Annotated in this window: 55 protein-coding genes (1 of these 55 running past the window's edge); 17 read left to right on the plus strand and 38 right to left on the minus strand. The window is 63.1% G+C overall.

Annotated elements, in window-relative coordinates; genetic code table 11:
* The 4 genes in view from MOD31_RS14550 to MOD31_RS14565 are tightly spaced (at most 10 nt apart) and all read right to left on the minus strand, a layout consistent with a single transcriptional unit that may run on beyond the window.
* Positions 1-204, minus strand: partial view of a class II fructose-bisphosphate aldolase gene (locus tag MOD31_RS14550; RefSeq protein WP_142939742.1) — the start only. The gene continues 651 nt to the left of window position 1, outside the view; only the first 204 of its 855 coding nucleotides appear in the window; its start codon is at positions 202-204; its stop codon lies off the left edge, out of view.
* Positions 186-1,154, minus strand: a complete 969-nt coding sequence (locus MOD31_RS14555; protein ID WP_166843055.1) for a 1-phosphofructokinase family hexose kinase — start codon at positions 1,152-1,154, stop codon at positions 186-188. The genes MOD31_RS14550 and MOD31_RS14555 overlap by 19 nt, the downstream gene beginning before the upstream one ends.
* On the minus strand, positions 1,151-2,086 hold the full coding sequence (locus tag MOD31_RS14560; RefSeq protein WP_142939744.1) for an ROK family protein: 936 nt from the start codon (positions 2,084-2,086) through the stop codon (positions 1,151-1,153). The genes MOD31_RS14555 and MOD31_RS14560 overlap by 4 nt, the downstream gene beginning before the upstream one ends.
* Before the next feature lie 10 nt (positions 2,087-2,096).
* Positions 2,097-3,014 (minus strand): SIS domain-containing protein, encoded by a 918-nt coding sequence (locus MOD31_RS14565; protein ID WP_250820961.1) that lies wholly within the window; start codon positions 3,012-3,014, stop codon positions 2,097-2,099.
* Between the two features lie 275 nt (positions 3,015-3,289).
* Between MOD31_RS14565 and MOD31_RS14570 the strand changes: the two genes are divergently transcribed.
* Positions 3,290-7,678, plus strand: a complete 4,389-nt coding sequence (locus MOD31_RS14570) for an endo-alpha-N-acetylgalactosaminidase family protein (RefSeq protein ID WP_250820962.1) — start codon at positions 3,290-3,292, stop codon at positions 7,676-7,678.
* A gap of 66 nt (positions 7,679-7,744) precedes the next feature.
* On the opposite strand, the gene hutI is transcribed toward MOD31_RS14570, so the two are convergent.
* The 4 genes from hutI to tdh form a co-directional block, all read right to left on the minus strand.
* Positions 7,745-8,974: an imidazolonepropionase gene (gene hutI, locus MOD31_RS14575; protein WP_250820963.1), complete on the minus strand. Its 1,230-nt coding sequence runs from the start codon at positions 8,972-8,974 to the stop codon at positions 7,745-7,747.
* Positions 8,975-8,985: 11 nt separating this feature from the next.
* Positions 8,986-10,083: an FAD-binding oxidoreductase gene (locus MOD31_RS14580; protein ID WP_250820964.1), complete on the minus strand. Its 1,098-nt coding sequence runs from the start codon at positions 10,081-10,083 to the stop codon at positions 8,986-8,988.
* 202 nt (positions 10,084-10,285) lie between these two features.
* Complete coding sequence (locus MOD31_RS14585; protein ID WP_142939751.1) at positions 10,286-11,479, minus strand: glycine C-acetyltransferase; 1,194 nt, start codon at positions 11,477-11,479, stop codon at positions 10,286-10,288.
* A gap of 36 nt (positions 11,480-11,515) precedes the next feature.
* A complete protein-coding gene (gene tdh, locus MOD31_RS14590; RefSeq protein ID WP_250820965.1) occupies positions 11,516-12,562 on the minus strand; it encodes an L-threonine 3-dehydrogenase in 1,047 nt (348 codons plus the stop codon).
* Positions 12,563-12,669: 107 nt separating this feature from the next.
* Between tdh and MOD31_RS14595 the strand changes: the two genes are divergently transcribed.
* Positions 12,670-13,599, plus strand: coding sequence for a LysR family transcriptional regulator (locus MOD31_RS14595; RefSeq protein WP_250820966.1), 930 nt, complete (start codon positions 12,670-12,672; stop codon positions 13,597-13,599).
* A gap of 11 nt (positions 13,600-13,610) precedes the next feature.
* Here MOD31_RS14595 and MOD31_RS14600 read toward each other — a convergent pair whose 3' ends face one another.
* The 9 genes from MOD31_RS14600 to gatC all read right to left on the minus strand — a co-directional run bounded on the left by MOD31_RS14600 (position 13,611) and on the right by gatC (position 24,014).
* A complete protein-coding gene (locus MOD31_RS14600; protein WP_250820967.1) occupies positions 13,611-14,804 on the minus strand; it encodes a Gfo/Idh/MocA family protein in 1,194 nt (397 codons plus the stop codon).
* Between the two features lie 16 nt (positions 14,805-14,820).
* Positions 14,821-15,873, minus strand: coding sequence for a LacI family DNA-binding transcriptional regulator (locus MOD31_RS14605; RefSeq protein WP_142939755.1), 1,053 nt, complete (start codon positions 15,871-15,873; stop codon positions 14,821-14,823).
* 58 nt (positions 15,874-15,931) lie between these two features.
* Entirely contained in the window at positions 15,932-17,590 is a 1,659-nt protein-coding gene (locus MOD31_RS14610; RefSeq protein WP_142939756.1) for a sugar ABC transporter substrate-binding protein, read from the minus strand.
* A 69-nt stretch (positions 17,591-17,659) separates the two neighbouring features.
* Positions 17,660-18,583: a carbohydrate ABC transporter permease gene (locus MOD31_RS14615; RefSeq protein ID WP_166843047.1), complete on the minus strand. Its 924-nt coding sequence runs from the start codon at positions 18,581-18,583 to the stop codon at positions 17,660-17,662.
* Positions 18,584-18,625: 42 nt separating this feature from the next.
* Positions 18,626-19,660, minus strand: a complete 1,035-nt coding sequence (locus MOD31_RS14620) for a sugar ABC transporter permease (RefSeq protein WP_142939758.1) — start codon at positions 19,658-19,660, stop codon at positions 18,626-18,628.
* Between the two features lie 325 nt (positions 19,661-19,985).
* Positions 19,986-20,543 (minus strand): DUF5666 domain-containing protein, encoded by a 558-nt coding sequence (locus MOD31_RS14625; protein ID WP_223942143.1) that lies wholly within the window; start codon positions 20,541-20,543, stop codon positions 19,986-19,988.
* A gap of 92 nt (positions 20,544-20,635) precedes the next feature.
* Positions 20,636-22,144, minus strand: coding sequence for an Asp-tRNA(Asn)/Glu-tRNA(Gln) amidotransferase subunit GatB (gatB, locus tag MOD31_RS14630; RefSeq protein ID WP_091323187.1), 1,509 nt, complete (start codon positions 22,142-22,144; stop codon positions 20,636-20,638).
* The gene (gatA, locus tag MOD31_RS14635) at positions 22,144-23,712 is read right to left on the minus strand and encodes an Asp-tRNA(Asn)/Glu-tRNA(Gln) amidotransferase subunit GatA (RefSeq protein ID WP_250820968.1); all 1,569 of its coding nucleotides are present in this window, start codon (positions 23,710-23,712) and stop codon (positions 22,144-22,146) included. The genes gatB and gatA overlap by 1 nt, the downstream gene beginning before the upstream one ends.
* A gap of 5 nt (positions 23,713-23,717) precedes the next feature.
* On the minus strand, positions 23,718-24,014 hold the full coding sequence (gene gatC / locus MOD31_RS14640) for an Asp-tRNA(Asn)/Glu-tRNA(Gln) amidotransferase subunit GatC (protein WP_017199363.1): 297 nt from the start codon (positions 24,012-24,014) through the stop codon (positions 23,718-23,720).
* A 141-nt stretch (positions 24,015-24,155) separates the two neighbouring features.
* Between gatC and MOD31_RS14645 the strand changes: the two genes are divergently transcribed.
* The 3 genes from MOD31_RS14645 (at position 24,156) to MOD31_RS14655 (ending at position 26,835) form a co-directional block, all read left to right on the plus strand.
* The gene (locus MOD31_RS14645) at positions 24,156-24,317 is read left to right on the plus strand and encodes a hypothetical protein (protein WP_160147660.1); all 162 of its coding nucleotides are present in this window, start codon (positions 24,156-24,158) and stop codon (positions 24,315-24,317) included.
* 62 nt (positions 24,318-24,379) lie between these two features.
* Positions 24,380-26,302: an alpha/beta hydrolase gene (locus tag MOD31_RS14650; RefSeq protein ID WP_250820969.1), complete on the plus strand. Its 1,923-nt coding sequence runs from the start codon at positions 24,380-24,382 to the stop codon at positions 26,300-26,302.
* Between the two features lie 74 nt (positions 26,303-26,376).
* On the plus strand, positions 26,377-26,835 hold the full coding sequence (locus MOD31_RS14655) for a hypothetical protein (protein ID WP_250820970.1): 459 nt from the start codon (positions 26,377-26,379) through the stop codon (positions 26,833-26,835).
* Positions 26,836-27,025: 190 nt separating this feature from the next.
* Here MOD31_RS14655 and MOD31_RS14660 read toward each other — a convergent pair whose 3' ends face one another.
* A complete protein-coding gene (locus MOD31_RS14660; RefSeq protein WP_223942140.1) occupies positions 27,026-28,531 on the minus strand; it encodes a CitMHS family transporter in 1,506 nt (501 codons plus the stop codon).
* A gap of 198 nt (positions 28,532-28,729) precedes the next feature.
* Here MOD31_RS14660 and MOD31_RS14665 point away from each other — a divergent pair, with 198 nt between their 5' ends.
* Positions 28,730-30,430, plus strand: coding sequence for an ATP-binding protein (locus MOD31_RS14665; RefSeq protein WP_250820994.1), 1,701 nt, complete (start codon positions 28,730-28,732; stop codon positions 30,428-30,430).
* On the plus strand, positions 30,423-31,082 hold the full coding sequence (locus MOD31_RS14670) for a response regulator (protein ID WP_250820971.1): 660 nt from the start codon (positions 30,423-30,425) through the stop codon (positions 31,080-31,082). The genes MOD31_RS14665 and MOD31_RS14670 overlap by 8 nt, the downstream gene beginning before the upstream one ends.
* A 70-nt stretch (positions 31,083-31,152) precedes the next feature.
* On the opposite strand, the gene MOD31_RS14675 is transcribed toward MOD31_RS14670, so the two are convergent.
* Both MOD31_RS14675 and MOD31_RS14680 read right to left on the minus strand, forming a co-directional pair.
* Entirely contained in the window at positions 31,153-31,533 is a 381-nt protein-coding gene (locus MOD31_RS14675) for a RidA family protein (RefSeq protein WP_144652068.1), read from the minus strand.
* A gap of 57 nt (positions 31,534-31,590) precedes the next feature.
* Positions 31,591-32,103 (minus strand): GNAT family N-acetyltransferase, encoded by a 513-nt coding sequence (locus MOD31_RS14680; RefSeq protein WP_142939765.1) that lies wholly within the window; start codon positions 32,101-32,103, stop codon positions 31,591-31,593.
* 296 nt (positions 32,104-32,399) lie between these two features.
* Between MOD31_RS14680 and MOD31_RS14685 the strand changes: the two genes are divergently transcribed.
* Positions 32,400-33,767, plus strand: a complete 1,368-nt coding sequence (locus MOD31_RS14685; protein ID WP_250820972.1) for an LLM class flavin-dependent oxidoreductase — start codon at positions 32,400-32,402, stop codon at positions 33,765-33,767.
* A 48-nt stretch (positions 33,768-33,815) separates the two neighbouring features.
* Here the strand turns inward: MOD31_RS14685 and MOD31_RS14690 are convergent, their stop codons facing one another.
* The 18 genes from MOD31_RS14690 to MOD31_RS14775 all read right to left on the minus strand — a co-directional run bounded on the left by MOD31_RS14690 (position 33,816) and on the right by MOD31_RS14775 (position 71,278).
* Entirely contained in the window at positions 33,816-35,024 is a 1,209-nt protein-coding gene (locus tag MOD31_RS14690; RefSeq protein ID WP_250820973.1) for an AAA family ATPase, read from the minus strand.
* Between the two features lie 6 nt (positions 35,025-35,030).
* Entirely contained in the window at positions 35,031-35,855 is an 825-nt protein-coding gene (locus tag MOD31_RS14695) for an inositol monophosphatase family protein (RefSeq protein ID WP_250820974.1), read from the minus strand.
* A complete protein-coding gene (ligA, locus tag MOD31_RS14700; RefSeq protein WP_250820975.1) occupies positions 35,852-38,143 on the minus strand; it encodes an NAD-dependent DNA ligase LigA in 2,292 nt (763 codons plus the stop codon). The genes MOD31_RS14695 and ligA overlap by 4 nt, the downstream gene beginning before the upstream one ends.
* A gap of 46 nt (positions 38,144-38,189) precedes the next feature.
* The gene (locus tag MOD31_RS14705) at positions 38,190-42,644 is read right to left on the minus strand and encodes an FtsK/SpoIIIE domain-containing protein (protein WP_250820976.1); all 4,455 of its coding nucleotides are present in this window, start codon (positions 42,642-42,644) and stop codon (positions 38,190-38,192) included.
* Positions 42,641-43,345, minus strand: coding sequence for a hypothetical protein (locus MOD31_RS14710; protein WP_141283662.1), 705 nt, complete (start codon positions 43,343-43,345; stop codon positions 42,641-42,643). The genes MOD31_RS14705 and MOD31_RS14710 overlap by 4 nt, the downstream gene beginning before the upstream one ends.
* A gap of 45 nt (positions 43,346-43,390) precedes the next feature.
* Positions 43,391-45,178: a serine/threonine-protein kinase gene (locus tag MOD31_RS14715; protein ID WP_250820977.1), complete on the minus strand. Its 1,788-nt coding sequence runs from the start codon at positions 45,176-45,178 to the stop codon at positions 43,391-43,393.
* Positions 45,175-47,163, minus strand: a complete 1,989-nt coding sequence (locus MOD31_RS14720) for a hypothetical protein (protein WP_250820978.1) — start codon at positions 47,161-47,163, stop codon at positions 45,175-45,177. The genes MOD31_RS14715 and MOD31_RS14720 overlap by 4 nt, the downstream gene beginning before the upstream one ends.
* Complete coding sequence (locus MOD31_RS14725) at positions 47,150-48,076, minus strand: PP2C family serine/threonine-protein phosphatase (RefSeq protein ID WP_250820979.1); 927 nt, start codon at positions 48,074-48,076, stop codon at positions 47,150-47,152. Before MOD31_RS14725 ends, MOD31_RS14720 begins: the two co-directional genes overlap by 14 nt.
* A complete protein-coding gene (locus tag MOD31_RS14730; RefSeq protein WP_250820980.1) occupies positions 48,073-49,734 on the minus strand; it encodes an RDD family protein in 1,662 nt (553 codons plus the stop codon). Before MOD31_RS14730 ends, MOD31_RS14725 begins: the two co-directional genes overlap by 4 nt.
* Positions 49,724-52,228: a transglutaminase domain-containing protein gene (locus tag MOD31_RS14735; RefSeq protein ID WP_250820981.1), complete on the minus strand. Its 2,505-nt coding sequence runs from the start codon at positions 52,226-52,228 to the stop codon at positions 49,724-49,726. Before MOD31_RS14735 ends, MOD31_RS14730 begins: the two co-directional genes overlap by 11 nt.
* Positions 52,225-53,628, minus strand: coding sequence for a DUF58 domain-containing protein (locus MOD31_RS14740; RefSeq protein WP_250820982.1), 1,404 nt, complete (start codon positions 53,626-53,628; stop codon positions 52,225-52,227). Before MOD31_RS14740 ends, MOD31_RS14735 begins: the two co-directional genes overlap by 4 nt.
* Before the next feature lie 71 nt (positions 53,629-53,699).
* Complete coding sequence (locus tag MOD31_RS14745) at positions 53,700-54,671, minus strand: MoxR family ATPase (RefSeq protein ID WP_142939779.1); 972 nt, start codon at positions 54,669-54,671, stop codon at positions 53,700-53,702.
* 81 nt (positions 54,672-54,752) lie between these two features.
* The gene (locus MOD31_RS14750; protein ID WP_250820983.1) at positions 54,753-60,860 is read right to left on the minus strand and encodes an Ig-like domain-containing protein; all 6,108 of its coding nucleotides are present in this window, start codon (positions 60,858-60,860) and stop codon (positions 54,753-54,755) included.
* Positions 60,861-61,110: 250 nt separating this feature from the next.
* Positions 61,111-67,245 (minus strand): Ig-like domain-containing protein, encoded by a 6,135-nt coding sequence (locus MOD31_RS14755; RefSeq protein WP_250820984.1) that lies wholly within the window; start codon positions 67,243-67,245, stop codon positions 61,111-61,113.
* 342 nt (positions 67,246-67,587) lie between these two features.
* The gene (locus MOD31_RS14760) at positions 67,588-68,766 is read right to left on the minus strand and encodes an adenylate/guanylate cyclase domain-containing protein (RefSeq protein WP_250820985.1); all 1,179 of its coding nucleotides are present in this window, start codon (positions 68,764-68,766) and stop codon (positions 67,588-67,590) included.
* A complete protein-coding gene (locus tag MOD31_RS14765) occupies positions 68,756-69,349 on the minus strand; it encodes a PH domain-containing protein (protein ID WP_166841385.1) in 594 nt (197 codons plus the stop codon). Before MOD31_RS14765 ends, MOD31_RS14760 begins: the two co-directional genes overlap by 11 nt.
* A complete protein-coding gene (locus MOD31_RS14770) occupies positions 69,342-70,307 on the minus strand; it encodes a biotin--[acetyl-CoA-carboxylase] ligase (protein WP_250820986.1) in 966 nt (321 codons plus the stop codon). Before MOD31_RS14770 ends, MOD31_RS14765 begins: the two co-directional genes overlap by 8 nt.
* A gap of 80 nt (positions 70,308-70,387) precedes the next feature.
* On the minus strand, positions 70,388-71,278 hold the full coding sequence (locus MOD31_RS14775) for an NAD(P)-dependent oxidoreductase (RefSeq protein WP_250820987.1): 891 nt from the start codon (positions 71,276-71,278) through the stop codon (positions 70,388-70,390).
* A 217-nt stretch (positions 71,279-71,495) separates the two neighbouring features.
* On the opposite strand from MOD31_RS14775, the gene MOD31_RS14780 reads away from it, so the two are divergent.
* From MOD31_RS14780 to MOD31_RS14820, 9 genes are all read left to right on the plus strand, one after another.
* Positions 71,496-73,079, plus strand: a complete 1,584-nt coding sequence (locus MOD31_RS14780; RefSeq protein WP_250820988.1) for an acyl-CoA carboxylase subunit beta — start codon at positions 71,496-71,498, stop codon at positions 73,077-73,079.
* On the plus strand, positions 73,076-73,321 hold the full coding sequence (locus tag MOD31_RS14785) for an acyl-CoA carboxylase epsilon subunit (RefSeq protein ID WP_166841389.1): 246 nt from the start codon (positions 73,076-73,078) through the stop codon (positions 73,319-73,321). Before MOD31_RS14780 ends, MOD31_RS14785 begins: the two co-directional genes overlap by 4 nt.
* A gap of 66 nt (positions 73,322-73,387) precedes the next feature.
* Complete coding sequence (locus MOD31_RS14790) at positions 73,388-75,070, plus strand: DUF885 domain-containing protein (RefSeq protein WP_250820989.1); 1,683 nt, start codon at positions 73,388-73,390, stop codon at positions 75,068-75,070.
* Positions 75,071-75,375: 305 nt separating this feature from the next.
* Entirely contained in the window at positions 75,376-76,809 is a 1,434-nt protein-coding gene (locus tag MOD31_RS14795; protein WP_166841391.1) for a dicarboxylate/amino acid:cation symporter, read from the plus strand.
* Positions 76,810-76,901: 92 nt separating this feature from the next.
* Positions 76,902-77,360 carry a YbjQ family protein gene (locus MOD31_RS14800; protein ID WP_250820990.1) on the plus strand — a complete coding sequence of 153 codons (459 nt, stop codon included), beginning with the start codon at positions 76,902-76,904 and terminating at the stop codon, positions 77,358-77,360.
* 135 nt (positions 77,361-77,495) lie between these two features.
* Positions 77,496-78,221, plus strand: coding sequence for a TetR/AcrR family transcriptional regulator (locus tag MOD31_RS14805; protein WP_238703457.1), 726 nt, complete (start codon positions 77,496-77,498; stop codon positions 78,219-78,221).
* Position 78,222: 1 nt separating this feature from the next.
* Positions 78,223-80,748, plus strand: a complete 2,526-nt coding sequence (locus tag MOD31_RS14810) for an MMPL family transporter (RefSeq protein ID WP_250820991.1) — start codon at positions 78,223-78,225, stop codon at positions 80,746-80,748.
* A 151-nt stretch (positions 80,749-80,899) separates the two neighbouring features.
* Positions 80,900-81,583, plus strand: a complete 684-nt coding sequence (locus MOD31_RS14815) for a nucleoside triphosphate pyrophosphatase (RefSeq protein WP_250820992.1) — start codon at positions 80,900-80,902, stop codon at positions 81,581-81,583.
* 60 nt (positions 81,584-81,643) lie between these two features.
* Entirely contained in the window at positions 81,644-83,515 is a 1,872-nt protein-coding gene (locus MOD31_RS14820) for a biotin carboxylase N-terminal domain-containing protein (protein ID WP_250820993.1), read from the plus strand.
* Positions 83,516-83,560 lie beyond the last annotated feature (45 nt).

The following is an 83,560-nucleotide window of genomic DNA, read 5'->3' on the forward strand; positions in this document are numbered from 1 at the left end:
GATGGGCTCAAGTCCGCCATGGTACTTGGCGCAGTTCTCGGAAATCTGCAGGATCAACGGCACGCCGGCTGCCTCAGCCCCTGCCACCAGGCCTTCGGCGGTTTCGATGTGAATGATATTGAAGGCGCCCTGGCCCGCGCCAGCTGACGCGGCCCTGTCCATGAGTTCCCGTGTATTGACCAGGGTCACCGGGTCTCCTTCCATGTGACGATCAATTGCTCTTGAAGTTCCTGGTACCGCGGTGAGATTTCGCCTGCGGCGGGCATGAGAACGGCCGCGGCCGACCATGCGGTGGCACGGCGAAGAATGTCGCGGGGCTCGGTAACGCCTTCGGCGAGTGCGACGGCGGCAGCCGCCACACCGGCGTCGCCCGCCCCTGTGGGGTTGCCACTGAGCGCTTCGGGCAGCCGTGCGCTCCAGTAGCCGCCCGGGGCGGCGTGGTCGAAGGCGAGCATGCCGTCCGCGCCGGCGCTGACCAGGACCGTGCGGGCACCCATATCGATCAGAGCCAGAGCGGCTGCTTCAAGGCTGGACTCCCCCGTCGCTTCGGCGAGCTCGTGATGATTCGGCTTGAGGATGTCGGCGCCGGCTTTGGCTGCAGCGATGATTCCGGGTCCGGAGGTGTCTATGATGGCCGGGATACCGGCGTCGTGGGCCAAGCGAACCAGTTCCGGGTAGAAATCCGCGGGAGCGCCCGGTGGCAGGCTTCCCGAACCGACCAGGACAGAGGCCTGCAGGTTTCTATTTCCGCTGACCGCCTCAACTACGGCGATCCGAAGTGAGCGCCAATCGTCCGGCAGGAGCGCCTGTCCCTCCTCATTGAAAATGGACGTTTCCCCGGCAACGGTGTCCACCAGCGCTATGCTGCGGCGGGTCTCGGCGGCCACACCCACCAGGGTGTGCGGCACGCCGCTGGTCCACAGCTCGGCAGCCAGGGTCTGTCCTGCCGCGCCGCCCGTTGGGGCAATGGCGAGGACGGGGTAGCCGAGTTGGTGGGTGACCCGGGCTACGTTGATGCCCTTGCCGCCGGCACGGCTCAAAGGGGTGGGTACGCGGTGGCTTGAGCCCTCGGTGATCCCGTGGACGGTGTAGGTCATGTCGATCGCCGGATTGGCAGTGACGGTGATGATGCGGTTCACGTTGGCTCGCTTCATTGTGCGCCTCCTAACACTGCCCTGGCGTTCATGGCCGCACCGAGCAAACCTGCGTCCTGTCCCAGCTGGGCACGGATAAGTTGGGGCCGACGCTGAAAGTCCAGGATCCCGTCAACCCGCTTGCGGAGCGGCTCCAGCAGTTCGTCGCCGGCTTCGGCGAGTCCGCCGCCAATCACCACGGCTTCAGTTCCAATGATGTTCACGCATTGGCAGATGGTGAAAGCAAGGGCATCAACGGCATCGTCCCAAACGCGTGCAGCGACTGTGTCTCCTGCGCTCGCCCTGAGCAGGACCCCGCGTGCACCGTTCACCCTGTTTCCCGATGCCCGGTGGTACCGCTTGGCAATGGCGCCGGCCGAGCCTACTGCTTCCAGGATGGTGGAACCGGTGGCGCCGGGGGCGGCGTCGGGGTCCGGTACCTGGGCATGGCCGAGTTCGCCGGCGAAACCGCCGGCGGTGACAGCCTTGCCGCCGGAGAACACGGCTGCGGCGATGCCGGTACCTACCACCATCACCACAACATCGTTGAACTCTTTGGACCCGCCGAAGCTGTGTTCAACAGCTGCAGCGGAACGGACATCGTGGTCGAATGCGACGGGGATGCCGAGCCGCTTTTCGGCTTCGGCTTTGAACGGGAAGTTCCGCCATCCGAGGTTGGCGGAGTAGATACCCACTCCGGCCACGGAGTCCACAATCCCGGGGACAATGATGCCTGCTGCCTCGGCGGGGGCTTCGGGAAACTCCGAGGCCAACTCGGCTTTAAGCTCGGCCAGCCTGTCCAGGACGGCTTCGCCGGGGCGGGCCGGATCAAGGGGCGTGGGGACGCGGCGCATGCCCAGAACAGCACCCCTGGCGTCCACCAAACCTGCCTTGATGTCCGTCCCGCCAACGTCGAAGGACAGAACCGGTGAATTTGCGGCTCCGAGAACCATGATGGGATGCCTAGGCGGAGGCGTCGAGAATAACGGAGCGCGTCAGGTTGCGGGGCAGGTCCGGATTCAGGCCACGGACGCGTGCACGCTCCAGAGTTACCTTATGGACACGTGCCAGTTCAGCCAACGGGTGCTTAGCCGTGGTGATGTAGAGCGCGCCCGTGACGGCCATGTCAGCGTCCAAGCCCTCGGGCTGGTTTCCGAACAACCAGGTGACGCGGCCGGGGGCGGCGATGGAGATAGGGCCGTGACGGTATTCCTTGGCCGGGTAGGACTCGGTCCACCCTTGGACTGCCTCGCGCATTTTCAGTCCGGCTTCATGGGCCAGCCCAACCGTCCAACCGGTACCGAGGAAGGTGAATTGCTCAGCATCGAGCAGTTCCCGGGAGACCTCTGCCGTCACTGCGTCACGGGCATCCTCGATTGCCTGCTGTACGTCAATGTTCAGGCTGGTCAGCAAATAAACCAGCGCCGTGGTGGCGAAGCGGGTTTGCACCACTGAACGCTCATCGGCATATGGGAGGCCAACCACGACGTCCGCCAGCTCGACGATCGGTGAGGAGGTGTCGCCGATGATCGCAACGGTGGGGACGATCCCCCTCAGCTCAGCCAGAATCTCCAGCACCTCAGTGGTGGTACCTGAGCGCGTGATGGCCACAACGGCGTCGTACTGGCGGTCGGCACTGTTGCTGTTCAGGAAGGCTTCGGACGCTGCGAACGCATCCGTGACCCCTTTACCAGCGGATTCGCGTGCAGCGGCGTAGCTCTGGGCCATGAACCAGGACGTGCCACAACCGACCACGGCGATGCGCTTGCCGTCGGCGGGAAGCAATTGCTCCGCACGGGCTTGCTCCACGGCGCGCTGCCAAACTTCGGGCTGGGATACCAGCTCTTCTTCCATGAAGGCGCCCAGTGTGTTCTCGCTCATCGTGTGTCCCGCTCTCGCTCAGCCAAATGACGTTTTCTGATCTATAGAAACACTAAACGATCATTTTCGATCTCACAAGGATCACCTGAGTGCAAGGACCACGCAATCAGCGAGCACGTGACAGAGGGGTATCAAAACGAGGAAAACGTGTTCTCTGATGTGCACTTAAGTTAACCGGCTGTTAACTATTGTCAATTCCTGTCTCATGCAGCAGTGTTGGTCAGGTCCGAAAGAACATGATTGTAAATAGCTTGGAAAAATCAAGAAGGAGCATAATGCCCCGCTTGTCATCCCCTGGACGCCTCGCCTCATTGAGTTTGGCCTGCGTCGTCGCCTCATCCTCTTTAGGTCTGCTGGCCATCCCGCCCGCAGCTGCAGCCCCCACCACCCAACCAGCAGATATCGTCAGCGCTGCCGACACTGCCACCATCACCTCAGGCGAGCTCCACGTTGACGTCGCCACCACTTTCCCTCAAGTCCTCGGCTACACGGACGCTGCAAGCAAAGCCCGCCTCGACGGCACCACCACCCGACTCACCACCATCACGCTCAATGGCACGGAGTACACAGTCTCCGGAACATCCTCCGCCTCCGGGAAAGAGGCAAGGGACTACGTCCTTACGGTTCCCGAGTTCGGCAACACCGTGCTCAAGGCCCGGCTTTCAGTGAAGAAGAACGTGGTCTCCTTCAACATCACGGAAATCAAGGACTCCGCGGAACACCAAGTCAGAACCCTGCAACTCCCCCGGATGAACCTGGTGACCGTAAGCTCCACGCAGCAAGGATCCCAGGTGTCCACGGCAAACCTTTCCGTGGACCGGAGCGTGACGGGAGACGAGTTCACGCCCATCACGGCGTCCACTCCTGTGGATGCCGCTGCCAAGAGTTCGGCCTACGCGCTGGCCAACACTGCTTCCTTGGGTGCCGCCGTCGAATCCAACGCTTTATATGACACGTCCTCCGGGCCCGGTTCGAAGGACCGCGGCCGCTTTTGGCGCCAAGCCATCAGCGACGGGGCAGGCGGAGTGTCCATGGGCGTGGCCAGCGGCCAGTGGCTCTACCGGGCCGAGGGCTCCACCACTACCGAGGAACTCCCCTGGACCCGCGTCGCCATTACCTCTGACGCCAACAACGACGGCGGCGTGGACTGGCAGGACGCCGCAATCGCCATGAGGTCCATCCAGGTCAGCCCCAGCAAGGGTGAACAGACCCCGGACAATGTGATCACCCACATCCCGTTCAACTTCGCCTCGCAGGCAACCCACCCGTTCCTGCGCACCCTTGATGACGTGAAGCGCATCTCCCTGGCCACCGACGGGCTCGGACAAGTAGCCATGCTCAAGGGCTACACCAGCGAAGGCCACGACTCTGCCAACACGGATTACGGCAACAACTTCAACACCCGCGCAGGCGGCCTCGGGGATTTGAACACGTTGGTCAAGGAAGGCAAGGAATGGAACGCCAGTTTCGGCGTCCACATCAACGCCACTGAGATCTACCCTGAAGCGAAGTCCTTCAGCGAAGACCTCCTGCGGGCAGATAAGGGCCTGGGCTGGAACTGGCTGGACCAGTCGTACTACATGAACCAGCGCCAGGACATTAACTCCGGCAAGCTCGCCCAGCGCATCAAGGAACTTCGCGAAGCCACAGACAAGAACCTGGACTTCGTGTACGTGGACGTCTACTACGAGTTCGGCTGGCTCGCCGAACGGCTTCAGCAGGAACTCGTCAAGAACGGGTTCCGTGTGGGCTCCGAATGGGCCGACCACCTGTCCCGGAACAACACCTGGTCCCACTGGGCCAACGACGAAAAATACGGTGGCTCCACCAACAAGGGCATCAATTCCCAAATCCTGCGCTTCATCAACAACACCCAGTCAGACGTCTGGAACCCCGATCCCAAGCTCGGCGTAAGCCACATCGTGGAGTTCGAAGGCTGGACGGGACAGAACGACTTCAACGCCTTCAGCGAGAACGTCTGGACCGCCAACGTGCCGGCGAAGTTCCTCCAGCACCACCCCATCACCAAGTGGACTGCAGAGCGGATCGACCTCGCCGATGGTGTGGCCGTCACTGGAAACACCGCCGGGGAACGCAACATCACCGTGGGCGGCGCATCCGTATTGCAGGGTGGAACCTACCTCTTGCCGTGGTCCTCCAAGGAGAACGGCAAGGCTGACAAGCTCTACCACTACAACCCCGCCGGTGGCGCCAGCACCTGGACCCTTACTCAGGACTTCGCCAAGTCCAGTTCGCTGGAACTGTTCAAGCTGACCGACAACGGACGTGTGAAAGTGACCGACGTCCCCGTGGTCAACGGACAGGTCACCGTCACGGCCGACCCCAAGCAGGCCTACGTCCTTGCCCCGAAGAACAACAAGGCCGACCTGCCCAAGAACGCCGACTTCGGCGAAGGCACCGCTTTCAACGATCCCGGCTTCAACGGCGCAGACCTCTCCCCATGGACCCCCACGGGCACTGTCACCCAGGTCCGCGACGACAAAGGCCGCCGCTTCGCCGAGATGGGGGCAACGCCGTCGTCCATCAGCCAGGAAGTAAAACTGGACGCAGGAACCCAATCCGTCAGCGCCTGGATTGAAATCCAGCCGGGCAAGAACCGTCCCACCACGCTCTCCGTCAGCGTCGACGGCAAGACCGAAAGCGTCACCATCGATTCGTCCAACGCGGAAAACTACGTGGCCGGCGACGAAAAGCACGGTACCGCATTCCAGCGTGTGCGGGTGTTGGTGGACGTGCCGCGGAACGACACCAAAGCCACAGTTTCAGTGAAAGCGGCCGACGGCGATGCGACGGTACGCGTCGATGACTTCCGGGCGGTGAAAACCACCCGGGTGGCCACCACCGGTGTGCTCAGCGAAGACTTCGAAAACGTGGACCAAGGCTGGGGGCCGTTCGTCAAGGGCGACGCCGGAGGTTCCACGGATCCACGCACCCACATCACCGAACGCCACGAACCCTTCACCCAAAAGGGCTGGGACACCAACGTGATCGACGAAGTACTGGACGGCACGTGGTCGCTGATCGCCCATGACGAAAACCTCGCTCCCAACGGCGGCCCGGGCCTGGTCTACCGCACCACCGAGGCATCCGTGCCGTTCCAAGCGGGCCACAAATACAGGGTGTCCTTCGACTACCAGAACTCCAAAGCCGGGCAGTACGCCTGGGTTTCCGGTTATGACTCGCAGGCAGGCCCGGCCGTGACGGCCAGCCAGCCCATCGACGCGAAGACGTCCACCGCGCGGTTCGAGCAGATCCTGGACACGGGCTTCTGTGGAGACTACTTTGTGGGGCTGCAGCGCACGGGCAGCTCGAACGGTTCTGATTTCACGTTGGACAACTTCCTGGTGGAAGACCTGGGCGCCTCGGAAGCCGTCCCGGCCTGTGCCCAACTCTCGGCAGAACTTCAGAGCGACGTAGTCCAGCAAGGCAAGGCCCAGGAGTTCGTCACCACATTAGTGTCCGACGAACCGGCAGCCATCAGTGACCTCGCCGTTGCTTTGGAACTGCCTGAAGGCTGGACGGCAACTCCTTCCACACCGTCTTCCGCGGACACCCTCCCCGCCGGCGGTACGCTCACCACCACATGGAAGATCACCGCACCCGCTTCTGCTGATGGCGACTACCCCATCACGGCCAAGGCAAGCTACACCACTACTGCTTCGCCCGCGGGAGGCCGAACCATCAGCACCACCACCACCGTGCGGACACTGCCCAAGCCGCCCCAGGCCACCGTGTTCGCCAGCGACCACCCTTGGGTCAGCTCCACCAACGGCTGGGGACCTGTTGAAAAGGACCAATCCAACGGCGGAACCGGGGCCGGCGACGGAACGCCACTCACCCTGAACGGAACCGTCTACGCCAAAGGCCTGGGAGCCCACGCCAACGGTACTGTCCGCTACTATCTCGGCGGCTACTGCACCGCCTTCACAGCAACAGTGGGAATTGATGACGCCCAACCGACGCGGGGCAGCGTGAAGTTCTCCGTGGTAGCCGACGGCACCACCAAGGTCACCACACCCGTACTCGGAGCCACCAGCACTCCCCTGCCACTGACCGTGGACGTCACCGGCGCCCAATACGTTGAACTGGTAGCCAACGACGCCGGCGACTCCAACGGCAACGACCACGCAGACTGGGCCGATGCCAAGTTCACCTGTTCGACCACCCCGCAGGAACCTCCGGCCCCCGTCCTCTCCGGCAGCGTCTTCGCATCGGACCTCCCATGGATCGGCAGCACCAACGGCTGGGGCCCCGCCGAACGGGACCGGGCCAACGGTGAGCAGAACGCCGGTGACGGACCAGCATTGCGGCTGGACGGCGTCGAATATGCCAAAGGCATTGGAGTCCACGCCGACTCGAAAATCAGCATCGCCACCGATGCCAAGTGCACGGACTTCAACGCCGTGGTGGGAGTGGACGACGCCAAGCTGAACAAAGGCCTGCACGGATCAGTGGTGTTCATCGTCAAGGGCGATGGCCGCGAACTCCTCCGCACGCCCGTCCTCAGCGCCGATTCCGCAGCACTACCCCTCAACGTGGACATCACAGGTGTCCAGAACGTCGAGTTGATCGCCGACAAGAACGGCGACGACGCTGGCGACGACTGGGGCGACTGGGCGGACGCGAAGTTCAGCTGCGCATAGTCCATCTTTCCCTCAGTAAAGAAGGGCGGCGTTCCCACCGGAACGCCGCCCTTCTCCATTGCCTTCTTAGACGACGCGCACGCCGGCCCGCCACACGGAATGAGTCAGGGGAATCCCGGGACGGTAGGCCAAGTGCGTGGCCGACGGCGCCTTCAGCATATGCAGGTCTGCGCGATGTCCGACGACCAGCGAACCCACCGCCCGTTCGCCGTCGACGTCGTTCCCCGACTCCCTGCCCAGCGCCAAGGCGCCGCCGTACGTCGCCGCCCGGACGGCCTCGTGAACACTCAAACGCATCTGGAGCACCGCAGTGGTCACGCAGAACGCCATGGAACTGGTGTACGAGGTCCCCGGGTTGCAGTTGGCAGCCAGAGCGATCTGCACGCCGGCGTCAATCAGTGCACGGCCCGGGGCAAGGGGCTGGCGGGTGGATAGATCGCATGCGGGAAGGCACGTAGCAACCGTTCCTTTGGTGCCGCTCCCCGTTGCCGGATCCCAGCCAGCCCACGATTCCGCGAGCGCCAGGATGTCTTTGTCCGACAGGTAATTCACATGGTCCACGCTCGCAGCCGCGAACTCCACAGCCAGGGCCACACCGGGCCCCTCGCCCAACTGGTTGCCGTGGACCCGCAGCCCCAGGCCAGCGTCGCGCGCAGCCGTCAGGACCCGACGCGACTGATCCTCCGTGAAGGCCCCGCGCTCGCAGAAGACGTCCGCCCAGCGGACGTGCGGCAGGACGGCGTCGAGCATGGGGCCGCATACCAGATCGGTGTACTCCTCCGGATCGGAGCCGTTGGGGACCAGGTGTGCACCAAGGTAGGTGACCTCGTCCACTTCAGCTGCAGCGATGCGGGCACTGCGGGCCTCGTTCTCCACGTCCAAGCCGTAGCCGGTCTTGCTCTCCAAATACGTGGTTCCCTGCGAGACAGCCTCAGCCACGCGGTCGCGCACCAGGCGGGTCAGTTCGTCGTCGCTGACGCTGCGCGTGGCACCCGTGGTGACGGCGATGCCGCCGGCACTGTAGCTTTCACCAGCCATGCGGGCTTCGAACTCTGCCGTGCGGTCCCCGGCGAAGACAAGGTGCGAGTGCGAATCCACCCAACCGGGCAGGACGGCGCGGCCCTGGGCGTCGATCTTTTCGTCAGCCGCGGGGGCGTCCTTACTGGACCCCAACCACGCGATGCGCTCTCCTTCGATCACCATCGCCGCATCCTTGAGGACCCGATGCTCCAGGTCCTGGGTCATCAATTCGCCGATGTTGGTGATGAGGGTGGTGGTTGGATTGGTTGCGCTCATGACCCTATTGTTCAGCGCCGAATGGACCAACGTGCGGCCGCGAGCTGCTCCTCTGTCCGGGATTCCGGACTGTCGGGCGTGACGTCGCCGAGGATGAGTGCTGCGGCCAGCTCCGCGATGGCGGAGGATGTCTGGAAACCGTAGCCGCCTTGTCCGGCGAGCCAGAAGAAGCCGGGTGCTTCGGCGTCGAACCCCACCACAGGAATTCCGTCCGCGGCTTCTGTCCTGAGGCCCGTCCATGCGCGGTCCACAGAACGGATGCCCAGCGATGTTACAGCGTTGAGCTTGCCGATCAACGCCTCCACGTCACCGGGGTAGGGTTTCGCGTCCTCCGCGCCGCTGGGCACGGTTTCCGACGGCGATATCAGCACTTGGTTGCCCTCGGCGCGGAAGTAGAACGAATCGTCAGCTGCACAAACCATGGGTGTTTCCGGCGTCAACGGGTTCTGGACGTTTACGATCGCGGCGGTCCGCCGATAGGGTTGCAGGCCCAGCTTCTCCACGCCGCTGATGACAGCCAGTTCATCGGCCCACGCACCTGCCGCATTAACCACGACGCCGGACTGAAAGCCTTCGGTGCCCGCCCCCACTTGCCAGCCGCTCCCCAGACGCTGGGCCGAGTGAACTTTGGCCCCGGTGATAATGTCCACGCCCGCAGCTTCTGCGGTCCGGCGGTGATCGTCCAGCAACAACGGGGCGTTGCAGCCGAAGGAACCGTTGTCCAACCCTGCGGCTGTGAACGAATCCGGGTTGAGGGCCGGGCACAGCTGCATGGCTTCTTCGTGGGTGATGGTGTGCATGTTGCCGCTAGCCTCTGCACGCACGGTTTCCTCGTCGCCCACCAGCATGAAGCCGCGCGGAGTGAGAATTGGTTCTGCTGCCTCCGCGTCCCGTTCTGCCAGCATTTCGAGTGTGCGGATGGTCAGGTCCTGAACCACTGCCGGACCATAACTGGGGATCAGCTGCCGGGCCGAGCGCGAGGAAGTGTGGAAGGCCAGGGTTTGCTCCGCCTCTACAAGGGCCACAGTGCACTTGCCTGCCAGTGCCGCCGCCAAGGACAGTCCCCCGATGCCGCCGCCAACGATTACCACGTCATAATTCGAAGCCATAGCTCCATCCTGTCAGACCGTAGCCGGGCGTGGACATCTTGGCCCACGGCAATCCCGCCAACCCCACGCTCTCTCACATCCCGGCCCCTAAAACCCCACGCTCTCTCACTTGCCACAAGGAAGTGAGAGAGCGTCCAGCTGGAACCCGCGGGACGTGAGAGAGCGATCGGCTGGAACACGCGGGACGTGAGAGAGCGACTGCCTAGGCGACCGCGGCGCGACTCTTGACGAACGCCTGAACGCAGGCTTCGACGTCGTCCGCGCTGTGCGCCGCGGAGAGCTGCACGCGGATCCGGGCCACGCCCTTGGGAACCACCGGGAAGCTGAAGGCAGTGACGAAGACGCCGTTGTTGAGCATCTCGTCAGCGACCCTGGCAGCTACAACGGCATCGCCGAACATGACGGGGATGATGGCGTGCTCGCCGTCGAGGAGCTCGAAGCCTTCCTCGCTCATGCGGCGCCGGAACAGCGCTGCGTTCTCGAACAAGCGGGTCCGCAGCTCGCCGGATTCCTGCACGAGCTCGATCGCCTTGATGGTGGCCGCAACAATGGCCGGGGCAAGCGAGTTGGAGAACAGGTAGGGGCGGGCCTTCTGGCGAAGCATTGCCACGATCTCGCCACGGCCGGAGACGTAACCACCCGAGGCGCCACCGAGGGCCTTGCCGAAGGTACCGGTGTAGATGTCCACGCGTTCAGAAACACCGGCGTGCTCCGGAGTGCCGGCGCCGGTGGGGCCCATGAAGCCGACGGCGTGGGAGTCGTCCACCATGACCAAGGCGTCGTGCTTCTCCGCGAGATCGCAAATAGCTTCGAGCGGTGCGAGGTAGCCGTCCATGGAAAAGACACCATCGGTGACGATGATTTTCCGGCGGGACCCCTCGGCCTCAACCAGCTTGGCTTCGAGATCTGCCATGTCCTGGTTGGCGTAGCGGAAGCGCTTGGCCTTGCTGAGGCGGATGCCGTCGATGATGGAGGCGTGGTTCAGGGAGTCGGAGATGATGGCGTCTTCAGGGCCAAAGAGCGACTCAAACACGCCGCCGTTGGCGTCGAAGCAACTGGAGAACAGGATGGTGTCCTCGGTGCCCAGGAACTTCGAGACACGGGTTTCGAGTTCCAGGTGCAGGTCCTGGGTTCCGCAGATGAACCGAACGGACGCCATACCAAAACCGCGCTCATCCATGGCGGACTTGGCTGCGGCGATGATCTCCGGGTGGTCGGCCAGGCCCAGGTAGTTGTTTGCGCAGAAGTTCAGGACCTTGTTGGCCGGCTGGCCAAGCTGGCCGGCTGCGATGTGGCTGGCCTGCGGGGAATCGATGTGGCGTTCGGTCTTGAAGAGGCCGGCGCTCCGGATCTCGTCGAGTTCGCCCTGGAGTTGGTCTTTGATGGCTGAATACATGGTGCTCCTCAGTACGTCTGAAAGTCGGGGGATCTCTTAGAGTTCAGTCCAGTCAAGGACCACTTTGCCGCCCGTACCGTTGCGGGCAATTTCGAAGCCCTTTTCCCAGTCCTTGGCGGACAGCTTGTCCGTCACGACAGCGGAAATGCTGCGGTGCAGCACGGGGTTGGAGGACAGCATGGCGCTCATGGCGTACCAGGTTTCGAACATCTCGCGACCGTAGATGCCCTTGAGCGTCAGCATGTGCGTGACTACCTTGCCCCAGTCGATGTCGATGGACTGGCTGGGAAGGCCCAGCATGGCGATCCGGCCACCGTGGTTCATGTTGTCGATCATCTCAGGCAGCGCGGTGGGGTGTCCCGACATTTCCAGACCGATGTCGAAACCTTCGCGCATGCCCAGTTCCTGCTGTGCTTCACGGACCCGCATCTTGGACACGTCCACGGCGAGGTCAACGCCCATCTGGCGCGCGAGCTCCAGGCGCGGAGCTGAGACGTCCGTGATGGCGATCTTTCGTGCACCTGCGTGGCGGGCGACAGCGATTGCCATCAGGCCGATAGGTCCGGCGCCCGTGATGAGCACATCCTCGCCGACCAGCGGGAAGCTGAGGGCAGTATGGACTGCGTTGCCGAAGGGATCGAAGATGGCGCCAAGTTCCGGGGTGACAGATTCGTCCTGGTGGACCCAGACGTTGGTCTCCGGGATGACGACGTATTCGGCAAACGCACCATCGCGCTGCACGCCAACGGATACCGTGTGGATGCACATCTGACGGCGACCTGCACGGCAGTTGCGGCAGATTCCGCACACTACGTGGCCTTCGCCGGAGACCCTGTCCCCAACTTTGACGTCGCGGACGTCCTCGCCGATTTCCACTACTTCGCCATAGAACTCGTGGCCGGCAATGAGGGGCGCTTCGATGATGCCCTGGGCCCAGGCGTCCCAGCTTTGAATGTGGAGGTCCGTGCCGCAGATGCCGGTGGTCATCACACGGATCTTGACGCCGCCGGAGCCCGCTTCAGGCTCGGGACGTTCGACCAGTTCGAACCCTTCGTGGGGTCCGGATTTGTAGAGAGCCTTCATGGGATTCCTCACTGCCAGGGCCGCTTCGCTGCTGCTGCATCCATTAGAGCGCCGCCGACGATTTAGCACAACTAGATTCTTCTCAATCAACGATTTAGGATTTGCTAATGGAAATCCATCAGCTGCAGATGCTCCGGGAACTCGGCGACCTGGGCAGCGTGAAGGCCGTTGCTGAAACACTCATGGTCACGCCGTCGGCCGTTTCCCAACAGCTCGCCCTGCTCCAGAAGTCCGTGGACGTGCCGTTGACGCGCAAAGAAGGCCGGGCGCTAGTTCTCACCGATGCGGGCCGCGTCCTCGCGGAGGCGGGTGCCGCCGTCGTGAACGCCATGGCAGATGCGCGGGCTGCTATTGGCGCTTATCACGATGCTCCTGACGCGCCAGTAAGCGTGAGTGCATTCCACAGCGCGGGTCAAGCGCTGTTCGCCCCGTTAGCGGCGCATTTGGCATCCGGGACGGCGTCCGACGGCGGGAAGTCGCCACGGCTTCGACTCTCCGATGAGGACGTGGCCCAGGAGGATTTCCCGGGGTTGGCTGCCCGATATGACCTGGTGTTGGCACACAGGATGGACAACAGCCCGTCCTGGCCGGAGGACAAGGTCGCAGTGATACCCCTGGCCGACGAGCCCCTGGATATCGCCCTCCCCGCGGATCACCCCTTGGCGGCCCGAAGCGAACTGAAACCGTCCGACGTCGTGGATGAACCGTGGGTGACCAGCCGCGACGGCTACTCCCCCGCAGACGTGCTGGCCGCCGTCGTCGCCGTGAGTGGGCGACCAGCCGAGGTACTGCACCGCATCAACGACTATTCCACCGTGGCGGCGCTGGTCTCGGCCGGTGGCGCGATCGGGCTGCTGCCTCGCTTCACCGCGCGCCGGGTGTTGGACGCCGGCGTGGTGCTGCGTCCACTGTCAGGGGTGAACTCAGTGCGCAAGATCGACATCCTTGCCCGGCCCGAGACACTCAAACGGAAATCGGTCATGACGGTTTGCGAGTCACTTCAAACCGTCATGACCGAGCTTTCCTCACCCACCTGACCCGCAAACAGTCAGTCGCGAACCAAGGCGGGCTGACCGGCGTCGAAGTACTCCACCAGTTCAACCGGGAGCTCCGGTACCTCACGTGCGGAGCCGTCGCCGCGCAGTGATTCAGCGGCAAGAATGCCCGCCACCACGGCTTGGCGAGCGGCAATCGGGCTGGTCTGCGTCCTGCCGCCCTCCGACGCGAAGCGGAGGAACTCCTCGATCAGGCGCGGGTCGGCGCCGCCGTGGCCGCCTTCGCCGTCCTCAATGGTGATGACCTCATCCGGCGCCGCGTAGCCCGAGGACCTGCTGGTCCACACGTTGATGGTCTCTCCGGGCCCATCGCCCAGGTTTTCGATCCGGCCCTTGGTACCGATGACGGTGTAGTTGCGCCAGTAGTCGGGCGTGAAATGGCACTGCTGGTATGAGGCGAGCACGCCGTTATCCAACACCATGTTCATCATGGAGATGTCCTCCACATCGATCACCTCCGCCAGGTCCTTCTGCTCGGTAGGCGGCCAGTTGTCCATGGAGAACCAATCCCCCATGCGCTTGCCGGCGTTGTTGCTCCGGTTCGCGACGTCGCCATAAACCGCAAGATCGCCGACGGCGGCAACGCGCTTGGTATACCCGCCCGCCAACCAGTGGATCACGTCGATGTCGTGGGCACCTTTTTGGAGCAGGAGCGAGGTGACGTTGGCGCGCTGGGAGTGCCAGTCCTTGAAGTAGTAGTCACCGCCGTGTCCTACGAAGTGTCGGCACCAGACAGCCTTGATCTCGCCGATCCTGCCTTCTTCAATGAGCTGGCGCATCTGTACCACAACCGGCATGTGGCGCATATTGTGGCCAACATAGAGGCGGGTGCCGGTTTGGTAGGCCGTGGTGAGGATCAAGTCCGCAGCCTCAACCGTGATGTCCAGCGGCTTCTCGCAGAAGGTGGGAATACCCGCCTGGAGAGTACGGACTGCGACGGCGGCGTGCTGGTTGTCGGGGGTCAGAACCAGGACTGCATCCAGGCCACTGGCCAGCAGTTCCTCGAGATCATCCGTGATCCGGGCGGTGGGGATGCGTTCGGCGGCGTCAGCCCGGCCGCGCTCACTCAGGTCACAAACAACGGTGACCGCCGAGCCCTGGCCCGGCTTGTGGGCGTGCTTCCACAGCCCCGACCGCAGGCCGAAACCCACAATGCCGACCTTCAAATCCTTTTCCATGGTGTGCAATTTCCTTCTGCTGTTCTTAGTAAAGTCTGGTTGCGGCACTGCGGTGCGGCGCCGATTCGCGCACGAACAAATGCCAGGGGAAGTCAAGGACGGCGGGTGCAGTCGGCTTGTCCGGGCTGGACTGGCCGGTTGCCCGCCGGAGGAGCAACCGCGCAAGTTTGTCGAAGAAATCCACGGGACCCACCGTGCTCAGGGAAGGCGACATTCGTTCGCCCTCCACGGTGTTACCCACGCCGATGATGTCCACGTCCGTGCCAACAGCGAGGCCGAGACGCTGGGCCGCATTGATGGCGCTGACTGCTGCATAATCCGTGGTGGCGTAGATGGCTGTGGGACGGTCCGGCATGCTGAGCAGCCGGGTTGCCGTGGCGTACGCCCCTGCACTGGTGCCATCGAACAAGCCCACATAATCCTCGCGTTCCGTGACGCCGGCATGCTCCAGCGCCTCGGAATACGCCCGGTACCGGGCGCCGCCGGACGTGCCGGCCGCCGTAGCGGGAGTCAGGCAAGCAATCCGGCGGTGGCCGTGGAGCAGGTGCTCCACGGCCATGCGGCACCCTGGCCCGGCAATGGAACGGATGACATCGAAGCCTTCCGCGTCCAGGTTCTCGTCAAAAACCACCAGGGTGGTTCCGTGCTCGGCGAGCTTCCGCAAGGCGTCCCGTTGCTCGTCACGGACAGCGTCCACAAACACGGCGTCGGCATTATGTGTACCGAGCACCTTCACCCAGTCCGCGTCACCCAGGATCATCGGCGTGATGCCCAACGGACCTGCCACCTTCTGCACGGACTCAATGACGGACAGGGACCAGGGATCGGACAGCATGGTCAGCGACAGGATCACAGTGTTTGTCCGGCCTGTGCGGATGGCCCGGGCCGCCTGATTGGGGCGGTAGCCAAGCCGCTCCGCAGCGGCCTTGACCTTTTCCGCCGTCGGATCCGACACCCCTGGTCCCCCATCGCCACGGCGACCTGACAGGACATAGGAAACCGTGGCCGTAGAAACGCCCGCTAGTTCGGCCACCATGCGAATGGTGGGTCGGACTCCGGTGTTACTCGCTTTTTCCATGGTTCCCCCTGCTGGTGCTTGCTTTGTACGTTTGCGTTGCGTGGTTGTTGGTTTGAGGCTAGCTCCTGAAGACCGGCACGTTGGGGTCCAACGCGGCCTGGTACTCATCGCGCATCTTGTCGCCGCCCTCGCTCTTCCAGCGTTTGACCGCATCCTTGAGTTCGTCGATCTTGGCGCGGCCGGTGATGATGTCCACCACCTTGTCGCGCAACTGCTTGGTGATTTTTGCGCCCACCTTGGCGTTGGTGTCCGAGTAGGAACCGTTGGTGGGGTTGCGCCAGGCCAGTTCCAGGAGTTTCTCTTCCTGCTGGCTGACGTAGCGGGTGTCGTCGTCGAAGCCCGGGTTGAAGATGACGTTCTCCGGGCTGGACATGATGTTCAACGCCGAGACCAAACCAGGGGCGTTGGTGGTTCCGGTCTCGGTACGGGCCGGGTTGCCGGAGGCATCGATGGTGTAGTCCTGGCCGAGTTCACCGAAGTTCTTCTGCATGTATTCCACAGTGCCGAACGGGGCCGACAAGTAATTGATAAGCGCGAGCAATTCCCGGATTTTGCCCTCTTCGGCCTTCTTGAACGGCGTGAAGCCCACGGTTCCATAGCCCATGTCGTAGACGGGCTTGACCTTGCCGTCTGCGCTGAACGGAACCAGGATGTCGAACTGGGTGTCCTTGCTCAGCGCGCGGTAGCTGCGGATGTCGTGGGGACCGGAGACCACCTGGGCGGCAACACTACCGTTGGCTACTCGCGAGCGGATATCCGTGGCCTTGGAGTCCGGGTAGAAGACGCCGGCTGCGAACATCTTGGCCGTGAACTCTACGCCGGCCATGTACTCGTCGGTTTCGTAGAGGTGGGTGAGGCTCCGGTCCTTGTTAACGGCCCAGCTGTTGGGGGCGCCGAACCACTCCGTCACCATATGAAGGGCGTTGATGTAGGCCGGCTCCAAGGCATACTGCTGATCACCGGGCCGGGTCAGCTCCTTGGCCTTGTCCAGGAATTCGTCGGCGCTGGCTGCTTCGAAGCCGCCCACCTTCGCCCACATATCGTGGTTTCCGAGATACACCTGCCCGAACGGGGTACTGGGGATGGGGGCTCCCCAGATCTTTCCGTTGACGACGGCGGTCTTCCAGGAATCGGGCTTAAGCGCGGCCAGGTTGGGGTACTCCAAGACGGCGTCACCGGAGAGGTACGGCGTCAGGTCCTGGAATTTGGCTTCCAACATTGGCCCGACATTGGGGATGCCCTGGTTCGGCGGAACCCACATCATGTCCGGAAGGTCGTTGCTTGCCAGGACCGTGGCGAACTTGGCGGGGTAGCCATCCCCGATGTCCTCAGCGATTTGGAGTTCAAGGTCGCCGCCGAGCTTGGCGTTGAGCCGCTGCCAGAAGGGGTTGTCCTTCAGTCCCGGGCTCATGGTGTCGAAGGTTTCGGTCAGGCCCGTCACCTTGCCCTTGAGCGGCGGCGTCTTCACAGACTGCACAGCGGTGGGCAGCTTGAAGTAGCCGGCCTGGAGGCCCTTGGCATTGCCTGCGATGTCCGGGGTGACGCCAGTGAATTCCTTGTACGTGGGCAATTTGACCGAAGCGGAGGCAGCGGCGCCTCCGTTACTTGCGGCTCCGCCGCCACCGCAGGCGGACAAGCCGGCTGCGGTCACGGCCAGGCCTGCGAGGCCAAGGAAACCGCGGCGGCTGAATCCAGCCTGAGAGGTAGTGCTCGTCATGGCATAACCCTTTCTGGTTACTTGCTTAATTTCTGCGGATTTGGGTGTTTGGCTGTTGGCTGGCTTTGGCTATCCCTTGACGGCGCCGGTGATAACGCCCTTGGCAAAGTGCTTCTGGAGGAAGGGGTACACCATCAGGATGGGGACCAGCGCCACCACCACAACGGCCATCTGGATGGACTGGGGCGGGGGCGTGGTGGTGATTCCAAGCTGATCGGCCGCACCGCTCCCCTGGACAACAAAGTTGCGGAGCAGCAGTTGAATGGGCCATTTGCTGTGGTCGTTGATGTAAAGGAGGGCGTTGAAGAACGAGTTCCAGAAGCCCACCGCGTAGAACAGCCCGACGACGGCGATCACGGCTTTGGATAACGGCATCACGATGCGCCACAGGATTTGCCAGTCGTTGGCGCCGTCGATCCTGGCGCTTTCAATCAGCTCCCCGGGGATGTTCATGAAGAACGAGCGCATCACCACAAAGTTGAAGGCTCCAAAGATGCCAGGGAGGATCAGGGACCACAAAGAGTCCAGAAGACCGAGCTGGCGGATCATGAGGAACGACGGGATGAGACCCGGAGCAAAAAGGAGCGTGAACAGGACTGCGAGGACCACTGGTCGGCCAAACAGCACCGTGCGGCTGGTGGCGTAAGCCATGGTGATGGTGACGAACAACGCCAGGATGGTGCCTACGGCGGTGACCAGCACGCTAACACCTAGTGACTGCAGGACCATGGGGCCTTTGAAGATGGTTACGTAGGCCTCCAAGGTGGGACGTTCGGGCCAGAGGACGAACCCGCCGGCTTCGATCAGCTGCTCCGTGTCAGCCAAGGACGTGGATACCACCAACAGGATGGGTGTCAGGATGGACAGGCTAAAGACGATCAAGACCACGGCTTTGACCGTTTGGTACAGCGCGGAAGGCTTTTCCTTCCACACCGGGCGCTTGGGGTTGTAGCTCAGTTCCCGGGGTTTCTTGGTGAAAAGTGTTGTTGCCATGGGGTTCTCCTTGTGCGGCAGGCGCGCGGGTCAGCGTGGCTTTCAGCGCACTTGTTTTGCGAAGATGCCGTCTTCGCCGAAGCGGTGGGCAAGTTTGTTGGCGCCGTAGATCAACAAGGCGCTGACTACGCCCTTGGCAAGGCCTGCTGCCGCGCCAGAGCTCCAGCCTCCTCCCACTACGCCCGTGTAGTAGGTGAAGGTATCCAGCACTTCCGCAGCTCCGGCTCCCACCGCGTCGCGTTGCAGGATGAACTGCTCGAAGCCGACTGAGAGGATGTCGCCGATGCGCAGAATCAGAAGCAGGACGATCACAGGACGCAGCCCGGGGAGGGTGATGTGCCACATCCTGCGCCAGCGCCCGGCCCCGTCTGCCGCGGCGGCTTCGTAGAGAGAGGCATCGATGCTGGCAAGGGCGGCCAGGAAGATGATCATGGCCCAGCCGGCATCCTTCCAGATCATCTGGACCACCACCATGACCGGGAAGGTCTCGGGATTGGTCATGAAGGGAATCGGATCCATTCCCCAGTCCCGGAGGAGGTTGTTGACGAATCCTGCGCCACCCAACATTTGTTGGAAGAACGCGATCACCAGAACCCAGGACAAGAAGTGTGGCAGGTAGGCAATGCTCTGGAAGATCCGCCGGACACGCGTGCTGATGAGTGAATCCACGATCAATGCCAGCACCAGTGGTACCGGGAAGAGGAAGACCAACTGCCAGGCGGCCAGGTACAGCGTGTTCCAGAAGGCGTGAACAAAATCCGGGTTACCGAACAGGTCCACAAAGTTCTGCCAGCCAACCCACAAGCTGTCCCCGATGCCCAGATACGGCTGGTAGTCCTGGAATGCGATGACGTTGCCCAGGATGGGGATGTAGAAGAAGAGAAGCAGGAAGGCCACACCGGGCAGCATCATGAGCAGCATCTGCTTGTCGCGTCGCAGGCGTGAACGGAAACTCTGCTGTGGGACCTGGCTTCTCTTCCGCTTCTTCGAACCGGATCCGGGGGCGTTGCTGCCTGGCGGCCCGGGGACTCGGCGAGCTTCGGGCAATGCCGGAGCCTGTTTCGTCGTCGAGTTCATACTGTCTCCTCAAGTGCTGAGCCCAAGCCACCAATGTGATTCAGACCACGCTCGTTAACCGTTTAACAAACCATAAGCGACCAGCATCTCTTTTTGCAAGATCATGATCGAAACTGATCCCAGAAATCACTTTTCATCACGAAGGGGGCACAGAGAGGTGCCATGGAGTGCGCGTATTGCTTATGGCCCGGGTCGGTTTGGACCACAAATGTGATGAGGGCTGGGTCTAGAGGTGCCCTTGCGCCCGTTCCCGCCACCTGCCCCCGAAATTACCTGCACGCACGGCGGAAACGGGAGCGACACCGGCACACAGCGGTACTCCCAGCTACTTCGGGCCGTGCCCGCGCTTATGCCCGTGGCCCTTGACGCCCGCTGGCAGCTCGCCGGACACCACCTTCGTAGCCGTCACCGTTTCGCCGTTCTTGGTGCCACTCACCTTCACTGTGTCCCCTGCCTCGAGATCAGCAGCCGTCGCTGACGGCAATGACGGCCTGCCCTTGCCGTTCCGGAGCTCCGACACATTTTCTGGGACTTTTGCGATGCGGGTTTCTGCAGTGATTGCGTAGCGCTGGGTGAAGCCGTCTTCGCTCTTGACGGTCACCTCGGGGCCGCTCACCGATTCGATGGTTCCGGTCTGCGTGAGAACAGTACGGTAGCTCCCGTCCTGTTGCTTGACCACGTGCTCGCCGTGGATCGCCTGCCCACGGCCCTCCGTGGACTTGGCCGCTCCGGACCCGGACGGGCTGGGCGAGGCAGAAGGGCTCGACGGCGAAGGGCTGGGTTGGGTGCCCGCCCACACAGCCGCGGCACCGCCACCGGTCAGTGCGAGGGCAATCGCACCGGCCAGAAGGCCCCTACGAAAGCTTGGTTTGAGAGTGGCCATGCATCCATTGTGCGCCCACAACAGGCGCGCCCACAGCAAAGTAGGCCGCAGTAATAAATGCGACCTACTTTGATGGGAAAGAGAACTGGCTTTTAGCCCTCGACGCCGAGCTTCTCCAGAATGAGTTCACGGACACGGCCCGCGTCAGCCTGGCCACGGGTGGCCTTCATGACGCCGCCAACAATTGCGCCAATGGCCTGGACCTTGCCGCCACGGATCTTCTCTGCGACATCCGGCTGTGCGGCAAGCGCGGCGTCGATGGCCTCCAGCAGGGGCCCGTCGTCGGATACAACTGCGAGGCCGCGCTTCTCAACGATTTCAGCCGGAGTGCCTTCGCCGGCGAGTACGCCGTCCAAGACCTGGGTTGCCATCTTGTTGTTGATCTTGCCGTCTTCAACCAGCTTGTTTAGCTCAACGATGACCTGCGGGGTGACACCGAGTTCGGAAGGATCGACGTCGGCAACCTTGGCGCGGCCAACAATCTCACCCATCCACCACTTACGGGCAACGTCAGCGGAGGCACCGGCTGCGATGGTCTCTTCGATGGAGTCCATGACGCCGGCGTTCACCACATCGCGGAATTCCAGATCCGAGTAGCCCCATGCTTCCTTGAGGCGCTTGCGGCGCTCGGCCGGCGGTTCGGGGAGGGTGGCGCGGAGTTCTTCCACCCACTCGCGGGAGGCGACGACGGGAACCAGGTCCGGCTCCGGGAAGTAGCGGTAGTCGTCAGCATCAGACTTGGGCCGGCCCGACGTCGTCGAACGCGTATCCTCGTGCCAGTGACGCGTCTCTTGGATAACCGGCTCGCCGGAATCCAGAACGGCGGCGTGCCGCTGGATTTCGTAACGAACAGCGTGCTCCACGGCGCGCAGGGAGTTCACGTTCTTGGTCTCCGAACGGATACCGAAGCGCTCACGTCCGTGCGGTCGCAGGGAAACGTTGGCATCGCAACGGACGTTGCCGCGCTCCATCTTGGCGTCGGAAACGCCCAGGTTCTTCACGATCTCGCGGACTGCTGCGACGTATGCCTTGGCCAGCTCGGGTGCACGGCTGCCAGCGCCCTCGATCGGCTTGGTGACGATTTCCACCAGGGGAACGCCGGAACGGTTGTAATCCACCAACGAGTAGTCGGCACCTTGGATACGGCCCGCCGCGCCACCCATGTGGGTCAACTTGCCGGCGTCTTCTTCCATGTGGGCGCGCTCGATCTCCACACGGAACACCGTGCCGTCCTCCAGCTCAATGTCGAGGTAACCGTCGTAGGCGATCGGCTCGTCGTACTGGGAGGTCTGGAAGTTCTTGGGGGTGTCCGGGTAGAAATAGTTCTTCCGGGCGAAGCGGCAGGTCTCGGCGATCTTGCAGTTCAGGGCAAGGCCGATCTTGATGGAGGACTCCACTGCGGTCTTGTTCACCACAGGCAAGACGCCGGGCATGCCCAGGTCAACCTCGTTGACGTTGGTGTTCGGTTCATCACCGAAGACGTTGGGAGCGGAGGAGAACATCTTGGTCTTGGTATTGAGCTCCACGTGGACCTCGAACCCCAGGACGGGATCGTACTTCTCCATGGCCTCTTCGAAGCTCAGGGTTGCGTCGACGGACATTAGTTGGAACCTCCGGCGGTGTTGGATACTGCACCGAGCACAGCAGTTTTCAGCTCAGGCGCCTGCGAAAGCATCGGACCGCCCCATTTCTCTTCAAGCATGGATTCGAGGACCGCACCCACGCGGTACAGGCGGGCATCCTTGCGAGCAGGAGCCAGCAGCTGGATACCAACAGGCAGGCCGTCTTCGTCGGCCAGGCCACCCGGCAGAGACAGGCCCGGAATGCCGGCGAGGTTGGCCGGGATCGTGGCGACGTCGTTCAGGTACATCGCCAGCGGATCGTCCAGCTTCTCCCCCAACTTGAACGCCGTGGTGGGCGCGGTCGGGGAAATCAGAACATCAGCCTTCGCGAAGGCGGCGTCGAAGTCACGCTGGATCAGCGTACGGACCTTCTGTGCCGAGCCGTAGTAAGCGTCGTAGTAGCCGGCGCTCAACGCGTAAGTGCCCAGGATGATGCGTCGCTTCACTTCGTCACCGAAGCCCGCGGCACGGGTAGCACCCATAACTCGCTCGATGGTCATGGGCCCGTCCTTGGGCAGGACGCGCAAGCCGAAGCGGACGCCGTCGAACTTCGCCAGGTTGCTGGACACCTCGGACGGCATGATCAGGTAGTAAGCGCCCAAGGCGTACTTCAGGTTGGGGCAGGAAACTTCAACGATTTCGGCGCCGGCATCCTTCAGCAGCTCAAGGGACTCGTTGAAACGGTTCTCGACGCCAGCCTGGTAGCCCTCGCCGTGAAGTTCCTTGACGATGCCAATCTTCATGCCCGCCACGTTGCCGACGCGGGCGGCTGCAACAAGATCGTTGAAAGGATCCGTCAGCGACGTGGAGTCGAACGGATCGTGGCCGCCGATGACTTCCTGCAGCAGTGCCGAGTCCAACACCGTACGGGAGACAGGGCCGATCTGGTCCAGTGACGACGCCATGGCAATGGCACCGTAACGGGAAACAGCACCGTACGTGGGCTTCACGCCCACGGTTCCAGTGACGGCGCCGGGCTGGCGGATGGAGCCACCGGTGTCCGTGCCGAGGGCCAGCGGCGCTTCGAAAGCGGCGACGGCGGCAGCGGAGCCACCACCCGAACCACCAGGAATACGGTCCAAATCCCACGGGTTGCGGGTGGGGCCGTAGGCCGAGTGCTCCGTGGAGGAACCCATGGCGAACTCATCCAGGTTGGTTTTACCCAGGATCGGCATCTTGGCCGCGCGCAGCTTCTTCACCACGGTGGCGTCGTACGGGCTGTGCCAGCCCTCAAGGATCTTCGAACCAGCCGTCGTCGGTTGCCCGATGGTGACAATGAGGTCCTTCACCGCGATCGGGACACCGGCGAGGGCATGCAGCTCATCAGCAGCGGAACCGCCGGCGGCGCGGGCAGCATCGACCTCGGCCGCGACGGCCAAAGCCTCTTCGCCATTAACGTGCAGGAACGCGTTAACCTGACCGTCGACGTCGGCAATACGGTCAAGGTGCGCCTGCGTGACCTCGACGGCGGTAACCTCGCGGGCAGTCAACTTGGCAGCGAGATCGGCAGCGGAATGGCGGATGAGTTCGTTCTTCAGCTCAGTCATAATGATTAGTCCTCATCCAGGATTGCCGGGACCTTGAAACGGTTCTCGTAAGCATCCGGTGCGCCGGAAAGCGCCTGCTCAGCCGTAAACGTGTGACCCACAACGTCCTCCCGGAACACATTGGTCAACGGAATCGGGTGCGACGTCGCCGGGACGTCCTCCCCCGCAGCTTCGCTCACGCTCTTGACCGAATCCACGATGACAGCAAGCTCAACAGCCATCCTGTCCAGTTCTTCGGCACTCATTTCAATGTGAGCCAGACGCGCAAGATGCGCGACGTCGTCACGGTTGATCGCAGCCATGGATCTCCCCTGCAAAGTTCAAATGGTTTTCCGAACCAGTCTACTTGGGTTGGGTGTGCCGGTCAGACGAAGGGGTGGTGCCCCAACTTTTTGATTCTTCATCACGTTTGAGCCCTCAGGTGCACTCCTAGATATATGTTCATGCCGGCCAATATTTTTGGTGGTGCACAGGCTGCTATTGCCGCCTATGTTGCCGGTGATGAGCAGATGGCCACCACGTCCTTGGCGCAGACCAAAAGTTTGGACGGCTGGCCCGGCGCGGGTTTGCGGGTGGAACGGTTCCGTCCGGTGCCGGTGCGTTAGGGGGCCGGGCCATGTATGAGATTGATGTGTCGGTGTTGGACGGGTAGCCGGATCCTGGGGCGTTGGAGGAAGCAGCGGTTCCGTTGTTGGAGCAGGCGCAGGGCATTGTGAATGTGGTTCAGGCTGCGGCGTCGGAGTGGTCGGGCTTGGTGGATGCATATCGGGCTCCGGAGGCGGCGGAGCTGGTGGCTGCGTTCGGGACCCCGACCCGGGTGAGTGAGGGGCTCCGGGCGGGGTTGGCTACCGTGTTTCGGGCGTTGATGGGGTATGCGGATTCGGTGCGGGAGTTGAATCGGCGTCGGGGTGTGCTGTTGGAGGAGATCGAGGATTTCCGTAGGCGAACGCGGCTGCGCCTCGGCGAAGTGGTGCCTTTTGATGGTGTTCCGGAAACGCCGTCCTTAGGAAGCAGCCATGGGAAGCCGGTGGCGCTGGAGCTCGCAGAGTTGAGGCAGAGGGTGTCTTCACTGGCGGCTGAGCATGAGCAGGCTGAGCAAGATTGCGCCAGGCTGATTTGCGCTGTGCGTCCGGTTGATGTGTCGGTGCCGGTGTATTACGACGGCGGAACGGTGACGGATTTCGCGGTGGAGCGGACCCGTTCGCGGTTGAAGGACTTGGAAAGTGCTGAAGTCGCCGGTGCTACGGGGGCGTTGGAAATGCTGGAGTTGTTGGGCACTCTCACGCCGGGCCAGTTGCTTGATTACGGGACGGCCGAGTCCGATTTCCTGCGGTCGGGGTTTTCTTGTCCCCCGACGGTGGGCCAGGTAAAGGACTGGTGGGCGGGGTTGTCCTCAGAGCAGCAGGCCGCGTTGCTGGTCGCCGCGCCGGGGGTGATCGGGAACCTCAACGGGGTGCCGTTCAAGGCCCGGGCGAAAGCGAACCGGGTGAATCTTGATGCCGTGTTCAAGGACCCCCGGACCAGCGCGGTAGACAGGGCCGCGCTGCAGGTGATCTACGAGGCGCTCGAGCCCCGCAAGGGAAACGATGAAGATCCCGCGGCGCCGCGAAGCATGGTCGCTTTCACCCCGGACGAGAACGGCAAGCCACTCGTGGCGGTTGCGATCGGGGATCTGGACACGGCCACCAACGTGACGTGGAACGTCCCCGGCATGAAAACCACAGTGGCGGACGGGCTGGAATCCTGGACGAAATCAGCACAGGACCTATATGGGGGGCAGGAGCGTGCCCTCGAAATACAGGACGACCACCCGGGCGTGGCTGTTGTGTCGTGGGTTGGCTATGACAGCCCGGAAGAACCGCCCAGCGCCGAGGTGTTGTCGACCGAACTGGCCAAGGCCGGCGGTGCCAAACTGGCCGCTGCGTTGGATGGCTTCACCGAAACCCGGGCGAGTGAATCTGTCGATGTCAGCCCGCCGAGCTTGAACGTGGTGGCCCACTCCTACGGGACCACCACGGCCTCGTACGCGCTGAAAGCACTCAAGCATGCGGTGGCGACGGCGACGTTCTTCGGGTCTGCAGGTATTGAGTGGCGGGAGATCGGCTCGGCCGCTGACCTGCACGTGGCCAAAGACCCGGCCGGGAAACCCGAGGTGTATGTGACCGCGGCCAGCGAGGACCGGGTCGCCCCGTTGGGGATCGTCGGCAGTGGGCTGAGAGGCCGGGAACGTCGGTGGGATCCAGCCGATGACTGGTTCGGGGGCAAAATCTTTTCCTCAGAGGGCGGCTACGACCCCGACACGGGCAAGGTTTACAAGAGAACGGCAGGGCACGACGCCAAAGGCTGGGCGGTCGACGGTAGCGGCGACACCGTCTTCGCCGCCACTACCGGTCACGGCTACCTGGACCCGAGGACCGAGTCCGGTCACAACATTGCCCTCACCTCAACCGGGCGCGGCCATCTGATCAAGGAACTGATCCCGCTCCGCCACGAAGAGAAGCCCGGCTACGGCGGCATGAGCTTCCCCACAGGGCCCCTGATCGAACGCGATCTCACCCCGGAAGAACTCGCCGAGGAGCAGAGCAGATGACGACGACAAAACCCAATCGCAAAACGTGGTTGGCATGGATATTGACGGGGTGCTTGGTGATGACGGGATGCGGCATGAACCCAGCGAATGATGGTCAGCACGGCGAGCCAGGACCCGGCGAGCGAAGCGCCGAAGAGGTGTTCACAGAGTTCATGGATGCCATGGATGACACCGTCAAGCAGTCGGGCACAACATGGCCCGGGTGGGACCGTAACGACACAGCGGATTACGTGTCAGAACCTTGCGGGGTGCACGCACGTGCAGACGGCCGGCTGTATCAGCGCCAGATAAAGGGCGGGCCCATTGACGATCCCCAGGCAGCCGTGGACAGGATGAAAGCCCACTGGGAGTCCAAGGGCTACAAGATTGAGAATATCTTTGACAACAGGGGCCCGGATACTACCGGTATTGAAATCATTGCCTCGGCTCCTAGAGGCGTCGTGCTGATCTTCACACCAACGAAGAGCGTTAGCTTCATTATGGTGATGGGTGAATGCACTTTGGACCCGGCTGCTCGAAAGAAGACCACCTAGGTGGCTACCTCATTCTCACCTCGACCACGTGGTCGGGGGCGTCAGCTCGGCAGCACGGCGAGCCAGGACCCGGTGAGCGCAGCGCCGAGGCGGTGTTCACGCCAAATCGCGGGTCCGCCGCACAATACGCCGTTGCTGAACGGCGAATTGAAGGCGAACCCGCGAACTCGACACCCGAAGCGGTGGCTCGTTAGCCGATGCCGATGGCTCCAGTCAGTACTCCGACTGCCAGCATGACCACCGAGATCACGGCCGTGCGCCAGAGGACCTTCTTGTGGTGGTCACCCAGATCAACCTTGGCGAGTGAAACCAGCAGGAGGATGGCCGGCACCAGGGGGCTCTGCAGGTGGAAGGGCTGACCGGTGATGGAGGCGCGGGCCATGTCCACTGCATCCACGCCGTAGTGTGCGGCGGTTTCGGAAAGGACCGGCAAGACCCCGAAGTAGAAGGCGTCGTTGCTCATGAAGAACGTCATTGGGATGCTCAAAAGGCCGGTGATGACTGCCATGAACGGGCCCATTTCGGCGGGAATGATCTGGACGAGCCACTCTGACATTGCCTTGACCATGCCGGTGCCGTTGAGGACACCGGTGAGGACTGCGGCGGCCATGACCATGCTGACGACCGCGACGATGGACGGTGCGTGGGCGATCAGCTGGGCGCCCTGGTCCTTGACCTTGGGGAAGTTGACCAGCAGGGCGATCGCGGAGCCCACCATGAACACGAACGGCAGCGGGACGATGTTGGCCACCAGGACCACCATGACGGCGACGGTCAGGCCAAGGTTGAACCAGAACAGCTTGGGACGCAGCGTAGTGCGGTTGGGGTCCAGGGCAGTGTCTGCCATGGCGGTGTCGTGATCGTCCACCAGCGTGGCCGGGTCTTCAAGAACCGCGACGCCGGAACCTCCGCCGGTTCCCGGCTTGCCGGCAGTTGTGGAGACGGAGTTGCGGCCGAAGCCGAAGCGGCCAGCACCGGAGCCTGAACCCGAACCAGCGGCAACCAAACCGCCGCCGCGGCCCGCGCCGCCGTCGAACGCTTCCGAAGGATCGGCGACGTCGCCCCAGATCTCCGGAGCGGTGGTGCGGAGACGGTTGCGTTCCTGCAGGCCGAGCAACCATGCGAACACCAGAACCACGAGGAGCCCAACGATGAGCGAGGGGACCATGGGCACGAAGACGTCGTTGACATCGAGCTTGAGCGCGGTTGCTGCGCGGGCTGTGGGACCACCCCACGGAAGGATGTTCATGGTGCCGTTCGCAAGGCCGGCCACGCAGGTCAGGACCACTGGGCTCATTTTAAGCCGCAGGTACACCGGGAGCATGGCGGCCGTGGTGAGGATGAAGGTGGTGGAGCCGTCGCCGTCCAGGGAGACTGCGGCCGCCAGGATGGCGGTGCCGAGGACCACTTTGGCGGGGTCGTTGCCCAGCTTGCGCAGGATGAACTTCACCAGGGGGTCGAACAGTCCGACGTCGATCATCAGGCCGAAGTAGATGATGGCGAACATGAGGAGCGCGGCCGTGGACGTCATGGACTTCATGGAGTCCATCACCATGTCGCCGATGCCGAGGCCCGCCCCGGCGAAGAGGCCGAAGACGGTGGGGACGATGATCAGCGCCAGTACTGGCGTCAATTTTTTGGTCATGATCAGGACCATGAATACCGCAATCATTGCGAATCCAAGCAAAACCAGCACGGCCGGCTCCTTACTACTGTGAATGGCGCCACGTCAGTGTGATGCGCACTACAGACAATATGGTGGCCTCCGTCACGGGCAGGGGTTTCGGGGAATTGTTGGGAATACTGCTCGTTGCGAACGTTTTGCGCATTATGCTCAGTGATTCAATGGTTCAGGAGGAAAGGAGCGAAGGTGCCGCGCAATAGCCGGGTCAGCATGCGTTTCTCCACCCAAACCCTTCTCCTTCAGCTGGGGGTTGTGCTGTTGGTGGTCCTGCTCAGCGGGACTGTCCATGCGTGGCTGGTATACGAACGCATCGGCACCGAAGCTGAAAACCAAGCACTAACCCTCGCCAGGACGGTCGCCGCAGATCCCGATATCAGGTCCGGCGTGCAAACCATCAGCAAGGAAGAGGGAACCCCTCCCCCGGATGTCCTCGCGTCCGGTCCCCTGCAGGCTGCGGCCGAGGCTGTGCGGTTGCGGACCGGGGCCTTGTTCGTGGTGATCACGGACGAAACCGGCCTGCGCCTGGCTCACCCTGAGACGGCGCGGCTGGGCCAACGCGTCAGCACAGACCCTTCAGTGGCGCTGGGCGGGCAGGAAATCACCACCCGCAACACAGGAACGTTGGGGCCCTCGGCCGGTGCAAAAGTGCCGGTGTACGCGCCGGGAAGTTCGGAGACGATCGTGGGCGAAGTCAGCGTGGGCTACTCGGTTGAGTCGCTCAGCAACAGCCTTGCCCGGGACATCGTGCCCATCGCACTCACCGCTGGCGGCGCCCTGCTTGCCGGGGTCCTGGCGTCCTTCCTGCTCCGGCGCAGGCTACAACGGCTCACGCTCGGTTTGGAACCGGAGGAAATCAGCACCTTGGTCCACGACCAAGTGGCAGTGCTCCAGGGCGTCGATGATGGCGTGATCGGGATATCCGCGGACGGACGCATCTCCGTATTCAATGCCGCCGCCGCACGGCTCCTGGACATGCCCGATGCCACTGGCCAGGATTGGGCTTCCGCCACGGTTCCTCAACAGCTCAAAAAGCTCACCCAACCGGCAGCCCGGGACGCCGAAGCCGTCGAAATCGTGGCCGGCGCACGCGTTCTTGTGGCCAGCGCCCGCAAAGCCTGGCATCGGCAGGAGGACCTGGGGTGGGTGGTCATGCTGCGGGATCGTACGGAATTGCAGCAACTGACCCGCCAGCTCGACGCCGTGGGGACCATGTCCACGGCCCTGCGCGCCCAACGCCACGAGTTCGCCAACCAACTTCACACCATTGCCGGTTTCATGAGCATCGGCCAGCACGAAGCCGCCAAGGAGTACCTGGCCCGGATCTCAGCCACTGGTCCGCTGAAGTTCCCCGTAGAGCAGGCTGAACTGCTCCAGGACGCGTATCTTCAGGCCTTCGTTGGCGCGAAAGGCGTGGAGGCTTCGGAACGCGGAGTGGCCCTCCGCATCGGCCCTGAAACACTGGTCCGTGGGCACGTGGCCGATCCGCAAGACGTCACCACCGTGCTCGGCAACCTGATCGACAACGCGGTGAGTGCCGCCGTCGCCGGCTCTTCAGCGGAACGTTGGGTGGAGGTCGAACTCCTGGACGATGTCACCGAAAACGGTGGGACCCTGCACATCCTGGTGGGCGATTCCGGAGACGGTTTGGGGAGCCTGGAACCGGAAGAGGTTTTCGCCGAAGGATTTACGACGTCGGAACAACCGGTACGCTCGGGGGCTGGACAAGGTTTGGGGCTGGCGCTGGTGCGGCAGCTGGCGCGGCGGCGTGGCGGCGATGTCCGCGTCTTGGAGCCCGGCGGCCACGGCGGTCCGGGGGCGGTGTTCATGGCGACCATCCCCGGCGTCATGGATTCAGCGGAGCATGCGGGCACAGCGGCCGACTCAACGTTGAGGAAGGACAGCAATGGCTGAGGATTTACGGGTATTGATCGTGGACGATGATTTCCACGTGGCAAGGCTCCATGCCGCCTATGTGGATTCCGTGGCCGGATTCATGGCCTTGGCGCCGGCGGGATCTGTTTCACAGGCCCTGCAAGCGATCCACAGCCTCCGCCCGGACCTGGTGCTGCTGGACGTGTATCTGCCGGACGGCTCTGGTTTGGACCTGTTGGGGCAGTTGGACGTCGATGCCATCATGCTGACTGCTGCCTCTGATGCGCAGTCCATCAAGGTTGCCCTGCGCCGCGGCGCGCTGGGATACATGCTCAAGCCCTTCACCGCGGAGTCCCTGTCCCAACAGCTCAGGTCCTATGCCAGGTACCGGCGGATTCTGGGCCAACAGGCCGCCGTGGACCAGATTACCATTGAACGCGCCAAACGGTCTTTGATTCCCGGCGACGTCGCACCGGCCGCGAAACCCCGCTCGGCAACCGAGCTGGCCGTCCTGGAATCGTTGCTTCCCGGCGAGCAGTATTCAGCTGCCGAGGTGGCAGAACGGGTTGGCGTTTCCCGGGCCACGGCGCAAAGGTACCTGTCCTCGCTGGCGGACGATGGCGCCGTCGAGATCCAACTGCGCTACGGAAGCACAGGCCGCCCGGAACACCGCTACGGCGTCCCCGGCTAACCCAAGTAGGTCGCATTTGTGCGCGTTTTGAGGGCTCAAAACGCGCACAAATGCGACTCAGTTGGGTGCGCTAGGCGGACTTTTGCGCCACGAGCTCGATTTCCACCAGCATCTCGGGATCAAGGAACGGCAGCACGTGCACCAAGGCGAGCGTGGGGCGGATCTCACCGAAGACCTCACCGTGGGCGCGGCCGGCGTCCTCCCACTTGCTGATGTCCGTCAGGTACAACTTGGACTGCACAACGTCCTCGTAGGAGAAGCCGGCGTCTTCCAGGACAGCACCGAGCTTCTCAAGGATGTACTTGGTCTGGGAGTAGAAGTCGTCACCAACGATGCCGTCGGGCCCGGAAGCTGCCGTGGCGGAGATGAAAAGAGTGTTGTCCACCTGGACTGCACGGGAGTAGCCAAGGGTCTGTTCCCAGACCGAGCCCGTGCCGAATGTCTTGCGCATGCCGCGCCTTTCCTGTCGTTTCGCCCGGTCCGGTGACCGGCGTTTACGAAGGAAACTTTATGACTGCGGGAGGTCCAGCCGGTAAACGAACAGCTTTATGTCGGTGCCTGGGACAAACCAGTCACGGTGCGGGGCACGGTCAAAGCCTGTCCTCGCATAGAGGGCGTTGGCGCTTTCCCACGTGGCGCCGGTGGTCAAGGATACGGCTTTAATTCCGTCCATGGCCTTGGCTTGGTCGACGACGGCCTGCACCAAGGCGCGGCCCGCCCCTGAGCGCTGTACTGCCGGATCCACTACGAGGGTACGGAGCTCCAGTTCGTCCTCGAGGCCGATGTCCGAAAAGCCGCCGCCTGCCGGTGCCGCAGTTACCGAGCCGATGACCTCGCCATTGCGCTCAGCCACCAGGATCTCTGCGTGTTCCGCGCGTCCTGCCACGTCCTGGAGCTTCTGCAGGTACGGGTGATCGGCGTCGCCGTAGTACCCCGCGGTGACGTAAGACTCCTGCGTAATGCGGGCAACGGCGTCGTAGTCTTCGGGCAGGGCGGGACGGACGGTAATCGGCGAAAGCACCTACCAATGGTAGTGGTGCTTCACGCACCAACGGCGCCAAATGCCCCTTTCCGTGATGGAACTATCAGTCATGGTGTGAAGGCACGACGCCGGATGGCCGGGTTGCGATGCGCCAGCCACTGGCCGTCGGGCTGCTTTCGTGTTGCCTCCCGTGGCGTCGAATTGAGCTGCGTTGCGCGCGGTGAACCCCGGTTTCGTGCTGTTGCGCAGACATGTCGGGCTGCTGGCGGAGGTCTTTGTACGCGTGCTTAAGTTGCCACACCGCCAGCCAAACGTCCCGATCCCAAGGAGCAACCATGACCCCGCCAGACCGCCAACTCCACCTGAACGCGTTCCTCATGAGCACCGGACATCACGAAGCATCATGGCGTCTACCTGAAAGCGATCCCTTTGCCCCTACCAAGGTGGAGCATTATCAGCACCTCGCCCGCACAGCCGAGCGAGGAAAGCTGGACTCCATCTTCTTCGCAGACTCGCCTGTCCTGTTCGGTGAAGTGGGCCGGCGCCCTGCCGGAAAGTTGGAGCCGACGGTGCTGCTGACGGCCCTCGCCGCAGCGACCCAAAAGATAGGCCTGATCGCCACCGCATCCACTACTTACAACGATCCCTTCAATCTTGCCCGCCGCTTCGCGTCCGTTGATTGGGTCAGCGGGGGCCGTGCAGGCTGGAACGTCGTGACCACCGCCGGGCCAGATGCCGCGCGGAACTTCGGCGTGGACGACCAGCCGGCACACGCTGTCCGGTATGAACGGGCTGCCGAATTCATTGACGTTGCCCAAAAGCTGTGGGATAGCTGGGAAGACGACGCCATCCTGGCTGACAAAGCCGAGGGCGTGTGGGGTGACGACACCAAGATCCGCACGGTGGACCACGAAGGGAAGCATTTCCGGGTCCGTGGTCCGCTGAACGTTCCCCGCTCCCCACAGGGCCATCCACTGATTGTGCAGGCTGGATCATCCGAGAATGGCAAAAACCTGGCCGCACAGTACGCAGAAGCCGTCTTCACGGCACACCAGACCCTGGCCGACGCGCAGGCTTTCTACGCAGACCTGAAGTCGCGCACCGCAGCCGTGGGTCGTGATCCGGAGGGCATCAAGATCCTGCCCGGGATCGTCCCTGTGATCGGCTCCACCGAGGCTGAAGCCCTCAAACTGGAGCGTGAACTGGATCAGCTCATCAAACCCGAGTATGCCCGTGAGCAGCTGGCCAAGACTCTCCGTTTGTCCCCCGAGGACCTTCCCTTGGACCGCCAACTGCCTGCCGACCTGCCCTCAGAGGACGAGATCGAAGGAGCCAAGAGCCGCTACACGCTGATTGTGGAGCTGGCCAGGCGTGAACAGCTCACGGTCCGGCAGTTGATCGGACGACTGGGTGGCGGGCGAGGTCACCGGACCTTCTCCGGGACTCCGGAGCAGGTTGCCGATGCCATTCAGGACTGGTTCTTCGCAGGGGCAGCGGACGGCTTCAACATCATGCCGCCGGCGCTTCCTTCCGGCTTGGAGATCTTCGTGGACCATGTGGTGCCGATCCTTCAGCAGCGCGGCCTGTTCCGCACCGAATACACAGCGTCCACCCTGCGTGGGCACTACGGACTGGCTCGTCCTGAGAACCGCTACGCCGGTTCGGCGGAACAGCAGCTCACGTCCATCGGATCGGCGTTCTGAGCCTGCAACATTGAGCGATCATCGCCCGTCCGATCATCGCTTGCCGCTTCAACGCTTCGGCCAGCTCCACAAAGGGCCTTCCAGCTGCCCCAAGCCCTTGATCCTGGTTTCGCCCAGGTCCTTGTAGAGCTCATGCTCATGGGCTGCACCGCTATCACGCAGTGCCTTGAGCAAGGCATCGGAGTGGGTCACCACAATCATCTGGCTGTTGGCACTGGCCTGGACAATCAGTCCGGCCAGTGCCGGCATCAGGTCCACATGGAGGCTGGTCTCGGGCTCGTTCAGGACCATGAGCTCTGGTGGCCGTGGCGTCAGTAATGCCGCGGCGAGCAGGAGGAAGCGCAGGGTACCGTCCGAGAGTTCAGCAGCTTTCATGGGGCGCAGCATGCCGGGCTGACGGAGTTCCACGCTGAACCGACCATCGCTAACGGCGATTTCCAAGCGGCTTCCGGGAAAAGCATGATCGACGGCGGCATCCAGCTGCCGCTCGAAACCCACCTCCCGCAGTGTCTGCAGTGCGGCCGCGAGATCCTTGCCGCTGTGATGAAGCACGGGGGTGCGCGTTCCCAGCTGCGCCTGACGAGCGGGGGCCTCGGCGTCTGTGCGGAAATGGTCGTAGAACCGCCATGAGCGGACCGAGTCCCGAACCCGCAGAACTTCCGGTGCCCGGTCCTGGTCCGAGACCTCCGTCAGCATGCTCTGGAAAGTGTCCAACCTCCGTGAAAGCTCAGTCCAATCGCCGTCCGGTCCGCGCAGCTTGGCGAGGCTCCCCTTCCTGTCCACCAACAACGATCCCGGCCGCGCCACGGGGCCGGAGAAAATCTGTTCCCGTTTGATTTCAGGATCCAGACTGAACGCTGAGGGGCGCGAACGGCCGGTCTCCTGGTCAAAACCGGCCCCGCTGGATGCCGGCATGCCAAGATCCACCAAGTATCCGAAGTCATCACCGGAGTAGCCCAGTTTCAGGTTCACAGACTCCCGGCGGACTGTTCCCTGGACGGGGACTTCACCACGCCTCATGGCCTCGCTGATTGACTCAGGCCCGGCCCAGAGTGTTGAGGCCAACCCGCCATCCCGGGCCAAGGAGCCCACCACGTTTCCGGAGTCTCCGCCGGCACACTCGGCCAACAGCCGAAGCGCCCGGTAGAGGGAGGACTTTCCACTGCCGTTGGCCCCTGTCACGATGTCCAGTCCATGCAGCTCCATGGCGAGGTCCCGGATGGAACGGTAGTTGGCGATGGCCAGTGTGCTGATCACTGGCGGTCACAAAGGGAACTTGCCGGATAGTTCAAGGGCCCCGGCGCACATCCATGATGCCAAGCGGTCTTCCGCGCTGGGGCCACCATCAAGTGGGCTTTCCAATCGCGGCCGCCGAACCCAGCAACCTGCTTCTTCCGCAATGAGGGCCCCGGCAGCGAAGTCGTGCTCGTTGAGGCCGCGTTCCCCGTAGGCATCAAAGGTACCGTCGGCCACGAGGCAGAGGTCCAAGGCTGCCGACCCGAGACGCCGGACATCGGCAAAACCATCCATGAGCTCGGCGAGGCCTTCCGATTGGCTGGCTCGTGTGGCGGGGTCGTAACTGAAGCCTGTGGCCAAAATGAGCCCTGTGCGCCCGGGGACAGGACCGGCAAGAGGCGTCGCCTCTCCCCCGGCCTCCATCCAGGCGCCGAGCCCGCGGGCTGCGAAGTAGATGCGGCCCAGCGCCGGCGCGTGAACGACGCCGGCCTGCCAGACGCCGTCGGAATCCGCCACCGCTACGGAGGTGGCGTAGTAGACGATGTTGCGGATGAAGTTGGTGGTCCCGTCCAGAGGATCAATGGACCAGCGGTACCCGGAGGGTTGCTCCGGCCGGGTAGTGCCATGTTCCTCCCCAGTGATGGTGTCGTGCGGCCGCTCGGCAATAATCGCCTCGCGCACCGCGTTCTCCGCCGCGACATCGAAGGCCGTGACCCAGTCCCCGGCTTCACCCTTGTTAGTGGTCTCCAAACCGTCACCACCCGTACCAGTGGCCGACCGCTGCGCAAGCACAGCAGCTCCGGCTGCCGCAGCACGTTTGGCCACAGCAAGCAGCTCCTTGGCGTCCGTCATTCTGAAGCCGCTTCCGCTGATGCTTCATCCGCAGGGGTTGCTTCCGATCCAGTTTCCGCCTGTGCCGGACCCTTGGCCAGGAGCTCGCGGAAGCCGTCCTCGTCCAGCACCGGGACGCCGAGTTGCTCCGCCTTGTCCAGCTTGGTGCCGGCGCTTTCACCGGCCACCAAATAGCTGGTGTTCTTGGAGACAGATCCGGAGGCCTTGCCGCCACGGATGATGATGGCTTCCTTGGCTTCGTCGCGGCTGAAGTTGGGCAGCGTACCGGTGACCACCACAGTCAGCCCTTCAAGGGTCCGCGGCATCGAGGTGTCGCGTTCGTCCTCCATCCGCACCCCGGCAGCGGCCCAGCTGTCCACGATCTCGTTGTGCCAGTCCACGGCGAACCATTCCTTGAGCGCCACCGCAATGGTGGGGCCTACGCCATCAACATGAGCCATTTGCTCTTCCGTGGCGTTGCGGATGGAGTCCATGCTGCCAAACGCGGTGGCAAGGGCGCGTGATGCCGTGGGCCCAACATGCCTGATGGAGAGCGCCACCAGAACGCGCCACAGAGGCTGCTTCTTCGCCTTCTCCAGCTCCACGAACAGCTTCTCCGTGGTTGCCGTTGGTTTGGACGGAGACTTGGCCGTTCCCTTGGTGTAGAAGTACGGGACGAGCTCGTAGTCGCCCGTTCCCACACCCTTGGAACGCTTTTCCCTACGGATTTTGACCTCTGCCAGGTCCTCGCGGGTCAGGCTGAAAAGGCCTGCCTCACTGGTGAGGGGCGGTGTTTCCGGTTCTGCCGGTTGCGTCAGGGCGATGGCTGCTTCCCAGCCAAGGGCTTCGATGTCGAACGCCCCACGGCCCGCGAGGTGGAACACCCGCTCCCGCAGCTGAGAGGGGCAGGACTTGGCATTGGGGCAACGGATATCCACGTCGCCTTCCTTCGACGGCGCCAGCGGCGTCCCACAGGACGGACATTCGGTGGGCATCACAAATTCGCGCACCGGTGGATCCTGCTTCTCACGCAGCGCCAGCACGGGTCCAACGATCTCCGGAATGACGTCTCCTGCCTTGCGGAGAATCACGATGTCGCCGATCATGACGCCCTTGGCCTTAACCACGTCCTGATTGTGCAAGGTGGCCATGCCAACTGTGGAACCGGCAACTTTCACCGGCTCCATCAGGCCAAAGGGAGTTACCCGCCCGGTGCGGCCCACATTGACTGCAATGTCCAGGAGTTTGGTGTGGACCTCTTCTGGCGGGTACTTGTAGGCAGCAGCCCATCTGGGAACCCGGGAGGTGTAACCAAGTGCCCGCTGGGTGGCGAAGTCGTCAATCTTGACCACGATGCCATCGATCTCGTGCAGGATCTTGTGCCGGCGCTCACCGTAGTCGGCAATGTATTTCAGGACGTCCTCGAACGTATCCAGCACCTTGAGGTACGGGCTGACAGGGAGGCCCCACTCCTCGAGGAGCTTGTAGGTGTCGGATTGGCTCTTGGCCTCCAACCCTTCGCGGGCTCCGATGCCGTGGACGAACATGCTGAGGGGGCGTTTGGCGGTCTCCGCGGGGTCCTTTTGGCGCAGTGAACCAGCGGCAGCGTTACGGGGGTTCGCAAGCGGTGCCTTACCGGCCGCGACCAGCGTTTCATTGAACGCCACAAACGCTTTGGACGGGATAAACACCTCGCCACGGATTTCCACTTCCGAGGGGTATCCCGAACCACTGAGCTGCCGTGGGATCTCCTTGATGGTCAGGACGTTGTGGGTGATGTCCTCACCTGTGGTGCCGTCGCCGCGCGTTGCGGCGCGGACCAGTTTGCCGTCCCGGTACAGCAGATTTACGGCAAGGCCATCGATCTTCAGCTCAGTCAGCCACGCGATGGGCGGGACGGAGTCGCCTAGCTTGGCAACGGAAGCTTCGGCCTTCCGGACCCACGCCTCCAACTCGTCCAAGGAGAAGACGTCGTCAAGGCTGTACATCCGCTGCAGGTGCTCCACTGCCGCGAAAGCAGAGGACACTTCGCCGCCAACCTCCTGCGTGGGCGAGTCATTGGAGACAAGCTCCGGATGAAGTGCTTCCAGTTCCTCCAACCGGCGGTAGAGTTCATCGAACTCGGCGTCGGAAACCGTGGGCGCGTCTTCCTGGTAGTAGGCGTAACGGTACTTACGGACGAGGTCCGCTAATTCCTCGTACTCATCGCGCAGGGTCTCCGATGGCGGAGTCCCCTCCTCTGCGACGATCGCCGCGGCGGCTTGCTGGCTTGTGGTCTCTACCGGATCCGGATTCTCTGGTGTGCTCACAGGTCTATCTTGCCGTAACCCTCAGACATCCTCGATCCCAACCCGGCTAGCTACGGTTTTCCGGCGGCATGGCGATCTGGAGCTTGCGTACCTTTCCACGACCCACAATGTAGCCGCGGCCCGGGATGAAGTCCTTACTGATCCGGCCAAGGGAAGTGTTGAGGAGGGTGTCGCCTTCCACGTCCCCGGGGTTGAGCAGGAGCCCGCGACGCCCGGATTTGAACGGCTGGGCCAGGGACCAGGCCTGGGACCAGGTGGACGTTTCCGACTCGCCGACCACCCACTGGTCAGCCTTGATCGCGGCGGTCACCAGGCGACCCACGCCAGATTCCGCCAACGTGTCCGTGAACTCTGTCAGGCCCTCGATGAAGATGGCCATGGTGCCAGGGTTGTCCGCGGCTTTGTCGATCAGGTCATCCACCACATCCGAGACTTCGTCCGGACCCACCAGCGACCTGCTCCAGATGTTCAGTGACGCCACGGCGGAGCGCCGGGACCCAATGTAGATGAGGTCAGTTCGCGGGTTCGAGCGCCGCAGGGCGTAGGCCAAGGTGACCAGCGCCACCGTACGTCCGGCACCTGGAGGGCCGGCCAGCAGAAGGGATCCCTTGGCAGCGATGGCCGCCGAACCCAGCGTTTCGTCGTCGACACCAATAACAGGATTGTCCGGAGCTCCGTTGGGCAGGATGTCCAGATCCACCAGCTCGGGGAGCCGTTGGATCTGAGGCGCCTGCTCCAGGCCCTGGCGCAGCATCGCCTGGCTGAGCTTGGCCACCTCGCGGGCTTGGAGCGCGAGGTTCGAGTTGCCGCCCAGTACAGCGAGCTGAACTTCAAGCCCGTCCAACAAGCCACGTCCCGGAGGTGAGGCTGCGTTGAGGACATCCTTGGGAACATCAAGGGTCATATAGTCATCTTCGGAACTAAGACGCAGGACCAGCCTCTTCTGGATGGAAGCCAGGAGCGACGCCGGTACGGAGTTGGTGCGGTCACCGCTGACTACCAGGTGGATGCCCAGGGGGCGTCCGTCTGTTGCCAGCGTCAGGAAGATGTCCCATAGTGCGGACAAGTTGCTGTACTCGTAAGACTCACGGAAGGAAGACATGCCGTCCACCAGGATGAAGATGCGCTTTTCTTCGGGCCGGTCGGCCAGCTGCCGGTATTCGACGATGGTGGAGGCCCGGACCTCGGCAAACCGTGCTGCGCGATCATCCGCCACTTCCTTGAGCCAACGCAGCAGTCGCCCAACGCGCTCCACATCGTCGCCGTTGATGATTTCACCAACATGGGGAAGTCCATCAAGCATCTTGAGCCCTGACGAACCACAGTCCACGCCGTAGACGTGCACGGGCCCTCCGCGCGGCGTGACTGCTGCTGCGATGGCAATGCTGCGCAACGCCGCCGACTTTCCTGATCCGCCCGTGCCGTAGACGGCCATGTTGCCATCTTTGTCCGGCTCGTAGAACACGGTGGGCTGGTCTTGGTGCGCGGGGTCATCCGCCACTCCAAGCAGGAGGCGTTCATCGGTCCGGGGATTGGGAAGCTTGGAGAAGTCGTAGGTGGTGGCGAGCTCGTTCAGCCACGGCTTGCGCGGCGGTTGAATAGACAGGACGTCAGCTGCCCGGATGATGTTCCCGGTCATCCGCGCGATGTCGTTGGGACCGGCAGGTTCCTCTTCCACCTGTGACACCAAGGGCGGTTCCCACGTGGGTCCGGAACCGAACGCCATCTCCACAATGTCGATCCTGGGACGCTGCGGCTTTTCGGTGGTCCATCCGCCGGCATAACCGGTCTGGAAGCCCTGGATGCGTCCCGGACCGGTCTTCGCAGCGCCACGGCCCGGAATGGAAGGATCGAAGTAGGCCGCGGTGGGAACGCCCAGGATGTCTGTTGCGTCCACTTCGTCAGCCATGCGCAGCGCGACGCGAAGGTTGGTGTTGGCACGCAGGTTGTCTTTGATGACGCCGGCCGGGCGTTGCGTGGCCAGGATCAGGTGCAGGCCCAGGGAACGGCCACGGGCGGCCACGTCCACCACACCATCAACGAACTCGGGAACTTCCGTAGCCAAGGCAGCGAATTCGTCCACGATGATGATGAGGTAAGGGGGCGCCTCAGGATCGGCTTCCCGTTGCAGCGCCAGAAGGTCCTTGGCTTTCTTCCGGTTCAGCAGCCGCTCACGGTAGTGCAGCTCAGCGCGGAGCGAGGTCAGCGCGCGGCGCACCAGGTGCGGGGACAGGTCAGTCACCAGACCAACGGTGTGCGGCAAGTGCAGGCAGTCGGCAAAGGCAGCACCGCCTTTGTAGTCCACGAACAGGAAGCTGACGCGGTCCGGGCTGTAGGCGGCGGCCATGCCCATCACCCAGGACTGCAGGAACTCGGACTTACCGGCACCCGTGGTTCCACCCACCAGTGCGTGCGGACCCTCGTTCTTGAGGTCCAGGTAGAAGGGCTCCACACCTTTGGAACCAACCAGTGCGCGGAGGCTGCCGTTGTCCTTGCGGTTGGGCACGGCAGTGGCGTGGACGGAGTTGTTTTCCTGCCAACGCTCAGCCACGGCCTGTGGGTTGTCCATCAGTTCTTTGCCGATCAACGTGGCGTAGGAGACGGCGCGTGGGAGGTCGGAGTCGTCGTCGAGCGGGTTTCCAACATCCACCAGAGGCGACATCATGCGCGCCAACTGTGTGGCGAGGTCCGCATCAAGGCTTTCGCAGCTGACCGGGTAGGTGTGGCGGCCCAAGCGGACCTGGCCGGTGGTGGTGCCGTGGTCGCCGTCAACGGAGAGGAAGTCACGGCACGCGGCGGGCAGGGACTGCACATTGGCGGCAACCCACATGATGTGCACCCCGTAGTCGGGTCCACGTTCCACCAAGCGTGTGAGCCGGCCGCGGTCCACCGGGGTGTCGTCCTCAACGATCACCAGAACGGCCGGGACCACCGGACCCGGAAGTTCCTCGTGCTCATTCTTGAGTCCAGGACGGGGTTGCGGTCCAGGCTCCTTGGCCATGGACTCGCGCTCTTCCACGAGGCTTTCGAGTTTGGACAACAACGCGGCGCCGGCGCCGGGGCCGGCAGCCAGATGATCGCCGGAGATGGGGCTGTGGCCCGAACCAACGTGCGGGAGCCACTGCAACCAGTCCCAGCGCTCACGCGAACGTGCCGAGGTCAGTGATGTGAGGACAACTTCGGCCGGCGAGTGGAGCCCCACCAGCTGAAGCACCATGCCGCGGGCTACGTCATCCACCACGCTGCGGTCCCCGGCGACGCCAAAGGAGCCCGAGGTACGCAGCTGCGAGACGATTGGGACGCCCTCAATGACACGGACCTGCGTCAGGCACTCCTGGATTTCCCGCATGTACTGCGGTTCGGTTTCGTTGGCGCTTGGTTCATCGAACTGGATGCGCGACGGTGCCGAACCCAGCCCGAAGCGGACGCCCAGGAAGTGCTGGTGCTCGGGCCTGTGGGTCCAGAGCAGGGGTCCGAGTTTGTAGATGGCGTCCACCGTATCGCTCACGGACGGCGCTTCCTGGAGCCGGACAGCACGCTCAATGTTCTGCTGCTTGTCAATGTCCTCGCGGAAGGCAAGCATGGCGGCTTTGAACTGTTTGTGGCCTTCCTTGGCCTGCCGCTTGCTCTGCATCTTGTGGTCCACATAGTGCCCCACGATGAACAACGGCATCATGGCCATGAACAGCACGGACAGCAGGTTCTGGGTGACGGCGAAGAGCACGCCACCCATCAGCAGCGGTGCCACCAGCATGATGTACGGGAAAGGCTGGTGTTCCGGGCGCTTGGGGCCGGCAGGCGGTACCCGCTTGGGCGACTCGAACCTGGGCAGTACCCGCGGCGATCGGTTGAAATCCACCAGAGGCGACGACGGACCACCACCATGATTCCGTGACAGGGCAACGACGCCCACGGATGTGTCGCCCAACGTGACAGTGTCCGAGGACTCAAGCGTCGCGCGGGTCACCGGCAGCCCGTCCATGAGGAGTCCGTTGGCGGAGTTCGTATCCACGATTTCCACGGTTTCGCCCACCGTGATGCGGGCATGGCGCTTGGAGGTCAGCGGGTCCGACAACCGGATGTCGGCGTCCCGGTCCCGGCCGATGTAGCTGGTGCCGAAAGGCAGCGAAAATTCCCGTCCGACGTCGGGCCCTGACATCACGCGCAACGTCGCCGCTGCCGGTCCCCGGCTATTGCCGTTCGCGTGGCCGTTGGACGCGAACTGCTCGCTGACCTGCGCGAGGGAGACCTTGGACCCGGGCCGCAACCCGGACTCCAGCAGGTTGTCCGTAGGCCGCAGCACGTGCCCGGAGAGCCCGCCGCCGACGAAAGCCTCGTCCACGCTGATGGACAGGTTCGACGGCGGTTCGGTCCCCTTTCGTGCGGGGTCGGCGGCCCACAATTCAGTAGCAATGTCAGCCACGGTGGCACGACCATCCACCGTTACGGCGAGGTCCTTTGCTTCCGCAGGGTCACGCCGCAAGGTCAGGCGGAACTTCATCCTTCGTCGACTCCACTCATTTTCTCAAGAAGATGCAGGTCAGCCGGGGTCACAAGGTGCGAGGTCACGGCGTGTTCCACCAAGCGCGCCCGGCGGTTGGTGGCAAGTTTTCCAACCCCGCCGCGAAGACCCACTACGCCTACCCGGTCAAGTTTGTCGCAGACGTTGTCCAGTTTCCGGTTGAAGCGTGTCAGCGCCCAGCCCAGTCGCTTCGCGGCCTCGGCAGAGGATGGAATGGCGCTGAAACCGGTGCCGTCGCGCCGCAACATGGGCTCGGCCAGTGCAACGATGAGCGCCTTTTGCGAATCGGTGAAGACCACGGGCCCAATGGTGGTGTCGCCCGCCTGGTCCTCGTCGCGTGCTTCATGCCGGAAAGACGGCGTCTTCAAGTGCACCGCGAACTCGTAGGTGGTGGGTCCGGCCGTGAAAATCACGTTGGTGTGGCTGAACACCAAGGGGATCCGCGCGCCGGGCGCCAACCAGGCCTGCATGCCGCCTGAACCGTCAGCCACAGTGGCGGACAGCATGCTGCCCACGTTACTGAGCCACCACATGCCGTCGTATCGGGCTATTTGCAGGAAGCGTCGGTGCAAGTACGGGTTGTCATCAACTTCCAAGTCGCCTTCGCGTCCAATATCGAAGATGTCCTCATCGGATGGTTCGTACCATTCACCACAGAAATCTATTGCTAGATCCCCCATGATCTGTGCCTCCTTGGTCGGCGGTAATTTGATCGCATGTGCCGGCTACTCGTCCAGGCAGGCGATGGAGTCCGGCCCGCCGGGTGACGCGGAACCGTCGGAGCGAACAATGATGGCCTGCACGCAGATGGGTGGCTCGTCAAACCCGGAGAGGAACGCTTTTCCGGTTGCGGTGTTCTCGTAGACGCCTTCAGACTTGGCAGATTTGACGCGCCATTTGAACGTATCGCCGGGCATCGGCTGCGGGTTGGTCCAGGAGAAGACGATGATGTTCCGGTCCGCGGTGTCCCGTGCTGCCGTCAACCCCGCTACTTCCGGAACACTGCCGTCGCTCAAAGCATCGGCAGGCGGCTTGCTGGATGTTTCCGTGGGTGCGACCTTTGGCTGCGCCTGCGCACCCAGGACCACGCCAACCACAATGGCGACTACCAGTACGGCAGCACCTGCTGCTGCAAGCCAGAGGTTGCGCTTGCTGTGGTCTGCCGGTGGAGCGTCCTCCTGGGCCACCGGCGGGGCACCTGCGCTCGATCGGCTGACTGTTGCCCCAAGATCGTCCTGCGGTTGCGAGGGCTTCCAGCCGCGCAGGACCGTGGACTCAGCAGTGTCAGGCTCGGCCGGAGCTGCGTAGGCTCCGGGCGGCGTGTATCCAGGCGCCGCCGGAGCATGGAACCGGGGCGGGGCGGCCGGACCGGCCTGTGACTGGACATGTTGTGAGGGGTCGCTGGAGTGCGAGGGGGTGACGGGCTGGGGTTCGCTGGCGGGCCGGGCAAACGGCGGCGCCGGCCGCTGGGTCGGGTGCTGGGTCCCGCCCGGAACCGTGGACGGGAAAGTTCGCGCAGGGAAAGTGGGTGCCGACCCTGTGGTGGCCGTTCCCGAAGCGTCGGGATCGATCGAAGCGATGCTCCGGACCCGGGTTTCCTCAAAGTTGTCATCCGGATGCTGATCGTCACCGTGCCCGGGTTCTTCAAGAACCTCAAAGGGCGTCACGGACAGGTTCAGTTCCGCTTGGATCCGCTGAAGTGCCAGCGCGAAAGCGTGCGCTGACGAATAGCGCGATTCCGGTGACTTGGCCATGGATGTGGCCAGCACCAGCTCCAGGGACTCGGGAACGTCGGCACGTCCCAGCCTGGGCAGCGGAGAATTGGTGATGCGGGAGATCAATTCCCGCTGGGAGTTGTCCTGTCCCGGAAGGACAAATGGCGAGCGACCCGCCAGGAGCGTGTACAACGTAGCGCCCAGCGCCCAAACATCCACGGGAACGCCATCCACGGCACCACCGCGGAACTGCTCCGGCGGGGACCACGGTATGGACATTCCGGCGTCGTCTTCAGTGTCGGCGCCGATGGTGCCAGAGATGCCGAAGTCGGTCAGGGCAGGCCGGTTGTAATCGGTCACCAGGATGTTGGCCGGCTTAATGTCCCGATGAACAATGCCTGCCCGGTGGGCTGTCTCGACGGCGGAGGCCACCTGGATGCCGACGGCCAGGACTTCGTCCACGCTGAATCGCTGACGACGATAGCGGACGTCAAGGCTCGGCCTGGAGCAATACTCCATGGCCAAGTACGAGTGCCCGTTTTCAGTGATCTCGGCTTCGAAGATCGTCACGATGTAAGGGTGCGACGACAACTGCGCCATGAGGTTCGCTTCGGACTCGAAACGGCGGCGTGCCCCTTCGGTCTTCAGATCGGACAACAGCACCTTGACCGCTACTTTTCGGCGCGGGCGGTCCTGCTCATAAAGATAAACATCCGAGAAGCCACCAGAGCCCAGCAGGCTGATGTACTTGAAACCCGGAATGGGTGGAGGCGGCGCAGGGGGCCTCTTGGAACTCAAAGAATCTCCTCGAAACGCAGTGAAATGTTGTCACCCAACTCGGCGATATCGCCGTCCAGCAGGATTGCCATTTCGTTTTGGGCAAGCCGGCGCGGTGCCTGGCCCTCCCGGATAAGCACGGTTCCGTTGGTCGCTTTCAGGTCGCACAGCATGACGTGCCAACCCTCCAGCCGGACCTCCACGTGGGAGCGGGAAATATCTCCTCCGGGGCTGTCCACTTGGACCAGGCGCGGCATGGTGCCGCCTTGAACGCGGGAGACCGACGGTTGCCGGCCGATGATGAGCGACTGGTCCAAATCCACCAGCTCACCAGTGGAAACCCGCATCCGGCCCAGTCGTGGACGCGGTACATGGACGGCGTCTCCTGTCACGGGAACCCCGCATACCGAGCACTGCGGATAGGTGGGCGGGTTGGCGTGACCTTGGGAGCACATGCGCGCCAGGACGCTCGGCCCTACGACGGCAGGCGCATCAGCGCCACCCGGAGCAGCCATGGGTCCCTGTTCGCTCGCAGAGGGAAGGCTGCTCTTCATGATGGTTTGGCCGTCATGATCCGAGTCCTCGTCCGCTGGGCTATCGTCGGGGGCCGAGAGCCACGCCGCCGGTATTTGGGGCGCTGGTACCTGGGGCGCGGGCTCGGCAACGGAACCCGGCTGAGCAGCCTGCTGCTCACTGGATCCGGAGGTGGAAGGGCCGCTGCGCAGCCATGGGACCGAGTCAATCAGTCCGGTAGTGGTCCCTGCTGAGGACACACTCTCGTCGTCAACCTGCGGGGCGGAAGCAGGCGCGAGGGGAACGGATCCGACGCCGCCCCCTCCTGGCGGGTGGTCCTCGCCTGTCGCTTCGGTTGAGGATTTCAGGTCCAGCGGCGTTGAGGCTTCCGGTGCCGTGGCAGCCGGTGAACCGTGGTCTTCGGACTCATTGTCCGTTCGAACAGCGGCATCCTCGATGTTCCGCATCACCGTTTTGTCCCATAAATGGTCATAGTTCGTGGTGTTCTCCAGTGACGGAACCAAGAGATCGGTGGTGCTCGTATGGCCAGGCACACCGGATGTATCCAAGTCCGCCGCAGAAGCTGACTCCTGCTCCTCAGCCTGGTCCGCAACCTGGTCTGCAGGGGGTGCGGCTTCTTCAGTAAGTGCAGCTTCTTCAGGCCGCACGGGTTCGCCAGGCAGTACGGGTTCTTCCGGCACGCTTGGTTCCTCAGCCACTGCGGCTTCTTGGGATGCGCGCGGTTCTGCAGGCACCGCAGTTTTCACAGGCACCTCGGAGGCCGACGACTCCTCGGCAGCAGCATCCTCCTCAGATGTGGAAGAACCCACGGAACTGATCATGTGGCCGGGTGCGATGGTCAGGCCAAGGTCCGCCTCCGTGTAACCGATCATGGTCTCATCGGACACCATTGCCGGCTTGACCTCGGGCTCACTAGCCGCGGGCCCGGCCGATCCTGCCGCGGCGTCGAGCGCTGCAAGGAGGACCACGCCTTCTCCCACAGGGAGACTGTTCACTGGCGCGGCTTTCAGCGGCGAGGCGTTCAGCGGGAGGCTCCCTCCCGCCGTCGGAATTCCTGCAGACACAGCAGTGCCATTCCCGATCCGGACGCTGTAGGCCGTGGCATCCACGAGCCGGCGTTCGGTCCACGTGGTGACGTCACGGCCCGTCAGGCGTTCCTCGCCACCACCCAACTGCACGCCTCCGCCCAACTGCACCACCAGTTCAAGGTCTCCCCGGAGGAACACACGGAGCGCGTCTTTGGAATCAATGATCCCGAACGGTGGAATACGGCTGAGGGAAACACCAAAGGCCTCCGTCACCTCATGGAGGACTTCGTGGGCCTCCGGTGCCGATGCCAGCAACTCCCATACGGTGTCGATCAGTGCGTGCGGTGTGTCGGGGCCAAGAAGCACCACGGTTCCGTTCCGCACAACGCCAAACCACTCACCCTGCTGGTAGCGGGTTAGTAAAAGGGGGTTACTGCTTGCCATCAACGCCTTCCTCCTGATTAGCCCCGACGGCCTCATCCGTGCCATTGACCCAGGCCCGGGGAAGGGTGTCTTCTTCAACCTCGGACGGAACCTCGGGGCGGGGCGCTGTGATAGCGATGCCGGCATCGTTCAAGACGTTTTTGGCGTCCACCACAATGACGGTGACGTTGTCCCTGCCACCGCTCCGCAAAGCAGCTTGGATCAGTGCGTCCACGGCGTCCTGCGGATGGGCGACGGTGCTGAGGATGCGGAACATGTGGTCATCCCCCAGTTCACCGTTGAGACCATCCGAGCAGATCATGATCCGGTCGCCTTCCTGAATGGGAAGCAACCAAAAGTCAGCCTCAGTCTCATCGCCGGTGCCCAAGGCACGGGTCACCACGTGACGGCGGGGGTGGACTGTTGCCTGCTCGGCAGTGATGTCTCCGGAATCCACCAGTTCCTGGACTTCGGAATGGTCAACGCTGACCTGTGCGAACTCGCCTTGGCTGAGGCGGTACGTCCTGGAATCGCCGATGTTCATCACCAGCCAGTAAGGCAGGCCCATCTGTTCCACCACCACTACCCCGGACAGCGTGGTCCCGGCACGGGCGCCCGTCGCGTCGCGGATCGCGGCATCGGCCTTCAACAGGCAGGACTGAAGGTCAGCTGCTGTTGCAGTGCGCACGCCGGTGGCCAATTCGGGAGCGCTGCCCAAGGCCCGCACGCACATGCCGCTGGCAATCTCCCCCGCTTCGTGCCCGCCCATGCCGTCGGCAACAGCAAAGACCGGGTCAGAGGCGATGAACGAGTCCTCGTTCAGTTCGCGCCGAAGACCGCGGTCCGTACCGTACCCATAGCTGAGTCGAAAAGCCGTTCCGCTTGCAGCGGGACCCGCTTCGGCGTTGGCGGGAGTGGCCGGCTGTGAATTCATGCTTGTCCTAGGTGGAAGGAACGGTCCCCAAAGTGAACGGTGGAACCGGGACGGACAAAGCTTGCTTCGCCCGGGTTGAGCCTGGTCTGCAAACCGTCCGGCGTGGTGACGGCGCTGCCGTTGGTGGAATTGCGGTCCGTGACCCAGACTCCGTCGCCATCAACGCGCAGATGCAGATGCGTTTTGGAAATGGACCGGCCCGGATCTGTCACAGGCAGCAGTTGCTCCACGGACTCCCCGGGCTGCGGTGCCGGATTGCGGCCGAGGAGAACTGACCCGCCCAGCTGGATGTCCTGGCCGTCGTCGACCCGGATCCGCAGGACGGCTTGGGCACGGGCAGCACCCGGGCGCATCTGGGTGCGCTCCAGGTCGTCGTCCGGGTGGGCGGTGGCCGCGGGAGTGTCGTGAGGCGGGATTGTTACGGCCGGCGGTGCTGCCGGGGCCTGCGCGGAAGGAACCGCCGCTGGCGCCGCGGCCGGCACGGAAGAAGCCGGGGATTGCGGCGCCATGGTGGTGCGCGATGCCGGCGCGAAAGGCGCCGACGGCGGACGCCATTGGTTCGGATCATGCGAAGGTTGCACGGCAGGGGCCACCGGTGTCGCAGGGGCGGGAGTTGCTTGCGCTGGCGAAGTCTGGGTGGGCGCTGCCAGCGCAGGCGAGATCCGGGCGGGAGCAGCCTGGCCGGGGACAGCCTGTGCGGTGGCACCTTGACGGGAACCCGGCACGGGGCCCGACGGTACCGGCGAAGCTACGGGTTGAACCGGTGGGAGATCCATGGGGGCGAAACTATACGGGCCCTGGATGCCTCCGGTGGTCACCGGGTTACGACCCTGCTTGACGTCAAACACCAAGGACTTTGCCGCTTTGTCCTGCCAGCCGCGCAGTTTGCCGTTTTTGTCCCAGGCGTTGGAGATGACCACAAGGACAGCCCACACAACACCCAGGAACATCAACGGCAGGGCGATCCACAGGACCAGCCCGATCAGTCCGAGCGCGGACAAGATGACGGCAACAATGGAACCCAGCAGCAGAAGGCCGCCAGTGAGAATCCCCCGGACAAAAACAACCCCGGCGCCCGGCGCGTAGCCATCAGAGTCCGCGCTGCGGATGCCCATGAGCTGGTTACCGATGGTGTTTCCGGACTTCGCCTCAAGACCAAGAATGACAAAGGTATACACCACGGTCACGCCCAAGCCGATGCTGCCCAGCAGAACCAGCAGGCCCGTGTCATAGACAATGAAGCCGTTCCTGCGGGTCTGCGTGATGCCGGCAATACCAATAGCGAACGTGGTGGCAAGCACGGCAAAGGGACCCAGCCAGTCCAACACGGCTGCGCCCAGGCGTTTCCCTGTAGTGGCGGGCGCCAACTCGAGCTTGGTGGTCATTGTGGTCCCTCCCCCTGGCCCCGGCATACCATCCGGCATGGTTTTTGTTCCGTGCGGCATCGGCGACTCCGGCGCCGACACTACCGAGATACTACCGGGATCGGAGAACCCGTGCCGGTTGGCGAACTCCAACGCCGCCTTTTGGGCATGGTTGATATTGCCTTCCTTGCGGGCACCACGGTTACTCAGGGGTGAACCGCACTGCGTGCAGAACGTCGCACCCGGGCGTACCCCGTGCCGGCAGGCCGGGCAAAGTTCTGTCTCATTGCTCATCGGTGGTGTCCTTCTTGAACGGCAAGGTGAAGCCGCGCTTCGCAGGATCGGAGGTGCCCTGTTGACGGCGACGAAGGGCAGCGCGGCCATCGGACAGCAACGAGCGCGGCGAGAATCGTGCCTGCTGCCGTTTCCAGAAACCAACGCTTCCGGTGATGTCGGTCAGCGACGTATCAACGATCTCCCAGTACTCCTCGACCTCCTTCTCACTGGGCTGGCCCGCACCGAACACAGCGGCGTCCGCACGGTGGGCAAGCAGGGTGGTGGTAGTTCCGGTGGTGGGGAACGCGTCAGCGATGACTGTGGCCGATTCGCGCCTGGTGGACTTGGTGTCGATCGAAGCACCCATATCGGTGACCAGGCTCAGCACTTCATTCCAGCCGGCGCCAACCCGCTGCGCGGGGTGGCCATCACGGAAACGCGCCTTCCGGCGTCGTGATTTCAACAGAAGGATGAGCAACAACGGCAAGGCGAGGATCCCCAGCGGAATCAGTGCCATGCCGATGGCCGCCAGCAGCGGACCCCAGAAAAGCCAGGGGTTGTTCTTCTTCTCGTCAGCGTCCAGGGCATCCGGTGTGGAATCCGGCGGCAGGTCCGCGGGCTCCTGCGGCGGGGGCGGCGGCTGCAGCACCTGCGGCTTGGGTTTGGACTTGTTCTCAGGGTCCGGCGGGATGGGCACGTTGTCCTTGGGCGGCGTGGGATCGAACGTCACCCAGCCCACGCGGTCGAACGCCACTTCCACCCAGGCGTGGACATCCTTACCCGTGATCTTGATGTCTCCAGCGCCGTTCTCGGGGCTCTTGGGGTCCGGGTAGAACCCCATCACCACACGGGACGGTATGCCAAGGTGACGGAGCATGAGGGACATGGATACGGCGTACTGTTCGTCGTCGCCCAGCATTTGCTTGGCCGAGAGCATGTTGCGGACGCGTGCAGCGCTGTGACCGGGGAGGCTTGGGAGCTGTCCCTCGGCTACCAGCCCGTTGCTGAACGCACCACTCTTCTGGAAGTGCGCCTCAATCTGCCGGACACGGTCAATGGCCGTCGGTGCGTCTTCCGAAAGCTGGTTCGCCTGCGACGCCACAATCGGCGGAACTTCCTCCGCCTCGGGCAGCGTGAGCTTCGCAAAGTCGTACTGCGTGAGCTGTCCGTGCTCCAGCGTCCCGGGGTCCGAGACCTGAACAGTGTAGTTATCGCCCCTTGCCAAGCCTTTGGTGGTCACGGCGGTATCGGTGCCGGCGTTGAAATACAGCCCTGATGCTGCGCCGGACGTGTCTGCAAAACTCATCCCCGTGGTGTGCCGTCCACCCGGAACAAAGTAGCCCTGGTAGTCCTCCACAGTGATGTCCAGCGTGTAGTTGGTGCCCTGCACCGGGCTCCCGGAGTCGGCCAGCGTATTCAGCGAACGGGCGTCGCCTACCTTGCTGAAGTTGCCGGAACTGTTGGGGTCCATGGTGTAGTTCAGGCCGTTGAAGGCGTCCAGCGCCGCCAGCCGGACGCGGGCGTCTTTGGGCAGCCCCTTGACCGTGAACAGCGTCTTGTCCTTCTCATCCTTGACGAAGCTGCGGAAGCTCGCCAAGGGGGTGATGTAATCCCGGGGATCGAAAGGCGGGACGATCGTGTTGCGGAGGACCTTGCGGTCATCACTGGCTGTGACCAACGGCGAGGCGATTGCAGTAACACCCACCGCAACGGCGATCACTGCTGCAGCAGTCCCCAGCCGGCGGAGCTGACCGCGGCGGGCCGTAGCGGCGTCGGAATTTGGCCTGTTGGCCGAAACCGCTTTGGTGCTGTTCCGGCGGAGTACATCGCGGCGGAACGTCGCCCACACAATGGACACAATAGTCAGGGAGACGCCACGCTCCACGTTGAGGAAACCCGCACTGGTACTGAAAGCAATGCCCGTAACAAAGAGAACCAGCACGGGAAGCAACGGCCAGTAGGGGCTCTTCAGACGCCATGTGAGCAGACCGGCAGCCAGCGCAGTGACCAAGGAACTCAGGAACGGCACAATGAGCATGCCGTTCGCGGTCCCCACAGGCACGCCAACAGTCAGCATGTCCTTCCAAGCGAAGACAACGCCCAGCAGGAGCGTGCGCAACGAGTCGAGGCTGGGAAGGAATCCGAAAACTGCCGAGTCCGGCACTGCCAGGGCCGACCCGAAAACCATGTACGCACCGAACGCCACCGCTGTGGTGATCAGCAGCCCCAAACGAAGGTGCGCGTTGAGGACGGCGATACCCAACCCCAGCAGCACGCCGCCCAGGCCTGCGATGAGGTAATGGGGGTCTCCCCCAAAGCTCAAAGCGAAACCGAGCACGCCAAGGAGCAGCAGCACCAGCAGCGCCCCGCAGTCAATGGCAAAATGCCACAGAGGCCTGCCGTCGCTGAAGATGGATGCGCCCGTGGCGCGCGCCGCGGACCGCGAACCCTGGGCGGCGCGGGAGCCCTTCGCTTCCTTCGCGCGGGGACGGAGATTGGGCGCGGTGCTCATGCTGCCGCCTTTCGAAGAACAATTGCCAAGTCGTCCAGGTCGCCCACCGTCAGGACCGTCAGGTCCGCGATATTAGCCCTCGACGGCGCCGCGCCGGGTTGAACCCGCACCGCCAGGCTCCGCACGCCGGGAGGAACGGAGGCAGCGCAGGTGCGCAGCTGGGTTGCCGTCACGTGGCTGCCTACCACAAAGAACACCACTGAGGCATTCGGGACGGCGTCAGACAGGTTCCGCGCGAGGTCGACGGCGGTCTTCCGCATGGGTGCCCCGACAACCCGGGTCATGTCGTCCAGCATGTTACGGCCCGTCTCGCAGCGGAGCGGCCCCTTCTGGGTTAGGACGTCCAGGTCACGTTGTTCACTGATCGCTTGGCGTCCGATGGATGCCGCCACGGAGATGGCCATTTCGAACTCCGCCTCGGAATCATACTCATCGGTGTTGATGGACAAAGAAATGGCAAGGTGCGCGCGCCGGGTTTCCTCGAACTGGCGGACCATGAGCTTATTGGTCCGGGCTGTGGTCTTCCAGTGGATGTGGCGCCGATCGTCACCAGGGACATAGTCGCGCAAAGCATGGAAAGAAACATCCGCACTGGACAGTTCCGTGGTGGGCATGCCCTCAAGGTCACGGATAAACCCTGCTGCCGAGCTGCCCAGGGAGACCGTGCGAGGGTGCACGAACAGGTCCACCGGCTCAGTCCACATGACGCGACGGCGCAGCAAGTGAAGGGGGTCAGCGCGCACAGAACGGACCGGACCCACCACAATCACTGCACGGCGGGCCGTGGGAATCGTGAAAAGATCCTCATGAACCTGGGCGGGCTTCATCCGTGGCAAATGGAAAACGGCAGTATTTGAACCCACCGGGAGCTCCAGCGCCGCAGGCAACAACGGCCTGGTGGAAACGTTGGATACCGCAATACTGCCCACAGCGTCATCCCCCACTGCCACGCGGGTGCGGGCAAGGTCCAGGACCACGCCATACGCCGATCGGCCCACAATGAAACCGATGGCCAGGAGGAACAACAGGAATGCCACCATCGCGGCGGACTTGGCTTCCTGCCACCCCCACGCCTGCCCTGCCCACCAGAGCGCGATTGAGGCAGCCAACACAACCCAGCCCAGCAGGCTCACCACAGCCAGGACAGGCCAGACGAACTTCAGCCACACAGCACGGATCCTGTCCCACGCCGGCGAGAGGAAATCGCCCGCGGTTCCGGCAGCTTCCGACCAGACGGCTGCGGGGTGGAGCTTGCTGGTGGTGCCGCGTTTACCTGGCTTGCCGGGGCGCTTGCCCGGTTCGTTGCCAGTGCCGCGCAGGGAGCGCAACTTATCGCCAAGTGCAGATGCGGTGCGCTTGAACGAATCAGCAGCCCTGTTCAGGGGTGTGCTGGAGGACATGTGGGTGCCTTTGTTTGAGCTAGGGTGCGGTGGAGAAACGCATGGTACCGGGTTGATGCCCGGTACCGGGTTTATGCGCTGGCGCGTTGCTGCGGGGCGGCGACGTCGGCGAGGACGCGGTTAAGGACCACTTCGGGCGTTGCCCCGGAGAATTCAGCTTCCGGGTCCATCACCAAACGGTGGGTCCACACCACGGGAGCGAGTTCCTTGATGTCATCCGGCAGCACAAAGTTGCGGCCCTGGCTGGCTGCCCACACCTTGGCGGCACGAACCATGGCCAATGCCCCACGGACCGAAACACCAAGACGGGTTTCGCCGGCATTACGGGTTTCTTCGCAGAGACGCGAAATGTACTCCAGCACAGCGGTATCCACGTGGGTTGTGGCTGCCAGGTCCGCCATATCAGCCACAGCCTGGGTGGTGATCAACGGCGTGAGGTCCTTCGAACGATCCTTCAGGTTGGCCCCGCCCAGCAGCCGAACCGTGGAAGCGTGATCCGGGTAGCCGATGGAGGTCTTAATGAGGAAGCGGTCGAGCTGGGCCTCGGGCAGACGGTAGGTACCCGCCTGCTCGATGGGGTTCTGGGTAGCCAGAACCATGAACGGGCGGCCAGCCTCGTAGGTGGTGCCATCCACGGTGACCCGGGATTCCTCCATGACCTCCAGCAATGCGGACTGCGTCTTGGGGGAAGCACGGTTGATTTCGTCAGCCAGGACGATGTTGTTGAACACCGGACCCTTATGGAACTCGAACTTCTGGGTCTTCTGATCGTAAATGGTCACACCCGTCACGTCAGAGGGCAGAAGGTCAGGCGTGAACTGGATGCGGTTGTGCGAACCCTGGACCGTCGCGGCCAAGGCACGCGCCAGTGAAGTCTTACCCGTGCCCGGTGCGTCTTCAAACAACACGTGGCCTTCGGCCATCATGGCGGTGAAGGTCAGCCGGATGACGTGTTCCTTGCCCAACACGGCCTTGCCCACGTTGGCAACGAGCTTCTCGAACGTCTCTGCAAACCAGGCGGCCTGCTCGTTTGTCATGGTCATCGGTAGATCCTGTTCCTTGGGTATGGAGGTGTTGGGTTGTAGTTGTTGCTTCGGCTGTTCGGCTGGCCGGCCGGCCAGGAGTCAGCAGGGTGGCGGCACACCATTGCGGACGTCCACGGTGGTTGACTTCACGAACCAGCCGCTCTTCGGCGAGCCGTTGAGCTTGTACCAGGGAGTGCCGTTTCTGTAGATGTCCTGCCTGCACGTGACCTCAATCCAGCCCCAGGACCGCTCTACCCAGCCGACACCACAGGTCGGACCGCTGGGGTTGTACGAGTCCGGTTGGCCGGGCTTTCCCGGGCAGGTGCTGTTGTGGGCCTGGATCTGCGAGGGCGCCGGCGGGTTAGGCGGTGGCGGTGGAGGCGGTTCGGCTCCACTGCGGGATGTATCACTGCCCACCCGGCCAGCTTGGCCGCCGCTGATCGCACGGACCTGAAGCGTAACGGTCTGGCTGTAACCCACGCTTCTTGAGAGCGACCTCTGATCCGTGTTTGTCCATCCTCCGCCATCAAGGCTGTACTGGTACCCCGTCACCGGGCGGCCGTTACCGCTGGGGGCGTTCCAGGTCCAGGACACCGTCTTGTCGCCGACGCCGCTGCTCTTGCTACCGGTCACCACCGGCGCAGCTGCAAGCCCATAAGGATTGACAGTATTTGATGCCGGGCTTCGGTCCCCGGCTGTTGGGTTTCGTGAGGATACTGCCCACACAACAACGGCTGTGTCGGTGCCATTAGCGGCCGCCACAACAGCACCGCCGGAAGGAATCGAGCCGCTGCCGCCACCGGAAGTCAGCGCGTACCGGTAGCTGATCTCGTTGACGTTTGCTCCGTTTCGCTCCCCAGCTGTCAAGGGATTGAAGGTGACTTGAATCTTGCCACCATCACCGTTGGTCTCAACCAAGGCAGCCGATGGAGCACCCACCATTCCGGGCTTACCAGCAGCACGGATAGGCGCAGACTGTTGGCTGACACCACTGACGCCGGCTTTGTTTGTAGCCGACACCGTGAACGAGTAGTCAGCTTCGGAGTTGTCTACCGTCACATTTTGTGACGTCGCAGCCACGGGTTGCGACGCTACCACGGCGCCACCTCGGTAAGTCGTCAGGGTGTAAGTAGACACGGCATCACCATTGTTATTCGGCGCTGCCCAGCTGACCTGCAGTTGGCTTCGTGAATCTACAGATCCTGCACCTACCACCGACGGAGCCGCAGGAGTTGCCGGCACGCCGGCAGGAACCTCGGCTGCGGAGTACGTACTCCATTCCGAGGGCTCCTTGGCGTCATTTCTAGCCAGGACGCGTACCTTGTAGGCCACCCCATTGGTCAGACCGGTCCACACGTGACTGTTGCCTGTGAGGTTCTGGATCTGCGGATTCTGGCCGGCAGGAGCAGGCGAGATCTCGAGATCGTAGGACTTGATGGGCGAACCCTTGCTCGCAGGAGGAACCCACGCCACGGAGAGTTGCTTGTCGCCGAACTTCAGCGTCGGTGCCACCGGGGTGTCCGGCTTAACGTCCGGACGGACCTCGGCGGATACCGGAGAGCGTTCGGATTCATCAATCGCATTCGTGGCGGTGACGGCGAAGTGGTACTTCACGTTGTTGGTCAGCCCGGTCAACGTACACGTGTTCGCGGGGCAGTTCTGCGTGAAGCCGTTTTCCCCGTACACCGTGTACTTGGTGATGGGTGAGCCACGATCAGGCGGCGCGTTCCACGTCAGGAGCGCGGTCTGGTCCCCCACGCTTTGAGCCAAGGGCGTGGTGGGCGCGGCCGGCTTGTCCTTGACGGTCAACCGGATGCGGGCAGTGGCGTAACGGGAAATCTCGCCGGTCTTATCCTGCACCGTGTAGGCCACCACCATGGTGCCGGTGAAGTCGCCTGCAGGGGTGACAGTGACACTGTCTCCCCCGACGTCAGCCGTTCCCTGGCCCGTTTCGGTGACGGCCGAGACGATCTTCAGCGCAGTATCCGGGAACGGATTGGAGTCATTTGCCAACACGTTGACGGTCACTGGCTTTCCGGATTGGGCATCCGGCTCAGCGTCGTCGTTGGCCACGGGTTTGGGCCTGTTGGACGCCGATAAGGACAGCTTGTAGGTGGCCACGGCTTCGAGCCCGCGGCGGTCCTTTGCCTTCACTTGGACGGTGCCTGTCTGCCCGATCTGCACGGAATCGTCCGCGGAGACCTTGAGCGTCTTGCCATCCACGTTCACCTTGAAGCCGCCCTGGGCGTCGCCCACCAGCTCGTAGTTCATGTTCTGCACGTCATCCGAGTCCGGATCCGACGTCAGCTTCTCCAGGTCCAGGCTGGCAGAGTCTCCCTTGGGAACTTCCACGTCACTGCCGAGCAGCACCGGCGGATTGTTCTTGTTGGGGTCGGGCAGCACCTTGGTTCGGATGCTGAGCGTCGATTTCAAACCATTGGGGTCGTCCGGGCCTGTCCCATCGGTAACTTCGAAGCTGATGGAACCTGGGCCTACGTACTCGGCGCCGGCGGTGTACTTCAGCGCGGTACCACCGTTGGCTATGGGATCGCTGCCGTCGGCTCCGATGAGCTTGATGCGGTCGGTTTGGGTCAGGCGCGGCGACTTTCCTTCGCGGACCTTCACCCACTCCGCGAGGTTCACCGTGACGGACTGACCTGAGACAAGTTCCACCACCTCGTCCTTAGCGAGCGTGGGCACCTGCTGGCCAATCCCGGGAACCCAGATGATGGCTGTGGACTTCTGGCCATCCACGTCCTCCACCGTGTAGGGCACCAGTTGCGGCTGCTCGGTCAGGTCAACAATGACGTTGCCTTCGGGTCCGGGGCGTGCTGTGTCCAAGCCTGTTGCGACCTTGAGGTTCTCCCCCACGCCGTCCGGGTCCTCATCGTTCTTCAGGACAGGAACGTCCACAGCTGTCTTGCCGAGCGTCTGGGCCGAGGTCACGCGGTCGTCGCGGGCAATCGGTGCCTGCAACGGCAGGTCATTCTGGACCACCACACGAATACTGGCTTGGCCCACCGCATCGCGGTCATCGGCCACTGAGTAGCGGACGTTGACGGTGCCCTCCGCTGCCGGAGCTGTTACCAGGATCCGGCCACTGGTCTGGCTGACCTTGGCGTCAAGTTCGGCGTCGGCTTCAATGCTGTCCGTCAGGATACGGATGAGGTCGCCGTCGGGGTCGGTGTCATTGGCCGTCGCGTCGATGGCGATCTGGCGCCCGGGACGAACCTTGACCTCGTCATCCACGGGTGCGGGTTTCTGGTTGTCTTCGCCACGTGGCGCAACGCCAACCGTCACGGTTCCCGTGTTCACCGCGCCTTGGCGGTCGATCACCTTGTACCTGAACGTATCCGTACCCGCACCGTCACCGGCGGCGACGAAATCGATGAAGCTGCTTCCCGCCGTCGCGGTTCCCATAGTGGGAGTGCTGTCGATGCCGGTGAGCTGCACCGAGTCGCCATCTGGGTCGATGCCGTCCAGCGGGACCGGAATGCGGACGCTGCCGCCCGCTACCACGCGTGCCGTGAGGTTCTGCGGCTGCGGGCGCGAGTTCTGCGTGCCCTCCAGCGGAAGGATGTGGATGGTCACCGCGGCGGCGCTCTTCTGCCCTTGCGGATCCACGGCGTTGTAGATGGCGCGCACGGTTTTTGGAGTGGGGCCGGCGATAAAGCGAAGGGTCTTCTCGGAAATGAACGCTTTACCGTCCTCCTCCGGAATGCTCTGCGCCAGTACCGGATCCACGGACAGTTCCTCACCCTGCGGGTGGGTGTCATTGTCCAAGACCGGGATGGTGACGACGTCGTTAACGCGCACGTTGACTTCGTCAGGTTTTGGCTGGGGAGCCTCGACGACGGCGGGAGCCGGCACCGGGACCACACCCACTGTCCCGGTGGCCGAGGCACGGCCGTTGGACATGGTGTAGCTGAAAACGAACGGTTCTTTGGCACCGAGGACATCCGTGACGCGAAGGACGCTGTGGTCGATCACGCTGACGGATGCCGACGAGCCGTCGGGCACGGTGACGGACTGGAGGACCAGCACGCCACCGGAAGGATCGGAATCGTTGGCCAGCGGATCAACCAGGACGCTTCCACCCACAGGGAGCAGGGCAACGTCATGAACGGCAACCGGCGCGCCGGGATCCTTACCGGACTCCACGTCCACGCGGATCAGTCCCTGGCTGCTCTGGGGGCCGTTGCTGGCAATGTACGTCAGGTAGATCGGGCCAGGCGTGGTGCTCCGGAAGGTAAAGGTGCCGCCGTCCGTCACCGGGCCCAGCTCAGCCGGGCCGGCGGCCTCAACGTGGGCCACACGAAGTGCGCCACCGTTGGGGTCCACATCGTTTTTCAACGGCGCGATCACCAGGTCCTGGCCAACCACAGCCGTGACGTGGTCCGCATTGACTACAGGCGCCAGGGCACCCGGTGGCTGCACGTTGACCACGATGCGGCCGGTGGTGGTGGCCCGGCCGTCCCACACGGTGATGGTGACGTTCTTCTTGCCCGGCGCTGCACCCGAATCCTGGTACGTCAGGAGGCCATCGCGGCGAACCTTCACCTGGTCCTGGTCGTTGTCCGACTTCGCATCCAGCAGGACGAGGTCATCGCCGTCAGGGTCCATCCAGTCAGTCAGAATGTTCTGGCTGACGGACTTGCCCTGCTCCACCAACATGGTGGTGGGTTCGCCTCGCTTGAAAATCGGCGGTTTGTTCTCTTCAGGAGCTACTACCCGCAGGGTGACCTTGCCGCCGGCGGACAAGTCACGGCCATCGGCAGCGTTGTAGTCAAAGACTTCAGTTCCCGGCTTGGCGTCGGCCGGGACCTTGATCTGGAAAGCAGAGCCTCCGTAGATGTTCTCCAACGCACCCATCTTTGGCCCATTGGCGCCTACCGAGGCGGTGAGGACATCGCCGTCGGGGTCTGAGTCGTTATCCAGCACGCTCAGAATTGAGGTCCGCCCGGGGCGGACACCGAACTCGTCAGGTTTTGTCTCAGGCGGACGGTTGGGCTTGGTGCGGTCCGGGAGGACGTTGATGGTGTTGTTGTCCGCAGACTCCTGGTCCTGGTCATCGGACTGGTTCTTGGGCGGGACAACGTCGTCCCAGTTGTTCACCAGCTGCATATTCTGGTTGACCAGCCACACGCTGCCTGAGTTGACGTCATTGAGGACCACAAGGTCCCGGTTCACCCGGAAAACGTAGCTGGGCGAGGCGCTTGCTTTGGGGACGTCATTCTTCTTGTCGTCGGCATCGTTGTCGCAGTCCCGGACATACTTGTTGGCGCCCGACCATGCCGAGTGAACACACTTACTGACCTGAACGGGCGCAGCGGGGACGCCTTCGCCGTCAGCACTGACAGTTGCCGCCGTGGACCCGTCAAGGGGCTGTTTCAGCAGGGCCTTCTGCGTGGCAATGGCAACGTAATTGCTCTCTTCGCTGTTCTGCTGCAGCTTTGCTTCCCGGGCATTGGCCAGTTGGAGCTTCCGGCCTCCTGGCAGGAAGAGGTTTCCGGAGGCGGCGTCCAAAACCACCGGCTTGTCACCCACCACGGCCAGTTGGAGATCGCCGGCACCCTTGAGCTCGTCCACCTTGGTAACCTGCGAGTCGGTTCGTTCACCGTTCGCATCCACAGTAGTGACGGTGATTTCACCCTTGCCAGGGTCCGCCGTGTAGATCCTGTTGTCGGATCCCACTGCCGAAACCACGCCCGGGGAGCCCGTCAAGACTGGCTCGGTTCCTTCTTCATCGAAGCCGTTAACCGTGGACGGAGACAACGCCCAGACTTTTCCGCGGGCGGGATCGGTCACCGAGAGCACGGTGGAGCCGTAGCTGACTTGCGACGACGACGGCAGCTGCTTGTCGCCGCCCAGCTTCAGGTTCGCGGCAGAGACCTGGTTGATGGTGGAGCCGGACTCATCGTCCACAAAGACGTTGCCGTCATGCTGCAGCACGTCAAAGGTAGTAGTTGCGGGTGTCACAGCACCATCAAGAACGCGGGACGGGTAGTTCAACCGGCCCACGGCGTTCTTGGTTTTGCTCACCACCCACACGCCGCCGTCGTTCAAGTCCACCTCGGTGGTCTTGAAGCCCGGGTACAGAATTGCCCCGGTGATCAGCAAAGCGCCCGCTGCGGTAACAGCAGTACCCGCTATTAGCTTTTTGTTTTGACGCCTTTTCAGCCCCAGCTTGCCGAAGAAAGTTCTCACAGCCCCAGAATTCCCTTTGTGTCCAGCCGCTCCCCAGTGGCTTCCGGGCCAACCGGCAGATGCCGGCAGCCGTACATTCCGCAGTTCCCCCGTACGGCGGCGGAATTTTCAGTCCCTAAGACTATCCCACGCGCCCTGCGGTCAACCAAGGAAACCCGAGATCGGGCTATCCATTGGCTTTGACAGCGTACTGTCTCCCTGGCCCGGGGCGCGATGGGGACTACTGCCCGACGCCCCGGCTTCACATGCCTCAACATTGCGGGATTTGGTGCGGTCCGGGGTCACCCAGGGTGGTGTTGCCCTGGGCGATGAAGCGGCCAGCATTGGGGCCGCTAGTCAGCTTGTACCACGCCGCGTAGTTCAAGTAGGGCGTGCTGCGGTTGATGTAGCAGTTGACCGTGAATCCGCCGTTGAACTCGTACTGCCATGGCGGACCATTGACCTTTCCGTCACAGCGGTGCCCTGGAGTATTTGGATCCCACGATGTTTGGCCGGAGGGCGCGGTATCCGTGCAAGTACGGTAGCTGCCGGGAGGCAGCGTGGCATCCCATGACGTCTTCTGCGGGCCGCTCTGTGCACTCGCAGAAGCCACGCCACCGCCTGTGCCCACGGAGTTGAACGTCTGGACCTCAATGGTGCGCGTCTGGTTATAGCCACCGGTGTTGACCACGCGGCTGCCGGACGCGGATTCGTTGATCCACCCGGTATCAGTTCCACCGCCGGTGATCCTGATCTTGGTCACTGCGACGTCGTTGCTGTTGGTGGACGGCGAGGACCAGTTCAGCGTCAGCGTGGTCTGGTTTTGCCCACCGTTGGCGCCCGAAGCAGATGGTGTACCGGGGGAACCGTACGGGGTGGTGGTTGCCGGTGCACTGGCATTGGAACTCGGCGCCACTGAGGACACTGCGGTGACTGTGATGGAGGTTGCCTGCCCGTTGGCAAAACCGCTGACCGTCTGGCCAGGCGTGATGGGTCCGGACTGGCCGGTACTGGCCAGGTAGCGGTAGCTGACCTCGTTTTGAGTAGAACCGTTGCGTTGTGTCTGGTCCAGGACCGAGAAGTTGATGGTGACGGCCTTGCCCGCTCCCCCGGTGTTGGCCGGGGTGGCAGAGACGTTCTCTACGGCCCCCAGCTTGCCGGTGGCGCGACGCGGCGCCGAAGGTGCGCTGACGCCGCCCTTCCCAGCCTTATTTTCTGCTTGAACGGTGAAGGTGTAGCCTGCTTCGTTGTTCTGGGCAGTGAAGGTTGCTGATCGGACATTTCCCGGGACGGTCTGCGTCTGCGGAACGCCGTTTCCGCCGCTCATAGTGACGTAGTAGGTCTTGATGGGGTCACCGTTGATATCCGGCTCAGCCCAATCCGCACGAATCTGGTTGTTGGTTCCCACGGACTGCACCACTGCGGTGGTGGGAGCCGCCGGGGCTGCCGGAAGACCAGCAGGGTTGTCCTCCAGGGAGTACATGCTCCAGTCCGATGGACCGAGCTCATTGACGGCCTGGGCACGGACCTTGTACTTCACGCCATTCGTCAGTCCCGGCCAGGTGTAACTCAGGCCGGTGACCTCGTTCTTCACGGCAATGCCGTTGGCCGGCGGCGGAGAAATCTCCAAGTTGTAGTGCTTCACCGGAGAGCCCTCGGTCTTGGCCGGGGTCCAGGTGATGGCCATGTTCTTGTCACCGGCTTTGACTGTGGGGGCGTCCGGCGGCGACGGCTTCTCATCCGGCCGGATCTCGTTGGAGGCAATGGACGCCGGTGAGTCCCCTACCTCGTTGGTGGCGGACACGGTGAAGACGTACTTCACGTTGTTGGTCAGTCCGGAGAGTGTGCAGGTTGTAGTGGGACACACCTGTTCAAAACCGGCGGCCTTGACCGTGTACTTGGTGATGGCTGCGCCATTGTCCGACGGCGGCGCCCACTTGAGCACGGCGGTGCGGCTGCGGACGTCGGTCGCTACCGGTGCCGATGGAGCGTCTGGTTTGTCACGGACCGTGATCCGTACGCGTCCCACTGCCTGCCGTGAGGGGTCCTTGGTCTTGTCCAGCACTGTGTACCGAACCACCATGACGCCCTTGAAGCCATCAGCAGGAGTGACCGTGATCGATTCCCCTGAGACCGTCGGCTGGCCGGCGGCGGAACCAGTCTCCACTGCGGCGCCTTCGATCGTCAGAGGCGAGTCATTGAAGGGGTTGAAGTCGTTGGCCAACACATTGATGGTTTCCGAGCGTCCGGCATTGGCTTTCTCAACGGAGTCGTCGTTGGCTACGGGCTTGGGCCTGTTGGACGAGACCACCGTAGCCGTTACCGTTGCCCGGACAGCATCAGACCTGCCGTCTGTGACCTTCAAGGGGAAGGTGCCCACAACACCGGGAGTGACGGAGAGGTCCGGGGTGACTTTGAGGACCGTTCCCTCCACTTTGGTTTGGAAACCCGCGGGCTGCTGTCCGTCCAGCTCGAATTTCAGGTTTCCCTGGTCCCTCTCGTCCACGTCCTTGGCAAGGTTGGCCAACTCCAGCTCGGTGGTTTCACCCTTGGGAGCCTCGATGGAAGCACCGCTGAAGGTCGGGACGTGGTTGGCGTTGGGGTCCGGGATCACCTTGGTGATGATGGTCAACGTGGACTTCAAGCCTTGGGAGTCGTCCGGACCTGACCCGTCAGTCACCTCGAAGGTGATGGATCCCGGACCAACGTAGTCTGTCTGCGCTGCATATCTCAGGGCATTTCCGTCGCCGGCAATAACGTTGTTGGGATCGGCTCCCTGAACGCGGATCTTGTCTGCAACCGTAAGCCGTGGTTGGCGGCCTTCCCGCACGCGGACATACTCCTGGAGCGAGACCGTGACTTCCTTGCCGGACATGACCTCCACGGGCTCGGTTTTAGCCAAGGTGGGGTACTGCAGGCCTTGGCCTGGGATCCACATCACGGCCGTGGCTGATTGCCCGTCCATGTCTGTCACCGTGTACGGGATCAGCTGGTCCTGGGGGGCGAGTGTCACCACAACGTTCCCCGCAGTCCCCACCCGGGCGTTCGGATTCGCGTCGGGCAAGGTGATGGTCAGGTCTTCGGCGACGCCGTCCGGATCAGAGTCGTTCTTCAACACCGGGACGTCAACGGCGGTCTTGCCCAGCGTCTCAGCCAGCGTGATGCGGTCGTCCACGGCAATCGGAACGTGAAGGGCCGCCGTCGGGCTTGTTTGCACCCTGACCACGGCGCTGGCTTCAGCCTTTTTGTCGTCCTGAATCCGGTAGCTGATGCTTTCATTTCCAGTGACGCCCGGCGCAGTCAGGAGGATCTTTCCGGAGGACGCTTCAACCTGCAGTTCCGGGTTGGCTTCGAAGGAATTCACCAAAGCAATAGGATCGCCATCAGGGTCTGAGTCGTTCTTCAAGGCATCCACTGCAATCCGGCGCCCTGGCCGGACCTCAATGGCATCGTCAACGGCGATCGGCTTTTGGTTGTTCGCTTCTGCCGGCGCAATACCCACAATCACAGTGCCGGTGTTCTCGGCTCCGATCCGGTCCCGCACGCGATAGCTGAACGTGTCAGTGCCGGCGGAGGTGGCGGCAGCGGTGAACTCCATGTAGCCGTCCCGCACCACGGCTGTGCCGAGGGCCGGCGCTTTGTCCACGCCGATGAGTTGAACGGAGTCGCCGTCGGCGTCAATGCCATCCAATGGCACCGGGATTTTGACGGTCATGCCAGCTACCACCCGGGCCGTGAGGTTCCGCGGCTCAGGGCGGGTATTGGTGGCGTCGTCCCGGGCCCGGATACGGATAGTGACTTGCTGGGAGTCAGTTTGGCCGGACGCGTTGCTGACCTTGTAGATGGCATAAACGGTTTTGGGAATCTCCCCTGCGATAAAGCGCAGAGTATTGCCCGCAACGAACATCCTGCCGTCAGCGGCATCGGGCTGTTGCGCCAGCTCCGGGTCGAGCGTCAGCTCTCCGCCGTTAGGGTCCGAATCGTTGTCCAGGACAGGTATGGTCACCACGTCTCCGACACGCACCGACACTTCGTCCGGCTTGGCCTGCGGGGCCTGCAGCTTGCTGGGCGCAGGTACTACCTGTACTGAGATGTCTCCGGTGGCCGAGGCTTTGCCGTTGGAAATGGTGTATTTCAGCGACAGTTGGCCGGTGGCGCGAACGTCCGTGACCTTGACCACCGAATGGTCCAAAACCGCCACCGTGACCGGAAGGCCATCCTCCGCGGTGACGGACTGGACTACCAGGACGCCTCCGGCCGGGTCCGAGTCATTGCCGAGCACGTCCACCACGGTGCTGCCGCCACTGGGCAGCAGAGCAATGTCGCGGACGGCAACGGGAGCGCCGTCGTTGTTGCCGGACACGACGTCTACGCGCACCAGCTGCTGCGCACTCGCCGGGCCGTTGGTGACCATGTAGGTGACGTAGTGGGGGCCCGTGGACGTCGAGTTGAAAGTAAACGTTTGCTGGTCCGGACCTATCACGGCCGTGGACTGCTCATCCGGCTGGGCCTGTGCCAGCCGAAGCGTGCCGCCTTGCGGATCAGTGTCGTTCTTGAGCGGTGCGATCACCGTGTCCTGGCCTGCCACTGCAACCACGTGATCGGCGTTCGCAATGGGCGGCAAGGCCCCGGGTGCGCGAACGTCCACACTGATACGCCCCTCAGCACTGAGGGTACCGTCGGAAACCGAAACGGCGATGGTCTTCTTTCCCGGCCCGGCTCCGGAATCCTGGAACGTCAATAGCCCGTCTGGCCTGATGCGGACTTGATCGGCGGGATCGCTGCTGACGGCAGCCACAGCAAAGATGTCGTCTCCGTCGGGATCTATCCAGTCGTTGAGGATGTACTGGTTGGCGATCTCCCCCGTCTGCACCACCAAGGCATTGTTTCTGTTGGGCTTCTGCTGGGGTGCGTTGTTCTCTCCGGGCGGGACAATCCGGAGGTCGACGTTGGCCGCTGCGGTTCCACCGCGGCCATCATCCACGGAGTACTTGAACGTCTCCGCCCCCGTTTGCTCCGCAGGGACGGAAATTTGGAAGCCCGTCCCGCCATAAACAGGAGCCAACGCACCCGATCTAACGGTTTGGTCGGCCGCAACCGTCAGGACATCACCGTCAGTGTCGGCGTCGTTGTCCAGAACCGGCAGGAGGGTCGTCTTGCCGGCGCGCACTCCAAAGGAGTCCGGCTTCGCCACCGGCGGCGTGTTCGGTTTGCTTCGGTCCGGGAGGACAGTCTGCTGGACTTCGTCCGCAGAGTCCTTGTCGGCGTCGTCCGATGTCTGTTGGGGCGGAATGACGTCGTCCCAGTTGTTGACCAACTGCATGTTCTGGTTGACCATCCAGACATTGCCGGAGTTGACGTCGTTCAGAACCACGAGATCGCGGTTGACCCGGAAGACGTACGACGGCGACGCACTCGCCTTGGGAACATCGGCGCGGCGGTTATCAGCCTCGTTGCTGCATTCGCGGACGTACTTGTTGGCACCGGACCACGCCGCGTAGGTGCATGTTCCCAGCTGAACGGGCGCTGCGGGAATGCCTTCCCCGTCGGCTCGGACAGTCTTGGCGGTTCCACCGTCCAATGGTTGAAGGAGGAGCGCTTTGGTAGTGGCGATAGCTACGAAGTCGGCAGTCGGTCCTGTTTGTTGCAGCTTGGCGTCGCGGGCGTCGTCCAGGTGAACGGTTGCGCCGCCCGGGAGAACAATGTTTCCCGTGGCCTCGTTGAGGACCACTGCTTTGTCGCCCACAGCCGTCAACTGCAGGTCCCCTGCGCCCTTGAGCGCCTCGTCCGTGCGGACCTGCGAATCCACTGATTTGCCGTTGGCGTCCACCTTGGTGGCGGTGAGGCTACCGGACTCGGGATCCACGGTGTGGATGGTGTCGTCCACGCCTACAACAGAAACAATTCCAGGCGATTGCTCGAACAGTGGTTCGGACTCATCACTGAACCCACCCACGGATCCTGCAGAAAGTGCCCAGACCTTGCCTTTGGAAGGATCGGTAACGGCCAGTACTTTGTGGCCGAAGCTCACATCCGCCGATCCGGGCAGCTTTTGGTCCCCGCCCAAACGCATGTTCGCGGCGCTGACAGGGTTGATCGTGGCGCCCTCGGGGTCATCAATGAAAACGTCGCCGGCCTGCTGGAGGACGTCGAAATCCTTACTCGCCGGAGTCACTGCCCCGTCCAGGGACTTCGAGGGGTAGTTGAGCCTTCCGGCGGCATTCTTGGACTTGCTGACTACCCAAACGCCGCCGTCATTGAGGTCCACTTCGGTGGTCTTGAACCCCGGGTAGAGGATGGCACCGGTCACCAGGACCGCGGCTGCAACTGAAAATGCAGTTGCCGCCATGACCTTCCGCCGGCGATTCCTGGCACGGCGGTTTCCGGACCCGTCAGGCAGAGCCATCCACATTCCCCCACAATTTAGGCAGCACAAGGCGGCCGACGCCGCACCCCACGGCCATTCACGACACACAAACAACGCTAAGACTACCGGGTTAATCCAACGTTTTGCTAAGTCGTGACGCAGTTCTCCTCAACTGCAGACACCCTCCACGCTCTCTCACATAACAGCCCTAAACGCCGATCGCTCTCTCACTTTCTTGAAGAAAGTGAGAGAGCGATCGGCTGGAACCCGAGGGACGTGAGAGAGCGATCGGCTGGAACCCGCGGGACGTGAGAGAGCGTGCGGCTGGAACCCGAGGGACGTGAGAGAGCGTGCGGCCCAGAACGGCTGTCAGCAGCGCGCTTAGTCCAGCACCAGTCCCTTGCCCCGGCCGCGGGCCAGCATCACAGGATGGATCTCACCGAAACCGCGGACGTTCTCCGACTTCTGTGGAATCAGGACGAAGCGGTCATCCTGGCCCAAGGCGGCGGCCGTCATGGCGTCCACAAGGACCGTCCCGGGCTGCGCCAGCGTGGTGAGCCGTGCAGCAAGGTTGACTGTGGGTCCATAGATATCGCCAAGTCTGGAGAGAATCCGGCCCCAGACCATGGAGACGCGGCACTGTGGAAGGATCTCGTCCTCCGTGAACGCCTGGGCAAGGGCCAGGGAAATTTCGGCTCCCGCCGCGGGAGTCTCCGCGATGTACAGGACTTCGTCACCCACTGTTTTGACCAGTCGCCCGCCACCCACGGAGATAATTTCAGCGCATTTGTTTTCAAAACGCTGCACCAATTGAGCGAGCGTTTTCTCGTTCATACGCCGGGACAGGCTGGTGTAAGAGACAAGGTCAGCGAATCCTACGGCCCGGGCCAACGGCAACGGCGAATCGTCTTCGTCGCCCTCCCGCCCTTCCTCGCTGGCCTGGAGTCCGGCTTCGGCCCGAACGGCAAGGCGCTGGACGCCGGCGTTGAGTTGGCGGCGGTAGGAGTACACCAGGATCTCTTCGAGGGAGTCCACCAGCGCAGGCAGCTGCGCCACCAGTTGTTTGCGCGCCACGGCATCAGGGATTCCCTGCTCGGACACCATGTCCTCAACCAGCGCTTCGATCTGCCACACCACCATGCGGTCCGTCATTTGACCGATGGAGCGGGTCACGGAGATAGCGGCTTCTTCCGTCAGGAGGCCGGCCCGGACCAGATCCAGGATGCTGGACAAGGCAGCTTGGTCGCGTTCCGTGAACGCAACATCCTCGTCACCAAAGTTGGGGAACCCCAGCGCGCGCCAGATCTTCCGTGCGGACAGGATGGACACGCCCGCACCGGCAGCAACTTCACGACGCCGGAGCTTGCGTTCTCCGCCAAGGAGCTTCGCCTCGAGCGCCTTAATAGCCAGGCGCTCCGCGGACATCACACCAGTGGGTGGGCCGGTTGGTACCGACGCCGGAGCAGGCCCGGCCTCAGTGTCCTCGTCCACGGAAGGCTCCGGAACGGCGTCGAACTCCTGGTCCAGGTCCTCGCCGGACTGCTGATCCTCAACGCTCATCTCTTCCACCATCTCTGAACTCCCACGGCAATTCTTCAAAATCCCTCAGTACTTCACCCTCAAAAACCTCACCTTGCGGGAGTTCATCCATCGCGTCAAGAATGAAACCCCGGAACTTTCCCACTTCAGGAACGTCGTTCATCACGGCTATTCCGGAGTGCCCGGTATCCAAGGATATATTCCCCGAGTGCAATGTCCGTTGGAGCATGCTCTGGTGGACACCTACATTGCGGATGGCCATCAGCGATACCTGCCAGTCATTTCGCCTAAACATTCCATTCCGGGCAAGTACGCGCCTGCTCGTCAGGATGTATTTGACCGAACGCCACCGCAACACCCGCCTGAGGCTGTATGCGGCAAGGAACCACCCGGCGAGTACCACCACGGTACCCATAAGCCACGGTGTCCATTCCGCCGTGATGAAAGGCGCAAGGCGCTGCGGGTTTTCCCTGACGATCCAAGCACAAGCAAAACCTGCAGCTGCTGGAACCGCAATGAAGGCCAGCACCGGAAAGAAGAGTGAGCGGGCCTGTTGGCGTGTGATGGTAATGACCTGCTCCCCCGGGAGTAACTCTTTACGCATAACCGCTTTCTGTGGCGCGCAAGTGCACCACATCACCGGCTGTCACAACGTGTTCCCTGCCACCATGGTCCACCACCAGCAACGAGCCGTGCTCGTCCAGGCGCGAGGCATGCCCCACGAGCTCGTGATCCCCAGGCAAATGCGCGCGCACTTCGCGGCCCAACGTCACCATGGCCGACTCAACACGCTTGTGCAGGGATGGGCCACCCACCAAACCGGCGGCGGGGTCCCCTTCGGAATTGCAGAAGCTGCGGTAGAGCCGCGCGAACCGTGACAGGTAGCTTTTCAGCAGCGCGGTGCGGTCCGTCGTCGTGGCCCCCTCCAAAGCAAGCGAGGTTGCCGTGGGTACCGGAAGTTCTTCCTCGGCCAAGGACACATTGAGTCCCACGCCCAGAATCACAGCCGGAACGGAGCCATCACCCAGCGGAGTCATCTGCGCCAGAATGCCGGCCACTTTGCGCCCGTTGACCAGGACGTCGTTGGGCCACTTGATCTCAGCGGTGATGCCGGCTGTTTCCTGCAGGGCCTCACGCAGCGCAACAGCAGCAAGCAGCGAAAGCCAGGAATAGCTCTGCGTCGGGACCGGCATGCCCTCAGCCGTGACAGGCCGCAGCACCACGGAGACCGAAACCGCCGATCGCTCGGGTGATTCCCAGTGGCGGTCGAGCCGTCCACGCGCCGCTGTCTGGTGTTCGGCGGTCAAGACGGAAAGGTCAGCCCACTTTTTGGGCTCCACCGTCACAGCACGCACGAGGTCCTGGTTGGTGGAGCCCGTGGACTGGACAATGTCCAGACGCGAGATGCCCGTGGCCGACAGGAAGTCCGGCTGCAGCAGCGACTCACGGTTCAGAGCCTCACGATCCAACGGGGCACGCGACTGCCCGGACGGGACCTCTCCGGACGGAACCTCTCCAGACAAGGCCTGGGGTTCGCTGCTCTCTGGCTGTTCGGCATCCATAGCTGAATCCTATCCAGTTGCGAGGTCCCCGGAGGGTGGCTGCCCCGAAATGCGCCTGGGAATCCGCCCATGGAATCTACTCAGAGGAAGATGTCCGGCACCAAGCGGTCTTCGGGCGCGCCGAGGCTATAGGGAGTGAAGTCCTGCACTCCGGCTGCGCGCAGCACCTGCTCGTCGGTGTAGAAGTTCCCGCTAGATGCCGAACCCGTCAACACAGCATGGGCGGCATCAGCCATGATTTCCGGTCCGCGTGCCGCCTGCACGATCTGCTGGCCACCGGGCATATTCCGGATCGCGGCCGTGTCGATCAAGGTGCACGGCCAGAGCGAGTTGACCGAGACGCCGTCGTGCTTGAGCTCTTCGGCGAGACCCAGGGTGGTGAGGCTCATCCCGTACTTGGCCATGGTGTAGGCCAAATGCATCCCGGCCCATTTGGGATCCAGGTTCAAGGGTGGGGACAGGGTGAGGATGTGGCCGTGGCTTGATTCCCGCAGGGCGGGCAGCGCCAGCTTTGAGAGCAGGAACGTGCCGCGGACGTTGATGTCCTGCATGAGGTCGTAACGCTTCATGTCCACGGCGCCGGTGCGGGACAGGTCGATTGCGGAGGCGTTGTTCACCACTACGTCGATCCCCCCGAAACGCTCGACGGCGGCGGCGACTGCTGCGGCGACGTCGTCATCATTGCGGACGTCCCCCACAAGCGGCAGCGCCTGTCCGCCTGCTTCGGTCAGCTGTTGCGCGGCGGTAAAGACAGTGCCCTCAAGTTTGGGGTGGGGGTCGCCTGTTTTGGCCATGAGCACAATGTTGGCGCCGTCGCGGGCTGCACGGGTGGCGATGGCCAGGCCTATGCCGCGGCTGCCGCCGGACATGAGGATGGTCTTGCCCTTGAGCGAAGCAGTGGCCACGTAAGGGGTGGTGCGTTGCGTTTGACCCTCTGTGGAGGCGGAGGAAGCGCCGTTGCTTGAAGTCATGCAGACACTCTAGCCCAACTATGTTACTGACGGGTAACATAGTGATGGCTTTGGCTTGGACGCGGAAAATTGTAGGGTTTCTACAGCGGTTCGCGGCAAAGGCGTCACTAGACTGGCCTGCGGGGCCTGTTCTTTGTACGGAAGCTACTTAAGTCAGCTACTTATCCGGACCCGGGATTGCGCCAGCGAATATCAGCTACAGAGCCGGAGACACTTGATGAGCCACGATCTGACAACGACAGCGGGAAAGATTGCAGACTTCCGCGACCGCCAGGCCCGTGCAGAACAGCCTTCCGGCCCGGAAGCGATCGAAAAGCAGCATGCCCGCGGCAAGAACACCGCCCGCGAACGCATCGACCTCCTGGTTGACCCGGGATCCTTCGTCGAGTTCGACGCCCTCGCAGTGCACCGCTCCACTGCTTTCGGCATGGAAAAGAAGAAACCGCTTGGTGACGGCGTTGTTTCCGGTTACGGCACAGTGGACGGCCGCCTGATCGCCATCTACAGCCAGGACTTCAGTGTCTACGGCGGCTCGCTGAGCCAGGTCAACGGCGAAAAGATCGTCAAGGTCCAGGAGTTCGCCCTCCGGAACGGTTGCCCGGTTGTGGGTATTAACGACGGCGGCGGCGCGCGTATTCAGGAAGGCGTGGCCTCGTTGGCCATGTTCGCGGACATTTTCCGCAACAACGTCCATGCTTCCGGCGTGGTCCCCCAGATCTCCCTCATCATGGGCCCGTGCGCCGGCGGTGCCGCCTACTCCCCCGCCCTGACCGACTATGTGGTCATGGTGGACAAGACGTCCCACATGTTCATCACCGGACCGGACGTCATCAAGACCGTTACGGGCGAAGACGTGGACATGGAAACCCTCGGTGGCGCCCGGCAGCACAATGCCACCACCGGCACCTCCACCTACCTCGCGTCCGATGAAGCTGACGCCATTGAGTTCGTCCGCGAGCTCCTGGACTTCCTCCCCTCCAACAACCTGTCTGAGGCCCCCGTGGTGGAACACGACCAGGAACTGGAACTCAACGACGACGACCTCTCGCTTGACGGCCTGATTCCCGATTCCGCCAACCAGCCGTACGACATGCGCAAGGTCATCGAGCAGATCGTGGACGACGCTCACTTCCTCGAAATGCAGTCCCTGTACGCCCCCAACGTGATGATCGGCTATGGCCGCGTTGAGGGACATACCGTGGGTATCGTGGCCAACCAGCCCATGCAATTCGCGGGAACGCTGGACATCTCCGCCTCCGAGAAAGCCGCCCGCTTCGTTCGCCACTGCGACGCCTTCAACGTTCCGATCATCACGCTGGTTGACGTTCCCGGCTTCCTGCCCGGCAAGGACCAGGAATTCCAGGGCATCATTCGCCGCGGCGCCAAGCTCCTCTACGCCTACGCCGAAGCGACGGTCCCCAAGCTCACGGTCATCACCCGCAAGGCCTACGGTGGCGCGTACATCGTGATGGGCTCCAAGAAGCTCGGAGCCGACCTCAACCTGGCATGGCCCACCGCCCAGATTGGCGTCATGGGCGCCCAGGGTGCAGTGAATATCCTTTACCGTCGCGATCTCGCAGCGGTGGCCGAAGCCGGCGGTGACGTCGAAGCCAAGCGCGCGGAGATCATCCAGGGGTACGAGGAAGAACTCCTCAACCCATACCAGGCAGCCGAGCTGGGTTATGTTGACGCTGTCATTGCTCCGTCGGATACGCGCCTGCAGATCATCCGCGGGCTCCGCGCCCTCCGCGACAAGCGCGCGAGCCTGCCCACCAAGAAGCATGGGAACATCCCGCTGTGAGCGCGCCTAAGCACCGCGCCGATCCTGCGCCTGACCAGGAACCGGCCACTCCCCTGTTCTCGGTGGTCAAGGGCGAACCGACAGCCGAAGAGCTCGCGGCGCTTGCCGCCGTCGTGGTTTCCCTCGGCGGCCAGCAGGAAGCGGCGCCGTCCAAGCCGAACGTCCGGCACTGGGTGCGCCGCCAGCAACTGCGCCTAGACCCCACGCCGGGTCCTGGTGCTTGGAAGCGCAGCCGGGGCTAGTTCTCCGCGCTGTAGAAAAGTTCAACAACCCTTTCACGTACACGGAAGCGCGGATAGGCTCTGTGGGTGACTACTGCAAACACCCCCGTACGCCCCAAGTCCGCCATCGATGCCGTCGCTGACGCGTACACAGAAAAGCTGATCGAACTGAACCCCAGCTTCGCCACCACTCTGGGCTTGCCGGGACACGAAACCGAGTATCAGGACTACTCCCCTGCCGGTCTTGCGTCCCACGCACAGGCAACCAGATTGGCCTTGGACGCCCTGGCAGGCCTCGAGCCTTCCGATGACGTGGACGCCGTCACCTTGGACGCCATGCGCGAGCGCCTCGGCTTGGAACTGGAGATCCACGAGTCCGGCTGGGATGCGGCCGACCTGAACAACATCGCCTCCCCGGCGCAGGACATCCGCGCCATCTTCGACCTCATGCCCACGGACACGGTTGAACACTGGGAGCACATTGCAGGCCGTGCTGCCAACGTTCCGGGCGCGATTGAGGGCTACATGGTGTCACTTCGATCGGCTGCTGAGGCCGGCAAAGTAGCCGCCGCGCGCCAGGTGCAGATCGTCATCGAGCAGACCAGCCGGTACGCCGCTGAGGATGGCTTCTTCGCCAAAATGGCTGCCACCGCTGCCGCAGGGGGCACGCCGCTGCCCGCGGACGTTCAATCAAAGCTCGACGCCGGGACTGCGGCTGCGCGTTCTGCGTACAGCGCCTTGGGCGACTTCCTTAGGGACGAACTCCTCCCCGCGGCCCCGGAAAAGGATGCGGTGGGCCGCGAGCGGTACGCCTTGGCCTCCCGCTCCTTTGTTGGCGCGGAAGTCGATTTGGAAGAGACGTACGCTTGGGGCGTCCGGGAGCTCGAGAGGCTTATTGGCGAGCAGGAAAAGGTCGCGGCGCAGATCAAGCCCGGCGCATCCATCGAAGAAGCCAAGGCCATCCTGAACAGCGACCCTGCCCGCCAGATCAAGGGCACCGACGCCTTGAAAGCCTGGATGCAGGAACTCTCCGATCGAGCGGTGTCCGAGCTGGCCGACGTCCACTTCGACATCCCGGACGTCATGCGGACCCTCGAATGCATGATTGCCCCTACCGACGAAGGCGGCATCTACTACACCGGCCCTTCCGACGATTTCTCCAGGCCCGGACGCATGTGGTGGTCCGTGCCCGCCGGCGAAGACACCTTCACCACATGGTCCGAAACCACCACCGTGTTCCATGAAGGAGTCCCCGGGCACCACCTCCAGGTAGCCACAGCCACTTACCGCCGCGAACTCCTGAACAACTGGAGGCGCAACGTCTGCTGGGTTTCCGGCCACGGCGAAGGCTGGGCACTTTACGCCGAGCAACTCATGCTGGAACTCGGATACCTGAAAGATCCGGGCGATCACATGGGCATGCTCGATGGTCAGCGGATGCGGGCAGCACGCGTGGTTTTCGACATCGGTGTGCACCTGGAACTCCCCGTTCCCGAGCGCTGGGGCAGCGGAACCTGGACCCCTGAAAAGGGCTTCGACTTCCTCAAAGCCAACCTCGACATCAGCGAAGGGCAGCTCCAGTTCGAGTTCACCCGATACCTCGGCTGGCCCGGACAAGCGCCGTCCTACAAGGTGGGGCAGCGTTTGTGGGAACAGATCCGCGCTGAGCTTGAATCCCGGGAAGGCTTTGACCTGAAGTCGTTCCACAGCAAGGCGCTGAACATAGGTTCGGTTGGGTTGGACGTGCTTCGCCGGGCGCTGCTGGGCTGAGTTGCCAGGTCCGCCCTGAGGCCGGACATCCTCGGTGTGCTGCTCCTTCGGCGCCAGGAGCGCACCCTTTCCCCCGTTGCGCACAAGAGGTTACGGGTGCGATCGGCGGAAAGGGGTGCACCATCGGGTGAAAGGATCGCAGCGCACTCGGAGATCATCGCCACACCGTTTCCGGGAATAACTTCACAAAAGCCCGCGCCGGGCCCGCGAATTAGCGGTTCACGATGGAGGGCAGCAGAGGGGTGGACGTAACATTTCTCAACGTTCGTTCGCTATGTTATTTGCGATGCACCTAACGTGTTCCGGTGAGCACCTCAACCAACACTTCACCAGCAGCTGGCAAGTCCGGCTTCCGGCTCCCCAAATGGGCCGGATCCTTCGGCGTCCAGATCATCGCAGCCCTCATCGTCGGCCTGGTCCTCGGCCTCATCGCCAAGTACACGGGCAGCACCAAGACTGCGCCCAACGGCCTCGGCGCGACGCTGCAGACGATCGGCTCCAGCTACGTCTCGTTGCTGCAAACCGCCGTCGTTCCTTTGATTTTTACCGCCGTGGTCAGCTCCATCGCCAACCTGCGTCAGGTGTCCAACGCAGCGCGCCTGGCATGGAACACTCTGCTCTGGTTCGCTATCACGTCGCTGGTCTCGGTGCTGATCGGCATCGGCTTGGGTGTACTCCTGCAGCCGGGCGCGGCCACCGGCATCACCGAAGAAGCTAAGTACGCTGGCAAGACCGGCGACTGGTGGGCGTTCCTGATTGGCTTGTTCCCCAAGAACTTCCTGGGTCTCGGAGCCAGCTCCACCGTCACCGAAAGTGCCAACGCCGCAACCACAGTCAGCACTGCCGTCAACTTCAACGTGTTGCAGATTTTGGTTATCGCGATCGCGGTCGGCGTTGCCGCACTCAAGGTTGGCAAGCAGGCCGAAGCTTTCCTGACATTCAACGCTTCCGCACTGGCAGTCATTCAAAAGGTCCTCTGGTGGATCATCCGCCTGGCCCCGCTGGGCACCATAGGCCTGATCGGTAACGCTGTAGCCATCTACGGCTGGGACACCATCGGATCCCTGGGCAAGTTCACGGCCGCCATCTACATCGGCCTGGCGTTGGTGCTCTTCGTGCTCTACCCCATCTTGGTACGCATTCACGGGCTGTCCATCAAGCAGTACTTCTCCGGTGTTTGGCCGGCCGTGCAGCTGGCGTTTGTGTCCCGTTCCTCCATCGGCACGCTGCCGCTGACGCAGCGCGTCACTGAGCGGAACCTGGGCGTCCCCTCCGGCTACGCTTCCTTCGCAGTGCCGCTGGGCGCCACCACCAAGATGGACGGCTGCGCAGCAATTTATCCGGCCATCGCGGCGATCTTCGTGGCACAGTTCTTCGGCATCAACCTGGACTTCAGCCAGTACCTGCTGATCGTGCTGGTCTCGGTCCTCGGTTCCGCTGCCACTGCAGGTACCACCGGCGCCGTCGTGATGCTCACACTGACCCTGTCCACGCTGGGACTGCCGCTTGCCGGCGTCGGCCTGCTGTTGGCGATCGACCCCATCCTGGACATGGGCCGCACTGCAGTCAACGTGGCGGGCCAAGCGCTCGTCCCGGCCATCGTGGCCAAGCGTCAGGGAATCCTGGACGAGACCCTCTACAACGCACCCCGCAACGGTGCCGCGTTCGCTGATGAGTTTGCAGCCGACAAGGCAGCAGCAGAAAGCAACGAGCGCGAACTGGCTGATTCAAAAGCCTGAGGCGCGCCCTTGTGAACCGACGCGAATCCCCCGGGGAGTTCTCCCCGGGGGATTTCCCTGATTAAGGGGCCATGTCTGGATAGGCTCTGACCATGTTGATCGTCACCTCCAACGAAATCCCGGGTCACCGGATCGACGCCGTCTTCGGCGAAGTCATGGGCCTCACTGTCCGTTCGCGCGATATCGGCTCACAGATGCTGGCCGGCTTTCGCTCCCTGGGCGGCGGAGAGCTGCCCGAAATGACCAAGGCACTGTACGAAAGCCGTCAGGAAGTCATGGCACGCATGGTCAATGAAGCGCAGCAGCGTGGAGCGAACGCCATTGTGGCCATGCGGTTCGACACCTCGGAAATGGGCACCAACTGGACCGAAGTGTGCGCCTACGGCACTGCCGTGTACGTCCTGCCGCTGGGTGAGGGCGAGCCTGGAGCGACGGGACAGTCGGTCTACCTAACCAAGACGGCTGCTCAGCAGCCGGCCCAACCGCAGCGCCCCGAACAGCCGCAGCAGTTCACCCCACCCACTCCCCCGGCCCAGCCTCACCAGTTCTAATCTGAGGTTCCACGTCCCGCTCTGGTTCGCCACCCCGCCCTCCGCAGGCGAGGGCGACGAACCGGGGCGGGACTTTTCTTTGCCCATTTCCGGCTCAAATTGCGCAGAGTGCAAACTTGCACTTAGTGTAAGTATGTGACCCAAACCAATAGCCAGGAAGCGATTGCGGAGTCGCCCAACACTGCTGAGCAATCGACGCCCTCACGGCGCGAACTCAACAAGGCGGCCACCCGCAGCTCCATTGCGTCCGCAGCCCTGGACCTTTTGCGCAGCAACGGGCCCGGCAACTTCACAGTGGAGGACATCGCCGCCAGCGCAGGTGTCTCGCGGCGAACTTTCTTCAACTACTTCCCCAGCCTCGAAGCAGCACTGGCCTCCGTAGCCGATGGCTTCATGGACCACGCACTGGAGCAGTTCCGGCTGCGCCCTGCAGAGGAGTCGATCCTCGAATCCGCCCAGGCAGCCCTCATGGCGCTGGCCGATCCAATGTCCGTGGCGCCCATGGCCGAACTGTTCAGTCTGACCCAGGACAACCGACAGCTTGCACGCTCCGAGCTTGAAGCCTGGGAGCATTGCACAGCGCAGATCATTGACGCCGCCCGCGGCAGGCTCGGCGCCGGGATCAGTGAACTCTACCTTCACGCCCTGGCGGGATCCGTCATCTCCTGCGGCAAAGCAGCCATGACCGTCTGGTTCATCGAACGCGGACCCGACCTCTCACAGGAATCCCTGGCGGTCCTTCGCCAGCACCTCATCGATGCGATGGGTCTTCTCGGTGCCGGCTTCGCGCCGCCGTCGAACGCTTTCTCCACCGTCACTACGGCTCCCCCTTCCGTTCCAACCACCAAAGATCGGTTCTGACATGGCCTCGTTCCTCTACCGCCTCGGCAAGTTTTCGTATCGCCGCCGCTGGCTCGTCATCTCCATTTGGCTGGCCGTCATGGTAGCTGTAGGCGGCTCGGCCGCAGCATTCCACGGCACCATGTCCAACAACTTCACCATCCCGGGCACCGAAACCCAGCAGATGGCGGACAAGCTCAAGGAAGCCCTGCCTGAATCATCGGGCGGCTCGGCCAGCGTGGTGTTCGACGCCGGAGATGCCGGTTTCGACCAAGCCAAGAAGGACGCGGTTGCAGCCGCGCTCACCAAACTGGAAGCCATGCCTGACGTGCAGGGGACGGTCAACCCGTTCACCACCCAGGAGCAACTGGACAAGTCCGCAGGCGAGATCGCCGCCGGCGAGGCCAAAGCCGCAGAAGGCAAGGCCCAGCTGGACGCCGCCCGTGCGCAGTTGGAAGCGGGCGAGGCGCAACTCACCGGGGTTGAACAGCAGCTCGCTGCATCAGGCCTCACCCCCGCCCAGATTGACGCCCAACTGGCGCCGCAGCGCGCTGAACTTGCTGCCACCAAGGAAAGGCTCGACGCCGGAGCGAAGGAGGCTGCCGACGGCGCCGCCACGCTGGCGCTCGGCAAGCGACAGCTCGAAGCATCCCAGGGGCTCCGCTTTGTTTCCAGCGACAACAAAGCCGCAGTAGCGCAAGTCCAGTTCAAGACCTCCATCAATGCCGTTGACCCGGCTGTCCGCGAGGAAGTCCAGGAGATCGTCCACGGGGTCTCCTCGGCCGGCGTCACTGCCTACGCCAGTAAGGAAATCACCGAGGACGTCTCGGAGATCTTCGGCATCGCTGAAATTGTGGGCGTCGCAGTCGCAGCTCTAGTCCTGATACTCATGCTCGGCACCTTGATCGCTGCCGGACTGCCGCTGGTAATGGCCCTCATCGGTGTTGCTGTGGGTGTTGGCGGTACGTTCGCCCTTACCAGCGTGATCGACATGAGCTCCATCTCGCCCATGCTGGCCCTGATGCTCGGACTTGCGGTGGGTATTGATTACTCCCTGTTCATCGTCAACCGCCACCGGACACAGCTTCTGGCCGGCATGGACGCCGAAGAATCCGCAGCACTGGCCACCGGCACCTCGGGCAACGCCGTGCTGTTTGCCGGTCTGACAGTCATCATCGCCCTGGCTGCCCTCGTAGTTCCGGGTCTTCCGTTCCTGGCCGTCATGGGTGTGGCAGCCGCAGCGACAGTGGGTGTCGCCGTCGTCGTCGCCTTGACCCTGACGCCCGCGGTCCTGGCGCTGATCGGCCCAAGGCTCATCTCCAAGCGCGCTTGGGCCAAGGCCGCCAAGCACAACGCCGAACCCGGGCACGAAGCTGCCGATCGCGAACGCGAGGAGAAGCGCAGCAGCGGCGGCTGGGGCGGTATGGTCACCCGTCATCCGTGGGTTGCACTGGTGGCAAGCATCGCCCTGCTGGGCGCTTTGGCTCTCCCGGCTTCACAGTTGCGACTGGCACTTCCCGACGGCGGCTCGGAGCCGGTGGATTCGCAAGCCTTCAAGGCCTACGACCTCACGCGCAGCAGCTTCGGCGAAGGTGTGACGGGACCGATCATCGTGGTAGGCGAATTCCCTGAGGGCCTCAGCGAGAATGACGCCAAGAACAAGCAGTTCGACGTCGCGGACGAGCTTCGTAGTGTTGAGAATGTGGTGGCAGCCGTGCCGGTGGCGCTGAGCGAGGACCGCCGCACCACCGTCTTCCAGGTCATTCCCAAAGAAGGCCCGGCCAGCGCCGGCACCGTGCAGGTGGTGTCCGATCTCCGTGCCAAGGGAACCGCGATCAGCGAAGACCTTGATGTGCAGATCGGCCTGACCGGTCAGACGGCAGGCAACATCGATGTTTCCAACAAGCTGGGCGCCGCTTTGCCGCCCTACTTGGCGATTGTGGTGGGACTCTCCCTGCTGCTGTTGCTGTTGGTCTTCCGCTCGATCGTGGTGCCGTTGCTGGCTACCGGTGGATTCCTGCTCTCGCTTGCCGCAGCGTTCGGTGCCGTGGTTGCCGTCTACCAGTGGGGCTGGCTGGGAGGCATCTTTGACGTCGCCAATCCCGGCGCTGTCTTGAGCTTCCTGCCCATTATCCTGATCGGCGTGCTGTTCGGACTCGCCATGGACTACCAGGTGTTCATCACCTCCGGCATGCGGGAATCGTTCATGCACGGCGAATCTGCCAAGCATGCCGTCCGCTCCGGGTTCAGTCACGCCGCAGCTGTGGTCACCGCGGCCGCGATCATCATGGTGAGCGTATTCTCCGGCTTCATCTTCAGCCACCTCACCATGGTCCGGCCGCTTGGCTTCGCCATGGCATTCGGTGTGCTGATCGACGCCTTCGTAGTGCGCATGACCATCGTCCCCGCCGTCATGTACCTCCTGGGCGAGAAGGCCTGGTGGCTGCCCAAGTGGTTGGAGCGCATCCTCCCGGACGTGGATGTTGAAGGCGCCAAGCTGGAGCGGAGCGACCGTTCAAAGGCCGGCTCCGAGGAACTGGTCCACTAACGCTCACTCACATAACAACCAACAATCACGATCGCTCTCTCACTTGCTTGAGGCAAGTGAGAGAGCGATCGGCTTAAGGGCGCGGGATGTGAGAGAGCGATCGGCTTAAGGGCGCGGGATGTGAGAGACGGTTGGTATTAGGCTGGGGACCGTGACCCGATTGATTCTCGCCTCCCAGTCCCCTGCCCGCACCAAGCTGCTCACCGAGGCCGGGATCCGGCACGACGTCCTGGTCTCGGACGTGGACGAGGACGCGGTCCAGGCGAAATACGGCGTGACCGATGCCCACGACACCGCCCTGCTCCTGGCCCGCGCCAAGGCAGAGGCTGTTGCTTCCCTGTCCGAAGCTGAGGGCGCGCTGGTGATCGGTTGCGACTCCGTCTTCGAGTTCGACGGCGAGTCCCATGGCAAGCCCTACACGGCGGAGGTGGCGCGGGAGCGAATGCTTCGTATGAGCGGCTCGCAGGGGGTGCTTCACACGGGACACTGGTTGGTTGACTGCCGGGACACCGCCGCTGATGCGGACGACGACGAGGTAGCGGACGGTTCAGACGCCGGAACTCCGGAAGGCACCGGAGCCACTGTTGGTGCTGTATCCAGCGCCGAGGTCCACTTCGCCGAAATGAGCACCAGCGACATCGACGCCTACATCGCCACCGGCGAACCCCTTCACTGCGCCGGCTCCTTCACCATCGACGGCTTGGGCGGGGCCTTCATCCGTAAGGTGGACGGCGACCCGCACGCCGTCGTCGGGCTTTCCATCTCTACTCTCAGGGACCTGCTGGTCCACGCAAACGTGGGCATCACGGAGCTGTGGGACACGAACCAGCAATAGAAGCGATTTGTAGCAACCCTACAAAGGAACATCGCCTCACACACGGAATCCCCCATCAATATGGGCGGAACCCTCACAATCGCGCTAGGCTCCTCAAGGACAGAAGGAGTCAACAACTTGTCAGCTAACCCGGCGCAGCCCATTTCCAGCCCTCTTACCAAGGTCTTGATTGCCAACCGCGGCGAAATCGCGGTCCGCATCATCCGAGCCGCCCGGGACGAAGGTATTGCCTCCGTAGCCGTTTACGCAGACCCTGACCGTGATGCCCTCCACGTCCGCCTTGCCGACGAAGCCTATGCGCTGGGCGGCAACACGGCGGCCGAGTCGTACTTGGTGATGGACAAGATCATCGACGTCGCCAAGCAGTCAGGCGCCGACGGCATCCACCCCGGCTACGGGTTCCTTGCCGAGAACGCCGAGTTCGCGGCCAAGGTCATTGACGCCGGCATCACCTGGATCGGCCCCTCTCCGGAAGCCATCTCCGCTTTGGGTGACAAGGTGCAGGCCCGTCACATCGCCGAGAAAGTGGGCGCTCCCCTGGTCCCCGGCACGGCTGACCCTGTGGAGTCTGCTGACGAAATCCTGAAGTTTGCTGAAGAATTCGGCCTTCCAATCGCCATTAAAGCCGCTTTCGGCGGCGGAGGCCGCGGCATCAAAGTCGCCCGCACTATGGAAGAAATCCCGGAGCTGTACGAATCCGCAGTCCGCGAAGCCGTCGCAGCTTTCGGCCGCGGCGAATGCTTCATCGAGCGGTTCCTTGACGCCCCGCGCCACGTGGAAACACAGTGCCTGGCCGATGCTTTCGGCAACGTGGTAGTTGTTTCCACCCGCGACTGCTCGCTGCAGCGCCGCAACCAGAAGCTTGTTGAGGAAGCCCCCGCTCCGTACCTCAGCGAAGAGCAGAACAAGCGTCTCTACGAGTCCTCCAAGGCCATCCTGAAGGAAGCCAACTACCTCGGTGCCGGCACCTGTGAGTTCCTGGTGGGCCAGGACGGCACCATTTCCTTCCTCGAGGTCAACACCCGCCTCCAGGTGGAGCACTGCGTGTCCGAGGAAGTCACGGGCATCGACCTCGTCCGCGAGCAGTTCCGCATTGCACGCGGCGAAGCACTTGGCTATGACGACCCCGAGGTCCGCGGCCACTCCTTCGAGTTCCGCATCACCGGCGAGGACCCGGGCCGCAACTTCATGCCCGCCCCCGGTACCATCACCACGCTGAAGAACCCCACGGGACCCGGCGTCCGGATCGACTCCGGCGTGGAGCAGGGCGACGTCATCAGCGGCAACTTCGACTCCATGCTTTCCAAGCTGATCATCACCGGAGCCACCCGCGAACAAGCGCTTCAGCGTTCACGCCGGGCCTTGGAGGAGATGGTGGTTGAGGGTATCCCCACTGTCATCCCGTTCGACCTCGCAGTGGTCACCGATCCCGATTTCGCTCCGGCGGAAGGCCCGTTCACAGTCCACACCCGCTGGATCGAGACCGAGTTCGTCAACAGCATCCCGGCGTGGTCGGCCAACGTAGCCGGCGCTGAGACGCCCGACGCCGGTGAGCGCCAGCGCGTGGTGGTCGAGGTTGGCGGCAAGCGCCTTGAGGTGGTCCTGCCATCCGGCCTGGGCGGCGGGGTGGCTGCTGTTGCCAGCGGTTCCGGCGCAAAGTCAGGTAAGTCCAAGAAGCGCTCCCGTTCGGCTGGCGCCACGGCTGCAGCCGCTGGCGGCAACGCACTGACCTCCCCCATGCAGGGCACCATCGTGAAGGTGGCAGCCTCGGACGGTGACGTTGTGGCCGAGGGCGACCTGATCGTGGTCCTCGAAGCCATGAAAATGGAGCAGCCGCTCACAGCCCACAAGGCCGGTACAGTACGTGGCCTCTCCGCCACCGCTGGTGAGACCGTTGCCGCCGGCGCGGTCATCGCCACCATCGAGGACTAACGCCAAGCACCTCTTAACGACGTCGGCCCCGCACCAAACGGTGCG

The sequence above is a fragment of the Paenarthrobacter sp. TYUT067 genome (assembly GCF_023656375.1).
Lineage (GTDB): Bacteria > Actinomycetota > Actinomycetes > Actinomycetales > Micrococcaceae > Arthrobacter.

What these genes read in the sequence shown, in the direction of transcription:
- MOD31_RS14555 (WP_166843055.1), bottom strand. Translation starts at nt 1,154, where the DNA reads ATGAAGCGAGCCAACGTGAACCGCATCATCACCGTCACTGCCAATCCG.
- MOD31_RS14560 (WP_142939744.1), bottom strand. Translation starts at nt 2,086, where the DNA reads ATGGTTCTCGGAGCCGCAAATTCACCGGTTCTGTCCTTCGACGTTGGC.
- MOD31_RS14565 (WP_250820961.1), bottom strand. Translation starts at nt 3,014, where the DNA reads ATGAGCGAGAACACACTGGGCGCCTTCATGGAAGAAGAGCTGGTATCC.
- MOD31_RS14570 (WP_250820962.1), top strand. Translation starts at nt 3,290, where the DNA reads ATGCCCCGCTTGTCATCCCCTGGACGCCTCGCCTCATTGAGTTTGGCC.
- hutI (WP_250820963.1), bottom strand. Translation starts at nt 8,974, where the DNA reads ATGAGCGCAACCAATCCAACCACCACCCTCATCACCAACATCGGCGAA.
- MOD31_RS14580 (WP_250820964.1), bottom strand. Translation starts at nt 10,083, where the DNA reads ATGGCTTCGAATTATGACGTGGTAATCGTTGGCGGCGGCATCGGGGGA.
- MOD31_RS14585 (WP_142939751.1), bottom strand. Translation starts at nt 11,479, where the DNA reads ATGTATTCAGCCATCAAAGACCAACTCCAGGGCGAACTCGACGAGATC.
- tdh (WP_250820965.1), bottom strand. Translation starts at nt 12,562, where the DNA reads ATGAAGGCTCTCTACAAATCCGGACCCCACGAAGGGTTCGAACTGGTC.
- MOD31_RS14595 (WP_250820966.1), top strand. Translation starts at nt 12,670, where the DNA reads ATGGAAATCCATCAGCTGCAGATGCTCCGGGAACTCGGCGACCTGGGC.
- MOD31_RS14605 (WP_142939755.1), bottom strand. Translation starts at nt 15,873, where the DNA reads ATGGAAAAAGCGAGTAACACCGGAGTCCGACCCACCATTCGCATGGTG.
- MOD31_RS14610 (WP_142939756.1), bottom strand. Translation starts at nt 17,590, where the DNA reads ATGACGAGCACTACCTCTCAGGCTGGATTCAGCCGCCGCGGTTTCCTT.
- MOD31_RS14615 (WP_166843047.1), bottom strand. Translation starts at nt 18,583, where the DNA reads ATGGCAACAACACTTTTCACCAAGAAACCCCGGGAACTGAGCTACAAC.
- MOD31_RS14620 (WP_142939758.1), bottom strand. Translation starts at nt 19,660, where the DNA reads ATGAACTCGACGACGAAACAGGCTCCGGCATTGCCCGAAGCTCGCCGA.
- MOD31_RS14625 (WP_223942143.1), bottom strand. Translation starts at nt 20,543, where the DNA reads ATGGCCACTCTCAAACCAAGCTTTCGTAGGGGCCTTCTGGCCGGTGCG.
- gatB (WP_091323187.1), bottom strand. Translation starts at nt 22,144, where the DNA reads ATGTCCGTCGACGCAACCCTGAGCTTCGAAGAGGCCATGGAGAAGTAC.
- gatA (WP_250820968.1), bottom strand. Translation starts at nt 23,712, where the DNA reads ATGACTGAGCTGAAGAACGAACTCATCCGCCATTCCGCTGCCGATCTC.
- gatC (WP_017199363.1), bottom strand. Translation starts at nt 24,014, where the DNA reads ATGGCTGCGATCAACCGTGACGACGTCGCGCATCTTGCGCGTCTGGCT.
- MOD31_RS14645 (WP_160147660.1), top strand. Translation starts at nt 24,156, where the DNA reads ATGCCGGCCAATATTTTTGGTGGTGCACAGGCTGCTATTGCCGCCTAT.
- MOD31_RS14655 (WP_250820970.1), top strand. Translation starts at nt 26,377, where the DNA reads ATGAACCCAGCGAATGATGGTCAGCACGGCGAGCCAGGACCCGGCGAG.
- MOD31_RS14665 (WP_250820994.1), top strand. Translation starts at nt 28,730, where the DNA reads ATGCGTTTCTCCACCCAAACCCTTCTCCTTCAGCTGGGGGTTGTGCTG.
- MOD31_RS14670 (WP_250820971.1), top strand. Translation starts at nt 30,423, where the DNA reads ATGGCTGAGGATTTACGGGTATTGATCGTGGACGATGATTTCCACGTG.
- MOD31_RS14675 (WP_144652068.1), bottom strand. Translation starts at nt 31,533, where the DNA reads ATGCGCAAGACATTCGGCACGGGCTCGGTCTGGGAACAGACCCTTGGC.
- MOD31_RS14685 (WP_250820972.1), top strand. Translation starts at nt 32,400, where the DNA reads ATGACCCCGCCAGACCGCCAACTCCACCTGAACGCGTTCCTCATGAGC.
- MOD31_RS14695 (WP_250820974.1), bottom strand. Translation starts at nt 35,855, where the DNA reads ATGACGGACGCCAAGGAGCTGCTTGCTGTGGCCAAACGTGCTGCGGCA.
- MOD31_RS14705 (WP_250820976.1), bottom strand. Translation starts at nt 42,644, where the DNA reads ATGAAGTTCCGCCTGACCTTGCGGCGTGACCCTGCGGAAGCAAAGGAC.
- MOD31_RS14710 (WP_141283662.1), bottom strand. Translation starts at nt 43,345, where the DNA reads ATGGGGGATCTAGCAATAGATTTCTGTGGTGAATGGTACGAACCATCC.
- MOD31_RS14720 (WP_250820978.1), bottom strand. Translation starts at nt 47,163, where the DNA reads ATGGCAAGCAGTAACCCCCTTTTACTAACCCGCTACCAGCAGGGTGAG.
- MOD31_RS14725 (WP_250820979.1), bottom strand. Translation starts at nt 48,076, where the DNA reads ATGAATTCACAGCCGGCCACTCCCGCCAACGCCGAAGCGGGTCCCGCT.
- MOD31_RS14730 (WP_250820980.1), bottom strand. Translation starts at nt 49,734, where the DNA reads ATGAGCAATGAGACAGAACTTTGCCCGGCCTGCCGGCACGGGGTACGC.
- MOD31_RS14735 (WP_250820981.1), bottom strand. Translation starts at nt 52,228, where the DNA reads ATGAGCACCGCGCCCAATCTCCGTCCCCGCGCGAAGGAAGCGAAGGGC.
- MOD31_RS14740 (WP_250820982.1), bottom strand. Translation starts at nt 53,628, where the DNA reads ATGTCCTCCAGCACACCCCTGAACAGGGCTGCTGATTCGTTCAAGCGC.
- MOD31_RS14745 (WP_142939779.1), bottom strand. Translation starts at nt 54,671, where the DNA reads ATGACCATGACAAACGAGCAGGCCGCCTGGTTTGCAGAGACGTTCGAG.
- MOD31_RS14755 (WP_250820984.1), bottom strand. Translation starts at nt 67,245, where the DNA reads ATGGCTCTGCCTGACGGGTCCGGAAACCGCCGTGCCAGGAATCGCCGG.
- MOD31_RS14760 (WP_250820985.1), bottom strand. Translation starts at nt 68,766, where the DNA reads ATGAGCGTTGAGGATCAGCAGTCCGGCGAGGACCTGGACCAGGAGTTC.
- MOD31_RS14765 (WP_166841385.1), bottom strand. Translation starts at nt 69,349, where the DNA reads ATGCGTAAAGAGTTACTCCCGGGGGAGCAGGTCATTACCATCACACGC.
- MOD31_RS14770 (WP_250820986.1), bottom strand. Translation starts at nt 70,307, where the DNA reads ATGGATGCCGAACAGCCAGAGAGCAGCGAACCCCAGGCCTTGTCTGGA.
- MOD31_RS14775 (WP_250820987.1), bottom strand. Translation starts at nt 71,278, where the DNA reads ATGACTTCAAGCAACGGCGCTTCCTCCGCCTCCACAGAGGGTCAAACG.
- MOD31_RS14780 (WP_250820988.1), top strand. Translation starts at nt 71,496, where the DNA reads ATGAGCCACGATCTGACAACGACAGCGGGAAAGATTGCAGACTTCCGC.
- MOD31_RS14800 (WP_250820990.1), top strand. Translation starts at nt 76,902, where the DNA reads ATGTTGATCGTCACCTCCAACGAAATCCCGGGTCACCGGATCGACGCC.
- MOD31_RS14810 (WP_250820991.1), top strand. Translation starts at nt 78,223, where the DNA reads ATGGCCTCGTTCCTCTACCGCCTCGGCAAGTTTTCGTATCGCCGCCGC.
- MOD31_RS14820 (WP_250820993.1), top strand. Translation starts at nt 81,644, where the DNA reads ATGGGCGGAACCCTCACAATCGCGCTAGGCTCCTCAAGGACAGAAGGA.